This is a genomic window from Nonomuraea rosea (assembly GCF_039539705.1).
Taxonomy (GTDB): domain Bacteria; phylum Actinomycetota; class Actinomycetes; order Streptosporangiales; family Streptosporangiaceae; genus Nonomuraea; species Nonomuraea rosea.
The window spans coordinates 1-113,642 of record NZ_BAABDQ010000045.1; the positions used below are offsets into that span (position 1 = coordinate 1).

Consider the following 113,642-nt stretch of genomic DNA (forward strand, 5'->3'; position numbering starts at 1 on the left):
GCCCGGATCGAGCGACACGAACAGAAGGAGCGCCACTTCCAGCAACCCGCTGGCTGCGGCCACCAGCCTGCCGCACTATCCGCGGCCGTGTGAACCCTCGCATGACTTACGGACTGGACCACTAAGTCTCCGCTCACACCCGCAACTCTAGGTGGTCGAGTGCCGAATCAGCCGGGCCCTTGGATTCTGGTTCACGTTGATCCGGCGAACCCGTACTTCCGCCTGATGGAAGCGGCCTCCTCCTCGGTGACCTCAGCCGGTGTACGTCCCAGCGCCAGCCGCAGCTCCTCCATGATCGCCTGCCCGGAGGCGCGCGCCCGGGTGCTGAGCTGGGTGAGCTGGGCGTCGAACTGCTTGCCGGTCGGCCCGGTCCACACCTTGCCGGAATGGAACATCTTGCAGGGCCGGTCGAGGTCGGCGTCGATCTGTCCGATCATTGGGCCGATCGTACGGACCGCCTGCTGCAGCGCCTCGTGCAGCGGGTTGTGCACCATCGCGGCCATCGGCTCAGTCCTTCGTCTTCTCGGGAGCGGGGGTGGCGTCGAGGATCAGCTTCGGCGCGACCAGCTTCATCAGGGCCACCACGTCGGCCGCGTTGTCCCGGCCTTTGACGCCGCGTACGAGCTGCACGATCACGCGGTCGTAGCCGTGTACCAGCACCGCGGCGGCCTGGGTGTTGCCGGCGCTGCCGTCCTGGAAGTAGAAGCCGTTCGCGCCCGGAACGATCTCCGGCAGGCGCGCGGCCCCTTTCCGGATCCGGTATTCGACCTCGTCCTTCGTGCCGTCGGGCGACAGCGTGACCTCCAGCACCTTCGGCTTGTCGCCGGTGGGCCGATAGGCGAAGCACCCGCCGCTGCCCCAGGGCTTCCCGTTCATCTCTGCGCCGACGGTCATGTCGAACTTGCCGCCGACGACGGGATCGGGCACGCCCGTCATCAGCTGCACCGCGTCGAGCGGAATGACCTCGCAGATGTACGGCGGGGCGGCGACGGACGAGATCGGCGCCTTGTTCACCGGGGGATCTTTCGACTGCTGGCACGCGGTCAGCAGCACCATGGTCGCCGCGGCGAACGCAACGGGCGAAGCGAGACGCGCCCGCGACCTCATCTGAACGCCGACTTTCCAGCGTCGAATCCCGTGTTCGCCTGGCCGCTGACCTTCGCCCATTCCTCGCCGGCCAGGAAATCGTTGAGCCAGGTCTCGTAAGCCTGCTGACGCGGATGGTTGCCGTGCGCGTACGGCGCCATCTCCTTGCGCGTCATGAGCGAATATCCGTCGTCTTTCAAGAAATTGAAGCGCGAGTTTCGTGGGTCCTCGCCTTTCCCCACGTCCGGTAGCGACGCCCATGGATGCTCGGGCGAGGGAGGATCGGCGGTGCCGAACAGTCGGTGCCTGAGCATGGCATCGGCGGTGAGCTGATCAAGGAGGGACTTTGACTTCTGTCTGGCGGTGTTGGCGTCGTACACCGCCTTGTCCTCGTTCATCGTGGTCTTGGCGGTGTCTTCGATCATGCCGGTCCATGAGCCCAAGGCGGTGGACGTTATCGCTCCCGCGGCCGACTGCGGAATCGCGAGTGCGGTGTTCACGGTTGCCATGAATATCTTCATATTCCGCTCCTGAGCCTCGTCCAACTCCTGGCCCTGCCGGATTCTGGCGATCCCGCTGGCGTCCGAGATCAGGCCGAAGCCCGCCGCGGCTTCGCCCACATTGACGATGAGCAACCTGCCATCCTTGGTCGCCGCGCGCTGCTCGGCGGCATGATCCAGCATCCTTCTCGACCAGGCGACCTGCGCCGCCGCCACCGTCGCCAGTGCCTTCGGATCGTGCTTGAACGCATCCTCCATGACCTTGCGCAGATCCTCCTTCTTGAACTGCGCATTCCACGGCTGATCTTCCTTGGGCATGTTCGTGCGAAGGACTTCGAAGACACTGGAATCGTCGTCACTGGTCGCCATGGCGACCCGGTCGACGTCATTGATGTATGCGGCCAGGATACGTGCGGTAGAACCGGTCGTCGCGAACGAAGGCCCTTCCGTGCCCGCCAGAATCCGCTGTGCCTCCCAACGGATGAAGTCGGAGGCAATGCCGGCCGAGACGAAACCCGGTGACGGTTCCTGCGGCGTGCCGTCACGGTCCCGATAAGTCATCGTCGCCGCCTCCACCGCCTCGCCGAAGGCCGCCCCGTCGTCGTACATGGGCCGTTCGGTCACATAGCGCTTCATCAGGCTGGGATCACCGGAGAAGAAATCCTGCGCCGCCTTCGGGTGGTTGGCCAGCGCCTTCATGACGCCGATCATCGGGTCGTATGGCATTCCGGCGGCAACCCGGTCTCCCCATGTCTGCCGATCCAGCGCCTCGAGCTTCTTGGCCACGTCAACCAGGAAGTCCCTGTTGAATTTCCCGTACGGGAGCAGCTCCGCGAGCGCATGCTGATCCACCGGGATCCGCAGGTTCGAGAGCAGTTCCTTCCGCCAGGAGGCGTTCAACCGCGAGCTGGCCGCACCGAGCGCCTTGCCCAGCGCGGCCTGCAGCCGCTGCTTGCGTGCGTCCTTCTGGTGCGACAGCCGTGCCATGACATGACGGAACCGCTCGGTGCCCAGCGCGTACATCAGCTTTGTGGCGAATTCCTCGTCACCTGCCCGCTTCTCCAGCTCGGCGACGGTCTTCTCGTCCACCTCGCCCTTCTGCCCGAGCTCGCCGAGCTTCAGCGCCGCCGCGTAAACGTCCGCGTCGCCAGAGGAAGCGCTGTACAGGGACTCGTCGAAGGGCTTCATTCCGCCTGGTCCCTGCGGCCCCCACTCTCCGTTAACCGCCTGGATCGTCTCGTTGCGGCGGCGCAGCTCCGGGCGTTTGGCGCCGATCCAGTTGCCGAGCTCCCGCATCGCGTTAAGTCGCGAGGTGTCCAGGTCGAGCTCCTGCAACGTTCGCCGGATGTGCGGCTCGCTCCTGCCGAGCGTGGTCTCCGCCTGGCCGAGGTCGCGCTCGAAGTCATGCGTCAGCTTCGGGTCGATCCCCGAATATCCCCAGTTGGGCGGCTGCGCGACCGCCGGTGGGGTCAGCGAGGGGGATACCGGCTTCGTGTCGGCCCGTGCCGGCGGCCTGTCCACCGCCGGCCGCTCGGGAGACGACTGAGCGGTTGGCGACGGCTCGGTTGCCGACTGGCTCATGGCAGGTCTTCGGCGCGGTTGAGAACAGCCGGATTATCTCCCAGCCCGCTATCCCCGGAGAGGGGCGTATAACGCAACAGCATGGTCATTCCCGGCCCGTAGACGCGCAGATGCCAGGACGTACGCATTACACGCCTGTGGGGTTCGCTCTTATCGTGAAGGGGTGTGGACGGTCGGCATAGATCTCGCCGCAGAGGCGGTCCGGACCGCCGTGGCCTGGCTCAACTGGTCGGCCGGCCGCGCCCGGCTCGACAGAGTGGAGGTCGGGGCAGACGACGGCCTGATCGTCGAGGCGGTGATGGGCGCGACCAAGGCGGGGGTGGACTGCCCGCTCGGCTGGCCCGACAAGTTCGTCGACTTCGTCACCGCCCACCGCATGGGGAACGTCGAAGTGCCGGAGGGCCGCACGGGCCGAGCCTGGCGACGCGACTTGGCGCTGCGGGTCACCGACCAGGTGGTGTACGAGGAGACGGGGCTCACGCCGCTGAGCGTGCCAGCCGACCGCATCGGCCACGCCGCCATGCGCTGCGCCGCGATCCTGGCCGAGCTGGCGCGCCGAGGTCGCCCGGTCGATCGGCGCGGCGGCGGGGCCGTCGTGGAGGTGTACCCGGCGGCCTGCCTGAAGCGGTGGGGGCTGCCGTATCGGGGCTACAAGCGGGCTGCGAACCTCGTTGAGCTGGACATGCTCGTGGATCGGCTGTTGGCGGCGGCGCCTTGGCTGGAGCTGGGGGAGTACGAGCCGTTGTGCCGGGCTTCGGACGACGCTACGGACGCGGTCGTGTCCGCGTTGGCGGCTCGCGCGTAGGAGCTCGGGCTCGCGACCGTATCAGGGGATGAGCAGGCTGGGGCGGCAGGTACGGAGGGCTGGATCGCCCTACCCGCCACGCCTTTAGATCGCCTCATCGCAGGTGGGTGAGGTTGGAGCGCACAAACGTTCGAGACTAGACGGGCGGCTGTACGAGGCTAGCCAGGGCTGAGCTCAGAAGCTTCCCAACGTCAGCGTGCTGGCCTGCGGCGTTGAGCTGTTGCGAAAGGAGATAAACATCGCTAGCAGTACGGCCGCCGGCATGGCTCAAGATCACGTCTGCTGCGTGATCGAGACCGGCGCCACGACAGGCACTGATGGCATCCAGCACTTGATCGACGGGCAAGGCCGCTCCCGTGTGCCGCATGATCACTTGCGCATCGTGATCTCGCCCTCCCGCAAGGTGCTGTTCGATCTCTGTCAGAGCCGGCCAGAGCAAGGGGCGGACTTGCGGAGGGTGCCGGTCCACCTGTCCTGGGTCGACCGGCAACTCATCTACGTCTTCTGTGCCGTCGGCAACGGCATTGGCCAGCAAGACCTCATGATCTGATTCCCCCGTGCTAGGAGCGGCAGGTCCCCGGCCAGAGGGCGCGCTCGGGTGTCCCTCCAGACAGCATTCGCAATGCTTGACCGCAGCGCTTCGTCCTAATTCCAGCAGCTCAGCCAGGGGGTACGGTAAATCCTGCCCAGGTGACGCGGTCCGAGCAAATTCCTCGATCACCTTGTAGAGCTTCTGGATTACCAGGCTGTCTGGCGGTCTACGAGGGTCGGCATGGATGTACGCGCTGAGCAATGGGCCGGCTACGGCAGCCTCCCTGCAGATGGAAGCGTGGCTCGTCTTCGTAGAACGGCAGAGCTCAAGCATGGCCTTCGCGAACGTGACCTTCGCTGGGACATCCGACCGGAAGCTCTCAACAACGTGCCCTGGTAACGCCACGTAACGACTCCCTGCGCCCATAATGCCGATGGTCAACATTGCCGAGTCTGCTGCAGGTTCGGATGGGTATGAAGCGCCCAGTGTTAACACGTTTATGTAACATGCGAAATCTCTTTCGATTTGAGGCAATCTTGAGGCTCAATGGAACGAGGGGATTCCCTGCTTGTCGGGACCGTGGCGGCTACGGTTCTACGGCACGCTCCAACCAGAAAGAGGTCGTACGTGACACAGATGCCGTCCTGGCAGGACGAGAAGAACGGCTCGATGAAGCGAGCCGGTCTCTGGCTGGTGCAGGTCGTCGGTGAGGGCAACACGTTCACCAAGACCCAGCTGCGGGAGGCGTTCCCGGACACCGCGCAGATCGACAGGCGGATGCGTGACCTCCGGGATCATGGATGGAGGATCGACACCAATCGCGAGGATCTACGGCTCGGCGCAAACGAGCAGCGCTTCGTGAAGCAGGGGCAACCTATCTGGGAGCCAGGCAAGGCAACGAAGAATGGCGTGACGATTACGGCGACTCAACGGCGCGAGCTGCTGTTGAAGGACGGCCACATGTGCCGCTCATGCGGGATCGGTCCTGGGCAGGTCTTCGCTGATACGTACGAGGCCGCTCAGCTGGATGTCGCGCGCAGGGTAGTGCGACTCCCCAACCGGAAGTCAGAGGTGCAGCTGGTCGTCGAGTGCAATCGATGCCGGGTTGGTGGTCGCGGCCTCACCGCCGACCTCGGGCAGGTGATGACGCGCATTGGGCGTCTGTCCGCGTTCGAGTGCAAGATTCTTGCCGATTGGGTGGAGAAGGACGAGCGGTCCTTCAGCGAGCTGGAAACGCTGTGGGCTGCCTATCGCACCCTGCCGGCGGAGTCACGAGCCCAGGTTCGGGAGGCGCTCGCTGTGCCGGCGAAGTAGGCAGAACGTTCATGTGCGCTGGCAGGCTATCAACGACCTGCCAGCGCACGGCTGGGGCCTGTATGGATCGATAAGGGAGTTGAGATGCGTACGGACTATGGTGTCCCTCCTCTTGCAGAGGAAAACCAGCTGCTCGTGGAGCAGCGTCTCAGGGAGTTCCGGACGGCTGGAGGCGTGCTGGAGACCGTCACGGTGGAGTGGCGAGGAAAGGCGCTCCACGTTGAAGTGATCGACATGCCTGTTGAGGCGCTCTACTACAATCCTGGAACGCATCGCATCCGAGCACAGCGAATGCATGACTCCGTGCGTGATGAAGAACTCATACGGGACCCGTGGAGTGCGAGAAGCCAGGAGTATCTCGACTATCTCCTCAAAGCTTTACCTGCTGAACCGTCGAAGCCGGATCCGGAATTCGAAGTTCTCCTGCAGAGCCTCCGAGAATTCAAGCAGACAGATCCCGGCCTGATCACGCGCAACGGTGTGCTGGTGAACGGAAACACACGACGCGCTGCATTGAAGCAGCTTGGTGTTTCGAACATCCGCGTGGGCGTCCTGCCGGAGACCTGTACCTGGGATGACGTCAATGCTGTGGAGCTATCTCTCCAGCTTCGCAGGGACCACAAGCGGGACTACTCCTACATCAACGAGCTTCTGGCCATCGACGAGCAGCTGACACTGGGGCGTCCACTTGACGAAATCGCCAAGGAGTTCCGACGGAGAGCGGACTCATGTAAACAAGATATGTGGATCCTGGCGCAGCTCAGGGACCTGCTGGAGCGTAGTGCCAGCGACGACGTCAAGCTACGGTTGATGGACTTCGAGGATTCGAAGGAAAAGCTCCGCGAGCTGCATCGACGATACGACAAGGACTGCAAGTCGGGGAGCAGGGACCATGCGGACCTCCTGAAGGAGAACCGCCTGGCCGCGATCGCGCTGGACTTCTCCAAGACTGACATCCGGGAAATCGATCACGAGTTCCGTGATCGTTATCTCGTGCAGTCTCTGCCACCTTCCCTGAAGATAACCATGACTCCCGGTCCGGCCTCGGTGAACATCCCCGGGCTCAACAGATCTGTCAAGGCAGCCGGCGCCGATGTGGCAGCTGCCGCAGCGCTTACGGACTCGATTCTCAAGGCCATGGCAGTCAAAACAGCGTCCGATCGCGTGCCGTTGACGCGCAGCAACGCAGCGGAGCAGTTCGTGTCAGATGTGAGATTAGCTTTTGCGGATGCCGTGGACAAGGCCAAGCAGGTGTCGCGGATTCGTAAGCGTCGGCAGGCCGCTCCCGACCGTATCTCGGACGCGTGTCAGGATCTAGCACAGTGCGTCACCGACCTCGTTGTGGCTAGAGCCTCGAACAGCCTCGATGAAGAGGCTTATGACGAGGCGGTGCAGTTGCTGCGCGGCACGTTGCGCAAGCTCGCGCTGGAATCTTCTAGGAGTATCGAGTTCCCGGGAGAGGGCGTCTCATGGCTCCTTGAGGTATCGGGAAAGGGCGGAAATGCGAGCTGAGGCCAGCCCGTCGCTGACCATCGGGTTCGATGTGACCCGGACAAAGGCAGTGCTTCGTACCACAGAGCAGTACCAGAGCGATCTCGCTAGGATCGCTGCTCGCTTCCCTGCCGGTGTCCAGCGTGGGCCGCTGGCTGCCGAAATCGATCTTGACGACTTCTTGGTGTGGATTGGCGAGCTTGGTGCGTGGCCTGCGCCTGACAGTGTCGAGTGGGAGAACGAGCTAGTTGAGCTCGTCAATGCAGTCCTTGACGACTCAGAGACGGCGGAGCGACGGCTAGAAGATGCGGAGAGCGGCCCACAAACGGTAGTCCACCTTGATGATGTCCTCCCGGTGCTCGGCCCAGAGTGGACTGCGGATTTGACAAGTTTTCAGCGGCGAGACATAGCGCAACTTCTCTCACTACGTCACGGTGCGAACTTCAGCGTGCCAGGCGCGGGAAAAACACGCGTGGCGCTGGCCGTATTTTCTGCTCTGCGGACCCGAGGTGAGGTGCAGCGGCTTTTGGTAATCAGTCCGAAGGCAGCTTATGAATCATGGAAGTATGAGGTCTCGCACTGCTTCAGGGAATCACCGCGCATCCACATTGTGGATAAAAAATTCAACCCGGGTGCTGAAGTTCTGGTCATCAACTACGAACGTCTGGATCGGTCGCTGACAAGCTTGGCGGCATGGCTGCGAGCCTTCCCAGCCATGATGATTCTGGACGAAGCGCACCGCATGAAGCTCGGAGCCAACGGTACATACGGATCAGCTTGTCTGGCGCTAGGCCCGTTGAGCCGGCGCCGACTGATTCTGACAGGGACGCCTGCGCCGAATGGTGCGAAAGACCTTGAAAACTTGCTGTCTTTTGTCTGGCCTGGTCACGGTCGGCGAGTCGTGACGAACGCAGTCGCCGGCGGCAACCTGGCTTATGCGAGTCAGGTACTGAAGCCCTTGTTCACTCGTACGACCAAGCATGAGCTCGGTCTGCCGCCGTTCGAGCCTCGGATCAGATATGTCGAGCTGCCCCCACTGCACCGGGAGATCTACGATGCGATCTTCAATCAAGCTTCGGCTCGTGCTGGGGCATCGAGAGGTGACTTCGAATCTTTAGGCAGAGCGATGCTGAGACTGCTCATGGCGGCTGTCAGTCCTGCCCTGCTGGTGGAGGGAGCAAGCCGCTACGAGCCCCTGATCTACCAGGTCCCCCCGATGCAGGCGCCTGCGGACAGCTCTTTGTACGCGTTGCTCCAGCAACTGCCGCGCTATGAGCTGTCGCCAAAATACGCTGAGGCGCTAAAGATTGTTGCAGGTAATGCTGCACAAGGTCGTAAGACCATTATCTGGTCAACGTTTGTGCGAAGCCTGACAACCATGGAGCAACTGTTCGCCTCCTTTAACCCGGTTGTTGTCCACGGCGGTACAGTAGATCGAGAGGAACAGATTTCCAGATTCCGGGCAGATCCGGCATGTATGGTTCTACTGTCGAACCCGGCCACCCTCGGGGAGGGGATCAACCTCCACCATCATTGCCATGATGCCGTGTATGTCGATCGCGATTTTCTCGCCGGACGGTTTCTGCAAAGTCTTGATCGAATTCACCGCCTCGGTCTCGCCCCGGGCACAGAAACTAGAGTGACTGTTCTCGTCGCGCGCCGGACGGTCGATGAGGTGGTTGCCGATCGGCTGAAAATTAAGCTGGAATTTTTGGGAAAAATCCTGGATGATCCATCGGTGCAGGAGCTTGCAGACATGCAAGAGGAGGTTGCTGTCGCGAGGGGGATGGATATGGTTGACATTCAGGCTCTGCTTGGGCACATGCGCGCGTTGCCGGATTAGGTGTGAATAAATTGCGTCGTCCCCGCGCTTCGAGCAACGACTGGCTATGCCTGGCTGCCACTGACGGCCGTGATTCTGGCCGGGCCCAGGTGTTCGGCCTCCTCTGGCTCACGGGTGCCGACGGCTGATGTTTCGGTGAGGTTGCTATTCATGGCGGACACCTCAATAATGGATCTTGCTCGCTGCTGATGGGAAGAGCGCCGCGCACCCAACGTGCGTTGCGGAGCTTCCTTTGCGAGATCAGAGTCGGCTCGTTGGGCCTGCGGTCAGGGAGGTGCGGCGGATGGCAAGCATCTGCTATTTCCGCGCCGGGCCGCGAGAGGGCAGCTGGTTACGGGACATCACCGTCGGTCTGCTGACTGTAACGGCCGTTGGCCGTTAGTCGATCACCTTGGTGGAACGCTCCCCGGGAACCGCTTGGGTCGATCCGAGAAGATTAGCGAGGTTTATGGGTCATGCTGCCTTGGATCACCACGGACGCCCTGCCTGCTGGTGCACATGCTTGACCGCGCCCGCTTCCCAAAATCTCAGCCAATGGCAGGGGGTGTCCCATGGGGTCTGTGATGAGCCGCACGCCGTTCGGGAGGGCGCTGCTCTGTACGGACCAAGGCGAACGGGTTCCCTTTCCCGGCTGGGCTGCGTGGCTCGCTGGCGTTGGGGCTTGGGCAGCTGAGTTAACGGCAGCTAGCAGGGGCGGCGTCATAGCCGTTTCTGTTCCAGCCCGCGAGTACGCCAGCATCTTGGTCGGCTGTGGTGTGGTGTACGCCGCCTTCCGGCCACAGCTCAACGCTGCGGCCGAGGGAAACCAGTTCGAGAACGCAGCAAAGTTGCCTCGGCACCAGGACGTGGTGCGGCTTGTGCCGACGCACGGTACGGGCGCCTTCGTGGGTATCTTTCATGGAACGTTGCAGGATCGAGGCAGAAAGCTGTTTCACGTTGGAGGATCGTGGTTCCCGGCGGATCGCTACCGCATTGACCTGCTGCGCTGGCCTGATGTCGGTAGCGATCTCCATGAGCACACGGGAACCCAGTCCATCGGTATCCCCGACGGCATCCATGAGTTGCTTCCTGGTCCTGCTGCCGACTTTTGTGGTTACAGTGCGCTTCACTGCGTGATCGTGGGCAGTGTCTCTCAAACCCAGGCGGAATCGGAGACCCTCGTCGCAGTCACCGCCTCGTCCCCCCCGATTGCACTCGGCGCTCTTCTGCGAGCTCGTGCCGTACGCGATATCGCCCGCCAGTATCGGAGTCTGGTGCTGCCCTCGGGAGACGATCCCGAGAAGTATCGCGTACTCGTAACCAAGCGAAGCCCTGCCGTCACAATTCTCGACGGCGCTGCCTCCGTCTGCCGTTGGCTTGGATCCGGGATGGCGCCGATGGCGATTGCCCTGGTGGAGCGCCATGGAGCGTCCAGCGAGGCGGCAGCCGATCTTCTTGAAGGGCATCGGGCGCGAAGCCTGCGGGATTTGCCACTGCCGGCGGGTCTCGCCCAAGTGCCCAGCGGTATAGAGGTGGTTGCCTGGCAGAACAGGGAGACGAGCTTGTGACGGCCTTTGAGCGGATCGACCGGTTGTACACGTGCGCGCAGCGGTGCGAGATTTGGGATCAGCCGGTTCAGCATTTCGCTGCACGGGCATTCGTCCTCACCGCGACGGGACTGCTGCGCGGGCTCGGTGAGTCGCAGTCAGGCGATCTCTGGAGACAGAGTGCCCTTCTGCTGCGCCAGGCGCGCCGACTCGTGTGCACTATCCCCCTGCCATTCAGCAGCCCCCAACTGCAACTCCACGATATCGCTGACCAACTTGCGGGGCAGGCGCGCCAACTGGGCGGGGTGGCGGATCCTGAGCAAACGCGATCGCTGAGCGCGGCCGCATCGGGCCTTATTCGGCTCGCCGCCTGCGGTGACGACCCTCTTGGAGAATGCGTACGCGATTTCATCACTCTGGATGACCCTTGTGAGGGAATCGTCATCCTGCGCGATCGGCGGTTCGTCAGTGCCGTAGGCAATTCTATGGCTCACAGCGGCGTCGTCGTGCGTGTTGGCACGGAAATAGAGCTGGCAGATCGGGAGAGCCACATATCAGCCGCGGTTGTCGGTCCGCCTCTTTGGGCCAGGCCGGGCCTCCTCAATGCGCCTCGGGCCTTCAACCTTGCGTTGGTACACTACGACTTCTTCCGTGAGGACCCCGAGGTGGAGCCACTGCTATACGGGCAAACGACGAGTACTGATGTCATCCGGCCTGTCCACAAATCAAAGCCCTTCCGCTGCGGGCCACCTCAGGGACCCACGCCGGAGCCACCGGAATTGCTCTCCTCAGAGGAATGCTCGGTGAGCGGAGAGATCCAAGCTGCGTTTCCTAGTTCCATCGTGAGTGGCAACCGCAGGAACTTCCGCGACCAGATTCAAGCCCGCGCTGCTCTGCTCGCGGACGGTTCCTATGTGCTGTTGCCGACGGATGCGGATGCCAGAATCCTGGCTCTTCGGTTTGACGAACTGCCAGCGGTTCGCGTCGAGCAGACATCTGCTTCTGCCATCGGCCACGGGGACTACCTCGCCCTGAGAAACCGCCCTCATCACGAAGACCTCATGGGGCGCGCCGACGCTCTGCTTGGCGCGGACGCGGAGTCACTCCGTACGACGCAGTCCGCGTGGAAAGAGCTGCTGTGGGAGCGGACCAAAGCGCACCCTCGCGGAATCCGTGGTATTTCGGATGTGATTCGTCAAAGGGGAGCCAGCACGGCGAACGTCGGCTATTGGATCAGTGACTGGTGCATCCGTCCGCGGAGTAAAACCGACTTCGCCATCGTCCTGCGTTTCCTAGACTTCGCTACTGACCTCGACACAACCTGGAAGCGTCTGGGCAGGATCGACAGCGCGCATCGCAGAGCCGGGCAGCGCTACGTGGACGACATACAGCGCGCGGCGACTCCTGATCGCATGAACCGCCTCATGGACATCGGATGGTGTGCTGTCACTCCTGCGGGCGTGGACAGCGAGACCCTCCTCGTCCGGGTTGAGCACATTCTGCCAGAGCTCCTGTTCGTCCCCGTTTCTGCACTCTGCCGGCTTCGCGCAACGGAGGGCTGCAAATGACTCGTATGATCCCGCCGTTCTTTGATCCAGAGAGCACCAGCCCTGGTGAGCGCGAAGTCTTTGAGCGGCTTCGCGATGATCCTGCCACCGAGGGCTGGACTGCGTTTCACTCGGTAGGTGTGGTGAAGCATCCGAGGCAGATCCAAGGCGAAGTCGACTTCGTCATCCTCGTCCCGAACGCCGGTGTCGTGTGCCTGGAGGTGAAGTCGCACCGGCGTGTAGCGCGACTCGATGACGGGCGCTGGCAGCTCGGTTCCCATCTACCCGAGGTGCGCGGCCCCTTCAAGCAGTCCGACGAGGCAAAGTTCGCCATTGGTAACCACCTGCGGAAGGCTGGCCCATCGCTGCCTCCCTTGCCGATGGCCTCCGCGGTCTTCTTCACCCACGCTCGATTCCAAGCGCCGAATCCCACGGAGTGGCACAGCTGGCAGTCGGTTGACACCATCGCTTTCCACCGAAGCCCTATCTCGGCGCTGGTGCTCGGAATCCTAAGACGCCATCGCGAACATCTCGCATCGACGCCAAGCGCTCGTGGCTGGTTCTCCACGGCGTCCGTAGAACCGACATCCGCCACCTGCTCGCGCATCACCGATCTTCTAAGGCCGTCTTTTGAGTTCACCGAGCCGCCGAAGATCCGCCGCCACCGCAGGGAAGAGGAAGCTGAGCGATTCACCCAGCAGCAATTCCAGGTGCTCGATATGTTCGCCGAAAATCCTCGCAGCGTGGTGAAGGGCGCGGCCGGAACCGGCAAGACCTTCGTCGCTATAGAAGCTGCACGCCGGCTCGCTGCTAACGGTTCGCGAGTGCTCCTGTGCTGCTACAACAAGCTTCTCGGCCAATGGCTCAAGGGCGAGGTGGCAAAGGTTGAACTCATCTCGGCCGGCACATTTCACAGTTATATGGGAAGACTCGCTCAAGAGGCAGGAAAGCAACAGTTTGGCGGTGGCGACTCTCGCACCTGGTATCGAGAGACACTGCCAGGTCACGCATTGGACGTCCTTCTGTCGGATGAGCGGCCCCGCTTTGACGCTCTTGTCATCGACGAAGCCCAAGACCTCATGCTGGACAACTATCTCGACGTCCTCGACGTATCCTTGAGCGGTGGGCTCGGCAGCGGGCGTTGGCTGCAATTCGGTGACTTCACCAATCAGGCAATTTTCGACTCGGACGCTGATGGGATCAATCTCCTTCATCAGCGGACGGGTAATGGCTTCGTGTCTGTCACTCTAAGCACGAACTGCCGCAACGTCCCTTCGATAGCCCAGCATGTCGAGGAGAACGCGCGACTGGTTCCTGGCTACAGCGGCACTCTGCGCGCTGAGAACAATCGGGAGGCGGTGCGAGAGTGGTGGAAAACCCCCGAGGAGCAGCAGCGACTCCTGGTCAAGCATCTGAACCGGCTGCAGGCCGATGGGTTCGCGCCGGATGAGGTGGTGGTGCTGTCGCCTCGAGGCAGTACAAGCGCAGCAGCGATGTGTACCGACCCTCGCTGGCGCGCCCGCCTGGTCCCATTGGATGATGCCCGCACCAGGTTTGTCGCTTACGGGACAGCACATGCCTTCAAGGGGTTGGATGCCGCAGCGGTCATCGTCACCGACATTGAGACCGTCAACGACCAGAAGACGCAGGCGCTCTTCTACATCGCCTCTTCTCGAGCTCGCGACGATCTAACTGTCATTGCTCGCGACACCGCACGTGCCGACTTCCGCCGACTGCTCCTGGGAGAGTAACCATGTCTGAGGACAACCAGCAGACTGCCGGCCGGGAAGAAATCGCCCGGGCCTTGCGCGCCGAACTGCTTGGCCCTGCGCCCGCAGGCAAACCGCTGGACAAGACCGCTTTCGCTGACAAAGAGGAGTCCTACGGCCCGTGGATCGACGCCGTCACTGGTGAGGAGATTCTGGACCGCGCCCCTCTAGTGCGGTATGGCGTTGGCGTCCTTTACCCTGCGCCGAGCGGGTCCGCTCGTCCTGGGGACACCGCCACCGTGGAGTTGGAAGATGCCATAGCCGCCGCGGCCATTGTTCCCGCACTCTCTGCGGAGGACAGGGAAGAGCCGTATACAGGCGGATGGGAAGGATCTGCAGGCCGACTCGGAGCCGTGGCTGATGACGCCGACTTTGACCTGTCGGGAGCGAACGAGCGCCGGCCCACTGCTATGGGCATCTCCTTCCTGCTTGCCACCCAACCGCTGGCCACTATGCGGGTTGAGGTGTCGGGCGGTCGGTACGAGCAGGTCAGGGTTGATCTGCCTAAGGGGCAGCGCAATTGGTGGAAACGTGTCCCGGTTAAGGCCGTGTGGAAGCTAGCGCCCAAGGACCTGCAACATGTTCCAGGGCTCCGATCCGAGCTGATTCCGGATTCAGCGGAGTCAGTGGGACTCGAAGGACTCAACCTGCGGCTGACTGCAAACTTGCGCCGCCACCAGGCTGGCACCATGGCCACCATCGCTTTGGTGAACCGCTCCAGCCCCGGTAGCCGGGCGATGGACGGTGCCTGTCTCTTTCAAACTGAGATCACGGTCGTTCCAGAAAACGGCTGGCTGGTGCCGCATCCCGAAGGCGCTGAGGCCGGAGCGCACCCCGATGACGCCTCGTTCCGTCTCATTTACCGGCATGCGCAGACTTACGCTGTGGGCCACGGGTGCTCGGCCGACTGGGCCGTTCCCGACGCGGTGGGCCGATCCAGCTGGGCAAAGGCAGACCCGCTGCCAGAGTACGAGGCACCTAGTATCACCCCGGACATCGTCCTGGAGAACGGGACGCCTTTGACCGTCTCCATGGCCCAGCTCGCCGGAACCGAACCAGGCGGCATGGCCCAGCTCGAACGTGTCCTCGCCGAGTACGAGAAGTGGATCGGCAAGAGACAAGCCGAAGCGGCAGAACTAGATGGGGAATTCGCCGTGACGGCACAGCGTCATATGGACGACTGCACCAGGGCCCTGAAACGCATGCGCGAAGGGCTCAAACTGGTGAGTGACACCAGCAGCGACATTGGTCTGGCCTTCCGGTTGGCCAATGCAGCCATGCTCAAGCAGCAGCTACGTTCCGGCGCCAAACTACGCACCACCGAGCTCGTCGACGGACGGATCACTGTCGCTGGCGAACCTCCCAATGAAGAAGCTGCCGCTAAAGATGGACGTGGTCGCTGGCGGGCCTTCCAGATCGCGTTCTTGCTCGCCGCGATTCCCTCTACAGCTGACGCGGCCCACCCTGACCGTGCCGCTGTCGATCTGATTTTCTTCCCCACTGGTGGCGGTAAGACAGAGGCGTACCTCGGCTTGTCAGCTTTCGCGATGCTGCTGAGACGGCTACGGAACTCGGAGGACACGGGCGTAACCATTCTCATGCGTTACACCCTGCGCCTGCTGACAGCCCAGCAGTTCCTACGCGCTGCGGGACTCATCTGCGCGCTGGAAGATCTGCGGCATAAAAATGAGCGTCTGGGCGACGCACGGTTCTCCATCGGTATCTATGTCGGCAGCGACTCGACACCAAACAAGAACGTCGACGCCATCTCGGCGCTGCGGAAGATGACCCTGGATGGCGACGAGAACCCATTCCTGCTGTTGCGCTGCCCTTGGTGCGCCGCCCAAATGGGACCAGTCAAGAGCATTGAGAACGCTGTCAAGGCGCCACCTGGACGGAGCCGGGCTCCTCGGAGCAAGCAGAGAGCGAAACCGAACGCTGTCGCTGGCTATGCCGAGTACGGTGGGCGCGTCGTGTTCATCTGCCCGGACCCGGTTTGTGCTTTCTCCACGGATCGGAAGCCGCTCCCGGTCTATGTCGTCGACGATGACGTCTACCAGTGCCGGCCCTCTCTGGTCATCGGCACTGTAGACAAGTTCGCTCAGCTCGCCTGGAACGCCCGCGCCCGCGCCTTGTTCGGACTCGGTGACACCGGAGAGCGTGAGTACTCCCCTCCGGAACTGGTCATCCAAGACGAGCTGCACCTGATCGCAGGGCCGCTCGGCTCGATGACTGGCCTCTACGAGGGCGTCATCGAAGAACTGTGCACTGATCGGCGTGGCCACGTCCCGGCGCTTCCGAAGATCATTGCTTCGACCGCGACCATCCGCCGTCACGAAGAACAGATTCGCGCCCTGTACGCCCGGGACACCGTGCATTTGTTCCCTCCGCACGGTCTCGACGCCGCAGACTCGTTCTTCTCGGTGTACGCGCGCGACCGGGAGACCGGGAAGCTGTTGCCCGGACGCAAGTACATCGGCGTTCACGCTCCCGCTCTCGGATCTATGCAGACCACCCAGGTGCGATCGTTTGCAGCGCTGCTACAGGCTGCCAAGGACGGCCCTGAGGAACACCGGGACCCTTGGTGGACATTGATGGCATTCTTCAACAGCCTGCGCGAGCTGGGCAATTCGCTGTCTCTTATGCAGTCCGACATTCCCGACTACCTCAAGACCATCAACAACCGCAGCAGCGCGGACCGAACCGCCGTTCGCTTCCTCAACCGGGTGGAAGAAATGACGAGTCGGCTCCGTCAAGACCAGATCCCTGAAGCTATGGAGAAGCTCGCGCAGCAGGCGGACGGCGGCAAGGCCATCGATGTCTGCCTCGCCTCCAGCCTCATCGAAGTCGGTATCGACATCGACCGGCTCTCGTTGATGACCGTCGTGGGCCAGCCCAAGAGCACCTCACAATACATCCAGGTCACTGGCCGGGTCGGTCGCAAATGGGACAAGCGTCCCGGGCTGATCGTCACGCTCTATGGCGCGGCCAAGCCGCGCGACCGTAGCCACTTCGAACGGTTCCGCAGCTACCACCAGCGTCTCTACGCCCAGGTCGAGCCCACAAGCGCGACCCCCTTCGCGCCTCCCGCGCTGGACCGGGCGTTGCATGCCGTGGCCGTCTCTTACATCCGCCAGATCAACGACCGGATCGGACAGCCAGATCCGTATCCGTTCCCAGTAGACCTGTTCGACCAAGCGGGCGCGCTGCTCCTAGCCCGCGCTGCGGTGTGTGACCCGGATGAGGTCGACCGGGTAAAAGCTGTGCTGAGCAAGCTCCGCAAGGAGTGGGCCAATTGGCAGCCAACGGGATGGGGGTCACCAGGCGGTAGCCCTGAACTCGGAAACCTCATGCGTGCCGCTGGGCAGTACGCCTCAGAGGAAGTAGAGGAAAGCACCTGGGCTACCCCCACATCCATGCGCGGAGCCGACGCGGAGTGTCTCGCGGAGGTCACCCAGAAGTACGCATCCGAGGGAGCCAAGCAATGATCCGTGGCAAAATCCGGCGCTCGCAGCTCGTTGCCCCGTTCGGCCCAGGAGCCATGCAAGTCCTCGCGGATGGCACCTCTGTGATCACTGCCGGTCTCGACCACTGGTTCGTCCCGGCGGACACGTTGGACCAAGAGGAGTTCCGGATCCATGAATGGCGGCTGGAACGTCTCCTCGGAGTGGAAGCCCTATACAGCCCACCGGACTACCGCAGCAGTTACAAGCGGAAACAGAATGAGTACAACACCAATATTAGGGTGCCTGTTCTGCGCTTCCCGGCGTGGAGCTTCTGTCCCCGTTGCCGGGCGCTGACTCAGCAGCCGTTGCATATCCCGGAACGCCCGCGCTGCGCCAACACGGGATGCCCCAGGCAAAAAGCGAACTGGGCACCGTACCTTGCGCAAGTTCCCTTCGTCGCGCTGTGTGAGCGAGGCCACCTTCAGGACTTTCCCTGGAACGAGTGGGTCCATCGCTCGGCCACCCCTGTCTGCCGTTCTCCGAAGCTCAAGCTCAAGACTCTGGGCGGGGGCACCCTCGCATCTCAACGCGTCGTCTGCGAAAGCTGCCACAAGGAGCGCAGCTTGGAAGGTATCACTTCGGTGGAGCGCAGCCGCGAGCAGGAAGGAGAGACGACGTTCCTGACCATGAATCTGGACAAGGGAACTGACTTCTCCTGCCGGGGAGCAATGCCTTGGCTCGGCATCGACGCGCATGGAAAACCGTGCGGAGCGCCGCTGCGCGGTAGCCTTCGCGGCGCGTCCAATGTCTACTACGCGCTGGTGAAGAGCTCTATCTTCATACCGCAAGAAACGCTGACGGGTGTTGATCCCGCTATCTTGGAGGTCCTCGAAGAGCAGACGATCGCGAGGGTCCGGTCAAACGCCCGGGACCTTCTGGACGAGGGTGAACAGCTCACGGCGAAGAAGCTCAGGCGAGCAGCGAAGAAGAACGCATTCCGCCTCGAACCTTTCACAGACACAGATATCGAGGCAGCTCTTGCGATCTTGGAAAATGCGGCCAATGATCCCGGCTCGGCCACGCAGGTGACCTCTGGCGCTGCCGATCAGGCCCCATTCCGCTACGAGGAGTTCGCGCGCCTGCGTAATGTTCTGGAATCGGCTGAACTCGTAGTGCGTGAGCCCGCAAGTGCATACGCTGCCGACGTCGCGGCGCTGGTCCCGCGGATCAAGCTCATCGAGAAGCTGCGCGAAACTCGTGTTCTCTCAGGGTTCAATCGCATCTATGCTGAGTCTTCCGCGAGCGACGCTGCCACTCGCATGGCGCTCTTGCGCCGCCACGAGCCTGCCCCCGGTGCGTCGTGGTTGCCCGCATACACGGTGCTTGGCGAAGGCATCTATCTGGAGCTCGATTCAGAACGCCTCCTGCAGTGGGAGTCCGAGCAGGCCGTCCACGATCGGCTCCACCCAATCATTGGTCATTCCGAGACGGTCGCCGAGGGTCGCCACCTCATCCCCCGGGATGTGTCACCTCGCCTGGTGCTGCTGCACACGCTGGCCCATCTACTCATCAACCAGCTCACCTACGAATGCGGTTACAGCTCTGCCTCACTGCGTGAACGCCTCTATGTCTCCACCGGAGCCGAGGGGATGTGTGGGCTCCTGATCTATACTGCCGCCGGAGATTCCGAGGGAACCCTCGGCGGCCTCGTCCGCATGGGTCAGCCCGAACGCTTTGAGAACGTGCTGCGGAACGCGATCAGCAATTCCCGGTGGTGCTCCTCGGATCCCGTGTGTATGGAAAGCCGTGGCCAAGGCCCGGACTCTTGCAACCTTGCCGCCTGCCATAGTTGCGCGCTGCTTCCCGAGACCGCCTGCGAGGAGTTCAATCGCTTCCTCGATCGCGGGCTAGTTGCCGGCACCTTGGACAAGCCGGAGCTAGGATTCTTCAGCGGCCTCGATTGAAATCGACACCGCTGAAGTATTCCATTGCAACGTGAGGAGCGCTGTGGGATGACGCGTTAGTTCAGCTTACTTTGGACGAGCTGTCGCGCAGGTAGACGTTGCGCATATGATCATCCTGCCCTATGAAGGCCCTGAAGTCGCCAAGTTTGTATTGGAGAACATTCGAATTAGCACTGAGTGGTTCTTTGATGATCTCAAAGTCACGATGCAGTAGAGAAATGCGCTTGTCGAGTTCTGCATCGGTCAGTTCGATCTTGGCCTTGTTCATGATTTGGGCAGCCGTCATGAAGTCGCCGTAGTCGCGCAGGGCTCGGTAAATGGGATCGTGCGAGCCTTCGCCGTAGACTTTTCTGCGTTCTCCCCTGTGGTTCAAGGCGTCGGCGATGGCAAGACCCAGGGCCTTGGCGACTGGCGGCGGAAACGCGTTGCCGATCTGGCGATACTGAGAAGTCTTACGGCCAGTGAACTCCCAGGTGTATTCCTTGTTGTCCCAGCCTTGGATGCGCGCCGCCATCTCTGCTGTGAGCTTGGGGCCCCACTCGGTCATGGGCCGTGTGTCAGGGTAGGGCGGCGCGTGATCGTGGATGCCGTACGCGTCCACTCCTAATGCCTTCCACGCGTCTTTTGCGCGATTCGGGCCCAGGTCGGCGCCACCATGCTTCTTGGAACCGCCCACAATAGTGGGTGCGATGCCGTCAGCTTTCCTCGCCCACTCTTCTGCCCCCTCCCAATCTCTCGCTGCCATGAGGTCGTAGAGGGCCTGGCCAACGGTTGGGGGTGGATCAATGGATTTCTGGGGCCAGTGGAAATACTCGAACTCTTCCGGCCTCATTGCAACGAGGACGAACCGTGGCCGGAGTTGCGGTACTCCGTAGTCGGACGCATTGAGAATCGTCCACTCGGCTAGATAGCCGAACTTTTGCAGGCGATCCAGCACGTGCTGGCGATAACCAGCGAACCGAGGCATGCTGAGACCTCGGACATTTTCGAGCAGCAGCGCACGTGGTTTGATGGTGTCTACTTGCTCAACTGCCCAGGCGAAGAGGTCTCGCTCGTCCGTTGCACCGAGTTGCTTGCCCGCAATGGTGAATGGCGGACATGGCACCCCGCCTGCAAGTAGATCGATTCCTTTGTATTCCTCTGGAGCCCAGTTTCCCGGGCTGGCCACGTCTCCTTCGATAACCCATGAGCCGTCTGCTATTTGGTCCTCATTGCTGATGGCAATGTGTCTAAGTTCTGCATTTCGGCGTAGAGTGTTGCAAGCGTTCGCATCGAGCTCGAAGGCTACGCGATGCTTGAAACCCGCGAGGTGCAGGCCCAAGGCCTGGCCGCCGGCTCCGGCGCAGATCTCGACAACTTCAAGAGCCATAGGGTGCACTCCTTGTGCGATCTGTGGTTGGAGCGGTCACGCTGACGGTTGTATCTTCCCTGTGCGAGTGTTGTGCCGAGGGAGAATTGGGCGAATCATGGGAGCAGAAGAGAGAGACCAGGCGCGCAGGCAGGCCCACGAGCGTGGGCTTTACCCTGCGCCCCTCAACGAGGGGCGCTCGCGGAACATGCAGGCGAACCGCAGGTCGAACACCAAGCCGGAGGTGGTGCTCCGCAGCGCCCTGCATCGGCTCGGCTATCGCTACCGTAAGGACTTCAGGCTTGACCTTGGCGGTATTAAGGTCCGGCCAGATATTGTGTTCACCGCCCGCAAGCTCGCCGTCTTTGTCGACGGTTGCTTCTGGCACGTTTGCCCGCAACATGGTCGGCAGCCGACAACAAACGAGTGGTATTGGACGCCCAAGCTGCGCCGGAATATCGAACGCGATCGGACTGTGAACGCGGCGCTTGAGAAGTCCGGCTGGAGTGTTGTCCGGTTGTGGGAGCATGAGTCGCTGGAAGCCGCGGTCAAGGCGGTGGTCGTAGCTCTTGATCCTCAATCCGAACACACGAGCGACCATAGCAAGCCTTAGGGCCACGCGGCAGAGTTGCGCATGATTCCATTGATAAAGAGCGATTGCGGAGGCTCGACCCGTAAGCGTGTCCAGCGTCATGCTGGCACTAGATGGCTGTCGGTCCCTGGCTGGGCAACGATCTCATCACTCGAATCACGTGAACTAGGCAGTTCGCGCAGCCCTGGCAGTTCCGTTCGGGGCCCGGCTGCGTCCCTCGAACGGCCAAGAAGGGCGCTCAGCGGTAGATCGCCCGCCGTCGAGGCGGCGAGCACTCCGATGTGATTCCTGACCCGCATCGTGGCAGGCTATCCAACGTTGCTCCGAGAGTGGTAGTTGAGGATGCTGGCGGCTCGCGGTTTCACAGAGATCAGATGTTCGGAAGCAGGGGAGCTGGCTCCACGGGGTCGCTGGCTTCGGCGATCACCCACTCTTCGCTGCCGAGAACGACGTGGAGCGCGTCGCCGTGGTGATGGCGAGGGCGCGCCAACCGTACGCTCACGAACTCGCCGGGCCCTGGTGCCGGTAGCCCGAGAGCCACCGCAGCCTGGACATGGCTTCGGTACTGGCCGAAGATTACTATTCCCTCTGGCTGTAAGTGCATCCGGGCGCCGTTCTTGCTGCCGCGGACGCGGGCCATGTAGTCCTCCTGCTGAGCGACCGTTGCGATGACCGTGCGGCTGATGCGGCGGCGTTGGACGCGCCGGAATAACTCGTTGACGCGTTGCTGCCCGCTTCTGGATTGGAAGATCGCATCGATGGTTGCTGCTGAAAGGCGAAGGAGGACATTCTCCGCTAGCGGGGCACGTCGGAACAACCAGCGGATCTCCGAACGGCCATACCTGCTCAAGGTACGCTTGGCATCCCTATTCGCACCAGGATTGAGGCTCGCGTGCGTGGCTCGGACGAGACCGGCGCTCCAGCAGCCGGCCTGATCATCCGCCCATAAGCCCAGGAGGACGCCGTCCAGGGCCTCGGGCGGGATCATCCAGTCGGCCTCGCGTTGTGAGTACTTGCAATCCACCTCGACGCCGGCGATCGAGTAGTCGAGTAGCGCGCCATCGGCGAAGTTGAACTCACGTTGAAGGTTGATCTCAATCAACGTTCCGCAGTGGGTTTTCTCGGTCTTGTGTAGCTGCTCCCAGCGGAAGCGGCCCGTGTGCTGACCATCCAGGAGCATGTCGAAGGTCCGGCGGATGGCGCTGGCCATCCGCTCGCCTGTGGGATCGAGGCTTGTCAGGCACGTACGGATTGCGTCCAACTCCGAATCGGGTGTGGCCATGCCCGGGAGCGGTTCGTTGATCACAGGGCGAATGTAGCTGAGTCTTGAGGAAATTGCCCGATTTGGGCACACGACTCAAATGGCCCTTATATGACAATAAAAGGTATCAATCGACCATATGGGTACAAGTCGCACTGCATAACACTCTGATTCCGCGAGGAAGCACAGGGGCGAGAGCAGGCTGACCCCGGGGCAGGCGGACCGGTGAGGTAGGGCTGGGGTGGGTTTTAGCCGAAGAAGTCGAACTCGCCCCCACGTACGCCGGCCAGGAATGCCTGCCACTCCGCCTTGGAGTAGACGATCAGATCGCCCGGCGATCTGCTGTGCCGGACCGCCACTCGATCCGTTCCGTCGTTGAGGGGGCCGGCCTCCACGCAGGTGCCGCCGCCGTCGGCGCTGTAGCTGCTGATGTGCCAGGACACTTCTGGAGCGGACATGGTGAGGATGACTCCGTTCCTTAGGGGAGGCGGGTCTGCTCCGCGATCGCCGCGATCAGTTCCAGGGAGTCCTCAACGTTCAGGGCATCGTGGCGAATGCGGTCATATTTCATCTTAAGCTTCGTGGCCGCCTCGCCTTCCGCGTAGATCGCTCCCGCGGGGGTGGGGGCGTAGGCGACAGCCGCGTAGGGCTCGGGTAGCTCGAAGATGCGGAAGGAGCCGTCGGGGCTGGCGTGGGCGCCGGCGCTGAACGGGAGGACCCGGATCTCGATGTTCGGCTGCGAAGCATGCTTCGTGAGCTGGGCCAGCTGATGTCTCATGGTCTCTGGGCCGCCGACCATGCGGCGTAGTGCGTACTCATCGAGGACCATGGAGAAGTCGGGCGCGTCAGTGGAGAGCAGCTTCTGGCGTTCGAGACGGAATTCGATCCAGCGGGTGATCTGCTCCTCGGGGGCTTCCGTGTCCTCGGCTCGGATCACGGCTTCGAGGTAGTCGCGAGTTTGCAGCAGGCCGGGGATCACCATGGCGTCGAATGAGCTGATCTTCTCGGCGCGGGCCTCTAGCCAGGCGTAATGCACGATGCCGAGCGGCATGTCGTCCGAGTAGGCGTCCCACCAGCCGCTTTGCCACACTTCGCGGCTGAGGCGGATCAGGCCTTCCCGCCGGTGCATGTCCGCGATGCCGTACAGGTCGAGCAGGGCGACGACGTCAGATGTGCGGGCGGGATACAGCCCTGCCTCGAAGCGGCTGACCGTGGAGGCGTCGCGCTGTAGATACTCGCCGGCTTCCTTCAGCGTGAGTCCAGCGGTCTCGCGAAGCTCCCGCAAATGCTTGCCGAGCCATTGAGATCGTAGCGTCGCGCCACGCTTCGCAGCCATGGCCCTCATCTTGGCAGGTGGTGACCCCCAGACGCCGGGTGAGCGAGAGCTTCCGACTAATTGCAATGTTTCGCTATGCAAGCGTTGCACGGCGTGTCAGTATCAGCATGAACACGGGGAGTAGTCGATCGGTCTGCGGGAGTGGCGTGGTGCCACGGGCGACAGGAGCGTGACCAATGAACGACATGGCATGGTGCTGCGGCTTTCCCGGCGAGCCAAGTCAGCTTCGGGAAGTTCGCCGACGGGTCGGCACGTTGCTGGAGAATTGTCCGATTCGAGACGACGTAATCTCCTGCATGGTCGAACTGGCCGCCAATGCGATCACGCACACGAAGTCCTTCGGAGGTGTCTTCACGGTTGGCATCTGGCTGCTCAGGGCCCGTGCTCGAATCGCGGTGAAGGATGCAGGAGGGCCAGGCGAGCCGGTCGTGCGCCCATCGTGCCAAGAGGAGATGGCCGAGGGTGGCCGAGGGCTCGCCATTGTGGCGGCGCTTTCCGCCCGGCTGGGCGTCGCAGGAGACGAGCGGGGTCGTGTGGTCTGGGCTGATCTCACGTGGGGCGTTGGCGATCCAGCTCGGCCTGGGCAGCCGAGTAGTGCCCCATCGTGGATGTCGGTCTGCGGAGAGTGCTGGGGGTTCGGGACGGAGACCGCTCATGCTCCGTCGTCTGCAGCGATTCTGGCGAGTGGAGTGTGCTGTGGCTGACGACAACTGGCATGGCCTTCATGCCGCGCCGCTCAAAGACGGGTACGAGCCTCTCGACTGGAGGTCGGCGGATCCCCGGGCCCAGCGCGTACGGGTGCGGAGTCATACCTGTGAATGCGAGCGAGTCGTCTACGCGCTCTGCCGGGCTGGTGGGCGCATGTTCATCCGGCGCACAGTCCGTGCGGCAGGCGGGGTCGAGGTGAGCGAAACGGACTGGTTCGCGGGCGTCCGCGCGGAACGGCCCTGGGGTCTTCTGCTTGAAGGGTTCGTCGGGTAGGTCCTTCCAGGCAGGGCTTGAGATCTATTGCATAGGAAAGTTTCCTAATAGATACTCCGAGATGAGTGCCCCACCCCCCAATCTCATGGAGTCTCCATGCTTCGTCGCGGCCTCACCCTGCTCTCGATCGCCTCAGCCGCCCTCATCGCCATCGCCCTCCCCGCCCAGGCGGCCGTCGTGGACGTCCCGTTCGGGCCGTCCTCCATAGGCGACTACTGTCACGCCAAGGTCAGCTCGTCCTCGTGGATCGGCTTCTACGAGGCCGGCGGCCTGCGCTGCTACAGCGGCGGCATGGGCGGGGCGCTGCAGTACGCCGGATCCGGTGACCCGTACCTGGCCTGCAAATACCTCACCACGGACGTCGTCATGGCCGCGGTGAGAGGGGCGTCGGACTCTCTGGTCTGCCGCGTCATCCGCTGAGGCCGCCCTCGTCGAGCAGCCGATCACCCTGGTGGGCGCCGTAGAAGTCGGTCTGACGGGACATGATGGTGCGCATCGGGGTGCCGCGCGGCACGCCGTAGACGGTGCCGGGGAAGTCGAGGTCTTGCTGCTTCTCCCACAGCTCGGCGTGCCGGTCCGGCGAGAACAGCTCCGCCGGGTCGCCGGCCGCGATCCAGCCGATCGGTACGACCGTGTCGGGGGCGAGTCGTGAGTTGGCGTGCAGGACGCTGTTGATCCGCAGCTCGGACCGGGTGCCGACCACCGCGCCTGGGAAGATCGAGGCTCCTGTCGCGACGAACACCTCGTCCTCCACGACCGCCCCGTTGACGTGCGCGTGCGGGCCGATCAACACCGCGTCGCCGAGGATCGCGGGGTGGGAGGCTCTTCCGCGTACGAGCGCGTTCTCCATCACCACGACGTCCGCGCCCGTACGGACCTCGCCGTCCTCGGCGGTGAGTACGGCGCCGTGCAGGATGCGGGCCCGTTCGCCCAGGATGACGGCGCCGCACAGGACGGCCGTGGGGGCGACGTACGCGGAATCGGGTACCACCGGTCTTTGGCCACGATGCTCAAGCAGCATGGGCCAGATCCTAGGCGGGTCCGTCCAGGAGCTGCCATGGCGCGGTTCAGGCTATGAGCAGGCGGAGGCCGAGATCTGCCGCGTCGAGGTCGGCGAGGTCGCCGTTGCGCTCAGCCCACCGCCCGGAGTCGAGGTCGTCGCTGAGGCTTCGCACCGCCCGCTGCTCGGCCTCCGGCCCGACCCTCGTCCACACCGACATCGCACGGCGCACGGGATCCTCCAGGTACGCCGCCGACCGGCGCCAGTACGCCTCGAACAGGCCGTCAGCGCAGTTCCACGGGATGGGCACCGGCTCGGCGCGGGCGCCGATCGCGTCGGCCATCCCGGCAAGCGAGGGAAATTCCGCCAGAACAGCGGCGAACTCGGGCAGATAGTCGCGGGTGAGCCAGAACCGGTCCTGCCACCCGGGCTCGTCGGTGTCGAACGTCAGCACCACCACGCGGTGCGCCACGCGCCGCATCTCGCGCAGCCCGGCTATCGGGTCGCCCCAATGGTGAACGGTGGAGACGGCCATCGCGACGTCGAAGGACCGGTCCTCGAACGGCAGGCTCTCCGCGGCGGCGGCTACGCACGGCGCCGAACCGGCAGGCCGCTGCCCCCGCATGACCGCCGACGGCTCCACCGCGGTCACATGGCGATCGGCAGGCTCGTAGGAGCCGGTGCCGGCCCCGACGTTCAGCACCGTCCGCGCGTCCCCTAGAGCGTCCCAGATCTGCGCGGCGATCCGCGGCTCGGTACGCCGTGTCGCGGGGTAGGCGGTGCCGATCGCGTCGTACAGCCGTGCGCCGAGCATCTCCAGTTGCTCCTCCGGTGTCACCTTCAGTCCCTTCGCCCGTGCCTTGAGTTCCCTGTCGATGGCCGCCACCATGGCGTCGGCGCGATCACGCCGCTCCAGCAGCAGGCCGCGCAGCCGGCGCAGGTGCGCGACCGCGTCAGTGGACGGGTCGCCGACCAGTTCGGCGACCTCCCGCAGCCCGAAGCCCAGCCGCCGATAGGCCAGCACCTCCCGCAGCCGCTCCACGTCGCCCGCCGAATAGGCCCGGTATCCGGCCGTAGTCCGTGCCGACGGCCGGACGAGCCCGATCTCGTCATAGTGGTGCAGCGTGCGGACGCTCACGCCGGCCAGCTCGGCCACGTGCCCCACGGTCCAGTGATCCTCCACGGCACCGACTATGCCGCCTGACGCCACGTGAGGGTCAAGAGCCTCATTCACGGGGTACTGCTGTCGGCTCTCGAGCGGGGAGCGGAGGTTACATAACGTCCCTTATGGCAGGCCGTCACCATAAGCCACTGTTTGCACACTCTTGACTGACCTACTACGGTTCTTGACCATTGTCAGTCAATGGGTGGAGTGATCGCGTGAAGAACCGTAGAACGAGGACCGGCATCGCCGTGGCCGTGACCGTGGGCGCCCTGGGCTTCGCCGCTCCGGCCCACGCGTCCCCCACCCCGGCTCCGTCCCCGTCTCCGACCTCCACCGCCACGGCGACACCCAAGGGCCTGTTCACGCCCCTGAAGTACAAGCTCAGCCTCAAGGGCCAGCGGCAGCAGACGAACTACTTCTGCGTGCCGGCCTCGTCCTCGATGAGCCTGTCGACCTTCGGCATCAGCGTCAGCCAGTCGACCCTCGCCAAGAAGATGAAGACGACCGCCTCCGGCGGCACCAAGGGCTCGAACGCCCTGCCGGTGATCAACGCCTACGTCAAGTCGCGCGGCTTCAAGTACACGAGCCCGACCGACGCCAAGGGCAACGCCCTCGTGCTCATGAACCGCGTCTCGGGGAACATCGGCGACCTGCACCGGGCGCCCGTGCTCGCGGTGTGGATGGAGCAGCTGCCCTGGAACAAGGGCAAGATCAAGGGCACCAAGGTGGGCCACGCGATCATCGCCTACGGGTATGACAAGACGGCGGGCACCATCACCGTCTACGACCCCTGGAAGCCGACCGGCGGCGCCCACACCATCAGCGCCTCCGCCCTGTCCAAGATCCTCCAGCCGGGCGGCAACATGTACTACCTCTCCAAGCTCTGACGCCGCGAGCCATGGAGCGGGCGGACAGGTTCCGGGATCCGGGTGTGCGGCTGTGGCATTTCGCCAAGGAGATCCTGGTCCGGTGTCCGCGGTGCGACGGCCGGGCCCTGGTGGCCGTACACCCTGAGCATCGTGACGGGCACGCCTACGCCGTCGGCTGGCTGACGGCGCCGCACCGGCTGACCTGCGCCGGGTGCTCGTACGTCGCCGAATGGACGCCCCGGCCGTGGCGCACCGGTGCGGGGGACGCCTACTTCGCCGGGCGTGGTGTGCTGGTGGTGCCGGAGCTCGGCGGTCCGGACGATCCCTATTTCGGCCGGCCGCTGTGGTTGCGGGGAGCCTGCTGTGGCCGGGTGCTGTGGGCGTACAACCTCGCCCATCTGGAGCTGCTGGAGGCGTACGTGCGGGCGCGGCTGCGTGAGCGGCCCGAGAGCCCGGGGTCGCAGACCCTCCTGGAGCGGCTGCCCGCGTGGATGAAGGCAGCCGCCAACCGGGACGAGGTGCTCGCGGCGATCGGAGCCCTGCGCGATCTCGCGTAGGGGCTGGTCAGCTCAGGTTGAGCAGGCCCGCGTCGACGACTCGGCGGCCGAAGGGGCGGGCCAGCTCGGCGAGGCGTTCGCAGCCGTCCTCGCCCAGCACCTCGTACGCGGGCATCGCCAGCGTGTCCGTACGGTCCTCGATGTGCTGGCGCAGGGCCTTGCCCTCCGGGGTCAGAGTGTCGCCGTCGAGGAGGCCGCGGGTGCGCAGGCGTTCTTCGGCGGCGGCCCAGTCCTCCTCCGGCCAGGCGCGGCTGATCTTGAGGAACACGGTCGGGACGTCGCCGCTGGCCGCGTGGAGCACCAGGGCTTCGATGCCGCTGATGCCCTCCGTGAGCAGGGTGGCCACGTGGCCGTCGCCCCTGAACTCGCGTAGCAGGGTCTGCGCGTGCCAGAGCTCCAGGAGCGGGTCGCCGTCGGGCCAGGGGAGCGAGGCGTGGGCGGCGAAGAGAGGCCGGCCCTGGGGGTGGTCGCAGGCCGCTTCCGCGGCGCGGCGGGCCAGGGTCAGGGTGGCGTCGAGGTCGGGGAGCTCGTGCAGGCCTCCTCTGCGCAGGGCCTCGCCGGCGGCTTCCTGGCGGGCCTGGAGGATTTGGGCCGGCGTGGTCACGTCCCAGGCGGTGGCGAGCGAATGGCGTACGAGGTCGGGGCAGAAGTTGTAGAACGTGGCGATCACGACGTCGGCGGAGGCGCGGCCGAAGGGGGCGCTGCGGGAGGCGAAATAACCGGATCTGCCGGTCAGGCCCAGCTCGGCGTAGCGCTGGGTGGCTTCGGGGACGAAATAGATCATTCCGTGCAGGGGCTCCAGGCGGCGCCAGGCGCGGCGGGCTGCTGTTCTCACGGGTCAGGCCTCCAACGGCTTGTCGGCGGGGGTGGCGAACCGGGCCTGCGTCAGCGTGTCGACGAACTGCGACATTCCGGCTAGCCAGCGGTCCGGGTCGTCGGCTTTGCGACGTACGTACTCCGCCACCTCGGGGTGGGGGAAGATGTGGAAACGCTCTGCTTCGAGGCCTTTGATGACTGTGGCGGCCACGTCGGCGGGGTCGAGGATGGCTCCGGAGGCGGCGACGGCTCTGGCCGTGACGTGGTCTTCCTGGATGCCGTGCGCCAGCATCGCGGTGCGGACGCCCTGGGGGCACAGGACGCTGACCTTGATGCCCTTGGTGGCGTAGTGGATGGCCACCCACTCCGCGAACGCGATCGCCGCCGCCTTCGTCACCGCGTACGGCGCGTCGCCCGGGCAGCTGATCAGGCCGGCGGCCGAGCAGGTGTTGAGGAGGTAGCCGCCGCCGCGGGCGATCATGGATGGTACGACCGCGCGGGCGGCGTACACGTGGGCCAGGACGTTGACCGCGTACAGGCTGCTCCACTCCTGGTCGGAGGCGTCGAGGCCGTGGCCGCCGATGATCCCCGCGTTCGAGCAGAACAGGTCGACCGGGCCGAACGGGGTGTTCGCCAGGGCGCTGACCTGCGGCTCCGATGAGACATCCACCTGTACGGCCGTCGCGCGGTCGCCGATCTCCTCGGCCACGGCCTGGGCGCCGGCTTCGTCGAGGTCGGCGACGACCACGCCCGCCGCGCCCTCTTCTGCGAACCTGAGGGCCAGCGCCCGGCCGATCCCGCTGGCCCCGCCTGTGACGACCACAACCTTGTCCTGAACCCTCATTGAGCGCCCCTCCAGACCGACCAGCCGGTATCAGAACATGATTCTACTGCGACGGGCTCTCCTCGGATGAGAGGTTTCTCATCTGGGCTTCAGCGTGGTCTCCTCGAAAGGCGTCAAGGTCAAGCTCATGAAACATCGGGGAGCGGTGATCCTCCTGGCCCTCGGAGTCGCGGCGGCCGGGTTCATGTCCATGGGGCTGGTGCGGGCCGCCGAGGAGCGGCCCGAGCTGGGCGGGCCCGTCGTGGTCTCGTCGTCCCCCAAGGAAGGCGTGTCCACCTCGCTGGAGGAGGGCGCGTCCGCTTCTCCCAGGGAGGGCGCGTCAGACTCGCCGTCCCCGCGCAGGAGCGAGGAGCCCGAGCCGGTCGCGGAGAGCGATGAGCCGGGCTCGTCCCCGGTGCACAAGAGCGTGCCGCCGAGCTCCCACAAGACCAAGGCAGAGCCGGTCAAACCGCCGTCGCCGAGGCCCGGAGGCGGCGATGACGACGATGATGGCGGTGGGGACGACGATGGTGACGACTGATCGGGGGGTCGCATGCGGCTGAGCGCCCGCGCCCGGATCGTGGGCTGGATGCTCGCCGTCGTCGGCCTCGCGCTTGCGGTCTCGATCTTCGCGACCTGGACCGTCCTGCTGACCCGCCTCGACCGCCGGATAGATCTCGAGCTCACCAACGAGGTCGAGAAGCTGCGGCGCTACGCCCCGACCGCGCTCGACCCGAAGACCGGACACCCGGTCACCGATGTGGAAGACCTGCTCGCGGGTTACCTGGCGCTCAACGCGCCCGACCGATGGGAGACCTTCTTCAGCATCGTCGACGGCAACGCCAGCAAGATCCACGGAGTCCCGCCCCCCGTTCGCCTCGACACCGACGAACGGCTCGTCGCGCGCATGGCCGCGGCCACCAAGCCCCAGAGCGACCAGGTCGAGACCGCCGAGGGAACGGTCCACTACGCGGTCATCCCGGTCACCGTGGCCGCCGATCGCCGCCCCGGCCACTTCGTCGTGGCGATCCTCTACGACCAGCACCGCGCGGAAATCGTGGACGCGGTGCGGGCTCTCGGCCTGTCCGCGCTGGCCGCGATGGCGTTAGCGGGAGCGGCGGGATGGTTCGTGGCCGGGCGGGTGCTGGCGCCGGTCCGGCTGGTCAGCCAGACCGCGGAGCAGATCAGCGACTCCACCGATCTCACCCGCAGGCTCGACGTGCCGGGCGACGACGACGTGGCTGCGCTGGCCGCGACGTTCAACCACATGCTCGACCGGCTGGAGCACGCCTTCGTCGTGCAACGGCACTTCATGGACGACGCCGGCCACGAGCTGCGCACCCCGATCACCGTCATCCGCGGTCACCTGGAGCTCATGGGCGACGATCCCGCCGACCGCGCGGAAACCCTCGCCCTGGTCACCGACGAGCTCGACCGAATGAACCGCATCGTCGACGAGCTCCTCACCCTCGCCAAGGCCGAGCAGCCCGGGTTCCTGGCGCTCGACCACGTCGAGCTGGCCGACCTCACGGTCAGCGTGGTCGCCAAGGCCCGCGCGCTCGGCGAGCGCCGGTGGCGGGTGGACGAGGTGGCCGAGGCCCGCGTGCCCGCCGACCGCCAGCGGCTCACGCAGGCGCTCATGCAGCTCGTGGCCAACGCTGTCCGCCACACCACCGACGACGACCTGATCGCCGTCGGCTCCGCCGTCCGCGACGGATGGGTCGAGCTGTGGGTACGCGACAGCGGCCCCGGCGTGGCCCCCGCCGATCGCGAACGGATCTTCGGGCGCTTCATCCGCGGCGCCGGCCGCACCGGGACCCATGACGGGGCCGGCCTGGGGCTGGCCATCGTCAGGTCCATCGCAGAAGCGCATGGAGGCAATGTGAAAGTGACCGAGGCTCCGGGCGGCGGGGCCTGTTTTGTCATGTCTATCCCGCTGTGGGAGCTGTGGGAGGTGCGGTGAACCGGATTCTGATCGCCGAGGACGAGGCCAGGATCGCGTCGTTCGTGGAGAAAGGGCTGCGGGCCAACGGCTTCGTCACCGCCGTGGCGGGAGACGGGGTGGCGGCCCACGACCTGGCCTGCGCCGGCGGGTTCGACCTGCTCATCCTGGATATCGGGCTGCCGCTGACCGACGGGTTCACCGTGCTGCGGCGGCTGCGCGAGTCCATGGTGACCATACCTGTGATCATCCTGACCGCCCGTGACAGCGTCAGCGACACGGTGGCCGGGCTGGAGGGCGGGGCCGACGACTACATCGCCAAACCCTTCGCCTTCGAGGAGCTGCTGGCCAGGGTGCGGTTGCGGCTGCGGGCCGACCGCGCGCCCGAGGTGACCGTGCTGCGGGTGTCGGACCTGTCGCTCGACCTGCGGGCCAGGCGGGCTTACGTGGGGGACCGGGCGGTGGATCTGTCGACCAGGGAGTTCGCGCTGGCGGAGATCTTCTGTCGGCATCCCGATCAGGTGCTGACGCGGGAACAGCTGCTCAGCCATGTGTGGGGGTTCGATTTCGACCCGGGGTCCAATGTGGTGGACGTCTACGTGCGCTACCTGCGCCGCAAGATCGGGGCGGAGCGGATCGAGACCGTCCGGGGGACGGGATACCGGATGAGAGTCGCCTAATCATCAGCTCACGGTCGCTTCACGCCGCGCTTACAGGATGGTCAGCGAGAGATCGAGAGGGTGACGGAAGGGGCGATTGTGGTAGCCGGGCTGGTGATGGATCTCGTGGCGATCGTCGTGCTGGCGTATGGGCTCTACTATCGGCGGCATCATCGGCGCGACCTGCTGTTCGCCTACATCGCGCTCAACGTGGGGATCTTCGCGGTGGTGTCGCTGCTGCTGGTGCAGCGGGTGGACATCGCGGTCGGGTTCGGGTTGTTCGGGGTGCTGTCGATCATCCGGCTCCGGTCCAGCGAGATCACTCAGGAGGAGATCGCCTACTACTTCGTCGCGCTGGTGCTGGGGCTGGTCAACGGCATCGCGGGAGCGTGGCCGCTGACGTCGCTCCTGCTGAACGGCGTGCTGCTGGTGGTCATGTACGTCGCCGATCATCCTGGGCTGCTCGGGCGGACGCGGCATCAGGTGGTGACCCTGGACGTCGTGCATGCGGATCCGGCGATGTTGCGGGTGGATCTGGAGAGCCGGTTGCGGGCGCGGGTGCTGCACTGCGTGGTCACCCAGGTGGATTACGTCCGGGACGTGACTGTGGTGGACGTCCGCTACGTGGTCCCGAATCCACGCGTGGGGGTGCGGTGATGGCAGGGATGGTGGCTCGGACGGTGGGCGGTGAGGGCCAGGTGGCAGCTCGGACGTGCGATGAAAGTCAGGTGGCGGTGCGGACGACCTGGGGTGAGGGCCGGGTGCAGTGCGGGGCTTGGGGGTGTGGTGGTGAGGGCTGAGCTGGATGCGGATGTGTTGCTCGCCGGGGTTGCCGCGGAGGTGCCGCCGATGGGGCTGGAGGACGTGCCGGAGCTCATGAGCCGGGTGGACAGCAAATACATCGTGACGGCCGCGACCATGGCCCGGCTGGCGGCCGAGCTGGGGGATCGGTTCGCGGTGTTGAAGATCGGGGAGCGGCGGCAGTTTCGCTATACCTCGACCTACTTCGACACTCCTGACCTGCTCACTTTCCATCAACATCGACAGGATCGGCGGCGCAGGTTCAAGCTGCGCACCCGTACGTACCTGGATGGGGGAGGCAGTTGGCTTGAGCTCAAGCTCAGCGGGGCGCGAGGCAGCACGGACAAACATCGCATCCCGTACGACGATGCGCCGGCTCGGACGCTGACCCGGGAAGCGCTGGACTTCGTGCAGGACACCCTGCTGAGCGAGCTGCGCCTCATCGCGCCGGACCTGCTCGTGCCGGTGCTGGCCACCGACTACAAGCGGGTGACGCTCATCGACCGGTCCGGCGCCGCGCGGCTCACCTGCGACACGGGGCTGCTCTGTCATGACGGGCAACGTAGCGCTCCCGCTCGGCGTGATCTGGTGCTGCTGGAGTCGAAGTCGGCGGATGGGAAGGCCATGGTCGACAAGGTGCTGCGTGGGTTGGGGGTGCGGCCGGTGAGCGTGAGCAAGTACTGCCTGGCGGTGGCCGCGCTCCGGGAGCTCCGGGCCAACCGGTGGCGGCCGGTGCTGCAGTGCTACCTCATGCCGCAACCGACCGCGAGCTCCTGCCGGCCGGGGGTGAGAGGCCGGGCGGGGACGTTGAAGCAGGTGGGTGTGGGGAGCAGGTTGGCGATTGGGGGTTAGTAACCGATCTCCCTGACGGGAGGCCCGTTCCGGGCTGAAAATCGGGGTGGTTGCCCGCCGACGTCGTTCCTCTATGGTCCGCTGGAGGCCGTGGGTTAGTAGGACGCCGGAAGCCGCGCCGTGGGCCCTTCACTGTGCTTCGAGCACGCGGACTAGATTCGCTTCTCCCCCAGCGGTTTCTCGGGCACCGTGCAGGGACTGACGCATGAACGCGGCGGGAGGATCGCGATGCTGGAGGAAAGCAAGGATCACGAGGAGATCATCGAGCGGGTCGCGGCGCTGGACATCGGCAAGGCCACGCTGATGTGCTGCGTGCGGATTCCGGATGAGGACAAGCCCGGACGGCGACTGCAGGAAGTGCAGTCGTATTCGACCATGACCCGCTCGGTGCTGGGCATGGCCGACCACCTGCACGCCCTCGGCGTGAGGCGGGTGGTGATGGAGGCCACCAGCGACTACTGGAAACCCATCTTCTACCTGCTGGAAGCCGCCGGGTTGGATGCCTGGCTGGTCAACGCCCGCGACGTCAAACACCTGCCCGGCCGCCCGAAGACCGATCGGCTGGATGCGGTGTGGTTGTGCAAGGTCGCCGAACGGCAGATGCTGCGCCCCAGTTTCGTCCCGCCGCCCGAGATCCGGCAGCTACGGGATCTGACCCGCTACCGGGTCGATCTGATCGGCGCCCGCACCGCGGAGAAACAGCGGGCCGAGAAACTACTCGAAGACGCGCAGATCAAGCTGTCGGTGGTCGCCTCCGACATCTTCGGCGTCTCCGGCAGGGCGATGATGGGCTCGCTGATCGCCGGCGAACGCAATCCGCGGGTGCTGGCCGAGGTGGCTCGCTCCACCCTGCGCAGGAAGATCCCCGATCTTGTCGAAGCCTTCACCGGTCACTTCACCGACCACCACGCCTTCCTGCTGGCCACGATGCTGGCCCGCGTAGACCAGATCAGCCACGACCTTGCGCGGGTTGAGGCCCGGATCGAGGAGCTGATCGCCCCTTTCGCTCAAGCGGCTGTGCACCGTCTGGATGAGATCCCCGGCATCGGCATCACCGCTGCGCAGGCCATCATCGCCGAGATCGGCCTGGACATGAGCCGCTTTCCCACCGCCGCGCACCTGGCCTCCTGGGCCCGCTTCGCCCCAGGCATCAAGGAGTCGGCGGGCAAACGCAAAGGCCGCGGGGCGACCGGTCACGGCAACCGCTACCTGGCCCGCGTGCTGGGCGAAGCGGCCGTGGTCGCCGGCAAAAGCAACACCTTCCTCGGCGAACGCTACCGGCGCATCGCCCGCCGACGCGGCACCAAACGCGCCATCGTCGCGGTCGGCCGCTCCATCTTGATCATCGTATGGCACCTGCTGTCCAACCCCGAAGCGCGCTACATCGACCTGGGCGCCGACTTCTACGACAAACGCATCGGCCCCGAACGCAAGAAGCGCAACCACATCCGCCAGCTCGAAGCCCTCGGCTATCGGGTCATCCTCGAACCAGCCGCCTGACCAGCAGAGGTGATCACGAACCCCGACCCGCCACCACACGCCGGGGTTCGCTGCCGCCTGTCCACTAACGCTCCGATTTTCGGACTAGAGGTTGGCAGGTGTCGGGGTATGCGGGGCTTGAGGTTGCTGGTGCAGCGGGTGGATATCGCGGCCGGGTTCGGGTCGTTCGGGATGCGCGGGACTTGAGGGTTGCTGGGGTTCGGGGTGTGCGGGATTCGGGGTGTGCGGGGCTTGGGTTAGCTGGGTCGGGTGTGCGGGGTTTTTGTGGTCGGGGCGACCGGCGTCCTTGGGTGCTAGGCTGGCGCTCGTCGTATCGGATACGGGTTGAGAGGGAGGTGAGGTTGAATGACCGCGGTGAAGACCGCTGCTCTGTGCAGCGCCCGGACAATCCTCACGTCCCGGGCCCCGGTCTGACCTAGTTCGCACGCTCGTCGCGCGCCGGAAGGCTTGCGCTGCGGGTCATGCTTGAGTCTCGTCGGGGCCCCTTCTCCGCAAGGTGTCTCACGTTGAATTCTCCTTTCACGGATCCTTCTGCTTCTTCCACTGGCACAGTCCTGTCCCGCTATGGGTGGACCCGGGCGATGGAGGACGCCTTCGCCGTACACCGGCAGGATGGTCTGCGCCCAGGCCGGATCGTGCGCGTGGATCGCGGCCGATGCGATGTGGTGACCGAGTCTGGTCTCGCACGCGTCCTTATGTCCGGCCTGCGCCGTTCCGACCCGCTGGATGCGCCCTGCACCGGCGACTGGGCGGCCCTGCGATCGGCATCGGCCCCGGCTCCTGACCCCGACCCGGACCCGTACCCGGCTCCTGACCCGTACCCGGCTCCTGACCCGTACCCGGCTCCTGACCCGGACCCGGACCTCGACCCGGACCTGGCTCCGGACCTGGACCTGGCTCCGGACCTGGACCTGGCTCCGGACCTGGACCTGGCTCCGGACCTGGACCTGGCTCCGGACCCGGACCTGGCTCCGGACCCGGACCTCGACCCGGACCCGGACCTGGCTCCGGACATGGGGCTGGCCCTGAACCTGGGGGTGGGGCTGGAGTTGGTGGCGCTGTTGCCGCGGCGTAGCGCGATCGTGCGGTCTTCCGCGTCGCGTTCCTCACATGGGCAGGTGCTGGCTGCCAACGTCGACCTCGTGATCATTGCCGTCTCTCTGGCGGCTCCGGTGGATCCGGCTCGGCTGGAGCGGCTGCTGGCCTTGGCCTGGGAGAGCGGTGCCCAGCCGCTCATCGTACTGACCAAGGCGGATCTGATCGCCGACGCCGACGACGTACATGCCGAGACCCGGGCGTTGGCGCCAGGTCTGGACGTGCTGGCTGTCAGCGCGGAGACCGGCCAGGGCATCGGCGAGTTGCGGGCGTCGATCGGTGGCACCGCCGTGTTGCTGGGCTCCTCCGGCGCGGGCAAGTCCACGCTCGCCAACGCCCTGCTCGGCGAGGAGCTGCTGGCCACCGGCGAGGTACGTGCTCAGGACGGTAAGGGCCGCCACACCACCGTTCGTCGTGAACTGGTGGCCCTGCCCGGCGGCGGTGTGCTCATCGACACGCCGGGCCTGCGTGGGATCAGCCTCTATGACGCTGCCGAAGGTCTGGAGCAGGTCTTCGCCGACATCGAGCACCTCGCTGCGGGCTGCCGTTTCGCCGACTGCGCTCACGACAGCGAGCCGGGGTGCGCCGTGCAGGCCGCCATCAGCGCGGGTGAGCTGGCCGGGCGCCGCCTGGCCAGCTATCGGAAGCTGCAGCGGGAGAACGACTGGGCCACCTCGCGTACCGATGCTCGGCTGCGTGGGGAGCTCACCGACCGGCAGAAGGCCATCACCAGCCATCTGCGGGCGACCTACCGGTTCCGGGATCGCCAGCTATGAACGACCTCCCGCGATCCCAGGTCACCGAACAGACCAGTGCCATTCAAGGATCGCCCGGCACCTTGAGCGACGTCCCGAGCAGGGGCGTCGCGGTGACGGGTGACGCGATCGCCATGCGACAGGCCCACAGCACCGAGTGCCGCCACGCCGGCGGCGACATCCTGCGACCGATCACGAGTACGGAAACGGATCCCGACACCGCCATGACCATCACCTGGACCGCCCGCCCCGAGACCGACGCCGACCACGTTCAGATCCGCGAGGTCAACCTGGCCGCCTTCTCCACCTCGCTCGAAGCCGACCTGGTCGAGGCCCTGCGTTCTGACCCGGAGGCTTGGCTGCCCGGCCTGTCCTGGGTCACCGAAGGTCCCGACGGTCGCATCGCCGGGTTCGCGCTGCTCACCCGCTGCCACGTCGACGGTGCTCCGGCCCTCACGCTGGGCCCGTGCGCCGTGCTACCGGAGTTTCAGCGGCAGGGCGCGGGTTCGGCGGCGATTCGCGCCGCGCTGCGGGCTGCTCGCGAGCAGGGTGAGAACCTCGTACTCGTCCTCGGCCATGCCGAGTACTATCCCCGCTTCGGCTGTGTCCCCGCCTCCCGCTACGGCATCCGGCCGCCGTTCGAGGTCGAGGACAAGTACATGATGGCGCTCGCCTTCGATCCCGCACTCCCCATCCCCTCCGGCACCATCCGCTACCCGGCGGCCTTCGGCGTCTAATGGGTCTGACCTGCCGTCTCCGGTTCGGGCCCACGTGGACGGCAGAGGCGGCAGGGCTCGCCTCTCTGGTTGGTTGAGCACGGTGGGCGGCTTCGGTTGCGGCGTGTTGCGAGTCGAGAGTCGGTTCGCCGCCGCCTGCCGGGATGAGCTCCGGGGTGGATTCGGGCTTGGCTGTCGGGACGCGGGTTCCGGGAAGGTCCGGGGCTTAGGTGCCTGCCGGGACGAGTCGCCGGGGGCGGTCTGGGGCTCATCAGTATGGATGAGCCCCCGCGTCACCCGGGGCTCGTCGCCGGGACGAGCCCCGGGCGCGTCCGGGGACGAGCTCGGGGTGCTCCGGGGCTCGTCCCGTGTTGCTTGTGTCGCTCCTGCGTGGCGTGCCTGGTCAGGCGCCTACGTAGGCGGCGAGGTGTTCGCCGGTGAGGGTGGAGCGGGCGGTGACGAGGTCGGCGGGGGTGCCTTCGAAGATGATCCGGCCCCCGTCGTGTCCGGCGCCGGGGCCGAGGTCGATGATCCAGTCGGCGTGTGCCATGACCGCCTGGTGGTGTTCGATGACGATGACCGACTTGCCGGCGTCCACGAGCCGGTCGAGGAGGCCGAGCAGGTGCTCGACGTCGGCGAGGTGCAGGCCGGTGGTCGGCTCGTCCAGGACGTAGATGCCGCCCTTGTTGGCCATGTGGGTGGCCAGCTTGAGCCGCTGCCGCTCGCCGCCGGACAGCGTGGTGAGCGGCTGGCCGAGGCTGAGGTAGCCGAGGCCGACGTCGGCGAGCCGGTCGAGGATGGCGTGCGCGGCCGGCGTGCGCGCCTCGCCGGCGCCGAAGAACTCCTGGGCCTCGGTCACCGGCATCGCGAGCACCTCGCTGATGTCGCGGCCGCCGAGGTGGTGGTCCAGCACCGAGGCCTCGAACCGCTTCCCTTCGCACACCTCGCAGGTGGTGGAGACGCCGGCCATCATGCCCAGGTCGGTGAAGACGACGCCGGCGCCGTTGCAGTTGGGGCAGGCGCCCTCGGAGTTGGCGCTGAACAGCGCCGGCTTGACACCGTTGGCCTTCGCGAACGCCTTGCGGATCGGGTCGAGCAGGCCGGTGTAGGTCGCCGGGTTGCTGCGCCGGGAGCCGCGGATCCCGGCCTGGTCGATCGACACCACGCCGGCGCGGGCCGGGATCGAGCCGTGGATCAGCGAGCTCTTGCCGGAGCCGGCCACGCCGGTGACGACGGTGAGCACCCCGAGCGGGATGTCGACGTCGACGTCGACCAGGTTGTTCGCCGTCGCGCCGCGGATCTCCAGCGTGCCGGTGGCCTTCCGGACCTTCTCCTTGAGGGTGGCCCGGTCGTCGAGATGGCGGCCGGTGATGGTGCCGCTGGACCGCAACCCTTCGACGGTGCCTTCGAAGCAGACGGTGCCGCCTCCCGTACCGGCGCCTGGGCCGAGGTCGACGACGCGGTCGGCGATCGCGATGGTCTCCGGCTTGTGCTCCACGACGAGCACCGTGTTGCCCTTGTCCCGCAGCCGCAGCAGCAGGTCGTTCATCCGCTGGATGTCGTGGGGGTGCAGGCCGATGGTGGGCTCGTCGAAGACGTAGGTGACGTCGGTGAGCGCGGAGCCGAGGTGGCGGATCATCTTGACGCGCTGCGCCTCACCGCCCGACAGCGTGCCCGCCGGCCGCTCCAGCGAGAGGTAGCCCAGGCCGATCTCCACGAAGGAGTCGAGGGTATGCAGCAGCTTTCCGAGCAACGGCGCCACCGACGGCTCGTCCAGGCCGCGGACCCATTCGGCCAGGTCGCTGATCTGCATCGCGCACGCTTCGGCGATGCTGATCCCGCTGATCTTCGACGACCGGGCGTCCTCGCTGAGCCGGGTGCCGTCGCATTCGGGGCAGGTGGTGAAGGTGACCGCCCGCTCCACGAAGGCCCGGATGTGCGGCTGCATCGCCTCCTTGTCCTTGGACAGGAACGACTTCTGGATCTTGGGGATCAGCCCCTCGTACGTGAGGTTGACGCCCTCGACCTTGACCTTGATCGGCTCCCGGTAGAGGAAGTCCTGCATCTCCTTCTTGGTGAAGTCGCGGATCGGCTTGTCCGGGTCGAGGAGGCCCGACTCGGCGTAGACCCGCACCGTCCAGAAGCTGTCCGACTTCCAGCCGGGGATGGTGAACGCGCCCTCGGCGATCGACTTGGAGTCGTCGTAGAGCTGGGTGAGGTCGATGTCGGAGACCGCGCCCCGGCCTTCGCAGCGCGTGCACATGCCGCCGATGCGGGTGAACGACGCCCGCTCGGCCTTGCGGGCGCCGCGTTCGACGGTGATCGCACCGCTCGCCCTGACCGTGGGGACGTTGAAGGCGAACGCCTGGGGCGACCCGATGTGCGGCTGCCCGAGCCGGCTGAAGAGGATGCGCAGCATCGCGTTGGCGTCGGTGGCCGTGCCCACCGTGGAACGGGGATCGGCGCCCATCCGCTGCTGGTCGACGATGATCGCGGTCGTCAGTCCTTCGAGCACGTCGACCTCGGGCCGCGCCAGCGTCGGCATGAAGCCCTGGACGAAGGCGCTGTAGGTCTCGTTGATCAGCCGCTGCGACTCGGCGGCGATCGTGTCGAACACGAGCGAGCTCTTCCCCGACCCGGAGACGCCGGTGAACACCGTCAGCTGGCGCTTCGGGATCTCGACGCTGATGTCCTTGAGGTTGTTCTCGCGCGCGCCGTGCACGCGGATCACATCGTGGCTGGCAGCGTGCGGCGCAGGCGACTGCGGGTCCGTCCTCGTTTCCTGGCTCATCGTGTCTCCATAGGTAAGGGGGCCGCGTTCACGGTCTCCGTCGGTGTCGCCTGGCTTGATCTGACCGGCTTCGAGAGTATGTCCGATTCTCTATTGATTTGGCCAGGTGAGGGCCATCGGCCACACGGCGAACCGGTCACCCCGCTCCCGCGCCGCAGGAGCGGGGGCCGGCGCTCACTGGTCCTGAACCAGCCCAAGGACGTTGCCGTCGGTGTCGGTGAAGGTGGCCACGAGGCGGCCGCCGCCGACGTCGTGGGCGGGCTCCTTCACGGTGGCGCCCGCGGCGGTCACCTCGGCCAGCTTCGCCTCGATGTCCGGTACGTGCCAGTACGCCACCGGCGAGGACATGCCCTGCGGCCCGCCGTTCGGCACCAGCCCGATGTGCTGGCCCGCGACGTCGAAGCCGACGTAGTAGGACCCGTCGGTCTGCGGCGCGATGCCGAGCAGGGCGGTGTACACCGCCTTGGCCTTCTCGAGGTCGGCCACGGGGTGCAGCACGGTCTTGATTCCCTGGGTGGAAGAGTCGGTCATGGTCGCTCCTGAGGTTCGTGGGTGGCCGGCTGGACCTCACCGCCGGGGGGCGTCGAGCGGCAGGTGGAGGTCCATGGCAGTCACGCTAGTTGCGGCTCCGTGACCGCCGCTTCTCCATTCCTGCTCGGTCGCTTCACGGGCCAAAGTTGATCGCCCATGCCTTGAAGCAGTGAAACTCGACAACGGCGACTTCGCGGTGATAGGCAGGAGCTGACCTGCGAATATGAGCAGCAACCGGCCATCGGCCAGGGCGAACGCCTTGCGGAGGACGCTGCTTGCGGCCAAAAGGATATGCCTGATGCTCGACCGCATTAACGAAATACCGGGCGTTGTGTTGAGCGCGGAAGGGTATCTCGATGACTTCTGGCCGAACTTCCGGAACATCGATGACGTGTTCTGGAAGCTTGAGCGGATCCAGAGCTTCCGCCAGTCCGGGGAGCCGAGCTGGGTCGCGATGATGGAGGGCGACTGGGACCGGTCGCTCAAGCTGATCGACGACGAGCCGGCCGCCGCGCGGGAGCCGGGCCGCCGGGCCAAGAGCGTCACGCGCAGGCGGATCCGGATCGTCGAGCAGCCCGTCACGCCCTACCTGCAATGGGAGATGCACGTCCTGGCACTGCGGGCCGCGGCGACCGAGAAGGTGCGGGTGCTCGACGCGGCCGAGGTGGCCGACCTCGAGATCGACCGGCCGCTGCCGGAGCTGGTGGTGCTGGGCTCCTTGGTGATGTACGAGATCACGTACGACTCCACCGGGGCCCACAGCGGGGCCCGGCGGATCGACGATCCCGAGGTGATCGCGGCGTGCAGGGGAGAGCTCGACAAGCTGTACGCGGTGGGCGAGGACTTCAGGACCTATTACGAGCGCGACATTGTGCCGTTGCCTGCCCCTTCGGTGACCGTCTGAGGCGGGGGATCAGCCGCGGGTGATGGTGAGTCGCATGGCGGTGTAGTCGAAGGTGATCGCGTACGGCTTGAAGAACTCGTGGGTGAAGTTGGCGATCAGGTCGAAGCCGAACTGCGCGGACTGGCCCGGGCCGGGGAACCCGGGGAAGACCTTCTCCGCCGCGTGGCCCGGCACGTCGCGTCCGACGGCCCGGCCCAGGCTGATCCGCTCGGCCGTGATCGGGTAGAGCTTGTTGCCGCCCGGCTGTTCGATCGGGTGGTCGTGGTCCACCGTGATGCCGCCCGCCCGTTCGGCGATCTCCACCGTGGTGTCGAGGCCGCTGGCGATGCCGCCGGTGTCGACGGTGGCCATCCGCGGGCCGTAGTCGCCGAGGCTGCCCAGTGTGCACGGGTAGTGGTCGCCGGCCAGCCAGAGCGGCAGCCGGTCGGCGGCGTGCGCTCGGGAGCCGGCCTTGCTCCTGGGCCGCAGTGTCAGGGCCCGGCCGGCGTAGTCCATGGTGGTCAGGAAGTGGTAGAAGATCGTCGTGCCGAACGCGCCCGCCGCCGCCGTCCCGTCGGGGAGTGGGGGGCGTTGCGCGTCGCTCCACTGCACCGGAAGGTTGCGGATCTCGACGTTGCCGATCTTGAACGAGTCCAGGACGCCGAGCCAGATGTTGATGGGCTGATTGTTGGCTACTCCGCCCGGCATGGTGGCCACCGCGCGCAGGCCCGCCCGCTCCGCCACCTCTTTCGACAGGTCGAGCGTGGCGTAGGTGTCGAGCCAGAACGTTCCGGGTGCTCCGCCGTTCAGGCTGGCCTCGACGGCGGGCACGGGGTCCAGGGTGACGAAGGGCACGCGTGCGCTCTGGGCTCCGTGGAGCTGCCAGGGTGTGCCGCCGACGTGGGAGTAGAGCTTGGCGAGGGCCTGGTCGCGGGGGCGGTCGATGCCCTTCAGCAACGGTACGGCGCGGGCGAGCCGGTCCTGCCGGACGAAGCACTCGGCCAGCCGCTGCGCCGAGGCGACGTCGCCGGGCCGCAGGGCGAGGGCCTTGGACAGGTGCTGCTCCGCCGCGCCGAAGCGGTTGGTGAGCAGGGCGAGGTAGCCGAGCTGGGCCAGGGCGTGCGCGTCGCGTGGGTCCTTGCGGAGCTGGCGGCGGTAGCCGCGTTCGGCCGCATGGAAGTTGCCCGCCTTGAACAGCAGGTCAGGGTCTTCCGTGGCGGCGACGGCCGCGTTCGGGGCGGCGTCCAGGGCGGGGAGTATCGCGCCGGCGGCCAGGGCGAGGCCCGTCCGCCGGAGGAACGCGCGGCGGTCGGGGGCGTGGAGGGTCATGGGAGCAGCCAACTCGGGGCCGCGTTTCCTCGGCGTTTCCGGTTGTGGTCGCCTTTCGCGGGATATTTCGGTGAAGGGATATTCAGGTGCTGAAGGGGCACGAGACGGTCGTGGCGACAACGCCGATTTCCGCTCAGCGCATACGCGCCGAGCTGCGCCGGGCGCGGGCGCGCTTGCGACGAATTCTTGGACGGGGCGCAACGAGGCCTCGACGAGGCTCGCGAGCAGGCGGACGGAGCGGCGCGGCGGTTGCTGGCGCTCGACGTTGTGCTGGCCCGCAGAAAAGCCGAACCGGAGACGAACGAAACCCGGCGCCGGGTCCTAAGCCGGGCGTTCGGCGAGGGCGCCGGGTCGTAAGGCGGGCGTTCGGCGAGGGCGCCGGGTCCTAAGCCGGCGTTCTGCGAGGGTAAGCCGCCGTACAGCGCGGATGCCGCCCCCGGCCGTCGTGCCGGGGGCGGGCTGGGCGGCAGGGGCCTACAGCGGGAGGCCGCCGGTGGCGGAGCTAGTGGAGCCGGTGGCCTGGTAGGCGGCGATCGTGCGTTCGGCGATGCGCATCTGGTGGATCTCGTCGGCCCCGTCGGCGAAGCGGGCCCAGCGGGCGTGCTGGAACATGTTGGCCAGCGGCGTGTCCGTCGAGTACCCGAGGGCTCCGTGCACCTGGATCGCCCGGTCCACGATCCGGTTGAGGCTGTTGGCCACGAAGTGTTTGGCCATCGACACCTCCGTACGGAAGTCCTCGCCCTTGTCGATCTTGGAGGCGGCGTGCAGCACCATGAGCTTGCACTGGTACAGCTCCATGGCCGAGTCGGCGATCAGCCACTGGATGCCCTGCTTCTCGGCCAGCAGGGAGCCGTGGCTGTAGCGGTTGAGCGCACGGTCCACCATCATGTCCAGGGCCGTCTCCGCCTGCGAGATCCAGCGCATGCAGTGGGCCAGGCGAGCAGGCCCGAGACGATACTGGCCCAGGCGGTGGCCGTTGCCCCGGCCGCCGAGGATTTGGCTGTCGGGCAGCCGGAGGTCCTCGATGACGATCTCGCTGTGGCCCGTGGAGCCGTGCATCGTCTCGACCTCGCGTACGTCGTTCCAGCCCGGGTTGGGCAGGTCCACGAGGAAGGCGGTGTTGGCGCCCCGTGAGCCCTCGGGGACGTCCGGCTCCGTCCTGGCGATGAGGATGGCGAAGTTGGCGCGGCGGGCGTTGGAGATGAACCACTTGTGGCCGTTGATGACCCACTCGTCCCCGTCGCGTACGGCCGACGTCTTGATCAGGGTGGGGTCCGAGCCGGCCACCTCGGGCTCGGTCATGGCGAAGCAGGACATCTTGGCGCCGTCGAGCAGCGGACGAAGGTACTTCTCCTTCTGCTCGTCGTCGGCCCAGTGCAGGAGCGTGTGCATGTTGCCCTCGTCGGGGGCGCTGCAGTTGAGCACCCAGGGGCCGATGCGGGTCTTGGCCGCCTCCGACTGCACCATGGCCAGCTCCACGTGGCCCAAGCCCATCCCGCCCCACTCCTTGGGCATGTGGGGCAGCCACAGCCCCTCCGCCTTGGCCTGGGAGCGGAGGCGGAAGATGGTCTTGAGGTAGGCGTCGCGGTCGCTCTCCTTCACCTCGTCCATGGCGGGAATGACGGTGCCCTGGATGAAGGCCCGGACCCGCTTGCGGATCTCCTCATGCTCCGGGGCGAGGGTGAAATCAATGGCCATGGTCGTGCTCCTTCAGCAACAGGAAATCGGTCAAAGGGGGGTCCCGCTCTCGATGGCGGGGTAGTGGCAGGCGAGCCAGTGCTCCTCGCCGATCTGCCGGATCTGGGGCTCCTCGTCGGAGCACCGCGCCGCCGCCCGAGGGCAGCGGGTACGGAAGCGGCACCCCGTGGGCGGGCTGACCGGCGACGGCGGCTCGCCGCTGATCAGGGTGTCGGCCGGGGGCAGGTCCAGGCCGCCGCCGGGGATGGAGGCGATCAACGCCCGCGTGTACGGATGCGCCGGCCGCGAGATCAGGTCGGCGCTGGGGGCGAGCTCGCACACCTTGCCCAGGTACATCACCATGATCCGGTCACTGATGTTCTTCACCACGGCCAGGTCGTGGGCGATGAAGACGAGGGTGAGCCGGTAACGGTCTTTCAGGTCCTCCAGCAGGCCGAGGATCTGGGCCTGTACGGAGACGTCCAGCGCCGACACGGGCTCGTCGCAGATCACCACCTCCGGATCGAGGATCAGCGCCCTGGCGATGGAGATGCGCTGGCACTGCCCGCCCGAGAACTCGTGCGGACGCCGTACCGCCGCCGTCTTGGGGTCGAGCCCGACCGCCTCCAGCACCTCGTCCACCCGGTCGCCGGGCAGGCTCCACACGCGCGGGCCCTCGCCGACGATGTCGCGGACGCGGCGGCGGGGGTTGAGCGACGAGATCGGGTCCTGGAAGATCATCTGGAGGCGGCGGCGGGTCCGCCGCAGGGACTCGCCGCGCAGGGTCGTCAGCTCCAGGCCGTCCAGCCGCACCGAGCCCGAGCGGGGCGGCGGGAGCTGGACGAGGGCTCTGGCGGCGCTCGACTTGCCGCAGCCGGACTCGCCGACGATGCCCAGGGTCTCGCCGCGCGCCAGGTCGAAGCTCACCCCGGAGACCGCCCGCACGGTGCGGCCGCGTCCGGCGGGGAACTCCACGACCAGATCCTCCACCCGCAGCAGCACCTCGTCACGGGGACGCAGGTGAGCACTTCCGCTACCGGCCACTTGATCTCAGCTCCTTTCCTGGCTGGTGCGAGGGGAGATGGAGACGGAGACGGGCGAGGAGTCCGAGCGGTCGCGCGGATACCAGCAGGCGTACTGGTGGCCGTCCTCGAACAGCGGCGGCGCCTCCAGCGCGCACCGCTCCTCCGCGTACGCGCACCGCGCCCGGAACGCGCACCCCTGCGGCAGATCCACCAGATCCGGCGGCCGGCCGGGGATGACCCGCAGCCGATGGTGCACCGGATCCGTCAGCCGGGGCGCCGCCTGCAACAGAGCCTCCGTGTACGGCATCCGCGCGTGCGCGAACACCTCCGCCGCAGGACCCCGTTCCACCACCTTCCCGGCGTACATGACGATCACCTCGTCGGCCCACCGCGCCACCACGGACAGGTCATGGCTGACCAGCACCACCGCCATGTCCCGTTCCTCCCGCAGCCGGTGCAGCAGCCGCAGCACCTGGTCCTGGATGGTCACGTCGAGGGCGGTCGTCGGCTCGTCGGCGAACAGCACGTCGGGCCCGCACGACAGCGCCATCGCGATCGTCACCCGCTGCCGCATCCCGCCCGAGAGCTGGTGCGGGTAGCGCCGCAGCATCCGCACGGGATCGGAGATCCCGACCGAGGCCAGCAGCCGTACGGCCTCCGCCCGCGCCTGCCGCCGGCCCATGCCCAGGTGCACCCGCAACGGCTCCATCACCTGCGTGCCGATCGTCCGCACCGGGTTGAGCGCGGTCATCGGGTCCTGGAACACGGTCCCGAGCCGGGGCCCGAGGACCGAGCGCATCTCGGCGGGGCTGTAGGTGGTCAGGTCGTCGCCGGACAGGTACACGTTCCCGCCCCGGACCGAGGTGCCCGGCAGCAGCCCCAGGATCGAGCGGATCAGCATGGACTTGCCCGACCCTGACTCGCCGACGATGGCCAGCGTCTTGCCGCGTTCGAGGGTGAAGGAGACCCCGTCCACGGCCTTGACGACGCCGCGTGGCGTGACGAAGTGCGTGCGCAGGTCCTCGACCTGCAGCAGGCAGTCGCGTACCGGGTGGGTCGAGGTGGGCAGCGCGAGCGTCGCCGCCTTCCGCACCGGCTCCAGGCCGCTCTCGCGCACGTCCGCCAGAGCCCTGAGCCGGTCGCCCACCAGGTTGAACGACAGCACGGTCAGGAACATGACCACCGAGGGCGCCAGGACCACGTGCGGCGCGGTCTCCATGAGCGTGCGGCCCTCGTTGATCAGCCCGCCCCAGGTCGGCGTGGGCGCCTGGACGGACAGGCCGAGGAAGGCGAGGCTGCCCTCGGCGACCACGACCACGGCCATCCCGATGAACGCGTACGAGGCGGCGGGGACCGCCACGTTCGGCACGATCTCCCGCCACAGGATGCGCCCGTCGCGGGTGCCGAGCACGCGGGCGGCCAGCACGAACTCCCGCTCGGCGAAGGTGAGCGTGGCGCCCCTGATCAGCCGGACCCAGGAGGGCACGCCCAGCACGCCGAGGACGATGAGCACGTTGCGCAGGTTCGCCCCGGCGAAGGCGACCACGGCCAGCGCGAAGACGAGCGCGGGGAAGGCCTGCGCCACGTCGTTGACCGCCATGATGACCGCGTCCGCGCTCTTCTTGCGGTAACCGGCCAGGATGCCGAGCGGGGCGCCGATGCCCACGCCGAGCAGCACGGCGCCGACGCCCACGCCGAGCGAGACGCGGGCGCCGTACACGACCCTGCTGAGCACGTCGCGGCCGAGGCCGTCGGTGCCGAAGGGATGCGCGGCGCTGGGCCCCTCCTGGGGCGGGCCGGAGAGCGTCTCGTCGTAGCGGGGGAACGGCAGCACGTCGGCCAGGAGCGCGCCCAGCAGCACCAGGCCGATCCAGCCCGCCGCGATCCAGAAGCCCAGCCCCAGGCGCCTACGCACGCCGGATCCTGGGATCGACGGCGGCGTACACGATGTCCACCGCGAAGTTGACGGCCACATATCCGACCGAGATGAGCACGACGCCCCCCTGAACCGTCAGGTAGTCGCGGGAGAAGATGGAGTCGACGATGAGCCGCCCGACGCCGGGCAGGCCGAAGAGCGTTTCGATGATCACTGTGCCGCCGATGAGCGCGCCCAGGTTCAGGCCGACGGCGGTGATCAGGGTGATCGCGGACGGGCGCAGCGCGTGCCGCCACATGATGCGCCGCGGCGACAGGCCGCGGGCGCGCGCGAGCGTGATGTAGTCCTCCTGGAGGGTCGCGATCAGGTCGGTACGCAGCAGCCGCGCGTACACGGCGAGCTGCCCGCAGCCGAGCGTGACCGCGGGCAGGATCACGGAGGTGAGGTTCCAGCCCAGGTCGAGCGAGATGGGGGTCCAGCCGGTCGCCGGCACCACCTGCCAGTTGACCGCGAACACCAGGATCAGCAGCACGCCGAGCACGAACACAGGGGTGGACAGCAACGCGAAGCTGAGGGCGGTGAGCGCCTGGTCGAGCGCGCGGCCGGCGCGGCGGGCGGCGGCCACGCCCACCGGGATCGCCAGCCCGAGCGCGATGACCTGCGCGACGATCAGCAGCTCCAGGGTGACGGGCAGCCGGTCGGCCAGCTCGGCCGCGACCGGCATCCTGGTGATGTAGGAGTCACCGAAGTCACCGGTGACGAGCCCGCCGAGCCAGCTGAAATAGCGCACCATCAGTGGCTGGTCCAGCCCGAGCTCCTGGCGGAGCTGCGCGCGGGCCTCCTCGGTCGCCGACAGGCCCAGGATCTGCGTGATCGGATCACCGGGCAGCAGATTGAGCAGGGCGTACGACAGGAAGGTCACCACGAGCAGCACTACCAGGAGCCGGGCCAGCCGGTGGACGATGATCACCGCTGGGTGACCCAGATGCCGGAGAACGGGTGGTACGGGATCGGGGATCCGGTCAGCGGCAGGCCCTTCTCGCCGTCGGGCAGCACGTGCTCGCCGATGCCGCGCACCTTGGTCTTGGCCACGATGGCCCCGGTGTTGAGGTGGTCGATGAACACGAACGGCACCAGCTCACGAAGCCGCTCCTGCACCGTGCCGTACGCCGCCTTGCGCGCGGCCTCGTCCGGGTTGCCTCTGCCGACGTCGAGCGCGGCGCTCAGCTTGGCGTCCTTGAGCCGGGTGAAGTTGAGCGAGACGGCGCCGACGGGCTTGGCGTACGCCTGGTGCATCCAGATGTACTCGCCGTCGGGGTCGGGCGCGGAGAACTGCGTCCAGACGGTGGCCGCGAAGTTGCCCGTGACCGCGCGGTTGATCAGGTCGGCCTGGTCGGCCTGCTTGATGGACACCTCGATGCCGGCCTTGCGCCACATGTCCTGGGCCAGCTCGACGCCCTGCATCGTGTTCGGGTCGGGAGTGGAGATCAGCTCGAAGCGGATCGGGCCCTTCTCCGCCTCCACCTCCTTGACCAGGGCGGCGGCCTTGGCCGCGTCGTAGTCGGGGTAGCCGCCGGCGGCGTACCACTTGGAGTCCTTGGACCACGGTCCTTCGGCCGGCTCCGTCAGTCCGCCGCGCAGGGTCGAGATGACGGTCTTGCGGTCGGTGCCGTAGGCGAGGGCCTTGCGCACCCGTACGTCGTCGAGCGGGGCCACGGCGGTGTTGAGCATGAACATGTACTCGGGCACGGCCATGCCCTGCGCCCGGTGCACGGTGTAGGCGTCCTTCATGGCGCCGAACTTGGTCAGGTCCTCGTCACGGGAGGTGCCGATGGCGTCCACGCCGCCGGCTTCGAGCGTCTGTGCCCGCGTCTGGCTGTCGGGCAGGATCCGGAACTCGACCTCGTCCAGGTACGGCAGGCCCTGGCGCCAGTAGCGCGGGTTCTTGGCGACGACCATGCGGTTGTCCGGCACGTACTCCTTGAAGATGAACGGCCCGGTGCCGACCGGCTTGAGGCTGCCCGACTTGGGGTCGGCGAGCGTGGCGGGCGGGACGATCATGCCGATCTGCGCCGCCAGGTAGTAGGGGAAGGCGACCCACGGCTGGTTCAGCTTCACCTTGACCGTCATGGGGTCGGCCAGTTCGAAGGACTTGATCGGGACGAACACGGCCGCGTTCAGCGGCGAGGCCTTCTGGGCGTCCAGGTTGGCCTTGACGATGTCACCGGTCAGCGAGATGCCGTCGGAGAACGACACCCCCGTCCTGACCTTGATCGTCCATTCGTCATATTTGGCATTGGGGGTGAGCGACTCGGCCAGGTACGGCTTCCAGTCGCCGTTGGCGTCCACGCTCACCAGCGGCTCGATGATCGTGCCCGCCATGCTGTAGCTCTGCGCCGCGAACTGGTCGGTGACCGGGTTGAACCCGTTGGCGTCCGCGCTCAGCCCGTAGATCAGCCGCCCGCCCTGTGCGGGGCCTGAGGTGTTCGTCGGTGAGCCGGCCTGCGGGGCGGCGACCGGCCGCTGGCCGCTACACGCCAGCATCACCACCGATGCCAGCAGCAGAGTGGCCGGTGTTCTCCAGCGTTTCATCCACGCCTCCTCCCGGATATCCCCCCGAGAGCAATTTCACCGATAGTACTATCGGTGAAAAAGCGCACAAGTCCCGGGGGACAATCGTTACGAGAGAGGGGGACCGATGACGAACACGCCGCTCACCAGGAGCGAGGCCAAGGATCAGACCAGGCGCAGGCTGATCAGGGCCGCCCTGGCGATCCTCGACGAGGAAGGCGAGGCCGGGCTGACCACCACCAAGGTCGCCAAGGCCGCCGGCCTCGCGCAGTCCAGCTTCTACGTGCACTTCAAGGACCGGCAGGAGCTGCTGCGGGTGCTCGCGGAAGAGGGCGGCGAGCGGTTGCGGCGCTCGATGCGGGAGGCGCGGCGCAAGGCCCGCGAGGCTCCCGACGACCTCGAAAGCCACCGCGACACCTTCCGGATCCCCCTGGAGGCCATCTGCCGCCACCCGGAGCTGCTGCGCATCCAGCTCAGGGCCCGGCACGACCCGTCGTCCTCGCTGCGCGACTTCGCCCGGCAGACCGCCGCGGCCTACCGCGAGCACCATGCGGCCGACCTGGCCGCGCTCGGTTACACGGCGGACGACGAGCGCGACAGGCGCCGGCTGGAGATGATCGCCGAAGGGATCGACGCCGCCACCAACGCGCTCGCCATGGGCCACCTGGACGGCCGCTACCCCGACCTGGACGAGTGCGCCGACATCCTCACGGCACTGTCCAGAGGCGCGTTGCGGGTGCTGCGCGCCGCCAAGACCAAAGCAGGCGAGTCAGGCGACTGAAGGCCGACCGCCAGGAAACCGGAGGTGAGAGGTCACCGAAGCCCGGGTGCCGCCTCGCCGCCCATGACGTCCGCCACGCCGGCGGCCAGTGCGGAGGCCGACACCACGTCCAGCCTGCCGTCCGCGACGACAGTGATGATGCGCCTGGTCAGGGTGCTCTCGACGAGCAGCGGCCGGTCCCAGGCCAGCGCCTGGCCCACGCCCGGATACTCCTCCACGCGCACGAACCAGGGGTCGCCCGCCGACTGGACGAAGACGAGCGTCCAGTCCCGGCCCTCTGGCGTGGTGCCGGACATGGCGATCCACGGGCTCGTGCTGCCGTGCACGGTCTGCTCGTCGCCGGGCAGGGTGGTCCTGCCGGTCGAGGTGCCTGGCGCGCGCCAGAAGAAGCCGCCGTAGCCCGCGCCGGCCCGGCCCTTGGTGGCGGAGCTGTTGATCTCCACGGGCGCGCCGGTCAGGTTCGTGAGCGTGAACGTGAAGTCCAGCGCCCAGGCGTCGCCGAGAGGGCGCGCGGCGACCGTGCGCTCCTCGCGGGCCATCGGCCGCCCGCCGGGTCCGGTCCACTCCAGCAGCTCGGTGAAAGCGTCGTCGTCGAGCCGCGAGAACGCCCGGTGCCGCTGCGTGCCGTGATCGTCCAGCCAGGCCGGGCCCTGGTCCTTGACGTAGGTGCGGCCGCCCCAGAAGTTCGCGCCGCCCAGGTCGGAGATGGCCACGCCGACCCCGAGATGGTGCACGTGGTCCTCCGGGCGCACCTCGGTGACCTCGACGCCGCCGAGCGTGCGCACCTTGTGCAGGTACGGCCGGGGCGAGTCGGTGGCGGGAAGGTCGGGGCGCAGCTCGTACGCGGCCACCCCGCGGTCTGCCACCAGCAGCTCCACCTGCGCCCACGGGGCCTTCAGCTCGGAGTAGAGCGCCAGCTCCTCCGCGCTGCGTGCCGTCAGGCCGGCGATGCCGGGCAGGACCCTGCTCACCACCTCGCCCGAGCCGTCCGCGTCGAGAACCTGGTGCCGCGCGGGGATCGGCAGCGGCTCGGGCGACAGCCGGACCGCGTCCAGGACCTGCGTGAACGTCTCCGTGGCGGCCAGCGGTACGAGCAGCTCGGCACCCGTCCTGACGTGGTCGATCAGGTTCTCCAGCAGATCCGCGCGCTCGTGCACGGTGGTCGTGGCCGTGCCGTCGGCGAGCTCGACCTTGAGCCGGTCCTGCGTGTAGACGAGCGTGGCCCGGCCCGCGTCCCCGTGCACCACCAGGTACGGCTCGTGCCGCTCCGGCGCGCACAGCGACACGGCGATCGTGATCACCGTGCCGTCGTCCATCCGGATCCGCAGGCAGGACGTGTCGTCCGACTCGATCGGATAGGCGTGGTAGAGCTCGGTCTCGATCTCCGCGATCGGCCCGTCCACCAGGGCCAGGGCGGTCGCCACGGCGTGCGCGAACGGGTTGGTCAGCGCGCCGTCCACCACGTCCACGCCGTCGAGGCGGCGCTTGCCCGCCCAGGCCGCCCGGGTGAAGTAGGCCGTGGAGCGATCCCAGGCGCCCGCGCCGCCGATGCCGCGCACCCGCCCGAGCGTCCCGTCCGCGATCAGCCGGCGCAGTGCGGGCACGACCGCCGAGCCGAGCGACTGGAAGCCGACCTGGCAGGCCAGCCCGGTCTCCGCCACCGCGGCGGCGATCCGCTCCTGCTCGGCGGGGCTGGGCGCGGGCGGCTTCTCCAGCAGCACGTGCGACCCGGCGTGCAGCGCGGTCACCGCGAGGTCGGCGTGCGTGTGGATCGGCGTGCAGATGATCGTGATCTCCGCGCCGGTCTTCTCGATCAGCTCGCCCAGGTCGGGGGACTGGAGCGGCGCGCAGAAGTCCACCTCCGCGGGCCGCACGTCGCAGATCCCGGCCAGCTCGACCAGGCCCAGGTCCGTCAGCCTGCGCAGGTTGCCCAGGTGGTGCCGCCCGTGCCCGTGCGCCCCCGCCAGGATGACCTTGACCGCCGTCATTTAGACCACCTTCCGGCCGGTACGACCTCGGCCGCCGTCATTCTGACCACCTCAAACCCAGTCCCGCGTGCTCGCCCGCGCGCAGCACGCCGCCCGAGATCGTCACCGGGTACGGCTCCGCCAGCAGCCCGAGCGCCGCGAACGACGCGTCCTCCACGTCCTCCGCCATCACCGGCAGCGGCAGGGCCAGCGCGAGCTGCCCGGACATCTCGCTCAGCAGGTGCGGGTAGACCGGCACGTCGTACGTCCTGGCCAGCTCCGCGATCCGAAGGAACGGCGTGATGCCGCCGACCCGCACCACGTTCGGCTGGACGACGTCGCACGCGCCCGCCGTCAGCAGGTCGCGGAAGCCGTAGACGGTGTAGACGTTCTCACCGACCGCGACCGGCACGTCGATGGAGCGGCGCAGTTCCACGTGCGCGGCCACGTCGTCGGCAGGCAGCGGCTCCTCGATCCAGTGCAGGCCGAACTCGCGCAGCGCGGCCAGCGCCCGCCGCGCCCTGTGCAGGTCCCACCGCTGGTTGGCGTCGATCATCAGCAGCCGGTCGGGACCGATCACCTCACGGACCGCGGCCACCCGCGCCACGTCCTCCGCCAGGTCCGGCCGGCCCACTTTGATCTTGACGCCCCGGTAGCCCGCCGCCACCCAGCGGCCGGCCTGTTCGACCAGCTCGTCGAGCGAGTAGTGCAGGTTGACGCCGCTGCCGTAGACCGGCACCTCGTCGCGCCGCCGCCCGAGCACGTCGGCCAGGCCGTCGCCGCCGCAGCGCAGGTCCCACAGCGCCAGGTCGATCCCGGCCAGCGCGATCGTGGTGATCCCGCCGGGGCCCGCCTCGCGCAGGTGCCGCCACAGCCGGTCCCAGACCACGTCGGGGTGGGCGGGCAGCCCGATCAGCGCCTCGCGCAGGTCGTGGTCGAGCAGCGCCTTGACCGCGTGCGCGCCGATCTGCGGCGTCCACGAGAACCCGGTCCCGGTGCGCCCGTCCTTCAGCGTGACGTGGGTGACGATCACGTGGTTGGCCGGCACGTCCGGGCCCCAGGGCCGGGGGAGCGGCGCGGTGCGCAGCTCCGTGCGCAGGTCGGCGATCGTCATGACCCCGCCAGTTCGAGCCCGGTCTTGATCAGCGCCTCCAGCTCCTCCAGGTGCTCGCCGGTCACCTCCACCAGCGGCGGGCGTACGGTGCCCACGTCCAGGCCGCGCAGCCGGACCCCGGCCTTGACCAGGGAGACGGGGTAGCCGGGGACCTTGCCGCGCAGCCGTACGAGGGGAGCGTAGAACTCGGTGAGCAGCCGCTCGTCACCCTTCAGGTAGGCCAGGGCGATCTCCGGAGCGAACGCGAACACCGCGCTGGAGTAGAGCTCCACGCCGATGCCCCGGTAGGCGGGCATGGTCAGCTCGGCCGTCGGCAGCCCGTTGAAGAACAGGAAGTCCGGGTAGACCTCGCGCACCGCCAGCACCGTCCGCTGCATCCGGTCGATGTCGCCCAGGCCGTCCTTGAGCCCGATCACCCCGGGGAGCCCGGCCAGCTCGACCACGGCCTCCGGTTCGAGCACCACGGCGCCGCGCTGGTAGACGATCACCGGCAGGATGGCCGCGACCGCCGCCACGTAGGCGGCGAAGCCGTGCCCAGGACCCTGCGCGAGGTAGGGAGGCATGAGCAGCAGCCCGTCGGCGCCCGCCTCCCGTGCGGCCCTGGCCTGGTTCAGCGCCGTGCCGATCGGGCCGCCCGCGCCCGCGAACACCGGCACCCGCCCGGCCACGACGTCGGCCGCCACCTGCACGGAACGCGCGTGCTCCGCCTCGGACAGCGCGGAGAACTCGCCGGTGCCGCAGGCCACGAACACGCCGCCGGGGCCGTGCTCCATGCCCTGCCTGATGTGCTCGGCCAGCACCTCTTCGGCCAGCGCGCCGTCGGCGCCGAAGGGGGTCACGGGGAAGAACAGCACACCGCTGAGATTCATGAAGCTTCCTTGAGTTCGTCACGCCAGCTGCGCTTGGGCTGCCAGCCGAGCAGGCGCTCTGCCTTGGTGGTCGAGAAGGCGGGGGTGGTGCCGGTCAGTCCGGCCGCGAGCGCCTCGGTGCCGGGCACGACCTGGGGCAGCAGGTCGGCGAGCGGCTTCCTGGCCAGCGCGTCCCCCGCCCCGGCGAAGAACACCTCGCCGTTCGGCAGCTCGGGCAGTGCCTCGCTCAGCACCGCGATCATGTCGGCGGCGTCGCGGGCGTCGATGTAGTTGAACAGCGACACCCCGCCCAGCTCCGGCCGGTCCAGCCGCTCACGCACGGTGTGGCCCGACTGCGTGGGCGCGCCCGCCCACTCCTCGGGCGGGATGACGAAGCACGGCCGGACGGCGGCCAGCTTCGTGGTCCCGGCCACGGCGAACGCCTTCATGGTCTGCTCGGCCACGACCTTGGACAGGTTGTAGGCGTTCCAGGGGCGGACCGGATGGTCCTCGTCGATCGGCAGGTACGCGGGCACCCAGCCGCCCGGCGCGCCGTACCCCATCACGGTGGGGCTGCTGGCGATCACCACGCTCGCCACGCCGAAGGCCACCGACGCCTCGCAGACGTTGAACGCGAGCTGGGTGTTGACCTTGTAGATCACCGATTCTGGGAAGCTGAACGGGGTCGCGATCGCGGCCAGGTGGATCACCGACTCCGGCCGGAACCTGGCGATCACCTCGAACGCCTCGCCCGTGTCCGTGAGGTCGGCCGGTAAGGCGACCGCGGCCTCGGGTGGGGTGCCTGGGACGCGGTCGACGCCGATGACCTCGTGCCCGGCCGCCGCGAGCGTGCTGACCACGCTGCGGCCGAGGCGTCCGGCGCTTCCGGTGACGAGGACTCTGCTCACCGTGAGGGGCTCCTTCAAGACTGCAAACAGTTGCACTAAACCTTTGTGTCCGGAGGGTGCAGGCGTCAAGAGGGGATTTCCGGACCCGCCGTCTAGCTGGGGCTTCCCGGTGGTGCCGGGGTTAAGATGATGCGGCAAGCGCTTTCATCGTACTCAGAGAGTCTGCAAGCGGTTGCGTTAGGGTGGGCGACTGTGACAGTGACGATTCGTGATGTGGCCCGGGCCTCCGGTGTGCATGTATCGACCGTGTCGCGGACGTTCTCCGCGCCGCACATGGTGAACGCCGCCACCCGCACGAGGGTTCTGGCCGTGGCCGAGGAGCTGGGTTACCGCCCCAACCGGGCGGCGCGGGCCCTGACGACCGGGCGGACCCACAACCTCGGGCTGATCGTGGCGGACATCGCCAACCCGTTCTTCCCGCCGCTGATCAAGGCCGCCCACGCGGCCGCGAGACAGCGCGACTACCACCTGTTCGTGGCCGACACCGACGAGGAGCCGGCCGCCGAGGAAGAGCTGGTGCAGGCCTTCTCCAAACAGGTGGACGGCGTGGTGCTGTGCAGCCCGCGCTCCTCCAACAAGGCGCTCGAACGGCTGGCCGAGCGGGTGCCGTTCGTGGTGATCAACCGGCGGCTGCGCGGCGCGGCCACGGTCCTCATGGACGTCGGTCACGGGGCGAGGCTGGCGGTCGAGCACCTGGCCGGGCTCGGGCACCGCCGCGTGGGGCTGGTCTCGGGGCCGGCCGGCTCGTGGACGAGCGCGGAGATCCGTACCGCCGCCGAGCAGGTGATGGGCGTGGAGCTCGTCGTCATCGGCCCCAACGCGCCCACCGAGCGCGGCGGGATCGCGGCGGCGGCCAGGGTCCGCGACTCCGGCGTGACCGGCGTGCTGGCCTACAACGACCTGGTGGCGATCGGGCTGATCGAGGGCCTCGGCGATCTCGGGCTGGACGTGCCCGCGGACCTCAGCGTCGTGGGGATCGACGATATCGTTTCCGGACGGCTGAACCGCCCCAAACTCACCACGGTCGCCATGCCCACCGCCGCCGCGGGCCGGCTGGCGGTCGATCTGCTCATCCAGGAGGTGACGGCCACCACCTCGCTGGAGACCCGGCTGGTGATCCGGGACTCCACGGCTCCGCCACGGTAGCCGCACGCCTGCAAACGGTTGTACTAAACCGAATAAAAATTCGTCTGACTTATCGGGCGGTCACGCTTGCTAGCTGGGAAAACGCCGTGGCGATATATCGGTAACGGCTATGTAACGGCTGCAAAGGGTTGACGGAACTTTCCCGCCAGCTATAGGAAAGCGCTATCCATTCACATCTCGCCGGAAGGTCCGTGATGACGAATGAGTTCCGTCATGGCTGACTCGGTGGCGGTGAAGCCCCGAGGCGCGGTGACCGAACCCGCACACGGCGGCCACCACCGTTCCACCAAACGTTCCCGCCGCGAGGCGCGGGCCGCTTATCTCTTTCTGGCGCCCTGGTTCGCCGGCCTGCTCGTCATCACGATCGGCCCGATCCTTGCCTCGCTGTACCTGTCGTTCACCGACTACAGCCTCCTGGAGGAGGCCAAGTGGGTCGGCTTCGACAACTACGTCAAGATGTTCACCGAGGACCAGAGGTTCATCAACTCGCTCAAGGTGACCACGATCTACGTGGTCGTCTCGGTCCCGTTGCAACTGGCCTTCGCGCTCGGGCTGGCCCTGGTGCTCGACCGGGGGATTCGCGGGCTCCCGTTCTATCGCTCGATCTTCTATCTGCCCTCGCTGCTCGGTGGCAGCGTCGCGATCGCGATCCTCTGGCGCAAGGTCTTCGGCGCCGACGGTCTGGTCAACGCGATCCTGTCGGTCGTCGGCATCGACGGGCCCGGCTGGGTGGGCGACCCCGACTACGCGCTGAGCACGCTGATCCTCCTGCACGTGTGGACGTTCGGCGCTCCAATGATCATCTTCCTGGCCGGGCTCCGTCAGATCCCCAGCAGCTACTACGAGGCCGCCTCGGTGGACGGCGCCGGGGTGCTGCGCCAGTTCAAGTCGATCACGCTGCCGCTGCTGACGCCGATCATCTTCTTCAACCTGGTGCTGGAGATCATCAAGTCGTTCCAGTCGTTCACGCAGTCGTTCATCGTGAGCAGTGGCAGCGGCGGTCCCGCAGACTCCACGCTGTTCTACACGCTCTACCTCTACCTGAAGGGGTTCAAGAGCTACGACATGGGCTACGCGGCCGCGATGGCCTGGGTCCTGTTGCTGATCATCGCCGGGCTCACCGGGGTGAACTTCCTCGCTTCCAAGTATTGGGTCTTCTATGGCGACACGAAGTAGGCCGATCCCGGTCCTGTTCCGTCCGTTCAGGGGCGGGCGGGTGGCCAAGCATGTGCTGCTGATCGGCTTCGGCCTGATCATGCTCTATCCACTGCTCTGGATGATCTCCAGCTCGCTCAAGCCGGAGGAGCTCATCTTCCGGCAGTCGGGCCTGTGGCCGACCGAGTTCACGCTGGAGAACTACACCGAGGGCTGGAACGCGCTGAAGCATCCCTTCGGCTACTACCTGTGGAACTCGGCGGTGGTCACCGGCCTGTCGGTGGTGGCGAACCTGGTGGCCTGCTCATTGGCCGCCTACGCGTTCGCGCGGCTGAACTTCCCGCTGAAGAAGCTCTGGTTCGCGCTCATGCTGGGCACGATCATGCTGCCGCACCACGTCACGATCGTGCCGCAGTACATCATGTTCTCGAAGCTCGACATGATCAACACGATCTGGCCGCTGGTCATGCCGAAGGTCCTGGCCACCGACGCGTTCTTCATCTTCCTCATGGTCCAGTTCATCCGCACGCTGCCGCGGGAGCTGGACGAGGCGGCCGAGATCGACGGGGCGGGCTACTGGCGCATCTTCATCAGGGTGGTCATGCCGCTCTGCCTGCCCGCGCTGGCGACGACGGCGATCTTCACGTTCATCTGGACGTGGAACGACTTCCTCAGTCAGCTCCTTTATCTCAACAACCCCGACAATTTCACCGTACCGGTAGCCTTGCGCACGTTCTTGGACTCCAGCAGTGACTCGTCGTGGGGCCCGATGTTCGCCATGTCGATCATCGCGCTCGGCCCCATCTTCGGGTTCTTCCTGGCCGGCCAGAAATACCTGATCCGTGGTGTGGCCACCACGGGCCTGAAGTAGTTCCTCCACCCCCCAACAGCAGAAGATCCCCTAGGAGGTAGAGCCGTGAGCTCTGGCAAGAAGATGTGGTCGGCGGCGCTGCTCGCGACCGCTGTGCTGGCGGTCACCGCGGCCTGCGGCAGCGGCAGTGGCGGCGAGAGTGCCGACAGCAAGATCAAGCTGCGCTTCTCCTACTGGGGCAGCGACGCCCGGCAGAAGATGACCGAGGAGGTCATCAAGAAGTTCGAGGCGAAGAACCCGACCATCGACGTCGAGGGTGAGTTCTCCGACTTCGCCAGCTACTACGAGACGCTTTCCACGAAGGTGGCCGGCAGCGACGCCCCCGACGTCATCACCCTGGAGATCCGCGGCCTGCGCGAGTACGCCGACCGCGGCACGCTCGCCGACCTGTCCAGCAAGGTCAACACCGCCGACATCGACGGCAAGGTGCTGGCCACCGGCGGCATCGACGGCAAGCAGTTCGCCATCCCCACCGGCGTGAACGCCTTCTCCCTGGTCGTCAACCCGGGCCTGGTGGAGACCAACGGGCAGAAGCTGCCCGACGACACCAAGTGGACCTGGGAGGAGTACGTCGACCTGGCCTCGAAGATCTCCACCAAGAGCGCGGGCAAGGTCACCGGCACCCAGCTGAGCTGGAACCCGGCCTACCTCCAGATCTACGCCGCCCAGAAGGGTGAGCCCTTCTACCAGGGCAACAAGCTCGGCCTGACCCCCGCCACGATCAAGGACTGGTGGGCGATCATGCAGAACCTGGTCAAGACCAAGGGCTCGCCCGACGCCGCCAAGAGCTCCGAGATCGGCGCGTCCGCCATCGACCAGTCGCTGCTGGCCACCAACACCGGCGCGATGGGCATGTGGTGGAGCAACCAGCTCGGCGCGGTCGTGAAGGCGTCGGGTCAGACCATGGACCTGCTGCGGATGCCGAAGGCGCAGGGCGCCACCGCCGGCGGCATGTTCCTGCAGCCGGCCATGTTCTACACCGCCTCGTCGAAGTCGGAGCACGCGGCCGAGGCGGCCAAGTTCATCGACTACCTGATCAATGACCCCGAGGCGGGCGGCATCATCCTCAGCGACCGCGGCCTGCCGGCCAGCTCCAAGGTGCTGGCGGCGGTCAAGGACAAGCTGCCCGACGCGGACAAGAAGACCCTGGAGTTCCTCGACGAGATCAAGGGTGAGCTGGCCGACCCGCCGGCCGCCCCGCCGAAGGGCGCCAGCGCCATGGAGGACATCCTCAAGCGGTACACCGAGGAGGTCCTGTTCGGCCGGATGACCCCGGACGACGCCGCGGCGAAGTTCATCACGGAGGCGAACGCCTCCATCGCAGGCTGAAGGAGAGACATGAAGTACGCGTTCGTCGGGCTTGGGCACCGCGCGCAGATGTACGTCGACGCGCTGCTCGGAGAGTGGCGCGACGTCGGCACCATCGTCGCCCTGTGCGACTCGAACCGGACCCGCATGGACTACTACGTCGAGCGGATCGGCCACGAGGTGCCGCGTTTCGCGCCCGCTGAGTTCGGCAAGGTGCTCGAGCTCGCCGACGCGCTCATCGTCACCACCGTCGACGCCACGCACGCGGAATACGTGTGCGCGGCGCTCGACGCCGGTCTTGACGTCATCGTGGAGAAGCCGCTCACGGTGGACGCCGACGGCTGCGCGGCCATCGCCGCGGCGGCCGAGCGCAGCAGCGGCAAGCTGATCGTCACGTTCAACTACCGCTACTCGCCGCGCAACTCCGCCGTACGCCGCCTGCTCCAGGAAGGCGTCATCGGCGAGGTCACCTCGGTGCACTTCGAGTGGATGCTCGACACGATCCACGGCGCCGACTACTTCCGCCGCTGGCACCGCGACCGGGCCAACTCCGGCGGGCTGCTCGTGCACAAGTCGACCCACCACTTCGATCTGGTCAACTGGTGGCTCGGCTCCGCGCCCGAGCTCGTCTTCGCCCAGACCGACCTGCGTTTCTACGGCGCCGAGAACGCCAGGAAGCGCGGCCTGGAGAACCGTCCCGAGCGCGCCCACGGCGCCCCCGGGCTGGGCACGGACCCGTTCCTGCTGGACATCGCCGCCGACGAGCGGCTCAAGCGGCTCTACCTCGACGCCGAGCACGAGGACGGCTACATCCGCGACCAGGACGTCTTCGGCGAGGGCGTCAACATCGACGACAACATGTCGGTCATGGTCCGCTACGCCAACCGCGCGGTCCTGACCTACTCGCTGCACGCCCACGCCCCCTGGGAGGGGTACCGGGTGGCCTTCAACGGCACGGCGGGACGGCTGGAGCTGGACGTGGTCGAGCGCGAGTGGACGCCGCCGCACGCCGCCATCGACCCCAGCGCGGCCGCCAAGGAGCACGCGACCGGCTCCTCGGAGCGGCTCACGCTGCGCCGCCACTGGAGCGAGCCGGAAGAGGTGCCCATCGAGTCAGGGGCCGGTGGGCACGGCGGCGGCGACCGCCTGCTGCTGAACGACGTCTTCCGCGGCCCCGGCGACGACCCGCTGGCGCGGCAGGCCGGCTACCGCGACGGCATCCGCAGCGTGCTGACCGGCCACTCGGCCAACGTCTCCGCCGCGACGGGCGTTCCCGTGCACCTGGCGGACGACGGCACGCGTGTTCGCTGAGCTCGCCGGGATCGCCGCGGCGCAGCTCGGGACGTACCCCGCTCCGGGGCCCGAGCTGCGCGCGGCGGCGCGCGAGGCCATCGGCGTGCTCGACCTGAGCGCGCGGGAGGTCCGGGTCGAACGCACCTGGACCGACGGCGACCTCGCGGGTGAGGAGCTGTCCTGGTCGGTGGGGTTCGGGCCGCGGACCCGCGCCTTCCTGCTGCGGCCTCGGGACGCCGCGGGGCCGCTGCCCGGGGTGGTGGCGCTGCACTGCCACGCCGGCATGAAGTGGGCCGGCAAGGAGAAGATCGCCGACGGTCCCGAAGGGCCGTCGCCCGAGGTGACCCGCCTGCGCGAGTCGATCTACGGCGGGCGGGCCTTCGTCAACGAGCTGGCCCGCCGGGGCTTCGCCGTGCTGGCGCACGACGTGTTCGTCTGGGGCAGCAGGCGCTTCCCGCTGGAGACCGAGGACGGGCCGCTCAGCGAGGCCGACCGGTACGACCTGGCGGCCAAACCGCATGAGCACGAGGTGGCCAAGCACTGCGCGGCGCTCGGGACGTCGTTCGCGGGTGTGGTCGCGGGCGAGGACCTGGCGGCGGCGGCGTACCTGCGCTCCCGCCCGGACGTCGGCCTCGTCGGGTGCGCCGGGCTGTCCGGCGGCGGCCTGCGGGCCGGCCTGCTGGGCGCGTTCGACCCGGAGATGAGCGCGGTCGTGGTGGCCGCGATGACCTCCAGCTACCGGGACATGATCGGCACGCACATCGCCCGGCACACCTGGATGTTCTACCCGCCCGGCCTGCCGCGGCTGGGCGACTGGCCCGACCTGGTGGCCGCCCGCGCGCCACAACCGCTCATGGTCCAGTACGCCCTGCGCGACGAGCTGTTCCCCGAGGCGGGCATGCGCCGGGCGCACGCCATGATCGGCGAGCGCTACCGTGACGCCCCCGAGGGCTACGAGGCGGTGTTCGCCGACGTGCCGCACAGCTTCGACGTGCCCATGCAGGAGCGGGCCTTCGACTGGCTCGCCCGGCACTTGAAGGGCTGAGACGGCCTTGAAGGGCTGAGACGGCCTTGAGGGGCTGAGATGACCTTGAAGTGCTGAGATGACCGCCGCCCGGCCTGCCGCGGGCGGCGGTCACCTTCTCAGTTGCCCTGCTTCCAGGTGGCGATCAGCTTGTCGTAGTCCAGCGTCTCCGGCTTGCCGCGCTCGTCGGCCAGCTTCGGCGCGGGCGCGCCCGGCTGGTCGAGCCAGTACTGGGCGGGGCGCTCCTGGTTCAGCTTGGGTGCGCAGTTTCCGCCGTAGCCGCGCCGCTCCAGCCTGGACAGGATGTCGTCCTGCTGCTTGGCCAGGCTGTCCATCGACTGCTGGGCCGTCGTCTCGCCGGTCACGGCGGTGGCCACGTTCTGCCACCAGAGCTGGGCGAGCTTCGGGTAGTCGGGCACGTTCGTCCCGGTCGGGGTCCACTGCTTGCGGGCCGGCGAGGCGTAGAACTCGATCAGGCCGCCGTACTTCTTGGCGTTCTGGGCGAAGTACTCGCTCTTGATGTCGGAGTCGCGGATGAAGGTCAGGCCGGTGATCGACTTCTTCAGCGACACCGTCTTCGAGGTGACGAACTGCGCGTACAGCCAGGCCGCCGCCCTGCGGTCCTGCGGCGTGTTCTTCAGCAGCGTCCACGAGCCGGCGTCCTGGTAGCCGAGCTTGTTCCCGGTCTTCCAGTACGAGCCGTGCGGGCTCGGCGCGATGCGCCACTTGGGCGTGCCGTCGCCGTTGACGACCGGGAGCCCCGGCTTGGTCATGTCGGCCGTGAACGTGGTGTACCAGAAGATCTGCTGGGCGATGTTGCCCTGCGCGGGGACCGGGCCGGCCTCGCTGAAGTTCATGCCCGCCGCCTCCTTGGGGGCGTACTTCTTCAGCCAGTCCACGTACTTGGTGAGCGCGTAGACCGAGGCGGGGCCGTTGGTGTCGCCGCCGCGCGTGACGGACGAGCCGACCGGGCGGCAGTTCTCGACCCTGATGCCCCATTCGTCCACCGGCAGGCCGTTGGGGATGCCGGGGTCGCCGTTGCCCGCCATGGACAGCCAGGCGTCGGTGAAGCGCCAGCCCAGCGACGGGTCCTTCCTGCCGTAATCCATGTGGCCGTAGACCTTCTTGCCGTCGACGGACCCGTTGCCGTTGACCTTGTTGGTGAAGAAGTCGGCGATGTCCTCGTAGGCCGCCCAGTTGACCGGGACGCCGAGGTCGTAGCCGTAGGCGTCCTTGAACTGCTTCTTGATCTGCGGGTCGGTGAACCAGTCGTAGCGGAACCAGTAGAGGTTCGCGAACTGCTGGTCGGGGAGCTGGTAGATCTTCTTGTCGGGGCCGGTGGTGAAGCTGATGCCGATGAAGTCGTCCAGGTCCAGGGTGGGCGAGGTGACGCCCTTGCCCTCGCCCGCCATGTAGTCGGACAGCGGGACCACGTAGTCGCCGCGCGAGTGGGTGCCGATGAGGTCGGAGTCGTTGACGTAGGCGTCGTAGATGTTCTGGTTGCCCTGGATCTGCGTCTGGAGCTTCTCGATGACGTCACCTTCCTGGATCAGATCGTGCTTGATCTTGATCCCGGTGATCTCGGTGAACGCCTTGGCCAGTTGCCGCGACTCGTACTCGTGCGTGGTGATCGTCTCGGAGACCACGTTGATCTGCATGCCCCGGTACGGGGCCGCGGCCTTCGTGAACCAGTCCATCTCCGCGAGCTGCTGATCCTTGGACAGGGTGCTCGGCGTGAACTCCTCCGTGACCCAGCGTTGAGCCGCGGCCTTGCCGTCGGACTCCTTGAAGTCGCTCGCGGGCTTCTCCGCGCTCTGCGTGCACCCGGCCACTATCAGGACGAACGCGGTCAGACCTACGGCCGCGGACCTCCCTGCGCGATGCCTCATCGCCTGGCTCCTCTTCTGTTAGCCCCATATCCCGATCACGACCGCCACGAGCAGCGCGCAGCCGAGCGCGAGCCACATGGACAGGTCGGTTACCGCGATCCAGCCGGCCAGTACGACGGCCGCGCTGATCAGGCCGATGTACAGCCGGTCCCCTCGATCGGTCTCGATGCGCAGGAAGCCTCGCCTGGCCACGGGAGGGGAGACACGGGCCCAGACCGTCATGACGACCAGCAGCAGGGCCAGACCGGCGAACACCAGTCCCGTGGGGCCGGTCCACACCATCCACTCGAGCATGGTCAGACCCTCCCCAAGGCGAAGCCCTTGGCAATGTAATTCCGGACGAACCAAATAACGATCGCGCCCGGGACGATGGTCAGAACTCCGGCCGCCGCCAAAAGGCCCCAGTCCACGCCGGCCGCGCTGACCGTCCTGGTCATCGTCGCGGCTATCGGTTTGGCGTTCACCGAGGTGATCGTCCTGGCGATCAGCAGCTCGACCCAGCTGAACATGAAGCAGAAGAACGCGGTCACGCCGATCGCGGAGCGGATCATCGGCAGGAAGATGCGAATGAAGAACCGGGGCAGCGAATATCCGTCGATCGCCGCGGTCTCGTCTATTTCCCGGGGAATTCCCGACATGAATCCTTCGAGTATCCACACGGCCAGCGGGACGTTGAAGAGCATGTGCGCGATGGCCACGCCGAGATGGGTGTCGAAGAGCCCGACGCTCTGATAAATCTGGAAGAATGGCAGCAGGAAAACCGCCGCCGGCGCCATGCGATTCGTCAGCAACCAGAAGAACAGATGTTTGTCGCCGGCGAATCTGAAACGCGAGAACGCATACGCGGCGGGCAGTGCCACGATGAGCGACATCACGGCGTTCATCGACGTGTAGATGATGCTGTTCAGATAGCTCGAATACCAGGCGGAGTCGGTGAAGAAAGTGACGTAGTTGTCGAAGGTCACGCGCTGCGGCACGAGCGCGAAGCTGCCGAGGATGTCCTCGTTCGGCCTGATGGACATGCCGAACATCCACAGCAGCGGCAGCATCAGCGTGGCCACGTAGAGCCAGAAGACCGTGCGGGCCCACGGGAGCCGCCGTCCGGTCCGCCTGTTGGCCGCTGCCATCACCTCACCTCCCCGACCTGGTCAGCACAGTGAAGAAGACGTAACAGAGGATCTGCACGAACAGGAAGTAGAGCAGCGAGAACGCGCCCGCCGGCCCCAGGTCGAACTGCCCGACCGCGATCTTCGACAGCAGGATGCTGAGGAAGGAAGTGGCGTTGCCCGGCCCGCCGCCGGTCACCACGAACGGCTCGGTGTAGATCATGAAGCTGTCCATGAACCTGAGCAGGATCGCGATCGTCAGCACCCCGCGCAGCCGGGGAAGCTGGATGTGCCGGAACGTGGCCCACGCCGAGGCGCCGTCGATCTGCGCGGCCTGGAAGTACGGCTCGGGGATCGAGCGCAGCCCCGCGTACGCCAGCAGCGCCACCAGCGGCGTCCAGTGCCACACGTCCATGACCAGGACCGTGATCCAGGCGTCCGTGGAGTCCAGCGTGTAGTTGAAGTTGATCCCGAGCACGTTGTTGATCGTCCAGCCGCCCAGCCCGATGTCGCCGCGGGCGAAGATCTGCCAGATCGTCCCCACCACGTTCCAGGGGATGAGCAGCGGCAGCGCGACCAGCACCAGCGCCACCGACACCCAGAAGCCGCGGCGCGGCATCGAGACCGCGATCGCCACTCCGAGCGGGATCTCCAGCAGCAGCACCTCGGCCGAGAACAGCAGCGTGCGCAGGAACGCCGCCCTGACCTCCGGGTCGCGGGCGATCGAGCGGAACCACTCCAGCCCGACGAAGATCCGGTCGCTGGGGCTGAAGACGTCCTGCACGGAGAAGTTCACCACGGTCATCAGCGGGATCACCGCGGTGAACGCCACCGACACGACCACCGGCAGGACCATCAGCCAGGCCCGGTTGTTCTTGCGCTTCGGCTCGGCGCGCGGCTCGGCGGGGGCCTCCGCCGGGGCGGTCGTGACGACCTCGCCGCCCACCTGGCTGCCCGCGACGGTCGTCTGCTCGCTCACGCCTGGCCCCTTCCGTTCAGGGGCGCGAGTGAGCCGCACCTGACCTCGTCGCGGAACAGGAACGTCCGGTCCGCGGGGAAATGCAGGAACTCGACCGTGCCCGGCGTGCAGGTGGAGCCCGCCTCGGTCTTGGCGATCACCCTGTGCCCGTCCACCTGGGCGTGCACGAGGTCGAACGCGCCCATGCGGTCGATGCCGGTCACCTTGGCGGCCACGCCGGGGCTGGTGCGCGTGCCGCTGATCCGGACGAACTCCGGCCGCACCCCGATCCGCACGGGACCCGGCGGCAGGCCGTCCGGCGTTCCGCCCGCTGTTTCGTCTGCTGTTTCGCCCGCCGGTTCGCCCGCCGGTTCGCTCGCCGGCTCGCGCGCCGGCCGCTCGGCCGGCTCCGGGACGGCGCTGCCGACGTCCGCCTGGCCGACGCGGACGACGTCGCCGACGATCTCGGCGGGCAGCATGTTCATGCCCGGCGAGCCGATGAAGTGCCCGACGAACTCGTGCGCCGGCGACAGGAACAGCTCGGCCGGCTCGCCCGCCTGCACGATGGCCCCCTCGTTGAGCACCACCACCTCGTCGGCGAACGTCAGCGCCTCGGTCTGGTCATGGGTGACGTAGATCAGCGTGTGGCCGGTGTCGCGGTGGATCTCCTTGAGCTTGCTGCGCAGCGTCCACTTCAGCGCCGGGTCCACCACCGTCAGCGGCTCGTCCAGCAGGACCGCCGCGACCTGCGCGCGGACGAGCCCGCGGCCCAGGCTGACGATCTGCTGGCGGCCCGGGTCCAGGCGGCGTGACCTGCGGCGGAGCACCTGGTCGAGGCCGAGGAGCTCGGAGACCTGGCGGACGCGCTGGTCGATCTCCTGTTTCGGATATTTCCGGTTACGGAGGGGGAAGGCGAGGTTGTCGTAGACCGACATCTCCTCGTACAGGACGGGGAACTGGAAGACCTGCGCGATGTTCCGGCCCGCGGTGGGCACGTCGGTGACCTCGCGGTCGTCGAACCAGATCCGGCCGACCGTGGGGGTCAGCAGGCCCGAGATGATGTTCAGCAGGGTGGTCTTGCCGCAGCCGCTCGGGCCGAGCAGCGCGTACGCCCTGGCGCTGCGCCAGGTCCACGTCATCGGCTTGAGCGCCCAGGTCTCGCCCCCGTCGTAGCTGTGGCCCACGCCTTCCAGCCGGATGTCAGCCATGCAGATCGACCTCCGCCGCGCTGGTGGCGAGCAGCCGTCCGCCGGACTCGTCGAAGACGAAGAGGTGGGCGGGGTCCACGTACGCGACCGTGGACTCGCCCGGGGTGAAGAGCTGGGTCCCCGGCAGGTGGGCGACCAGGTGGCGGCTGCCCTGGAGGAGCAGGTGCAGGAAGGTCGCGCTGCCGGTGACCTCCGCCAGCCTGATCTCGGCGGGCAGCTCCAGCGCGCCGGCGCCGTTGCGGCCGATGGTCACCTGGTGGGGGCGTACGGCGAGCATGACGTTGTGCCCCGACGCGTGCGCGCGGGGGGCCGGGAACGACGTGCCGAGGCACTCGATCCGGCCGTCGCGTACGACGCCGGGCAGCAGGTTGAGCGGCGGGTCGCTGAGCGTGGCGGCGACGGCCAGCGTCGGCGGGTGGGCGTACATGTCCGCGACGTCGCCCATGTGCTGGATCCGGCCCTCGCCCAGGACCACGGTGGGTGCGGCGAAGGTCAGCGCCTCGTTCGGGTCGGCCGTCGCGTAGACGACCACGCCGCGCGAGCCGGTGAACATGGTCTTGAGGTCGGCCCTGAGCTGCTCGCGCAGCTTGAAGTCCAGGTTGGCCAGCGGCTCGTCGAGCAGCAGCACGTCCACGGGCCTGGCCAGCGCGCGGGCGATGGCGGTGCGCTGCTGCTGGCCGCCCGACAGCTCGGCGGGCCGGCGGCCGAGCAGGCCGTCGATCCCCATGAGCTCGGCGACCTCGTGCACCCGCCGGTCGATCCCCTCGCGGTGGAAGGCCGGGTCGAGGCGGAGCGGGGAGGCGATGTTCTCATAGACCGTCAGCGACGGGTAATTAATGAATTGCTGATAGACGAAGGCGACCGAACGCTTTCGTACCGAAATCGCGGTGACGTCTTTTCCGTCGACCACGACGCGGCCCGAATCCGGGGGCAGCAATCCGGCGGCGACGCGCATCAACGTCGTCTTTCCCGCGGTCATGGGGCCGACGAGAGTGGTCATTCCATTCGATAATTCTAGGCGAATGTCGTCGAGCCAGGTCTCCCCGCGCTGCCGTACGGAGACGCCATCGAGAATCAGCGTCACTGTGCCCGGTCCTTTCTTGTCCCCCTATCTAACATGATCTGAATGTGTGTGCAAAGAGGGCATGTGGTGCCCGTGTTAATGGTGGGGCTGATGTTTCATCACAATTCGAGGTCGAGAAAACGGTGAATGGCTGGGGCTATCGCCTCGACGACTTGTTCCCTGGTCATGGCGGTCAAGGGTGGCAATCTCAGGACATATAGGCATAGGGCGGTTCCGAGCATTTGCGTGGACACCAGCCCCGCCCGCATGGGCGCCCGCGCCGGATCCTGTGACAGCGCGGTCACGACGGGCAGGAGCTGCGCCGCGAAGATCGAGCGCAGGCGGTCGGCGGCGACCGGGTTCGTGACTCCTGTGCGCAGGAGGAGCTGCAGGGTCTCGCCGGACTCCCAGCGCTCCAGGAAGTGGCGGACGAGCGCGGCGGCGATCTCGTCGCGGGGGGTGCCGCGCAGGTCGGGGAGCCGCAGGTCGAGCTCGCAGGCCGCCGCGAACAGTCGCTCCTTGCTGCCGAAATAGCGCATGACCAGGGCCGGGTCGACCCCGGCCGCGCCCGCGACGGACCTGATCGTGGCCCGGCGGTAGCCGTCGGCGGCGAACCGCTCGCGGGCCGCGCTCAGGATGGCCGCCTTCGTCCGCGCTGCTCTGCTCATGTCAACAACTGTAGGCCAACATGTGTTGACATTCCAAGCGGGCGTGTTTAGTGTCAACAGGTGTTGGCCTACAGACGCTGACCTTCTCAAGGAGGAGACATGATCCACGCCGATGTGCTCGTCGTCGGAGCCGGGCCCGTGGGGCTCACCGCCGCCGTCGTCCTGACCCGGCTCGGCCACGAGGTCGTCATCGTGGACGGGCAGGCCGAGGGGGCGAACACCTCCAGGGCCGCCGTCGTCCACTCGCGCACGCTGGAGCTGCTGGAGCCGTACGGGGTCTCGGCCGCGCTGGCCGCCCGCGGGGTGCACACCTCGCGCTTCACGATCCGCGACCGCGACCGGCTGCTGGTGCCGGTGCCCTTCGACGGGCTGCCGACGCGATACCCGTACACGCTGATGATCTCCCAGGCGGACACGGAGGCGTACCTGCTGGCCAGGCTGGAGGAGCTGGGCGGCAAGGTGCTGCGGCCCGCGCGGGTGACCACGATCGCGCAGGACGACTCGGGCGTCACGGCCACCCTGGACGACGGGCGCGAGCTGCGGGCGTCCTACCTGGTGGGCGCCGACGGCATGCACAGCCTCGTCCGCGAGCAGTCCGGCATCGGCTTCGGCGGCGGCACCTACGCCGAGTCGTTCGTCCTGGCGGACGTCCGGCTCAGCGGCGGGGTGCCCAGTGACGAGGTCATCCTCTACTTCTCGCCCGAGGGCCTGGTCGTGGTCGCGCCCCTGCCCGGCGGCCGCTACCGGATCGTGGCCACCGTGGACGACGCGCCCAAGGAGCCCGACGCGGCCTTCGTGCAGCGACTCCTCGACACGCGCGGTCCCGAGGCGGTGCCCGCCGTGGTCGAGGAGGTCGTCTGGGGCTCGCGGTTCCGCGTCCACCACCGCATCGCCGACACCTACCGGGACGGGCGCGTCCTGCTCGCCGGCGACGCGGCGCACGTCCACTCGCCCGCCGGCGGCCAGGGCATGAACCTCGGCATCGAGGACGCCGTCGCCCTCGGCGAGGCGCTGGCGAAGGTGCTGGACGGCGGGTCGCAGGACCTGCTGGACGGCTACGCCGCCGCCCGCCGCCCGGTCGCGGAGAAGGTCGTCGGGCTGGCGAGCAGGCTCACGGCCCTGGCCACCGCGAGCGCGGCCCGCCGCCCGCTGCGCAACGTCGTGCTCGGGCTGGCGGGCCGGATCCCGGCCGTACGCCGCCGCCTGGCCTGGCAACTCTCCGGCCTGGACCGTCGCTGAAACGGCGGCCCAGCCAGTGCTGTCAGAGCGGCGGCCCAGCCAGTGCTGTCAGGGTGGCGGCTCGGCTGGTGCTGTCAGAGCGGCGGCCCGGCCAGTCCGTCCGGGCGGCGGCTCAGCCGGTGGCGCCGAGGCGGTCGCTCAGGCTCTGCCGGAGCAGCGGCTCGGCCGGGAGCGCGGCGGAGTCCGGCACCGGGACCCCAGGGCAGGTGCTGGTCCTGCGGCCCTTCTCGAAGTAGTCGATCACCTTGGCCACGCAGCCCGGCACCCTCAGCGCGGAGCCGTGCATGTCGTCGTCGACCGTCACCAGGGTCCCGCCGATGGCCGCCCGCGTCTGCAGCGTCCACTCGTACGGCGACGGGCTCTCGTGCAGGTGGCCGGAGAGCATGAGCGAGCCATCGGAGTGCCGCAGGCGCGTGGTCTGCACCGGCAGCGGCCACCCCGCGCAGCGCGGGAAGAACACGCTGGCCTCACCGGTCACCGGGAAGTCCCGCAGCCGCTTCTGGTAGGCGTTCCAGGCCGACTCGAACGTGCGCTGCCCCGAGTCCTCGTTGCAGAAGAACGCCAGGTTCGCCGCCTGACTGCGCCTCTCCGGCGCGTCGGCGGGCGGGGGTGGCGGCTGCTCACCGAAGATCTGCTTGATGGTGGGCGGCGCGGTCGGTCCCGTGGCGTCCTTCAGCTCCTTCAGCACCTGGCCCAGCTCCGGCCAGGCCACGCTCGGCTGGCCCGCCATGTCGGCGATCAGGCGTCCCTCCACGGTGAGGTCGACGTCGGTGAAGGTCAAGGGCTCGGCGTCGTACGACCTGCGCATCTCCGTCAGCGTGGCGACCACCTCGGCCTTGGTCGCGCCGAGCGCGTAGGTTCCGTCGCGTTCTGCGAGCCACCCGGCCATCCGCTGGAAGTCGCGGTCGGAGGCCTCCGCGCGTACCTGCGTGAAGACGTCCACCCTGGGCACGGGCAGCGCCACGCTGTCCAGCCACATGCGGTGCACGCGCTCGGGGAACAGGCTGCGGTAGACCGTCCCCAGCCACGTGCCCCAGGACACGCCGAAGAAGCTCAGCTCGCGCTCGCCCAGCGCGGCGCGGATCCGGTCCAGGTCGCGGGCCACGTTCGCGGTGGTGAGCCCGCCGAAGAAGCCGGGATTCGAGCTCGCGCACGCCCGGTTGGACCGGATGACGCTGTCGTAGACGGTCCTGGCCAGCTCTTCCGTGACCGGCCCGGGCGGCGGCCGGTCGTCCTCGCTGGCCGGGCACTTCGCGTTCGTGCTCGCGCCGACGCCGCGCGGATCGAACCCGATCAGGTCGTAGCGGTTGTTCAGCTCGACGCCCGTCATGACCAGGTCGATCGGCATCAGGTAGCCGCTGCCCCCGGGACCGCCGGGGTTGACCGCCAGGCTGCCCAGCCTGCTTCCGGTGGCCTTCAGCCTGGTCAGGGCGATGGTGAGCTGCTTGCCCGCCGGATCGGCGTAGCTCTGGGGGACGCTGAGCGTGCCGCACTCCGTACGGCCGAGAAGGCCTTTGAACTTGGGGAAGTCCGTGTCCCTGAGCCCCCACGAGCGCAGCACGTCGTCGGAGTAGGAGGGGCATTTCTGCCAGGTGATGGCCGGCCGCGCGGTCTCCGCGTGCGCGGTGACGGCCGGTGCGCCGAGCGCCAGGGCGCTCATCAGCAGCGTTCGTAAGATCATGTCCCAAGGCTCGTCGCGGGCGGGCCCGTCCACATCCCCCGGCGGTGGGGGACGGGGGCGCGTTCAGGGGAGGGACGGTGGGGGACGATGGGGGAGCGCGTTCAGGGGAGGATCGAGTCCACGTAGCCGCCGTCCACCCGCAGCGCCCCGCCCGTCGTCGCGGAGGCGAAGGGCGAGCTGAGGTAGACGACCATGTTCGCGATCTCCTCGGGTTCGATCAGGCGCTGGAGCAGGGACTGCGGGCGGTGCTCGCGCATGAACGCCCGCTGCGCCTCCTCCCACGGCAGCTCCTTGTCCACGAGCTGGTAGACGAACTCCTCGACGCCCACGGTGTGCGTCGGCCCCGCGATCACGGAGTTGACCGTCACGCCGCTGCCCGCGGCCTCCTTCGCGAACCCCCTGGACACGGACAGCAGTGCGGTCTTCGTCATGCCGTAGTGGATCATCTCGGCGGGGACGACGACGGCGGAGTCGCTGGCGATGTACTGGACGCGGCCCCAGCCCCGCTCGATCATGCCGGGCAGGCAGGCGCGGGTCAGCCGGACGGCGGCCAGCACGTTCACCTCGAAATAGCGCCGCCACTCGTCGTCGTCGATCTCCAGCGCCGGCCTGGCGCCGAAGATGCCGAGGTTGTTGACCAGGATGTCCACGTGCGGCAGCTGTCCCAGCACCTCCGCGCAGCCCTCGGCCGTGGCCAGGTCGCCGGGCGCCGCGACCAGGTCGCCGTCCATGCCGTCGATGGCCGCGGCCACCGAGTCCCCGCTGCGGCCGTTAATCGCGACGCGGGCCCCGGCCTTGGCCAGCCCGGCGGCGATGGCCGCCCCGATTCCCTGGGTCGAGCCGGATACCAGCGCGGTCTTGCCGCTGAGATCGATGCGCACGATGAATCTCCCCCTTGCCCGCCATTCTCCGTGATCAGTCCGCGGCCGTTCACAGCGGGGTCTCGAACGCCGCCACGTGCCCGGGCGGATGCGTAGGCTGGAGGCCGGCGTGGAAGGGGTGTGGGTGCACCGGATCCTGTGGCTGGTCGTGGCGGTGGCCCTCGTGGTGGGTGCGGTCGTGCCGGACGGCTCCGAGGTGGCGGAGGAGTGCCCGGCCAGGGATCCGCGGGTGACGGCCCCGTACGCGGTCACCGGCTACTGGGTGATCCCGCGGGCCGACTCGTGCGTGACCCGGCGCATGGTGGAGGCGATCCACGCGATCGGGGGCGACACGCTCATCACGTTCGGGCCGCGGTTCGACGTGGGCGAGGAGCCCGGCTTCGAGGGCTGCCGCGTGGACGGGCATCCGTGCGCGGAGGTGCCGGGCAAGCAGATCAGGCAGGTCTACTCGTACGTGACCAGCGAGGAGTTCGGGCCTGGGCTGCTGCGGTGCCAGGGGATCGACCGGCGGATCGAGAGCGAGGGGCGGATCTTCTACCGGGTGTCGCTGGCCGCGTCCTGCGACGACAGCGTGCACGATCTCGTCCTCGTCTCGACGGACGGCGACGGCGTGGGCAACCTGATGACGGAGGCGGCGGCGTACGGGATGGTGGTCTATCCCGGATTGCCCGCGGCGCCGCAGCAGGAGGGCAAGCCGTGGGAGCCCGACCGCGCGCACACCGCCGCCCTGAACGCCTTCACGGCGCGGGTGCTGGCCGACTATCGGGCGCGGTTCGGGGCGTCCAAGGCGTTCGGCGGGGTGTACCAGTCGTTCGAGCTGGCCATGCGTGACCGGGCGGACAAGGATCCGATCATCGAGCTGTACGCCGCCCAGCACGCCGTGGTCGCCGCCGCCCTGCCCGGCAAGAAGATCGTGGTCAGCCCCTACATCGACGCGCGCAGGGGCCGGGGGTTCCCGCCCGGGGAGGTGGCGGCCGGGTTCGCGGACATCGCGGCCACGCGGGCCGGGCTGCCGATGGCCGTCGCCGTCCAGGACGGGCGGGGGACGGGCAAGGTGCCGGTGTACGGGGTGCATGAGGCCGGGGCCAAGGTGGCGCCGCGGCTGACGCCGGTCGTGGGGGACGTGACCTACGAACAGGCGTACTACGGGGCCACCCGCGACTACGTGGAGGCGGCGGCCCGGCGGGTGCCCGACGGGGTCGAGCTGTGGGTGAACGTGGAGGGCTTCGAGCCCACGCCGGCCGCGGGCGAGTGCGGGCGGGTGGAGCCGGGGCCGCTGCGCGGGCGTACCTCCAAGAGCCGCCTGGACCAGCAGGTCATGGCGGCGGGGACAGCGCCCGTCAAGATCATCTCGTACGGGTGGGAGCCGTTCTTCACCTGCCAGGCCGGCTACGACACGCCGTCGCTGGCCGACGACATCGTCAGCGGGTGGCAGGCGCCGATCATCGTCGGGGCGTCGCGCAAGGAGCTGAACGGGCGGGCGGGGATCCTCGTCGAGGGCTACAACCTGCGCGGCGGCACACTGCGCTTCGCGCCGCAGGAGGTGGTCGTGAACCAGGAGTGGTACGAGCGGGGCCGCCTGGAGTCCGCCTGGGTCCCCTATGTCCCCTCGGGCCCCTGGACCTCGATCACCGCCACGAACGAGGCCGGCCACTCCAGCACAAGCGCCTACGTGATCCGCCAGGCGGGCAACCGCTGAACCTTTCTCGCCTCCGCCGCATCAAATCCGGTCATGAACAAGATTCAGCAGCTTGCCGTCCTGTCCGTGCTGCCGGTGACCGCGGCTCTGATCGCCCTCCCCGCTCAGGCGGCCGTGGAGAGCCCCGCCTGCCCCCTGCCGAGCAAGGCGGAGGTGAAGCGGGCCGCCGGCGACAAGGTCGACCAGCCGCCGAGGGGCGCCGCCGCCATCAAGGGCGTCCGCGTCAACCACATCCCGAAAGGCTTCACCTACGGCGGTGTCGTGACCAGCAAGCATGACGGCATCACCGAGTACGGCTACCAGTGGGGGGACGAGCGCCCCAACGCGGACGCCAAGCAGCGGTCGTTGTGGGTCAGGGTGGTGTGCTGGCCGAAGGCGGGCCGGTTGGCGCAGCTCAAGAACGCGCCGTTCGAGTTCGGGAGGTTCTCCGGTGACACCACGACCGTGCGGATCGGCGGGCGCCAGGTGCTCACCCAGGAGGGCGACGGCGCGCTGGGCGACGGCCGCTACGCGGGCTGGGTCGAGCGCAAGGGGGTCGTCGTCACCGTGATGGCCAGCACGCCCCTCGTCCCCGAACTGGCGAAGATCGTCAAGGGCATCAAGCTCTGACGCGCGGCAGTGCGGGGCCGGCGGTCAACGCCGACACGAGGATGTCCGCCAGCAGGGCGGCCTGGCTGCCGTCCGCGTCCAGGTCCGGGTCGAGGATCGTCACCTCCAGCCCGGCGGCTCCCGGCAGCGCGACCAGCCCGCGCAGCAGCTCGGTGAGCTGCGCGGCGTCCAGCCCGCCAGGCGTCGGGGAGTCGACGGCGGGCAGCACGGACGGGTCGAGCACGTCGGCGTCCACGTGGATCCAGAAGCCGTCGAGGTCGTCGCGCACGAGCACCTTCGCGGCCCGGTCCAGCGAGATGTCGTTCCCCGGCACGTAGGCCAGGCCGCTGTCCGCGATGTCGCGCAGATCCTCCTCGTCCCGGACGCCGAGCACGATCACGTCCTCGTCCCTGACGTACGGGCGCAGGCCCCCGATGTCGGTCAGGTAGTCGTCACCGCGCCCGGTCACCAGCGCCAGGTCCTCGCCGGCCGCCGAGCCGACGTGCGGGGAGTTGCCCAGGTGCCGGAAGTCGGCGTGCGCGTCCAGGTACGCCAGCCCGTAGCGGCCGGACTCGCGCAGGGCCAGCGCGGGGCCGAGCAGGATCGAGCAGTCGCCGCCGAGCAGGATCGGGAACCCGCCCGACGCCCTGATCCCGGCCACGCGATCCGCCAGGGCGCGGGAGTAGTCGGCGATGGCGGGGCCGTTGCGCACGCCGTCGCCCGGCTGCCACGTGGCCACGTAGCGGGGCGGCACGAGCGCTCCCGCGTCCGCCGCACCCAGGCGCTCGACCAGGCCGGTGTTACGTAGCGCCCAGGGGGCCTTGTAGCAGCCGGGTGAGACGCCGGGGGCCGGTGGGCGCAGACCAAGGTTGGATGGGGCATCGAGGACGGTCAGGTTTCTGTCAGGAGTTATCCTTGTCATAGTCGTGACGGTAACAGGAGGAGAGCGGATGCGCCAGTTCGCGGAGACGGGCGTGGTGGCGATCGATCTGGCCAACACGTGGGACGACTATCAGGACGATCCCGAACGGTTGCCGGATGTGGCGGAGCTCGCCCGCTTCTGCCGTGAACTGGACGAAACGGAAGCGCCTCCGGGCGATGTGAGCTGGGACGACGCGGCCGCTTCGGGCGGCGTTGCCGGATTGGAGGGCTTGGGCGCGGGGGAGCTCGATGCGGTGCGGGCGGTGCGGGGGCGGCTGAGGGCCGTACTGGCATGCGAGCCCGCCGAGCGGACGCGAGCCCTGGCGCGGTGGGCGAGCGAGCTGCCGGTGCGGGTGAACGTGGAGGAGTCGGACGGATCGCCGCACCTGCGCCTCGTGGCGCCGGCGGGCGCCGCCCTGCCGGAACGGCTGGCCGTGCGGGCGGTGGCCGAACTACTGGACATCGCCGCCGCAGGCGACTGGGAACGGCTACGCCTCTGCGCCGCAGGACCCTGCCGGGACGCGTTCATCGACCGGAGCCGCCCGGGGCGCCGCCAGTTCTGCTCGACCCGCTGCGCCAACCGCGCCCACGCCGCCGCCTCCCGAGCCCGCCACCGCTGAGCCGCCGGGTTAGTGAGCGCGTACGTGAGCTCCTCGGTCACCTGATCGCGGGGGCCGACACGGGGGAGCTGCTGCCGTTCGGGCGGTCGCTCACTTCGTGGCGTTCCACTGCGGTGGTCTGGAGCGATCCTCAGTTGGCAAGCGAACTGCGGGGCCCTTTCGCGGGCGACGGACCGGACGTGCCTCGTCCGAAGGGCGACGTGTGATGGCGACTCGGGGAGACGATGTCCCCCGGCCCCATCCATGGCGTGTTCGATTCGCCGACCGGCGTGCGGCAGAAGGCTGGGGCCATCTGCTGACCCACGCACCGGAGAACCTCGAGCGCGGGGTTACTCGCTCACCGCGACGTAGCGCCGGTTGCGGTTGAGGTCACCGGTCTCGAAGAGGACGACCTCGACGCCGGGCAGCGCCGCCTTGACGCGGGCGATCATCGCGCTGCTCAGGAAGTGGTGTGACAGGTCCAGCCGGCGCAGGTGCGTGAGCGGCCGGCCGCTGAGCAGCGCCTCCCCGCCCGCGTCGCTCAGCGCCCCCATCGACAGGCTCAGCGTCTCCAGCCGGGCCACGACCGGGGCGGTGGACACGGCGGCGGCGAGCTCGTCCGCGATCTCGCTGTTCTGCAGGCCCAGGTGGCGCAGCCGGGGCAGCCCGGCGCCGCTCAGGAGGCCCGCACAGTCCGCGGCCGTGGCGTCGCCGCCGTGCTCGCCGACGCCGAACCACAGCTCCAGGCGCTCAAGCGCGGGCAGCTCCGAGCCGCTCACGCCGCGGACGACCGTGCCGGGCAGGCCGCCGGTCTCCATCCTGAGCACCCGTAGCGACTCGTGGCGCACCGGCCGGAGCCCCAGCCCGGTACCGCCGCGCACCTCCAGGCGCTCCAGCTTCGGGAACGCCTCCAGCAGCGGCGTGATGTCGGACTGCTGGATCCTGGAGATCTCGGACTGCTCGGGGGAGATGGCGCCCAGGAACAGGGAGCGCAGCTCGGGCAGCCGTCCGGCGTTCGCGGCGAGGCGGCCGACGGTCTCCGCGTTGTCCCCGGAGCAGCACTCCTCCCACTCGCCGATCACCATGGCGGTGACCTTCGCGGTGTCCACGCGCTCGAAGAACCAGTCGAAGCACTCGGAGATCCGGCCAGGACTGTCCTCGTCCCACTCGCTGGCGGTGAACCGCCAGGCGACGGCACCCGCCTCGGGCCGTGGCCCGGCGGCCTCGTCCCAGGGCGCCTGGGCCACGGGCAGGCCGGCGTACCCCTGGTCATAGAGGTTGTAGTGGCTGCGGTGCTCGTCGTCGGTCACGGGGGAGTCCTCGGAGTCGGGGGTGGTGGGGTCCTGTTCCTACCAGACCCACCCGACATTTCCGATCATCATTCGAAAAGGGGGCGCCCCCAGTAATCGCCCGCGTCCCGTACCCCGGGCGGGCAGGCGAACAGCCCGCTGGAGACGTGCTTGATGTACTCGTTCAGCGGGTCGCTCTTGGCCAGGCTCAGCTGCACGGGCACGAACTGCTTGCGCGGATCGCGCTGGTAGGCGATGAAGAACAGGCCCGCGTCCAGCCGGCCGAGCCCGTCGGAGCCGTCCACGAAGTTGTAGCCGCGCCGCAGCAGGTGCGCGTTGCCGTGGAAGCTCGGGTGCGCCAGCCGCACGTGGGCGTCGTCCTTGATGTGCGGCTGCCCGTCCGCCCCCTTGGCCGCGAAGTCCAGCAGGTCGAACTCGGCCTTCTTGCCCAGCGGCGCGCCCTCGCCCTTGTTCCTGCCGAAGATCTGCTCCTGCTCGGCGAGCGAGGTGCGGTCCCAGGTCTCGACCATCATCCGGATCTTCCTGGTGACCAGGTAGCTGCCGCCCGCCATCCACGCGCTGCCGTCCTGGGCCGTGGCCCACAACTGCTCGCGTACCAGGTCGGCGTCCTCCAGCTTCATGTTGTTGGTGCCGTCCTTGAAGCCCATCAGGTTGCGCGGGGTGGCCTGCGCCCTGGAAGTGGACGACGTACGGCCGAAGCCGAGCTGCGACCAGCGGACCGAGACCTTGCCGAAGCCGATCCTGGCGAGGTTGCGGATGGCGTGCACGGCGACCTGCGGGTCGTGGGCGCACGCCTGCACGCAGATGTCCCCACCGGATATTTCCGGAATGAGCTGCTCTCCCGGAAATTTCGGTAAAGCGGCGAGGGCGGCCGGGCGCTTTCCCGCCAGCCCGAACCGTTCGTCGAACAGCGACGCCCCGAACCCGATCGTCAGCGTCAGCCCGGATGCGGGCAGCCCGAGCGCCTCGCCCGTGTCGTCCGGCGCGGCCTCGGCGGCCCCGCCCACGGCCCCGAACGCGCCCGCCTCCCTGCCCTGGGTCAGCCGGGCGGCGGCGGCCGTCCACTCCTGGAGAAGATCGACGAGTTCGGCCTTCTCGCTGGTGGTCACGTCGAACGCCACGAAGTGCAGCCGGTCCTGCGCGGGCGTGACGATGCCCGCCTGGTGCTCGCCGTAGAACGGGAACGGGTCGGAGGTGGAGGAGGCGTGCGCGACCGGGGGCTCGTCGAACAGCGTGTTCGCGGCCACCACCCCGGCCCCGACCACCGCCGCGCCCGCCGCCCCGAGGCCGAACAGCCCCCTGCGGCTCACCCGCCCTGCCGACTCCGTCGCGCCCTGTGTGTCCGGGCTGGTCATGAGGATCCCCTCCCGCTACTTCGCGACCACCGGGGCGATTTTGCTGATCGGCTCGGCGAGCGCGTTGATCGCGTCCGAGAGCGTCTTCAGCTCCGCCTTGGACAGCTTGTCGTGCAGCTTCCAGCCGTCGCCCTCCTGGTGCACGGCCAGCGCCGCCTCGGCCGCGGCGAACTTCTCATCCAGCGTCTTGACCAGGTCGGGGGCCCGCTCCTCCAGCACCGGCCGCAGCGACTGCACGGCCGCCTTGGAGCCTTCGAGGTTGGCGTCGAAGTCCCACAGGTCGGTGTGCGACCAGATGTCCTCCTCGCCGGTGATCTTCCCGGTCGCCACCTCGTCCAGCAGCTCCTTGGCGCCGTTGGCCAGGTTCAGCGGGGTCAGCTCGGCGGCGTTCGCCTTGGCCACGATGGTCTTGACGTCGGCGATCAGCTTGTCGGCGACGGGCCCGTCCTTGCTGATGTCCTTCGTGATCCACAGATCCTTCTCGATCTTGTGGAAGCCGGTCCACTTCTCGCCCTCGGCCAGGTCGGCCTCGCGGGCGTCGATGGCCGGGTCGAGATCGCCGAAGATCTCCGCGACCGGCTCGATCCGCTCCCAGTACGTCCGCGAGATCGGGAACAGCTCCTTGGCCTCCTCGATCTTGCCCGCCTTGACCGCGTCCACGAACTCCTGCGTCTTGACCAGCAACGTGTCGCTCTGCGACTTCACGTAGCGCTTGTAACTGGTGACCGCATCGGCCAGCTTGGCGTCCGCGGTGAGCGCCTTGTGCTCGCCGGTCACCTTGAGCGCGTTGCGGATGCCCTTGCCGATCATGCCGGGCTTGCACGCCGTCTCGTACGCGCCCGCCGGCAACTCGGTGATCAGCTCCCTGGTCAGCCCGGGAACGATGTTCTCCAGCTCGGCCATGACCCGGTCACCGGGGGCGTACACGTAGAACTCGGTCACCTTGGACCCGCCGTTCGTGATCGCGAACGTCGTGGTGCCGGCCGCGACCTCGGAAGCGGCGACCTTGCACTCCGTGTCGGAGGCCGCCACGGTGACCTTGCCGGGGGCGGCGGACCCCGGGGACCCCGAGGAAGCGGCGGGCGTGCCGCCGGAGCCGCAGGCGGTCAGGCCCGCCAGGGCGAGCAGGCCGACGGACAGGCGAAGAACGGTAGGCATGATGCTCCTGTTCAGGCCGCGGAGGAAGCGGGGGCCGGAGTGGATCTGGCCCGCTGCGGGCGCAGGAAGAAGAAAAGGGTGGGGACGAGGTAGACGGCCCAGGCCACCATCTCGGCCACACTGGGCTGCGGGGTGAGGTTCAGCAGGCCCGCCAGCAGCGCGCCGTACCAGGAGTCCGGGGGGACGGCGGCGCTGACGTCGAAGGCGTACGTGCTCAGGCCCGGCAGGATGGCGGCCTCCTGGAGGTCGTGCACGCCGTACTTGAAGATCCCCGCCGCCACCAGGATCAGCAGCAGTCCCGTCCAGGTGAAGAACCGGGTCAGGTTGATCGTCAGGGCGCTGCGGTAGATGCCCCAGCCGATGATCACCGAGGTGATCAGCCCCAGACTGATGCCGAGCAGCGGCCCGGCCGTCGTGGTGGCGCCCTGCACGGAGGCGAAGAACAGCACCGCGGTCTCCAGCCCCTCGCGGGCCACGGCCAGGAACGCCATCACGACCACCGCGAGCGAGCCGACCGAGAGCGCGTCGGAGAGCTTGCCCCGCAGCTCACCGGAGAGCGCGCGGGCCGCCCGGCGCATCCAGAAGATCATCCAGGTCACGAACACCACGGCGAGCAGCGAGGTGATGGCGTCGAACAGCTCCTGGCCGGTGTGGTCGAGATGCGCCGCGGTGAAGGTCAGCAGCGCCCCGAACCCCACGGAGAGCGCGATCGCCGCACCGACCCCGGTCCAGACCTGGGGAAGCTTGTCCTTTCGATCGCTCTTGACCAGGAAGGCGATGAGGACGGAGACGACGAGAGTCGCCTCCAGTCCCTCGCGCAGCCCGATGAGATAGCTGGCGAACACTGTCACTCCCAATGCTGAGGAGAGCCTTACCTAAATTAGGGCAGGCGAAGCATACCTACGCAAGCACGGAAAGCGACAGTGTGTGTGCGGTCACCTCTTCAGATTGTCCGCCAGCAGGTCGAGCAGGGGCTCGCGGCGTACACACCGCTCCAGCAGGAACGAGTCGGCCAGGGCGCGCAGCTCGTCGTCGCCGAGGCCCCTGAACAGCTCGGCGTATTCGGGCAGCAGGGCCTGGGCGATGAGGATGTGCCTGACCAGGTCGTCGCTCTGGTAGCGAGCACCCCACGGGTACGGCTCCCAGGCAGGGAACTCCGTCTCGATCAGCGCGTGCAGGGGCGCGAGCACGTCCGCGGCCTCCTCCATGGTGGAGCCCCAGCGGTCCGCGCCGAGCCGCCGCTTCTTCGCGATGAACGCCCCGAACCGCTGCAGGTAGGGCCCGGACGCGTGCACCAGCCCCTGCAGACCCACATCCTTGTACGTCCACAGCGACCAGCCGGCGTCCTGCTCGTCGTAGATCGCAAGCTGGTCGCGCAGGATCTGGAGCCGCTGCGCGTCCACGGCCGGATCCCCGGTGTACACGGGCCCGAACTCGCCCACCCACAGCGGCGTGCCCGTCTCGCGCTGGAACCGGGAGCGCTTGGCGAAGGTCCGCTCCAGCTCGTCACGGTCGCACCATTCGCCCCGGGTGTGGCCGGGGTAGGGGCCGCCGTGGGCGAAACCGGCGAGAGCGTAGTCGTGCATGACGAAGACGGTGTTCTCATACACCTCACGAAATATCGAGAAATCCGTGGAGTAGGTGTTGCCGTCCAGGAACAGGATGTGCCGCGGATCGGCCGCCCGCACCGCCTTGACCAGCCGGTCGTAGAAGGGCCCGATCACCTTGCCGGTGAGGTCGCCCGGCTCGTTGACCGGGTTGTACCCGGCCACCCAGGGATGGTCGCGGTAGTGGTCGGCGATGTTCTCCCACAGGTGCACCGCCCGGTCCTGGAAATGGCGATGCTGCCAGAACGCGGCCACGTGCGTGGGATTGTCGGAGTGCCAGTGCTGGTTCTGGGAGCCGGGCAGGGCGTGCAGGTCGATCACGCTGTAGATGCCGTGCTCGCCGAGCAGGCCGATCACCCGGTCCAGGTGGCGGAAGCCGTGCCGGTCGATCTCGAACGGCCGGTCGTCGGCCTCCCAGTGGCGGTAGTTGACCGGGATGCGCACGCAGTTCATGCCCATCCCGGCCAGCAGCTCCGCGTCCCGCTCGGTGAAGAACGAGGTCGTGAGCCGCTCGAAGAACAGCTCGGCCCGCTCCTCGCCGAGCACGCCGCGTACGGCGTACCGCATCGAGCTCTCGTTCGCCGGATAGCCGGTGATGAAGTTCTCCATGTTCAGCCAGCCGCCGAGGCCCACGCCGCGGAGCCGTACCGGCATGTCGCCGTCGGTGACGAGCTGGGTTCCGGACACCTGCAGCATGTTCACCCTTTCGTCGCACCCGCGGTGAGACCACCGATCAGATGACGTTCCGCTATGGCGTAGAACCCGAGCGCGGGCACCATGGCCAGCACGAGGTAGGCCAGGATGCGGGCGGTGTCGGAGGCGTACTGGCCCTGGAACTGCTGGATGCCCAGCGGCAGCGTCCAGCTCGCCTCGTCGCTGAAGACCACCAGCGGCAGCATGAAGTTGTTCCAGCTCCCCACGATGGCGAGGACCGAGACGGTGGCGATCGCCGGGCGGGCCATGGGCAGCAGGATCCGCCAGAAGAACCCGAACGGCGTGCACCCGTCGATCGTGGCCGCCTCCTCGATCTCACCGGGGATGCTGCGGAAGAACCCGCGCAGGATGATGATCGTCAGCGGCAGCCCGAAGGCCGACTGCGTCAGGATCACGCCGAGCGGGTTGTCCAGCAGGCCGAACGCGCGCAGCAGCACGAAGATGGGCAGGATGGCCACCGCGAACGGGAACATCAGCCCGGCCGTGAACACCGTGAAGTACAGCTCCCTGCCCCTGAAGGCGAACCTGGCGAAGACGAACCCGGCCAGCGCCGACAGCGCCACGGTCACCACCGTCGTGGTGACGGCGATGAACGTGCTGTTCCAGAGCTGCAGCCAGAACGAGCCCGAGCCCAGCACGTCGGTGTAGTTGGCCGTCACCCACGTCGACGGCAGGCCGAACGGGTTCGTGGACAGCTCGCTGTTGTCCTTGAACCCCCCGAGGAACGCGTAGACCACCGGGATGAGGATGAACGCGCCGACGATCCACGCGATCAGGTGCAGGGGCAGAGTGTTGCGCCGCGCGGCGGGCGTCTTCCTCCGGCTCATTGGTGCGCTCCCATGGACGTGGTCGCGCCCTCCAGGTCGCGGCGCATCACGAACCGCTGGTAGATGAGGGCGAAGACGAGGCTGAGCACGAACATCACGACGCTGATCGCGCTGGCGTAACCGACCTGGGAGCGTTTGAAGCCCCAGTCCATCATGGTGACGGCCATGGTCTCGGAGGAGTGCGAGGGCCCGCCGCCGGTGAGGATCCAGATCAGGTCGAAGAGCTGGATGGTGTAGATGACGGACAGGAACACGCTGATCCGGATCGTCGGGCCGAGCAGCGGCAGCGTGATGTGCCAGAACGTACGCCACGCCGTGGCGCCGTCGATCTGGGCGGCCTCGATCAGCTCGTTCGGGATGTTCTGGCGGCCGGCCAGATAGATCATCATGTGGAAGCCGAAATATTTCCAGGTCATGACCAGGAAGAGCGACGGCATCACGGTGGCGGGATCGGCCAGCCACTCCGATTCGAGCCCGAACACCGACAGCAGCCGGTTCGCCATGCCCGCGTCAGGCGCGAGGATCAGCGAGAACAGCACACCGGTGATCACCTCGGAGAGCACGTACGGGGCGAAGAACACCACCCGGTAGAGCGCCCGGCCGCGTACGCGCTGGTTCAGCAGCATGGCGATGGCCAGCGAGAACGGGAGCTGCACCACGATCGACAGCAGCACCAGGGCGATCAGGTGCCCCATGTCCTTGGCGAAGATGTCGCTGCTGAACAGCCGGGTGAAGTTGTCCGTCCCGATGAAGTTGGTCGGCAGGCCGCCGAAGCCGTTCCACCTGAACACGCTCGAATAGATGGCCACCACCATGGGGGCCACGACCAGCAGGAGGAACAGCACCAAAGCGGGCAGCAGGAAGAGGGCGATGGTCACCCAGCGACCGCGGCGCCTGGCGGCAGGGGCGGGGGCCGGAAGCTTGAGCGCCTCCGGCCCTTTCGTCAGAGTCGTCATTCTTCGGTCTTGGCCACTTCTGTGATGGCCTGGCCGACTTCTTCCGGCGTCTTCGTACCGGCGATCAGCTCGGCCACGCTGTCGTTGACCTGCTGGCCGACGGCCGGCGGGTAGGCCTGATCCAGGTAGAGCTGGTAGCCGCTGGCGCCGGCCAGCTGCGTCGCCACCTGCTTGAGGTTGGGGTCCTTGACCGCGCTCTCCTCGCCCTTGAGCACCGGCAGCACGCCACCGGACTCGACGGCCTTGGAGTGGTTGCCCATCTCGGTCATGAACTTGACGAAGTCCACGGCCTCCTTCGGCGCGTCCGCGCCCACGGCCAGCCCGCCGCCGCCGCCGAACGCGTCGCCCGCCGAGCCCTTGCCGCCCTCGACGGCCGGGAACGGGAAGAAGCCGAGGTCGTCGCCGAGGCCCTTGCCGGAGTCCTTCTGCACGGCCGGCGCCCACTGGCCCATCAGCTCCATGGCCGCCTTGCCGTTGCTCACGGTGGCGGACTGGCCGTCAGGGGTGGAGTAGGCGGCGCCCAGGAAGCCCTTCTGGAACGGCTGGAGATCGGCCAGCGCCTTGACCTGCTGGCCCGCGGCCACGAAGTCGGGCTTGGTGAAGTCGTGGTCGGTGGCCGCCTGCTTGAGCGCGTCCAGGCCGGCGATGCGCATGGCGAGGTAGGCCCAGTAGTAGTGGCCCGGCCACTTCTCCTTGCCGGCCAGGGCGATCGGGGTGACGCCCGCCGTCTTGAGCTTCTTGACATCGGTCAGGAACTCGGACCAGGTGGCGGGCGCCGCCGTGATGCCCGCCTTCTCGAAAAGTTCCTTGTTGTACCAGAAGCCGACGAGGCCGATGTCGGTCGGAAGCCCGTACGTCTTGCCGTCGAGCTGGTACGCGGCCAGCGCCGCCGGCGTGAAGCTGGGGAGCACCGAGGCGACGTCGCCGGAGATGTCCTTGACCAGGCCGGCGTCGATCTGCTGCTTCAGCACACCGCCGCCCCAGGTGGCGAACAGGTCGGGGGCCTTGCCCGACTGGGTGATCGTGGTGAGCTTGGCCTTGTAGGCGTCGTTCTCCAGGACCGTGGCCTTGATGGTGACGTTGGGGTTCTTGGCCTCGAACTCCTTCGCGCGCTGGGCCCACAAGGACTTGAGCGGCTCGGCGGTCGACAGGTGCCACCACTCGAGCGTGACCTTGGCGGCGCCGGACCCGCTCTGCGCGGGAGCCGTGCTCCCGCCGCCACCGCCACCACTGCATCCGGCGACCAGGACGGCCGTCGCGATCAACACAACGCTGCGTTTCATTAGGGGTCCCTTCCTTACAGAGACGAAAGTTTCGTGAACCCCCCGATAATTTCGTTGCCTGGATCGTAGGTAAACGCCATGTAAAGCGTCAACACCTCGGGTGGGAGCGATCCCAAACCGAAACTTTCGGATACACTCCCGATTTGTGTCAGCGAAGAGGCGGGTCACGATCGCATTGATCGCGGAGGAGGCGGGAGTCTCCATTCCGACGGTCTCGAAGGTCATCAACGGACGTCCGGAGGTTGCCCCGTCGACCCGTCACCGGGTCGAACGGCTGCTGCAGGAGCACGGCTACCAGCGGCGCATCAGCCAGGACGACACTCCGGCCGGTCTGGTGGACCTGGTGTTCGCCGAGATCGAGTCGCCCTGGGCGATGGAGATCGTGCGCGGGGCGGAGATCGCGGCCCACGAGGCGGGGGCGAGCGTGGTGATCTCCGTGCTCCACACGCACGCGGGCCCCGGCCGCGACTGGCTCGAACGGCTGGCCGCACGCAGGACCGACGGTGTGGTGATAGTGGCCTCACGCCTGTCGACCGGCATCCAGGCCCAGCTCAGCGCCCGCTCGCTGCCGTTCGCGGTGGTGGACCCGGAGGGCGAGCCTGCGCCCGGGGTGGTCTCGGTGGGGGCGACCAACTGGAACGGCGGCCTGGCCGCGACCCGGCACCTGCTGGAGCTGGGCCACCGCCGGATCGGGATGATCAGCGGTCCGGCCGACATGCTGTGCAGCCAGGCCCGCATAGACGGTTACCGCGCGGCGCTGGAGACGGCCGGGGTGCCGCTGGCGCCGGAGCTGATCCGGCGGGGAACGTTCCTGGTGGAGTCGGGGCACGACCAGGGGCACGCGCTGCTCTCGCTGGAGGACCCGCCGACGGCCATCTTCGCGGGGAGCGACCTGCAGGCGTTCGGCGTCTTCGAGGCGGCCAGGCAGCGGGGGCTGCGGGTGCCGGAGGACTTGAGCGTGGTGGGCTTCGACGACCTGCCGCTGGCCAAGTCGGCGTGGCCGCCGCTGACCACCGTACGGCAGCCGTTGCAGGAGATGGCGGCCCTGGCCACCCGCACGGTGCTGGGGATGGGACGGGGCGAGGTGCCGGACACCAAGCGGGTGGAGCTGGCCACGGAGCTCATCGTCCGCGACAGCACGGCCCGTTACGAGTGACCGCCGCCTACTGAAGGCAGAGCTGGGCGCGCAGGGTTGACCAGGCCCACTGCTCCCAGCGTTCGCGCGACCAGCCGCGCTCCTGGACGAAGAGCAGGTACAGCTCCGGGCTGAGCAGGCCGAACAGCACGTCGGCCGCCTCCTCGGCAGACAGGCCCGCCCGCGCGTCCGGCTTGCCGACGAGTGACTCGGCCGTGTGCTGCTGGACCGTGTAGCGCGGGTCGACGTCGAACGACCACAGCGCGGACACCTCGGGATCGCTCGCGCCCGCCGCCTCCAGCATCCTGCCGATCGGCGCGACCCGTTCCAGCACCGTCGTCGTGCCGGCGACGTAGGCGAGCAGCAGATCCTCGGCCGTCTCCGCGGCCAGCGCGCCGGTGTACCAGGGCCGCTCCATCGTGGCCACCGGCGCGTCGTCGCCCGCGATCGTGACGTCGACCAGCTCCTTCAGCAGGGCGCGTTTGTTGCCGAAGACGAAGTAGATCGTCTGCACCGCGACCCCGGCCAGCTCGGCGACGTCCTGGAGATTCGTCGCGCCGTAGCCGTCCCGTACGAACAGCTCTTGAGCCGCCTCCAGGATGCGCCGGCGCGTCTCCTGCGCCTTCTGGGTCCGCTTGCTCGGCCGCTTGACATCGCTCATGGCTAGAGTCTATCTCTAGATTCAGTCACTAGAAGTCAACTCTAGAGAGCGAGTACAAGAATGTCGGCTGTCATCACCGTCACCCGCTTCCAGATCGATCCCGCCGACGCCGAGCAGATCAGGGCCCGGCACGCCGCGCTGGTCGCCGCGACCAGGAAGGCGGCGCCCGGGCTCACGGAGGCGCGCCTGGGCCGGCTCAGCGACGAGACCTGGGTCGGCATCTGGCGCTGGGACTCCGCGGCCAGCCTCCAGGCGGCCCGTCAGGCCGTACCCGGGAGTGCCGAGGCGACGGCGGCCTTCGCGCTGACCCGCGAGGCCGGCGTGGACGACATCGAGATCTTCGACGAGCACTGACGGCACTCGCGGCCCCGGGACACCGGGGCCGCGAGCTTCCAGAATCGGGAGAACGACATGATCGAAATCGAGGCGTTGACCAAGGTGTACGGCTCGGCCCAGGTCCGAGCGGTCGACGAGGTGTCGCTGAGCGTGCCCGCCGGATCGGTCTTCGGCTTCCTCGGACCGAACGGCGCCGGCAAGACCACCACCATCAAGATGCTGGCCGGCCTGCTGACCCCCACCTCAGGACGGGTACGGCTGGGCGGCCACGACGTCGTCCGCAAGCGTTCGGCCGCGATGGCGCAGTTCGGCGCGGTGCTGGAGGGCTCGCGCAACGTCTACTGGAGCCTGTCGGCCTGGCAGAACCTGATGTATTTCGGCCGGCTCAAAGGCATGCGCAAGGCCCAGATCAAGGACCGCGCCCGCGACCTGCTGACCGAGCTCGGCCTGTGGGAGCGCCGCGACGACAAGGTCGGCGGCTTCTCGCGCGGCATGCAGCAGAAGGTCGCGATCGCCGCCGCACTGATCGCCGGCCCGCCGATCGTGCTGCTGGACGAGCCGACGCTCGGCCTGGACGTCGAGGCCACCCACACGGTCAAGCGGTGGATCGCCGAGCTGTCCCGTGAGCTGGGCACCACCATCCTGCTCACCACCCATCAGCTCGACGTGGTCCAGGAGCTGTGCGACCGGGTGGCCGTCATGCGCAAGGGGCGGCTCGTGTCGGACCTGCCCACGCGCGACCTGCTGGCGAGCTTCCGCGAACGGGACAGGTACGAGATCCGCGTCGAAGGAGCCGCGCCGCCCGGGTTCGACGCCGTGGCAGGCGAGGGCGTGAGCACGATCAGCGTGCGGGTGAGCGATCCGGCCGAGGTGTACGCCGTGGTCGACCGCCTGCGCGCCCACGGCGCGGTCCTGGAGTCGCTGACCCAGGTCCAGCCCGATCTGGAGGACGTGTTCCTCGCCCTCGTGAACGAGCCGTCCCATGCTTGACGTCCTGGGCGCGGAGATCGGCAAGGGCCTGCGCGTCCAGCTGGCGCACCCGCTCGGCCACGTCATCACGCTGCTGATCAGCACCATGATGTATCTGGGCCTGCAGTTCGTCATGGGCCAGGGGCAGCTACGGGCGGACCTGCTGCCGCAGACCCTGATCGCGATCGGCGGCTACTGGTTCCTGCAGTACGCCGCGCTGGTCATGGTGGCCGACCTCGTCGAGGAGCTGCGGGCGGGCACGTTCGCGCAGGCGCAGATGACGCCGGCGCCGATCTGGCTGCCGATGCTCGGCCGGCTGATCACCGCCTCGGTGTTCGGGCTGGCGGTGGCCGCGGTGGCCGCCCTGGTCCCGATGGCGGTGGCCGGGATCACGATCCCGCTGCGCTGGGCGGCGATCCCGCCGGCCCTGCTGCTCGGGGCCAACGCGCTGGCCTTCACGTTCCTGATGGCCGCCCTCGCCCTGCGCACCCCGATGATCGGCGCCTTGCAGTCGCTGTTCACCTCGCTGGTGCTGCTGCTCAACGGGGCGTTCCTGCCGCTGTCGTTCTATCCGGACTGGCTGGCCGGCCTGGCCAGGCTGCTGCCCACGACCCTGGGCATCGAGGCGCTCACCCAGACGCTCTTCGACGGCCGGTCGCTGGGTGAGATCTGGAGCGGCGGCACGCTGCCCTGGCTGATCGCCCACACCGTCGTGCTCGCCGCCGTCAGCGGGGCGCTGTTCGTCCGCAATCACCGCCGAGCGCTGCAGGAGTGGTCATGACATTCGCCTCCGGCTTCGCCGCAGAGGTTCGCAAGGGTCTGCTCGGGTTCGTCGCCGGATGGCGGGAAGCGCTGCTGGAGATGATCACTTTCCCGGTGTTCTACCTGCTGATCGTGCTGTTCATGGGACGCGGGCAGCTGCGTGCCGAGCTGCTGCTGCCGGTGCTGCTCGGCATGGTGGCCCTGACGTTCATCCACGAGCAGGTGAACCGGGTGTTCTGGGGCTATCTGGGCGACATCCAATCGGGTGTGCTGGAACAGACGTATCTCACCCCGCTGCCCTCGGCCGCGCTCATCCTCGGCCGGCAGGTCGCCGCCGTGGTCGCGGCCCTGCCCACCGCGCTCGCCGTGCTCGCCACCGGCGCCGTCGCGATCGTGCTGCAGGGCGGCGTGCCTCCCTTCGACGCGCAGGTGCTCGTACCGCTGGCCGCGATCGTGCTGGGCACCTGCGGGCTGGCGCTCGTCCTGTGCGGGCTGACCCTGGTGTTCAAGCGCATCGAGATCATCACGCAGCTGTCCGTGGCCGGGTACGCCATCGCCGGCGGCACCCTGGTGCCCCTGGCCGCCATGCCCGACCCGATCGCCTTCGTCAGCCGGCTGCTGGTCCCGGTCGCGCCGGGCGTCGAGGCCATGCGCGACATCCTGCTCGGCGGCCACTCCCTGACCGCGCTCCCGACCGGCTGGGGGCTCGGCTGGCTGCTCGTCCAGCCGCTGCTCATCGTGGCCGCAGGGGCCGTGGTGTTCGGGCGGCTCGAACACCTCGCCAAGCGCCGTGGCACCCTCGGCCGTTACTAGATCCCACTCCCTTGACCTGGTCGAACGATGAGGAACCGGTAGATCATGAACGTGTTTCTGTGGATCCTGCAAGCGGTCCTGGCGGCTCTGTTCGCCGTACTGGGGACCATGAAGTCCACCCGGCCCAAGGAGCGGCTCGAACCCGCGCTGCCGTGGACGGCCGACTTCTCCCGCGGCACCGTCCGCTTCATCGGGCTCACCGAGCTGCTCGCCGCGCTCGGGCTCATCCTGCCCGCCGCCACCGGCATCGCCCCCGTCCTCACGCCTGTGGCGGCGACCGGCCTGGCCCTGATCATGGTGCTGGCCGCCCTGACCCACCTGCGCCGCAAGGAGCCCGCGGCGATCGTGGTCAACGCCGTGCTGTTCGCCGCCACGGCCACCATCGCCTGGAGCCGCTACGGCCCTTACGCCGGGTAGTCCTTGATCAGGAGTTTCGCCGATAGGGGTCGGAGTAGGGCTTCGACGATTGCTTGACGGACTCGAGAATGGGATGCATCGCGGGGCCGGCCACGTAATAGCGGCCCCTTGCCTGCCCTTGGGGTATCAGCCAGTTCAGGCGGCACATTTCTCGAATGTCTCTGATCGCTTGCTGCGAGCTCAACTCGGCGTCTTGCTGGTAAACGGTACGCCGGACACGTGATTCCCAGAAGGCGGGCAGGAGGGCGAAGACGGTTCGCTCGTCGAGTCCGTCGGCGGTGGCCGCTTCCGACAACGCCGCCCAGGCCCGGCTCAGCAGGTCAACCCGGCGTTTCGCCTGCTGGGCCTGTACATGGTGGGCACGCAGGCAAAACGTGATCCACGCATGAATGGTCCGGTGGGGGCTCCACACCGGACCACCGACCTCTTCCAGGATTTGGTAATAGGAGTAGGTGTTGTGTCCCCTGCCGAGCCATTCTTCGATGGAGGAGAATTCCGGGGGCAGCAGTGCTTCTCTGGCGAATACCAGCGTGGACAGCGCCCGGGACATCCGCCCGTTCCCATTGGCCCATGGAAGGATTTTCACCAGGTTGAGATGGGCCATCGAGGCCCGGACGTGAACGGGGGCATCGAGGTCGCCTTCGTTCAGCCACTGGATCAGCTCGTGCATGAGACCGGCGACCAATTGATGATCTGGTCCGGTGTAGGCGAAGACGGCAGGGTCCTCGGGACTGGTGACGTAGACCGGCCCTTGCCGGAGCCGGCCCGGCCGCTTTCTCCGGTGGTGCTCCTGGATCATGAAGTGCAGGCCGTTCAGCAGGCCCAGATCGTAGGTGAACTCCTCTCGGGCGTCGGAGAGCGCCTGGATGTACGTCGTCGCCCGCTGATAGTTCTCGAGCACCCTGCGAGTCGCGTCGCTGGTCTCCAGGGGGGCTGCCCCGGCCATCAGCGCTTCGACGTCGTCGACCGAGGCCGCGTACCCCTCGATCGTGTTGGAGCCCACGATCGCCCTGGCTGTGAGGCTTCTGCGGAGCTGCTTCGTCCACTGCTCTTGCGGGTGGAGGCGCAGGCATACGTCGTGACGCAGCTGCTCGATCTCCTCCAGTGCGAGAAGGTCGGCAGGACTGAGTTTCGGCACTCCATACAACACGACTTGATGACACCATTATCGTGTCATCAAATCAAATCGACCCGAGCTGTGGTCGTGGGCTGAAGGTTTAGTGGAAGAAGGACTTGCGGGGCTCCTGGCCTGAGCGGCCGGCGATGCAGCGGTAGAAGCGCGTCCCGTTCTCGAACTGGGCCTGGGACGGTGGCATGACGTCGGCGATCCAGCCGGCGGCGCCGAGGGTCTTGGCCGTGCCGGTCCTGGTGGCGAGCAGGACCGCTCGGCTGCAGGTCCGTTTCACCGTCGGGTGCTTGGCGAGGTCCTGCTGGACGTAGGTGTCGGCGTCCGAGGGGATCGGGGCAACCGCGAACGTCTCCCACGAGTGCGTCTCCTCGCAGCCGACCCGTCTGGCCTTGGTGTCGCCCGCGATGATGACCAGGCCGCCCCAGCATTCCGACTCCCGTACGCAGGCCGCCGCGGCGCCGGGCACCTTGGCGGCCGGGCAGTCCTGGGTGTAGGTGTCCAGGCCGGTGAACGGCGTCGTCTTCTTCTTCGTCGTCCCGGGGGTGGCGGTGGCGGCCGTGGTGTCGCCGGGTGAGGCCTGCGGGGAGTTCGGTTCGTGGGTGAGGTAGGAGTAGACGATCACGCCCACGCCGATCGAGATCACCAGGCCCACGGCGGCGGCGATGGAGATCAGGGCCTTGGAGGCGCCGTGCCTGGCGGGGGGCCGGGTGTCCGGCTGGCTGCCCGGCGGTGGGGTCGTGGGTGTGGAGATCGGCCGGTGGGGGCTCGCATGGCTGGGGATGTGCGGGGATGGCGGGCCGCTGGGCGGGGACACGGGGCCAGAGGTGGATGGGGGCGGCGGGAAGAAGGCGGCGTGCGGCGGTGGGGGAGAGGTGAGGGGGACGGCGGCCAGGGCGTTGCGGAAGGCTTCCGCGCTGGGCGTACGGACGCGCAGGTCGCTCGCCAGCGCCTGGCGCAGTACGGCGGTCAGCTCCGGCGGCACCCCGGGGATGTCGGGGACGGGCAGACGGTGCAGGGCGAGGATCATCGCCAGATTCGGTACGCCGCTCGCCGGGAAACGCGGCGGCCGGCCGGAGAGCAGGGCGTACACGGTGCCCGCCAGCGCGTACACGTCGCCGGCCGGGGTCGGCTCGGCCAGCTCGAACGCTTCGGGCGGCGCGTAGGAAGGGGTCAGCGACTCGCGCGTCACGGAGGCTTCTGGGCCGGTCGCGGGCATGGTGGCCAGGCCGAAGTCGGACAACGCCACCTGGCCGTAGCGGTTCAGCAGGATGTTGCCCGGCTTCACGTCCCTGTGCAGCACGCCCTGCGCGTGCGCGGCGGCCAGCGCGTCGGCGATGCGCACGCCGACGTCACGGGCCTCCGCGGGGGAGAGGAGACGGCCCGACAGCGAGCCGCCGGGGCACAGTTCGAGCACCATGTACGGCCGGCCGTCCGGCAGCAGGCCCGCGTCGTAGACGGGGACCACGTGCGGATGGCCCGACAGCGCGCCGGCCGCCGTGACCTCGCGCATGAACCGCCGCCTGTCGCGGTCGGACAGCAGGACCCGGTTGTCGACCTTGAGCGCGACCTCGCGGCCCACGGCCGTCTGCAGGGCCAGGTACACGACGCCGAAGCCGCCTTGCCCTAGTACGCCCTTGATCTCGTAGCCGGGTACCGATAATTCGGACACGCGCGGAAGCGTACAGGTTCGGGGCCCTCGTCTTCAGGTCCTCGGCGAGGAGGAACAACATCGACTCGAACACCTGCGCTATTTGTGGAAGGATGCTGGACGTCCGAGGCTGCCGGATGACGGCGGTCGGGCCGGCAGGGAAGGGGCACGGCATGGATGCGGACCGATATCTGGAGCTGTTCGAGCTGGACTTCGCGCGATTGCGCGAGACCGCCACCCGTGATCTGGGCGCGGCGGTGCCCAGCTGTCCCGGCTGGACCGCCACCGACCTCGTCCACCACATCGCCGAGGTCTACCTGCACAAGGTCGAGATGATGCGCAAGGACGCCTGGCCCGACCCGTGGCCGCCGGCGCCCGACCCGGCAGGGCCGGCCGCCTACCTCGACCGGGGCGTCGCCGAGCTGCGCGCCGAGTTCGCCGCGCGCACGCCGCAGGACAAGACCCTCACCTGGTACGACCCCGACCAGACGGTCGGCTTCTGGATCCGCAGGATGGCGCAGGAGACGGTGGTGCACCGGGTGGACGCCGAGCTGGCGGCCGGCGAATCCATCGCGCCGATCCCCGACGACCTGGCCCTCGACGGCATCGACGAGGTGCTCGTGGTCTGCCTCGCTTATGTCGCCGACAAGTGGCCCGAAGAGCTCGGCGACCGCCTCACCGGCGCGGACGGCCGCGCGGTGTCGATCGAGGCGGGGGCGGAGCGCTGGCTGGTGCGTCCGGGAGCGTCCGGGGTCGAGATCGCGCGGGGTGGCGGCGGTCCGGCCGCGGCGTCGATTTCGGCGTCGATTTCTGGGACGCCGCATGACGTGTTGTTGTGGCTGTGGGGGCGGGTGGACGGTGGAGCGCTGAGTTTCACCGGCGATCCCGAGCCCGTGGAGCGGCTGCGCGGGCTGCTCAAGGACGCCACGCAGTAGGGGCAGGGGTCAGCGGATGTCGGCCGTGGTGAGTAGTTCGCGGAGGCGGGCCGCGTAGGCGCGGGGGTGGCTGGTGTTGCCGTTGTGGCCGCCCGGCATCCGCACCAGCTCCGTGCCCAGCAGCTCGGCCAGCGCGACGGCGCACTGGTGGTCGAAGACGGTGGGCGGGGTGCTCAGCCCGGCCGCGGGCATGATCCGCGTACGGCATCCCGTCAGGTCGAGCTCGTCCTCGATGACGGCGGCGAAGTCGTGCCTGAGGAAGACGTCGAAGTTCGCCTGCCGCTGGGGCGTCATGGGCTGCGGCGTCAGATCCGGCTCGGCGTCCGAGGTGATGCCGAGCACGCGCGGCACCTCCTTCAACGCCGCGGGCAGGCCCTCGTCCAGGTAGAGCGCGCGCAGCTCCGACAGCTCGGCGCGGTGCCGGTCCCGGACGGCCGCGGGCAGCAGCCAGGGCGAGACGGGCTCGTGGGCGATGAGCAGGCTGAGCTGTTCGGGGTGCGCGACGGCGAGGTGGAGCCCGATGGAGGCGCCCAGGCTCTGGCCGAGCATGATCACAGGCTGGTCGGTGACGTGGGCCAGGAGCCGGTGCACGTCGTCCGCGTGCTGCCGCACGCTCACCCCCGCGCCCGGGTCGTCGATGGTGCTGCGGCTGAGCCCGCGCCGGTCGTACGTGATCACTGTGTACGCGTCCTGGAGCTGATCGACCAGATCCACGCTGCGACTGGCGTCGCCCTCGCCACTCTGGGAGATCAGGAGGAGCGGTCCCGTCCCGCGAAGCTCGTAGTAGAGGTTGCCGCCCGGCACGGTCAAGGTTTCTGAGGTCATGGAGAACACCATAGTCCATCAGAATTGATGTATCAAGTCTGATGGACTAAATGCGCGACCCCGGGATCAGCCGCGACGCGAGCTCCTCCAGGGCCGCCACCGTCTCGCTCACGCGTGCGGGGTCCTCGGTGCCCAGCGCGGCGGCCAGTGCGGCGTCGATCGGCGTGTCCCTGACCTGCGTCACGCGTTCGGAGATCTCAGGAGCCTCGCGGATGATCGTCCGGCGCCGGTCCTTGGGATCGGTCTCGGTGATCACCGCGTCCACCGCGCGCAACCGCGAGATGGAGGCGGACACGGCGCTCTGCGGCAGGCCCGTGCGGGCGGCGATCTCGCCCACGGTCGTGCCGGGGTGGCCGCGCAGGTCGCTCACCACGATCAGGACCGTGCGCACGCTCGTGGAGTGCTCGCCGATGCCCTCGCTCGGCATGGCCTCCTCGCCGATCTTCATCAGCGTCCGGCCCAAAAGGAACAGCTCGACCCCATTCATCTTCAGCAAGATACAGCCGTGGCTCGGTAGGGTCCTGTGACGTGACGACGGAGTTGGAGCACCTTGCCGCGCGCCTGCGGGAGTTCGCCCAGGTGCGGGAATGGGAGCAGTTCCACACGCCGAAGAACCTGGCGATGGCGCTGGCGGGCGAGGTGGGGGAGCTGGTGGCGGAGTTCCAGTGGCTCACCGCCGAGGAGTCCAGGAGCCCGGGGCCCGACGCGCTCGCCCGGATGCGTACCGAGCTGGGCGACGTGACCCTCTACCTGATCCGCCTGGCGGACGTGCTGGGCGTGGACCTGATGGCCGCGGCGGAGGCCAAGCTGGACGACAACGACCGCCGCTACGACGCCGACCGCTACCGCGGCTCCGCGAGAAAGGCCCCGCGCACCACATAACCCGCGCACTACATAAGCCGGGATGCCGGGCGCGCGATGGCGCCCTGCGCTTCTCGTGGGCTCAAAGCCGCACATAGGGTGACGGGCATGCGTTTTGGGGTGCTGGGGCCGCTGGCCGTGTGGACGGACGCCGGGGAGACCGTGACGGTTCCCGGTCTCAAAGTACGGGCGCTGCTGGCGGACCTGCTCGTCCACGAGGGCCACCCGGTCTCCGTGGACCGCCTGGTCGACGACCTGTGGGGCGAGGACGCGCCGGCCAACCCGGCGGGCGCGCTCCAGGTCCGCGTCTCGCAGCTGCGCAAGGCGCTCGAAGACGCCGAACCCGGCGCCAAGAACCTGGTCGTCTCCCGGGCCCCGGGCTACCTGCTGCGCGCGGACGAGGACGCCGTGGACGCGGTCAGGTTCGCCGGCCTGCTGTCGAAGGCCGAGGCCGCCGACAGCCCCAGGACCAGGGCGGGGCTGCTGGCCGACGCGCTGGCCCTGTGGCGGGGGCCGGCGTTCGCCGACTTCGCGGACGAGGAGTACACCAGGTCGGCCGTGCTCCGGCTGGAGGAGCAGCGGCTGTCGGCGCTGGAGCAGCACGCCGAGGTGCGGCTGGAGCTGGGCGAGCACGGGCTGCTCGTGGGCGAGCTGGGCGACCTGGTGGCCAGGCATCCGCTCAGGGAGCGGCTGCGGGCCGTACACATGCGGGCTCTTTACCGCGCGGGGCGGCAGAGTGAGGCCCTGGCCGGTTACGGCGAGCTGCGTGAGCGGCTGGCCGACGAGCTCGGGCTCGATCCCGGGCCCGAGCTGGTCGCGCTGCACCAGGCGATCCTCGGGCAGGACCCGGCGCTGAGCGTCCCCGCGGAGCGTCCCGTGACGAACCTGCCCGCCCCCGTCAGCAAGCTGGTCGGCCGGGACGAGGCGCTCGCCGAGCTGTGCGCGCTGGCCGGGGACGAGCGGCTGGTGACGCTCACCGGCAGCGGCGGGGTCGGCAAGACCCGGCTGGCGCTGGAGACGGCGAACCGCCTGGTCGACGACTTCGCGGACGGCGCCTGGCTGGTGGCGCTGGACCAGGCGTCCCGTACCCCGGTCGAGGCCGCGATGGCGGCCCTGGACATCAGGGAGGACGCGAGCTCGGGCGCCGCCGCCGGGCAGCTCGCCGCCGCGCTCAAGCCCCGGCGGATGCTGCTGGTGCTGGACAACTGCGAACACGTGGTCGAGCAGGTCGCCGAGCTGGTCGAGCTGCTCCTGCGCGCCTGTCCGGGCCTGCGGATCCTGGCCACGAGCAGGGAGCCGCTGGCCGTGGACGGCGAGGTGCTGTGGAGCGTGCCCCCGCTCGGCGTGCCCTCCACGGCCGACCTGGCGGCGATGGCCCGCTCGGACGCGGTCCGATTGTTCGTGATCCGCGCCGCCGCCTCCGCCAGGGGCTTCGCGCTCGACTCGGGGAACGCGCAGGCCGTCGCGCAGCTCTGCAAGCGGCTCGACGGCATCCCGCTGGCGCTGGAGCTGGCCGCGACCCGGGTGCGGGCGCTCGGCGTGCACGGCGTGGTGGACCGGCTGGACGACAGGTTCCGGCTGCTGGCCTCCGGGCAGCGTGGCGCTCCCGCCCGTCAGCAGACGCTGACCGCGGTGATCGACTGGAGCTGGGACCTGCTGTCCGACGACGAACGTCTCGTGCTGCGCCGCCTGGCCGTGCACGCCGACGGCTGCACGCTGGAGTCGGCCGAGGCCGTCGGCGCGGAGGCGGGGCTCGACGTGCTGGACCTGCTGGCCCGCCTGGTCGACAGGTCGCTCGTGGTCGTGATCGACGCCCCGGCCGGCGTCAGGTACCGGCTGCTCGAATCGGTGTCGGAGTACTGCCTGGCCCGGCTGGCCGACGCCGGCGAGGCCGATCGCGTACGCCTCGCGCACCTGCGCCACTACGTGCAGCTGGCCGAGGCGGCCGAGCCCGAGCTGTACGGGCACGGGCAGCGGGAGTGGCTGCTGCGCCTGGACGCCGAGGCGGCCAACATGCGGGCCGCCCTGGACACCGCGATCGCCCAGCGGGCCGGCGACGACGCGGCCCGCCTGGTGAACGCGCTGGCCTGGTACTGGGTCCTGCGCGGCAGGCTGGCCGAGGGCCGGCGCTCCCTGGTGACCGCGCTGTCCATCGAAGGGACGGGCACCTCGGTACGCGCCCCCTCGATGGACAGGGCGGCGGCCTGGCAGGCCGGGTTCACGCTGCTGCTGGGCGAGCAGTTCGACTGGCGGCCGGCGCTGGAGGCGATCGACGATCCCGGTGAGCGGGCCAGGGCCGAGCTGTTCGTCAGCATGCACATCCACGACATGCCGACCGGCCAGGAGCTGGTGCGCAAGGCGCTGACCACGTTCAGGGCCGTCGGGGACCGCTGGGGCATCGCCGCCGCGCTCAGCAGGCAGGCCAGGGACGCGTTCACCCAGCGCGACAACGAGGCGCTGGAGCGGATCGGCGGGGAGAGCGCGCGCCTGTTCACCGAGCTCGGCGACCGCTGGGGGCTGCTGCAGGCCACCGAGTGGCTGGGCGGGCTGGCCGAGATGCGGAACGACGCGGAGGAGGCCAGGCGGCTGTTCGGCGAGGGCCTGCGGATGGCCGAGGACCTCGGGCTCTGGTCCCAGGTGGCCACGCGGATCGCCTGGCTGGGCTGGATCGCGCTGCAGAGCTGCGAGTACGACCGCGCCATCGAGCTGTGCGAACGCGCCATGAAGCTGGCCGCCGACCAGGGCTACAAGGAGGGCGAGACCATGGCCGAGATGGGCCTGGCCTTCTCCGCGCGCCGGGCGGGACGCCTCGACCTGGCGGAGACGCACCTGCACCACCTGCTCGACGGCGTGCCGCGCGGCCCCGACCTCGATCCCCTCATGCACGTGCCGTCCACGCTCATCGAGCTCGGCCACCTCACCGAGCTGCGCGGCGATCCGGCCGCGGCCCTGGACCTGCACATGGAGGCGCTGGCCGCGGGGCGGAAGGTCGGCGACCCCCGGACGATGGCGGGCGCGGTGGAGGGCGCGGCGTCGGCCTCGGGCGCGACCGAGCAGGCCGCCAGGCTGCTGGGGCTGGCGGCCGCGGCCAGGGAGCACCACCAGACTCCGGCGGGGCCGTCGGAGCGGGAGGAGGTCGATCGCATCACGGCCAGGGTGCGGGACGCGCTAGGGGAGGCGGCGTTCGCGGCGGCGTACGAGGAAGGCGCCGCCCGCAAGCTCGACGAGGCGCAGGACCTGCTGCACTGACCGCGGGGCCGCCCAGCGGGCGCTACTCGACCTGGGCGGCGAGGCGGTCGAAGAACTCGATCCAGCCCGACCTGGCCTGCTCGGCGTGCTCCTGGTCGGTGTTGACGCCGTACTGGTGGAAGCGCATCTCGGTCTTGCCGTCCGTCTCCACGAAGTGGATCGTCACCACGGACGCGGGCGCGTCCCCGGGCCGGTCCGGGTCGCCGGTGGTGAACACCAGCCGCCGCGGCGCCTCCACCTCCCGGTACGTGCCGTCGAGCGTCACCTCGAACCCCTCGTCGCCCAGCAGCGAGGCCCGCCAGATCCCGCCGGGCCGGGCGTCCAGGGTGATCCGGCCCACCGGCGTGGCCAGCGACTCGGGCCCGAACCAGCGGGAGAAGCGCTCGGGCTCGGTCCAGGAGGCCCACACCAGCTCACGGGGGGCGTTGAAGACGCGGGTGATGTCGTATTCGGCGGTCTGGGTCATTTCGTCGTCCTTCGCGGTCGTGGTCGATGACTCCAAGGTGCCGCGCCGGGCTTACGATCCCCTTCTCGTGGCCTTTAGGCGCGTGACAGTGTGGACGCCATGAGGATCATCCGCGCCGCAAAGGTGCTCACGGGACGTCCCGGAGAGGTCATCGCGGAGGGCGAGGTGCTCGTCGACGGTGACACGATCGTTTCGGTGGGCCCGCGCGGCAGCGCGGGGGAGGTGGGGGAGATCGTCGAGCTGCCCGGCCACACGGTGCTGCCCGGGATGATCGACGCGCACGTGCACCTGGGGTTCGACGACAAGGTCGATCCGGTGACGCGGCGCAGTCAGGAGAGCGACCGGCACCTGCTGCTGCGGATGGCCGAGAACGCGCGCAAGCTCGTGGCGGCGGGCGTCACCACCGCCCGCGACCTCGGCGCGCGCGGCTTCCTCGACCTGGCCCTGCGCGACGCGATCGAGGAGGGCCTGGCCGTCGGGCCGCACATCGTGGCCGCGACCAGGCCCATCACCATCACCGGCGGCCACTGCTGGTACATGGGCGGCGAGGCCGACGACGAGCCCGCCATCCGCCGCGTGGCCAGGGAGAACCTGCGGGCGGGCGCCGACTGCCTGAAGGTGATGGCCTCGGGCGGCCAGATGACGCCGGGCGCGCCGCCGAGCTGGGTGCCTCAATACACCACCGAGCACCTGCGCGTGGTCGTGGAGGAGGCGGCGACGCGCGGCAAGGGCGTGGCGGCGCACGCGCACGCGGCCGTGTCGATCCAGAGCGCCGTCGAGGCCGGTGTGTCCACCATCGAGCACTGTTCGTTCTTCACCCCGTCGGGTCACCGCTACGACGCCAAGCTGGTCGACCTGGTCGCGGCCGGCGGCACGTACGTCTGCCCGACCGTGCACGGGGTGATCTGGCGCTCGCGCGACGTGCTCGGGACCGAGACGATCGAGGCGTGGCTGCGCGGGGTCGCCACCATGCGGGACGCGGGGGTCCGGCTGATCGCGGGGACCGACGCCGGGTTCGCGGTCGCGGGCATCGAGAACCGCATGGACGGCTACGTCGGCGGGCTGGAGGCGTTCGCGGAGGCGGGGTTCGGGAACGCGGAGATCATCGAGCTGGCCACCGTACGGGCCGCCGACGCGATCGGGCTCGGCGCGGTCACCGGCAGCCTGGAGGCGGGCAAGCGCGCCGACCTGATCGCGGTCGCGGGCGATCCGCTCGACCGCCTCGCCGACCTGCGCAACCTCACCCTCGTCCTGGTCTCGGGGCGCGCCGTCACCCAGGCAGGCGTGGACACCGTGACCTCGTCGATCCGCTGAGCCCTTACATCACCTCAGGAAGGGAGATTCCATGCTGCCCTGGTCCGCCGAGCTGGCCGGCCGTCTGGAGCACCACGTCATCGTCAGCGACCTGCTGCGCGGCAACCCGCTGGGGGATCCGCACGAGCGGCCGGTGATGGTGTACGTGCCGCCCGGCTACGACGACGAACCTGATCGCCGCTACCCGTCCGTCTACGTGCTGCTCGGCTACACCGGGCACGTCGCCATGTGGCTGAACAGGGCCCCGTTCCGCCAGCCCTACCCGGAGCTGGCGGACGCCGTGTTCGCCGGCGGGGACGTCCCGCCCGTCATCGTCGTGTACGTGGACGCGTGGACCTCGCTCGGCGGCAGCCAGTTCCTCGACTCGCCCGGCACCGGCCGCTACCACTCCTACCTGCGCGACGAGGTCGTCCCCTGGGTGGACGAGCACTACCGCACGATCGCCGGCCGCGACCACCGCGCCGTCACCGGCAAGTCCAGCGGCGGCTACGGGGCGATGGTCACCGCCATGCTGGCGCCCGACGTGTTCGGGGCGCTGGCCACCCATGCCGGGGACGCGTTGTTCGAGGTCAGCGCCAGGGTCTCGTTCCCCGGGCTGGCGCGCAGGCTGCGCGACATGTACGACGGCTCGTACGACGCGTTCTTCACCGACTTCCGCGCCCGGCTGGCGGGCACCAAGGAGGGCGACCTCGAACTGCTGGAGGTGTACGCCTACGCGGCCGCCTACTCCGCCGACGACGACGGGACCGTGCACCTGCCGTTCGACGACACCGGCGCGGTCGTGCCCGAGGTGTGGCGGCGCTGGCTGGCCCGCGACCCCGTCGTGATGGCCGGCGAGCCGCGCTACGCCGAGGCGTTGCGCTCGATGCGGGCGATCTGGGTGGACGCAGGGAGCCGGGACGAGTACTTCCTGGACGCCGGCGCGGTCGCGTTCCGCCGGGCGCTGCAGGCGGCGGGCGTACCGGATGAGCGGCTCTATTTCGAGCTCTTCGACGCCGGTCACGGCGGCATCGAATACCGCTACCCGCTGGCTCTCGCCTGGCTCGCGCACCGCCTGACCGGCTGAGCGCACGGCCCGCCGCCCAGACGCTAGGCTGCGCGGATGGACTCTGCGGAACTGAAGGAACGGGTACGCGAGCTGCGCGGTCAGGGCCGCTCCCCGAAGGAGATCGCCCGCGAGCTGAAGGTGCCGCCGTCGGTCGTGGCGCCGATCGTGCGCGCCATCGGCGCGGAGAGCGCCGAGCTGGCGGGTGCCGGTGAGCCCGAGGTGGCCGGGTGCTGGATCAGCACCGGCTGGAGCGCGCGGCTCGGCGTCGATCCCGCTCGCGGCTGGGTGGACGAGGCGCCCGGCTCGGCCGCCGAGGGCATCGAGGGCATGGTGTGCGTGCTCGTCGCCAGGCGGCACACCTGGGACAGGGTGACGGTCGCCGGCTACCTCGCCGACGCCTACTGCCTCGGGGTGAAGAACTCCATCGGTCCCGACGTGCTCGACGAGCGCGGCCTGCGGCGCTTCCGCGAATACTTCTTCGGCGAGTACGCCGGCTGGCAGGAGGCGCCGATCGAGCTGGCCCAGCACCTGGTGTTCGGGTCCATCGACTACGCCCGCACGCTCGGGTTCGAGCCGCACGAGGACTTCGCGACCGTGTCCGACGTGCTGGGCAAGTGGGAGGGGGACGCGGCGATCACGTTCGGCCGCGACGGCAGGCCCTTCTACATGCAGGGCCCGCACGACGACCCGGGCAAGGTGCTGCGGATCCTGCGGCGCACGCTCTCCGACGACGAGTTCGACTACGTCATCGCAGCCCCGTGACCCGCATCGTGAGGTTGAGCCGTCCGGAGGCGAGCCCCGTGGCGGGGTCGCCGGTCCCCGGATAGACCTTCGGCACGCCGTGATAGGCGAACCGCGACGGCCCCCCGAACACGAACAGGTCGCCGGAGTCGAGCCGCACGTCGGTGTACGGGCGACCGCGCGTCTCGGTGTTGCCGAAGCGGAACAGGCACGCGTCGCCGATGCTCAGTGACACCACCGGGGCGTCGGACTTCTCGTCCTTGTCCTGGTGCATGCCCATCTTCGCCTGGCCGTCGTAGAAGTTGACGAGCGCGGTGTCGGGGTCGTAGGCGTCGTCGGGGCGGCCGTACGCGCGGGCCAGGGCGCGGCGGCCCAGGTCGCCGAGCCAGGCGGGGAAGCCGGCCACCTGACGGCCGTTGACGTCCTCGGCGACGCGCGTGTAGGTGTACGGGCGCCAGTGCCACCCGACGCAGACCGTCTGCACGGACATGACGCCGCCTCTGGGGAGCACGGTGTGCCGGATGGGCACCGGGCCGGCGGCCCAGTCGCGGCACGCCGCCACCAGGTGGCGCTGCTCGTCGAGGGTCAGCCAGCCGGGTACGTGCACCGCGCCGGGCGCGATCTCCCGCATCGGGAGGGGGATCACGATGGTTCCCGAAATATCACGTTACGGCCGATTTTCCAGCCGTTCCCGTCATGGTCGGCTCCGCGCATGCCTTCCAGTGTCCCAGGCGCTGCCAGGGCGACCGAGCGGGCGGTGGACGCGAAGCCGTACGTACGGGCCGGGTCCCAGTCCGTGCTCCGCCGCAGCCGCTCGCTCATCCTGGCCCACCCCAGCGGCGCGCCGGCCACCACCCAGGCGTCCGGCTCGCCCGCCGCGAACCGCCTGGCCTGCCGCAGCCACGACGCCGCCTCCTCGGGCCAGCCGACCACCGCGAGCACGGTGCCCGGCCAGGCGGCCGCGAACGCCTGGGCTACGTTCGCGGCGTCCCTGCCGTGCCCGATCACGACGGCGCCCGCCCGCTGCGCGCGTACCAGCTCGATCACCTTCCCCAGCTCGGCGGCGGTGGGCGCGGTCCGCCAGCTCCTGTACGCCTCGGGCAGGCACGCCGCGCACGGCCGGTAGCCCGCCGTCAGGGCGGTCGCCGCGTCGGCGAAGAAGACCCGATGCCGGACATATCCCCCGCGAGCGATGGCCCGCAGCGCCGACGGGCAGTCGAGCCGCCCGTACAGGCGGGCCTTCCGGTGCCCGCCCAGCGAGCCGGGCACCGGGCTGGCGTAGGGGCGGCCGTCCGCGCCGATCAGCGTGTACGTCATGAGGCGTCGTGGAAGACCAGCCCGAGCGTGTGCCGCAGGCCGGAGCGTACGGTGCTCACACCATGTCGTACGGGCGAGGCCGACCAGCCGCGAGAGGACCGGACCGGCCGGTCCCGCGTGGTGAAGATCAGCCCGTGTCCCTGCGGCAGCAGCGTCACCGTGCCGCGCGACTGAGCCCGCGGCCGCTGCTCCACCAGCAGGAACTCCCCCCCGTTGTAGTCCGCGCCCGGCCGGTCGAGCCCGATCACGACCTGCAGCGGGAACACCAGGTCCCCGTAGAGGTCGCGATGCAGGGCGTTCCAGTCGTTCTGCTTGTAGCGCAGGAGAATGGGCGTCGGCTTGCGCTGCCCGGCCCGGTGACACATGTCGAGCCACTCATCGAAGTCGTCCGGCCAGGGCGCGGACTGGCCGAGCCGAGCCGCCCAGTCGCGGGCGATCGGCAGCAGGTACGGGTAGAACGCCGCGCGCAGGTCCTGGACGAGGGACGGGAAGGGCCGGTCGAAATACCGGTACTGGCCGGATCCGAACCGATAGCGCTCCATGTCGATCGTGGACCGGAACAGGCCAGGGCTGTCGTACAGGCCGGAGATCTCCCGGCACTCCTCCGGCGTCAGCACCTGCGGCGTCAGCGCGCAGCCGACGGCGTCGACCTCCGCCGCCAGCTGCCCCCAGTCGGCCGCGGCCACCTTCGCGGCCTGCTCGGTCGCCGGCGCGCCGGGCATGACATAACGGTTTTCTTCGGTCAGGCTCATCTGCTCGGCGTTCACGACACGCTCCAGAGCTGCGGCTGGAGCGCGCCTTCGAGCGTGAGCAGGTCGTGTTTGCGGCTGAGGCCGCCCGCGTACCCGGTCAGGGCGCCGTCGGCGGCGACGACGCGGTGGCAGGGCCGCAGGACGAGCAGCGGGTTCGCGCCGATGGCGGCCCCGACGGCGCGGATGCGGTCGCGCGGCGCGCCGATGCGCGCGGCGATCGCGCCGTAGGAGGTGGTGGCGCCGTACGGCACCGCCGCGACCTCGGCCCACACCCGCTCCTGGAACTCGGTGCCGTGGGAGACGAAGGGCAGCTCGAAGACGGTCCGCTCACCCGCGAAGTATTCGCCGAACTGCCGCTCGGCCTCGGCGAACGCGAGCGGTTCCCGCCGCCACCCGGCCGGCACGCCCACGTCGAACGACACGCGGGTCAGCACCGAGCCGTCTCCTGCCAGCAGGATCTCGCCCAACGGGCTCTCGATCGTGGTGTAGATGTTCATACTCTCTACAACACCGTTCGCCGCCGGAAAGTCGGCGGTTTTCGGACGTCGTGGCGACCTTCTATCCGCTGGTGTGGCACGGGCCGTTCAAGCGCGCGACGCTGGAGGCGTTCGCGACGACGCTGGCCGCGATCGCCAAGGGCGGGACGTTCGGGGCGCTGCCGACGCTGTGGGTGCACGGGGACGAGGACGCGCTCGTCCCGCTGCCCGCCAGCCGGGGCGGCATCGAGGCGGTGCGTGGCTCGGACCTGACCGAGCGGATCTACCCGGGGGCCAGGCACGAGGTCTTCAACGAGACCAACAAGGACGAGGTCCTGGACGACGTGACCGCCTTCATCGACCGCGCGCTCACCCACTGATCGTCAGCGGACGGGCAGCCAGACGTGGCCGGAGCCGCGTGTGCGGGTCAGCTCCACCTTCCAGCAGCCCCGCTTCGGGAACACGAACCCGGTGCCCCACTCCTCCCCTGGCCGCTGCCAGCTCGACCCGCCGTGCTGCTCGGGCCCCCAGGCGAGCTTGGCGGCGGTGCCGTCGGGGAGCGTGGCCTTGACCGACAGCGGCCCCTCACCGGTCATCCGCCACACGATCTTGATCTCCTTGCCACGGGAGAGCGGCGGCTTCTTCGCGAACAGCAACCCCCACACCTCGGCGTCCCTGCCGATGCCCTGCACCTCCGGAAACCCCTGCCCCAAGCGCACGGGAGCGCTTTCGCACTCGGTGCCGGTGACGACAGGACGCACTCCATCGCCCGTCCCGGCCTCCGGACTCGCACTCGCAGCGGGCTCGGCTGCACTCGGGCGCGCAGCGGACCCGGACGCGCTCGGGCTTGGTGCGGACCCGGCCGCGAGGACACCGGCAGAGCATCCGGCCACGGCGGCGATCGCCGCCGCCACCCCTCCCACCAGCATCCCGCGCGCCACAGTGAACAGAACCACCCTCATCGAACCTCCATGCCCTCTCTACTCCGCTCCGGGCCAGGAGGTTCCGGAATCCTCTAAGGAGCACCGAGCACGGGCAACGTCACCGACGACGGGTGCTCCGCATCATGGAAGATCTCGAACCGCGTCGCCCGGGTCCGCACGGCCCGCCCCACCGGCTCCCCGGTCCCGTGGTTACGGGCGTACCTGGGGAACGCCCCGCCCGCGACCTGGACCCGGAGCCGATGCCCGCGCAGGAACCGGTACCCGGTCGGATGCAACTCGATCTCGGCCCTGGTCACCCCCTCGCTTCCCGCTGGGAGCCGGAGGATGCCATCGGTGACGTTCCGCGAGACCCCGGCGGGATCGACGTCGCAGAGCCGTACGAAGACGTCGGCGTACCCGGTGTCGGTCCGCACGTGCACGGTCGCGGAGACGGGACCGATCAGGTCGAGGTCGTGGGGGAGCGGCGTGCTCGTGTACACCAGCACGTCGGAACGCGCCTCGATGTCCCGGTTGTCGCGCTGCTTGGCCTCCTGCATGGCCAGGAGCGGCCCGCCGACCGACCGGGTGGGATGCGCGGGATCGTACGTGAAGGTGTCGGGACCGCCCTCGCCCGGCGGGTCCCAGCCGAGCGCGCGATGGGGCAGCAGATAGAGCGGCGTGGGCGTGGACTGCGGCGGCGGCCACCGGTCGAAGTCGAGCCACCGGTCGGCGCGCTGCAGGTAGAGCCGTACGGGCGAGCGGTGGAGCTGGGCGGTGTCGCCGAGCAGGTGCGCCGAGAGCCACGACACCTGGTCGGACACCTGCGCCCGCAGCGCGCCCAGATCGTGCCCCCACGGACCGATCGTGATCCGGCTGCGCCGCCCGGCCTCCCGCAACGTGGCGAAGTCACGTAGCTGCGCGGGCAGGAACAGATCCCACCATCCGGTGATCATGCTGGTGGGAGTGGTCATCTTCGCGGCGGCGGCGCTGTTGTCGGTGTCGGCCCAGAAGGAGTCGCCGGGCTCGGCGTGCGCGGCCACCTCACGCAGGAACGGCACCTCCTTGCCGATCGCGGCCACGTCGGAGGTGTCGATCGGCACGTGCGCCATGGCCCGGCGCAGGCGGCGCGCCTGGCGCGGGCTGGGCAGCATGCCGCCGAGCGGCGCCTCCTCCTGCGTGCCGATCAGCGCGGTCCAGGTCAGCATGTTGTGCAGGGCGAAAACACCGCCCGGATAGAACGTCGTGGTGAACTCGCTCGCCGTGACCCCCAGGCACATCGCCTCCAGCGGGGGATCGAGGTGCGGGCCGACCGCCCACTGGGTGTATCCCAGGTAGCTCGCCCCGGCCATCGCCAGCCTGCCGTCGCACCAGGGCTGCTCGCGCAGCCAGGCGGCCGTCGAGAGCCCGTCGTCCCGCTCCTGGTGGAAGGCCGAGAAGCGGCCTTTGGAGCCGAACGTGCCGCGGGTGTCCTGGACCACGACCTGCAGGCCGCGACTGGCCAGCACACGTCCGGTGGCCTTGGAGTCGATCCTGTGCTTGCCGTACGGGGTCCGGATCAGGACCACGGGCAGCGGCCCGGACCCGCGCGGACGGTAGCGGTCGGCGAGCAGCACGACGCCGTCGGGCATCGGAACACGCAGGTCACGGGTGACATCGAGGTCGGGTGTCGTGGGCTCCGGCAGCCCGAGATAACGGTCGAACAGTCTGCTGAGCACGCTCATGGCAGATCCTTTCGCTCCGGCCCTCAGCGTAAGGCTCACTTTCCCCAACGAAACGGCCCAATAGCGGCAGGCGCGCACCTTTCCACTCCGACGCGCGTTCGGGCACGCGTGCGACGCGCGTTCGGGCACGCGTGCGGCACGCGTTCGGGCGCTCGCCAAGAAGTCGTCGCGGGGCCGATGATTTTTCCCGCGCCCGTGGGTCTCCATCTACGAGGAGGCGCTATGAACACGCAGGGACAGGCGTTGGTCGCAGGTGTGGCACTGCTGGAGCGCGCGATCGACTACGCGCTCGGCTCCTTTCGCGTCGTGAGCCCGGCGGCGCTCTGCCGCCCCACGCCGTGCGCGGGCTGGAATCTGCAGATGCTGCTCGACCACATGAACGACTCCCTGCAGGCGCTGAACGAGGCCGCTGCCGGCCACATCGGCTGGCAGCGGCGGCCCGCCTCGCGCACGCCGTCGGCGCTCCTCCTCCGGGACGGGGCGACGGAGACGCTCGGCCTGTGGGCGGGCACGCTCACCGACGAGCTGATCTCCATTGACGACCGCCACCTGACGAGCCCGATGGTGGCCGCCGTGGGCGCGATCGAGATCGCCGTACACGCCTGGGACGTGGCCAGAGCCTGCGGCGAGCACCACCCGATCCCGCCCCTCCTGGCTGAGGAACTGCTCGACCTGGCCCACCTGTTCGTCACGCCCGCCGACCGGCCGGCCCGGTTCGCGCCGCCGCTGACGGTCCCGCCGTACGCCCCGGCGCAGGACCACCTCCTCGCCCACCTCGGCCGCCACCCCGCCTGACCGGCCCAGAGGACACAACAGCCGGGCCCATCCAGCATTTCCCGCGAACAGGCCGTACGATCATCCTGTACGCCACGTCCGTCCGCGCACGCGGGCACGGCCCCCTCCCACGCACGCACCAACGCCCGGCCGGTACGGTGAGAAGATCGCAAGCGGGCACCGGCCGCAGCAGGACGACCACGCAAGCTGCGCCGTGCCAGCCGGATGAGACCCGTCCGGCCCGGTCAGCGGGACGGCTAACCGACCGCCGCGACCAGGCCGGCCAACGTGGTGGCGACGACCGTTCTTCGTGCGGCCGTCGCCACCACCACCTTCGCTCATCGCGCCCGAGGAGGCCGGACCGACCCGACTCCGGCCACCCGGATCCGGCCCTCGCACCGGAGGAAGCCGGACCGACCCGACTCCGGTCACCCGGATCCGGCCCTCGCACCGGAGGAAGCCGGACCGACCGGACTCCGGCCCCGCGACCCCGGCCCCGGTCCTTGAGTGCCGTGCCGGGACCGACCGGACGGGATGGGACTCCCGGCGATCGCCGTTGGCGAACTGACGAAACAGCCGCCCCCGAACACGTAAGGTAGCCGCATGGATACCCCCATCGAGGCCCTGCACCGCGTGTTCGGCTATGACGCGTTCAGGGCGGGTCAGCAGGAGATCATCGACCATGTCGTGGCGGGAGGCGACGCGCTCGTCCTCATGCCCACCGGCGGCGGAAAGTCGCTCTGCTACCAGATCCCCGCCTTGGTGCGCCCCGGCGTGGGCGTGGTCATCTCACCGCTGATCGCCTTGATGCAGGACCAGGTGGACGCGCTGCGGGCCTTGGGCGTGCGAGCGGGGTTCCTCAACTCGACGCAGGACTTCGACGAGCGCCAGCTCGTCGAGGCCACGTTCCTGGCGGGCGAGCTCGACCTGCTCTACCTCGCCCCCGAGCGGCTGCGCGTCGATGCCACGATGCGGCTGCTGGCCAAGGGTGAGATCTCGGTGTTCGCCATCGACGAGGCCCACTGTGTGGCGCAGTGGGGTCACGACTTCCGCCCCGACTACCTCGGCCTCTCCGAGCTGCACGAACGCTGGCCCGACGTGCCGCGCATCGCCCTGACCGCGACCGCGACCCCGGCCACCCATGCGGAGATCTCCACCAGGCTCGGCCTCGACCAGGCCCGCCACTTCGTCGCCAGCTTCGACCGGCCCAACATCCACTACCGCATCATGCCGAAGGCCGAGCCCAAGCGGCAGTTGCTGGAGTTCCTGCGCACCGAGCATCCGGACGAGTCGGGCATCGTCTACTGCATGTCGCGTGCTTCGGTGGAGAAGATCGCCGAGTTCCTGCAGGAGAACGGGATCGCGGCGGTGCCGTACCACGCGGGGCTCGACGCCCGCACCCGCGCCACCCACCAGTCCCGCTTCCTGCGCGAGGACGGGCTGATCGTGGTGGCCACGATCGCGTTCGGCATGGGCATCGACAAGCCCGACGTCCGTTTCGTCGCCCACCTCGACCTGCCCAAGTCGGTGGAGGGCTACTACCAGGAGACCGGGCGGGCCGGCCGCGACGGGGCCCCCGCCACCGCATGGATGGCCTACGGCCTGCAGGACGTGGTGCAGCACCGGCGGATGGCCATGGAGGGCGACGACGCGCACCGGCGGCGCCAGGTGCAGCACCTGGACTCCATGCTCGCGCTGTGCGAGACCGTGACCTGCCGCCGGGTGATGCTCCTCGACTACTTCGGCCAGAAGGGCTCCGAGCCCTGCGGCAACTGCGACACCTGCCAGACGCCTCCGGAGTCGTGGGACGGGACGGTCGTGGCCCAGAAGGTCCTGTCCACCGTGCTGCGGCTGGCGCGGGAGCGGCGGCAGAAGTTCGGGGTGGGGCAGGTGGTGGACATCCTGCTCGGCAAGCAGACCGCCAAGGTGCTCCAGCACGGGCACGAGACGATGACCGTGTTCGGGATCGGGACCGAGCTGGGCAACACGGAGTGGCACGGGGTGGTGCGGCAACTGCTGGCGCAGGGGTTGCTGGCGGTGGAGACCGACTACGGCGCCCTGGTGCTGACGGACGAGAGCGCGGCGGTGCTGCGCGGGCAGCGCGAGGTGCTGCTGCGCCGTGAGACGCCCCGTCCCGCTCGGGTCAAGACGGCCTCGTCGAAGGCGGCGCAACCGGCCGCCGAGCTGCCCGCGGAGGCCGCCCCGGTCTTCGAACGCCTCCGCGCCTGGCGCGCGGGCACCGCGAAGGAGCAGGGCGTTCCGGCGTACGTCATCTTCCACGATGCGACGCTGCGGGAGATCGCGACCCTGTCGCCGTCCTCGCTGGTGGAGCTGAGCCGGGTGAACGGCGTGGGCGAGAACAAACTGGCGAAATACGGAGAGCAGGTGCTGGCCACGCTGCACGGAGACGAGTAACGCACAGGGGTGGCCGGCACAGCAAGGCGCCTGGCCGGGTATGCGGGGGTTCAGGCGGGGGTGGGAGGGGGGCGGCGGTCGTAGGCGACCAGGGAGAGGGCGCCCAGGGCGCAGGCGGCCGCGACCGCCCCCATGACCGCCGGGTACCCCGCGAACTGCGCGATCCCGGCTGCCAGCAGTGGCGCCACCGCCTTGGCCACCGTGATCGGCAGCGCGAGCGCCCCGCTCAGCGACGCGTACGCGGATGTCCCGTACCGATCGGCCAGGAGGGCGGGCCGTGCGATCGTGCCGACCCCGAACCCCAGCCCGAACAGCACCACGGCCACGACGGCGCCCGGCACGCTGCGGCCCACGATCGGCAGCAGGACGGCGGCCAGACCCTGCAGGCCGAACATGGCGGCGGTGATCAGCGAGACCCGCCACCGCGCCTGCAGCCCGGTCGTGACCAGCCGCCCCGTCACCGAGAGGACCCCGAGCAGCCCGGCCACCGCCGCGGCGAACAACGGCGCGTGCCCGAGCGCGATCAGGTAGGTGACCAGCAGCACCCCCATGACCGCCACCGCCCCCGTCTGCGTGAGGAAGGCGGCGGCGAGCAGCCAGAAAGGCCGCTCACGCAGCGCGGTCCCGACGATCGCGCGCCGGTCCGCGTGAGGGGGCGCTCCCCGGCTCCGCACG

At 68.5% G+C, this 113,642-nt stretch carries 105 protein-coding genes (1 of these 105 running past the window's edge); 50 read left to right on the forward strand and 55 right to left on the reverse strand.

Annotated features, from left to right (window positions below; genetic code table 11):
• Positions 1–191 precede the first annotated feature (191 nt).
• The 3 genes from ABEA43_RS55705 to ABEA43_RS55715 all read right to left on the reverse strand — a co-directional run bounded on the left by ABEA43_RS55705 (position 192) and on the right by ABEA43_RS55715 (position 3,167).
• Positions 192–503: a hypothetical protein gene (locus ABEA43_RS55705; RefSeq protein WP_345575368.1), complete on the reverse strand. Its 312-nt coding sequence runs from the start codon at positions 501–503 to the stop codon at positions 192–194.
• A gap of 4 nt (positions 504–507) precedes the next feature.
• Positions 508–1,014 carry a hypothetical protein gene (locus ABEA43_RS55710; RefSeq protein ID WP_345575370.1) on the reverse strand — a complete coding sequence of 169 codons (507 nt, stop codon included), beginning with the start codon at positions 1,012–1,014 and terminating at the stop codon, positions 508–510.
• Between the two features lie 89 nt (positions 1,015–1,103).
• Positions 1,104–3,167 carry a DUF6571 family protein gene (locus tag ABEA43_RS55715; protein ID WP_345575372.1) on the reverse strand — a complete coding sequence of 688 codons (2,064 nt, stop codon included), beginning with the start codon at positions 3,165–3,167 and terminating at the stop codon, positions 1,104–1,106.
• Positions 3,168–3,330: 163 nt separating this feature from the next.
• Here ABEA43_RS55715 and ABEA43_RS55720 point away from each other — a divergent pair, with 163 nt between their 5' ends.
• From ABEA43_RS55720 to ABEA43_RS55745, 6 genes are all read left to right on the forward strand, one after another.
• Positions 3,331–3,972: a DUF429 domain-containing protein gene (locus tag ABEA43_RS55720; protein ID WP_345575374.1), complete on the forward strand. Its 642-nt coding sequence runs from the start codon at positions 3,331–3,333 to the stop codon at positions 3,970–3,972.
• 286 nt (positions 3,973–4,258) lie between these two features.
• Entirely contained in the window at positions 4,259–4,522 is a 264-nt protein-coding gene (locus tag ABEA43_RS55725) for a hypothetical protein (protein WP_345575376.1), read from the forward strand.
• A 609-nt stretch (positions 4,523–5,131) separates the two neighbouring features.
• The gene (locus tag ABEA43_RS55730; protein WP_345575378.1) at positions 5,132–5,818 is read left to right on the forward strand and encodes a hypothetical protein; all 687 of its coding nucleotides are present in this window, start codon (positions 5,132–5,134) and stop codon (positions 5,816–5,818) included.
• Between the two features lie 84 nt (positions 5,819–5,902).
• On the forward strand, positions 5,903–7,330 hold the full coding sequence (locus ABEA43_RS55735) for a ParB N-terminal domain-containing protein (RefSeq protein WP_345575380.1): 1,428 nt from the start codon (positions 5,903–5,905) through the stop codon (positions 7,328–7,330).
• Positions 7,320–9,152: a DEAD/DEAH box helicase gene (locus tag ABEA43_RS55740; protein ID WP_345575382.1), complete on the forward strand. Its 1,833-nt coding sequence runs from the start codon at positions 7,320–7,322 to the stop codon at positions 9,150–9,152. Before ABEA43_RS55735 ends, ABEA43_RS55740 begins: the two co-directional genes overlap by 11 nt.
• A gap of 758 nt (positions 9,153–9,910) precedes the next feature.
• Positions 9,911–10,699: a hypothetical protein gene (locus ABEA43_RS55745; RefSeq protein WP_345575384.1), complete on the forward strand. Its 789-nt coding sequence runs from the start codon at positions 9,911–9,913 to the stop codon at positions 10,697–10,699.
• A gap of 137 nt (positions 10,700–10,836) precedes the next feature.
• On the opposite strand, the gene ABEA43_RS55750 is transcribed toward ABEA43_RS55745, so the two are convergent.
• On the reverse strand, positions 10,837–11,229 hold the full coding sequence (locus tag ABEA43_RS55750) for a hypothetical protein (protein ID WP_345575385.1): 393 nt from the start codon (positions 11,227–11,229) through the stop codon (positions 10,837–10,839).
• Positions 11,230–11,481: 252 nt separating this feature from the next.
• On the opposite strand from ABEA43_RS55750, the gene ABEA43_RS55755 reads away from it, so the two are divergent.
• Genes ABEA43_RS55755 through drmB form a run of 4 tightly spaced genes read left to right on the forward strand, consistent with a single transcriptional unit; the run spans position 11,482 to position 19,404 of the window.
• On the forward strand, positions 11,482–12,246 hold the full coding sequence (locus ABEA43_RS55755) for a hypothetical protein (RefSeq protein WP_345575386.1): 765 nt from the start codon (positions 11,482–11,484) through the stop codon (positions 12,244–12,246).
• The gene (locus tag ABEA43_RS55760; protein ID WP_345575388.1) at positions 12,243–13,976 is read left to right on the forward strand and encodes a nuclease-related domain-containing DEAD/DEAH box helicase; all 1,734 of its coding nucleotides are present in this window, start codon (positions 12,243–12,245) and stop codon (positions 13,974–13,976) included. Before ABEA43_RS55755 ends, ABEA43_RS55760 begins: the two co-directional genes overlap by 4 nt.
• A gap of 2 nt (positions 13,977–13,978) precedes the next feature.
• Positions 13,979–17,482 carry a helicase-related protein gene (locus ABEA43_RS55765; protein WP_345575390.1) on the forward strand — a complete coding sequence of 1,168 codons (3,504 nt, stop codon included), beginning with the start codon at positions 13,979–13,981 and terminating at the stop codon, positions 17,480–17,482.
• On the forward strand, positions 17,479–19,404 hold the full coding sequence (drmB, locus tag ABEA43_RS55770) for a DrmB family protein (RefSeq protein ID WP_345575392.1): 1,926 nt from the start codon (positions 17,479–17,481) through the stop codon (positions 19,402–19,404). Before ABEA43_RS55765 ends, drmB begins: the two co-directional genes overlap by 4 nt.
• Before the next feature lie 61 nt (positions 19,405–19,465).
• Here drmB and ABEA43_RS55775 read toward each other — a convergent pair whose 3' ends face one another.
• Positions 19,466–20,773, reverse strand: coding sequence for a DNA cytosine methyltransferase (locus tag ABEA43_RS55775; protein WP_345575394.1), 1,308 nt, complete (start codon positions 20,771–20,773; stop codon positions 19,466–19,468).
• Positions 20,774–20,870: 97 nt separating this feature from the next.
• On the opposite strand from ABEA43_RS55775, the gene ABEA43_RS55780 reads away from it, so the two are divergent.
• On the forward strand, positions 20,871–21,365 hold the full coding sequence (locus ABEA43_RS55780; protein WP_345575396.1) for a very short patch repair endonuclease: 495 nt from the start codon (positions 20,871–20,873) through the stop codon (positions 21,363–21,365).
• Positions 21,366–21,714: 349 nt separating this feature from the next.
• On the opposite strand, the gene ABEA43_RS55785 is transcribed toward ABEA43_RS55780, so the two are convergent.
• From ABEA43_RS55785 to ABEA43_RS55795, 3 genes are all read right to left on the reverse strand, one after another.
• Positions 21,715–22,650 (reverse strand): NaeI family type II restriction endonuclease, encoded by a 936-nt coding sequence (locus ABEA43_RS55785; RefSeq protein WP_345575400.1) that lies wholly within the window; start codon positions 22,648–22,650, stop codon positions 21,715–21,717.
• A gap of 203 nt (positions 22,651–22,853) precedes the next feature.
• Positions 22,854–23,063, reverse strand: a complete 210-nt coding sequence (locus ABEA43_RS55790) for a DUF397 domain-containing protein (protein WP_345575402.1) — start codon at positions 23,061–23,063, stop codon at positions 22,854–22,856.
• 20 nt (positions 23,064–23,083) lie between these two features.
• Positions 23,084–23,941, reverse strand: coding sequence for a helix-turn-helix domain-containing protein (locus ABEA43_RS55795; protein ID WP_345575404.1), 858 nt, complete (start codon positions 23,939–23,941; stop codon positions 23,084–23,086).
• 185 nt (positions 23,942–24,126) lie between these two features.
• On the opposite strand from ABEA43_RS55795, the gene ABEA43_RS68430 reads away from it, so the two are divergent.
• Positions 24,127–24,645: an ATP-binding protein gene (locus ABEA43_RS68430; RefSeq protein ID WP_425570624.1), complete on the forward strand. Its 519-nt coding sequence runs from the start codon at positions 24,127–24,129 to the stop codon at positions 24,643–24,645.
• A 373-nt stretch (positions 24,646–25,018) separates the two neighbouring features.
• Entirely contained in the window at positions 25,019–25,342 is a 324-nt protein-coding gene (locus ABEA43_RS55800) for a hypothetical protein (RefSeq protein ID WP_345575406.1), read from the forward strand.
• Here the strand turns inward: ABEA43_RS55800 and ABEA43_RS55805 are convergent.
• Both ABEA43_RS55805 and ABEA43_RS55810 read right to left on the reverse strand, forming a co-directional pair.
• Entirely contained in the window at positions 25,332–25,943 is a 612-nt protein-coding gene (locus tag ABEA43_RS55805; protein WP_345575408.1) for a gamma carbonic anhydrase family protein, read from the reverse strand. The genes ABEA43_RS55800 and ABEA43_RS55805 overlap by 11 nt on opposite strands.
• Before the next feature lie 46 nt (positions 25,944–25,989).
• Positions 25,990–27,105 (reverse strand): MerR family transcriptional regulator, encoded by a 1,116-nt coding sequence (locus ABEA43_RS55810; protein WP_345575410.1) that lies wholly within the window; start codon positions 27,103–27,105, stop codon positions 25,990–25,992.
• 197 nt (positions 27,106–27,302) lie between these two features.
• On the opposite strand from ABEA43_RS55810, the gene ABEA43_RS55815 reads away from it, so the two are divergent.
• Both ABEA43_RS55815 and ABEA43_RS55820 read left to right on the forward strand, forming a co-directional pair.
• On the forward strand, positions 27,303–27,974 hold the full coding sequence (locus ABEA43_RS55815) for a C39 family peptidase (protein WP_345575412.1): 672 nt from the start codon (positions 27,303–27,305) through the stop codon (positions 27,972–27,974).
• A 44-nt stretch (positions 27,975–28,018) separates the two neighbouring features.
• A complete protein-coding gene (locus ABEA43_RS55820) occupies positions 28,019–28,513 on the forward strand; it encodes a hypothetical protein (protein WP_345575414.1) in 495 nt (164 codons plus the stop codon).
• Positions 28,514–28,520: 7 nt separating this feature from the next.
• Here the strand turns inward: ABEA43_RS55820 and ABEA43_RS55825 are convergent, their stop codons facing one another.
• Entirely contained in the window at positions 28,521–29,348 is an 828-nt protein-coding gene (locus ABEA43_RS55825) for an SCO6745 family protein (protein WP_345575416.1), read from the reverse strand.
• A 3-nt stretch (positions 29,349–29,351) separates the two neighbouring features.
• Positions 29,352–30,173, reverse strand: a complete 822-nt coding sequence (locus ABEA43_RS55830) for an SDR family oxidoreductase (protein ID WP_345575418.1) — start codon at positions 30,171–30,173, stop codon at positions 29,352–29,354.
• Between the two features lie 127 nt (positions 30,174–30,300).
• Here ABEA43_RS55830 and ABEA43_RS55835 point away from each other — a divergent pair, with 127 nt between their 5' ends.
• The 8 genes from ABEA43_RS55835 to ABEA43_RS55870 all read left to right on the forward strand — a co-directional run bounded on the left by ABEA43_RS55835 (position 30,301) and on the right by ABEA43_RS55870 (position 38,493).
• Positions 30,301–30,693, forward strand: coding sequence for a hypothetical protein (locus ABEA43_RS55835; protein WP_345575420.1), 393 nt, complete (start codon positions 30,301–30,303; stop codon positions 30,691–30,693).
• A 12-nt stretch (positions 30,694–30,705) separates the two neighbouring features.
• Entirely contained in the window at positions 30,706–32,115 is a 1,410-nt protein-coding gene (locus ABEA43_RS55840; protein WP_345575422.1) for a sensor histidine kinase, read from the forward strand.
• The gene (locus ABEA43_RS55845; protein WP_138698521.1) at positions 32,112–32,774 is read left to right on the forward strand and encodes a response regulator transcription factor; all 663 of its coding nucleotides are present in this window, start codon (positions 32,112–32,114) and stop codon (positions 32,772–32,774) included. The genes ABEA43_RS55840 and ABEA43_RS55845 overlap by 4 nt, the downstream gene beginning before the upstream one ends.
• Positions 32,775–32,870: 96 nt before the next feature.
• Positions 32,871–33,410, forward strand: coding sequence for a DUF4956 domain-containing protein (locus ABEA43_RS55850; RefSeq protein ID WP_345575595.1), 540 nt, complete (start codon positions 32,871–32,873; stop codon positions 33,408–33,410).
• 132 nt (positions 33,411–33,542) lie between these two features.
• Positions 33,543–34,406 carry a polyphosphate polymerase domain-containing protein gene (locus ABEA43_RS55855; protein ID WP_345575425.1) on the forward strand — a complete coding sequence of 288 codons (864 nt, stop codon included), beginning with the start codon at positions 33,543–33,545 and terminating at the stop codon, positions 34,404–34,406.
• A gap of 228 nt (positions 34,407–34,634) precedes the next feature.
• Entirely contained in the window at positions 34,635–35,906 is a 1,272-nt protein-coding gene (locus ABEA43_RS55860) for an IS110 family RNA-guided transposase (protein ID WP_345575427.1), read from the forward strand.
• A gap of 665 nt (positions 35,907–36,571) precedes the next feature.
• Complete coding sequence (gene rsgA, locus ABEA43_RS55865) at positions 36,572–37,777, forward strand: ribosome small subunit-dependent GTPase A (protein WP_345575429.1); 1,206 nt, start codon at positions 36,572–36,574, stop codon at positions 37,775–37,777.
• Between the two features lie 203 nt (positions 37,778–37,980).
• Entirely contained in the window at positions 37,981–38,493 is a 513-nt protein-coding gene (locus tag ABEA43_RS55870) for a GNAT family N-acetyltransferase (protein ID WP_345575597.1), read from the forward strand.
• Between the two features lie 382 nt (positions 38,494–38,875).
• Here ABEA43_RS55870 and ABEA43_RS55875 read toward each other — a convergent pair whose 3' ends face one another.
• On the reverse strand, positions 38,876–41,263 hold the full coding sequence (locus tag ABEA43_RS55875) for an ATP-binding cassette domain-containing protein (RefSeq protein WP_345575431.1): 2,388 nt from the start codon (positions 41,261–41,263) through the stop codon (positions 38,876–38,878).
• A gap of 174 nt (positions 41,264–41,437) precedes the next feature.
• Entirely contained in the window at positions 41,438–41,794 is a 357-nt protein-coding gene (locus ABEA43_RS55880; protein WP_345575433.1) for a VOC family protein, read from the reverse strand.
• Between the two features lie 298 nt (positions 41,795–42,092).
• Here ABEA43_RS55880 and ABEA43_RS55885 point away from each other — a divergent pair, with 298 nt between their 5' ends.
• The gene (locus tag ABEA43_RS55885; protein WP_345575435.1) at positions 42,093–42,698 is read left to right on the forward strand and encodes a DUF6879 family protein; all 606 of its coding nucleotides are present in this window, start codon (positions 42,093–42,095) and stop codon (positions 42,696–42,698) included.
• Positions 42,699–42,707: 9 nt separating this feature from the next.
• Here the strand turns inward: ABEA43_RS55885 and ABEA43_RS55890 are convergent, their stop codons facing one another.
• From ABEA43_RS55890 to ABEA43_RS55915, 6 genes are all read right to left on the reverse strand, one after another.
• The gene (locus ABEA43_RS55890) at positions 42,708–44,006 is read right to left on the reverse strand and encodes an aspartyl protease family protein (RefSeq protein WP_345575440.1); all 1,299 of its coding nucleotides are present in this window, start codon (positions 44,004–44,006) and stop codon (positions 42,708–42,710) included.
• Positions 44,007–44,480: 474 nt separating this feature from the next.
• A complete protein-coding gene (locus tag ABEA43_RS55895) occupies positions 44,481–45,704 on the reverse strand; it encodes an acyl-CoA dehydrogenase family protein (RefSeq protein WP_345575442.1) in 1,224 nt (407 codons plus the stop codon).
• 30 nt (positions 45,705–45,734) lie between these two features.
• The gene (locus tag ABEA43_RS55900) at positions 45,735–46,727 is read right to left on the reverse strand and encodes an ABC transporter ATP-binding protein (protein ID WP_345575444.1); all 993 of its coding nucleotides are present in this window, start codon (positions 46,725–46,727) and stop codon (positions 45,735–45,737) included.
• A gap of 6 nt (positions 46,728–46,733) precedes the next feature.
• The gene (locus ABEA43_RS55905; RefSeq protein WP_345575446.1) at positions 46,734–48,623 is read right to left on the reverse strand and encodes a dipeptide/oligopeptide/nickel ABC transporter permease/ATP-binding protein; all 1,890 of its coding nucleotides are present in this window, start codon (positions 48,621–48,623) and stop codon (positions 46,734–46,736) included.
• On the reverse strand, positions 48,616–49,554 hold the full coding sequence (locus ABEA43_RS55910) for an ABC transporter permease (protein WP_345575448.1): 939 nt from the start codon (positions 49,552–49,554) through the stop codon (positions 48,616–48,618). Before ABEA43_RS55910 ends, ABEA43_RS55905 begins: the two co-directional genes overlap by 8 nt.
• Entirely contained in the window at positions 49,551–51,176 is a 1,626-nt protein-coding gene (locus tag ABEA43_RS55915) for an ABC transporter substrate-binding protein (protein ID WP_345575450.1), read from the reverse strand. Before ABEA43_RS55915 ends, ABEA43_RS55910 begins: the two co-directional genes overlap by 4 nt.
• Before the next feature lie 106 nt (positions 51,177–51,282).
• Between ABEA43_RS55915 and ABEA43_RS55920 the strand changes: the two genes are divergently transcribed.
• Positions 51,283–51,936, forward strand: a complete 654-nt coding sequence (locus ABEA43_RS55920) for a TetR family transcriptional regulator (RefSeq protein WP_345575452.1) — start codon at positions 51,283–51,285, stop codon at positions 51,934–51,936.
• A 32-nt stretch (positions 51,937–51,968) separates the two neighbouring features.
• Here ABEA43_RS55920 and ABEA43_RS55925 read toward each other — a convergent pair whose 3' ends face one another.
• From ABEA43_RS55925 to ABEA43_RS55940, 4 genes are read right to left on the reverse strand one after another with little or no spacing between them, the layout of a single operon-like run.
• Positions 51,969–53,924, reverse strand: coding sequence for a DUF6807 family protein (locus tag ABEA43_RS55925; RefSeq protein WP_345575454.1), 1,956 nt, complete (start codon positions 53,922–53,924; stop codon positions 51,969–51,971).
• A gap of 37 nt (positions 53,925–53,961) precedes the next feature.
• Positions 53,962–55,017: a mandelate racemase/muconate lactonizing enzyme family protein gene (locus ABEA43_RS55930; protein ID WP_345575456.1), complete on the reverse strand. Its 1,056-nt coding sequence runs from the start codon at positions 55,015–55,017 to the stop codon at positions 53,962–53,964.
• Entirely contained in the window at positions 55,014–55,886 is an 873-nt protein-coding gene (locus ABEA43_RS55935) for a 5-dehydro-4-deoxyglucarate dehydratase (RefSeq protein ID WP_345575458.1), read from the reverse strand. Before ABEA43_RS55935 ends, ABEA43_RS55930 begins: the two co-directional genes overlap by 4 nt.
• Complete coding sequence (locus tag ABEA43_RS55940; RefSeq protein WP_345575460.1) at positions 55,883–56,773, reverse strand: NAD-dependent epimerase/dehydratase family protein; 891 nt, start codon at positions 56,771–56,773, stop codon at positions 55,883–55,885. The genes ABEA43_RS55935 and ABEA43_RS55940 overlap by 4 nt, the downstream gene beginning before the upstream one ends.
• Positions 56,774–56,965: 192 nt before the next feature.
• Here ABEA43_RS55940 and ABEA43_RS55945 point away from each other — a divergent pair, with 192 nt between their 5' ends.
• The 6 genes from ABEA43_RS55945 (at position 56,966) to ABEA43_RS55970 (ending at position 63,591) form a co-directional block, all read left to right on the forward strand.
• Entirely contained in the window at positions 56,966–57,919 is a 954-nt protein-coding gene (locus ABEA43_RS55945) for a LacI family DNA-binding transcriptional regulator (RefSeq protein WP_345575462.1), read from the forward strand.
• A gap of 213 nt (positions 57,920–58,132) precedes the next feature.
• A complete protein-coding gene (locus tag ABEA43_RS55950) occupies positions 58,133–59,095 on the forward strand; it encodes a carbohydrate ABC transporter permease (RefSeq protein ID WP_345575464.1) in 963 nt (320 codons plus the stop codon).
• A complete protein-coding gene (locus ABEA43_RS55955; RefSeq protein ID WP_345575466.1) occupies positions 59,079–59,945 on the forward strand; it encodes a carbohydrate ABC transporter permease in 867 nt (288 codons plus the stop codon). The genes ABEA43_RS55950 and ABEA43_RS55955 overlap by 17 nt, the downstream gene beginning before the upstream one ends.
• A gap of 45 nt (positions 59,946–59,990) precedes the next feature.
• A complete protein-coding gene (locus tag ABEA43_RS55960; RefSeq protein WP_345575468.1) occupies positions 59,991–61,274 on the forward strand; it encodes an ABC transporter substrate-binding protein in 1,284 nt (427 codons plus the stop codon).
• Between the two features lie 9 nt (positions 61,275–61,283).
• On the forward strand, positions 61,284–62,564 hold the full coding sequence (locus ABEA43_RS55965) for a Gfo/Idh/MocA family protein (RefSeq protein WP_345575470.1): 1,281 nt from the start codon (positions 61,284–61,286) through the stop codon (positions 62,562–62,564).
• On the forward strand, positions 62,554–63,591 hold the full coding sequence (locus tag ABEA43_RS55970) for a dienelactone hydrolase family protein (RefSeq protein WP_345575472.1): 1,038 nt from the start codon (positions 62,554–62,556) through the stop codon (positions 63,589–63,591). The genes ABEA43_RS55965 and ABEA43_RS55970 overlap by 11 nt, the downstream gene beginning before the upstream one ends.
• Positions 63,592–63,689: 98 nt before the next feature.
• Here ABEA43_RS55970 and ABEA43_RS55975 read toward each other — a convergent pair whose 3' ends face one another.
• The 7 genes from ABEA43_RS55975 to ABEA43_RS56005 form a co-directional block, all read right to left on the reverse strand.
• Entirely contained in the window at positions 63,690–65,459 is a 1,770-nt protein-coding gene (locus ABEA43_RS55975; RefSeq protein ID WP_345575474.1) for an ABC transporter substrate-binding protein, read from the reverse strand.
• A gap of 18 nt (positions 65,460–65,477) precedes the next feature.
• Complete coding sequence (locus ABEA43_RS55980) at positions 65,478–65,753, reverse strand: DUF2160 domain-containing protein (protein WP_345575476.1); 276 nt, start codon at positions 65,751–65,753, stop codon at positions 65,478–65,480.
• 2 nt (positions 65,754–65,755) lie between these two features.
• A complete protein-coding gene (locus tag ABEA43_RS55985; RefSeq protein WP_345575478.1) occupies positions 65,756–66,586 on the reverse strand; it encodes a carbohydrate ABC transporter permease in 831 nt (276 codons plus the stop codon).
• Positions 66,587–66,590: 4 nt separating this feature from the next.
• Positions 66,591–67,544, reverse strand: a complete 954-nt coding sequence (locus ABEA43_RS55990; RefSeq protein ID WP_345575480.1) for a carbohydrate ABC transporter permease — start codon at positions 67,542–67,544, stop codon at positions 66,591–66,593.
• Positions 67,541–68,731, reverse strand: coding sequence for an ABC transporter ATP-binding protein (locus tag ABEA43_RS55995; protein ID WP_345575482.1), 1,191 nt, complete (start codon positions 68,729–68,731; stop codon positions 67,541–67,543). Before ABEA43_RS55995 ends, ABEA43_RS55990 begins: the two co-directional genes overlap by 4 nt.
• On the reverse strand, positions 68,724–69,815 hold the full coding sequence (locus ABEA43_RS56000) for an ABC transporter ATP-binding protein (protein ID WP_345575484.1): 1,092 nt from the start codon (positions 69,813–69,815) through the stop codon (positions 68,724–68,726). Before ABEA43_RS56000 ends, ABEA43_RS55995 begins: the two co-directional genes overlap by 8 nt.
• Before the next feature lie 98 nt (positions 69,816–69,913).
• Positions 69,914–70,462, reverse strand: coding sequence for a TetR/AcrR family transcriptional regulator (locus tag ABEA43_RS56005; protein ID WP_345575486.1), 549 nt, complete (start codon positions 70,460–70,462; stop codon positions 69,914–69,916).
• A 99-nt stretch (positions 70,463–70,561) separates the two neighbouring features.
• On the opposite strand from ABEA43_RS56005, the gene ABEA43_RS56010 reads away from it, so the two are divergent.
• Positions 70,562–71,701 carry an FAD-dependent oxidoreductase gene (locus ABEA43_RS56010; RefSeq protein ID WP_345575488.1) on the forward strand — a complete coding sequence of 380 codons (1,140 nt, stop codon included), beginning with the start codon at positions 70,562–70,564 and terminating at the stop codon, positions 71,699–71,701.
• A 112-nt stretch (positions 71,702–71,813) separates the two neighbouring features.
• Here ABEA43_RS56010 and ABEA43_RS56015 read toward each other — a convergent pair whose 3' ends face one another.
• Positions 71,814–73,382: an alpha/beta fold hydrolase gene (locus ABEA43_RS56015; RefSeq protein WP_345575490.1), complete on the reverse strand. Its 1,569-nt coding sequence runs from the start codon at positions 73,380–73,382 to the stop codon at positions 71,814–71,816.
• Between the two features lie 101 nt (positions 73,383–73,483).
• Positions 73,484–74,263: an SDR family NAD(P)-dependent oxidoreductase gene (locus ABEA43_RS56020; protein WP_345575492.1), complete on the reverse strand. Its 780-nt coding sequence runs from the start codon at positions 74,261–74,263 to the stop codon at positions 73,484–73,486.
• Between the two features lie 88 nt (positions 74,264–74,351).
• Here ABEA43_RS56020 and ABEA43_RS56025 point away from each other — a divergent pair, with 88 nt between their 5' ends.
• Both ABEA43_RS56025 and ABEA43_RS56030 read left to right on the forward strand, forming a co-directional pair.
• Positions 74,352–75,962 (forward strand): DUF4434 domain-containing protein, encoded by a 1,611-nt coding sequence (locus ABEA43_RS56025; RefSeq protein ID WP_345575495.1) that lies wholly within the window; start codon positions 74,352–74,354, stop codon positions 75,960–75,962.
• A 33-nt stretch (positions 75,963–75,995) separates the two neighbouring features.
• Positions 75,996–76,571, forward strand: coding sequence for a hypothetical protein (locus tag ABEA43_RS56030; protein ID WP_345575497.1), 576 nt, complete (start codon positions 75,996–75,998; stop codon positions 76,569–76,571).
• Here the strand turns inward: ABEA43_RS56030 and ABEA43_RS56035 are convergent.
• Complete coding sequence (locus ABEA43_RS56035; RefSeq protein WP_345575499.1) at positions 76,561–77,472, reverse strand: arginase family protein; 912 nt, start codon at positions 77,470–77,472, stop codon at positions 76,561–76,563. The genes ABEA43_RS56030 and ABEA43_RS56035 overlap by 11 nt on opposite strands.
• A gap of 28 nt (positions 77,473–77,500) precedes the next feature.
• Between ABEA43_RS56035 and ABEA43_RS56040 the strand changes: the two genes are divergently transcribed.
• Positions 77,501–78,091: a CGNR zinc finger domain-containing protein gene (locus ABEA43_RS56040; protein WP_345575501.1), complete on the forward strand. Its 591-nt coding sequence runs from the start codon at positions 77,501–77,503 to the stop codon at positions 78,089–78,091.
• Between the two features lie 329 nt (positions 78,092–78,420).
• Here the strand turns inward: ABEA43_RS56040 and ABEA43_RS56045 are convergent, their stop codons facing one another.
• The 8 genes from ABEA43_RS56045 to ABEA43_RS56080 all read right to left on the reverse strand — a co-directional run bounded on the left by ABEA43_RS56045 (position 78,421) and on the right by ABEA43_RS56080 (position 87,280).
• On the reverse strand, positions 78,421–79,380 hold the full coding sequence (locus ABEA43_RS56045; protein WP_345575503.1) for an STM4015 family protein: 960 nt from the start codon (positions 79,378–79,380) through the stop codon (positions 78,421–78,423).
• Between the two features lie 68 nt (positions 79,381–79,448).
• Positions 79,449–80,735, reverse strand: a complete 1,287-nt coding sequence (gene efeB / locus ABEA43_RS56050) for an iron uptake transporter deferrochelatase/peroxidase subunit (RefSeq protein WP_345575506.1) — start codon at positions 80,733–80,735, stop codon at positions 79,449–79,451.
• A 15-nt stretch (positions 80,736–80,750) separates the two neighbouring features.
• Positions 80,751–81,893, reverse strand: a complete 1,143-nt coding sequence (gene efeO / locus ABEA43_RS56055; protein ID WP_345575508.1) for an iron uptake system protein EfeO — start codon at positions 81,891–81,893, stop codon at positions 80,751–80,753.
• A gap of 11 nt (positions 81,894–81,904) precedes the next feature.
• Positions 81,905–82,738, reverse strand: coding sequence for an iron uptake transporter permease EfeU (gene efeU / locus ABEA43_RS56060; protein WP_345575510.1), 834 nt, complete (start codon positions 82,736–82,738; stop codon positions 81,905–81,907).
• Positions 82,739–82,828: 90 nt separating this feature from the next.
• Positions 82,829–84,196 (reverse strand): glycoside hydrolase family 5 protein, encoded by a 1,368-nt coding sequence (locus ABEA43_RS56065; RefSeq protein ID WP_345575512.1) that lies wholly within the window; start codon positions 84,194–84,196, stop codon positions 82,829–82,831.
• Between the two features lie 2 nt (positions 84,197–84,198).
• The gene (locus tag ABEA43_RS56070; protein WP_345575514.1) at positions 84,199–85,041 is read right to left on the reverse strand and encodes a carbohydrate ABC transporter permease; all 843 of its coding nucleotides are present in this window, start codon (positions 85,039–85,041) and stop codon (positions 84,199–84,201) included.
• Complete coding sequence (locus tag ABEA43_RS56075) at positions 85,038–85,997, reverse strand: carbohydrate ABC transporter permease (RefSeq protein ID WP_345575516.1); 960 nt, start codon at positions 85,995–85,997, stop codon at positions 85,038–85,040. The genes ABEA43_RS56070 and ABEA43_RS56075 overlap by 4 nt, the downstream gene beginning before the upstream one ends.
• Positions 85,994–87,280, reverse strand: a complete 1,287-nt coding sequence (locus ABEA43_RS56080) for an extracellular solute-binding protein (protein WP_345575518.1) — start codon at positions 87,278–87,280, stop codon at positions 85,994–85,996. Before ABEA43_RS56080 ends, ABEA43_RS56075 begins: the two co-directional genes overlap by 4 nt.
• Before the next feature lie 145 nt (positions 87,281–87,425).
• On the opposite strand from ABEA43_RS56080, the gene ABEA43_RS56085 reads away from it, so the two are divergent.
• Positions 87,426–88,436, forward strand: coding sequence for a LacI family DNA-binding transcriptional regulator (locus ABEA43_RS56085; protein WP_345575520.1), 1,011 nt, complete (start codon positions 87,426–87,428; stop codon positions 88,434–88,436).
• Positions 88,437–88,443: 7 nt separating this feature from the next.
• On the opposite strand, the gene ABEA43_RS56090 is transcribed toward ABEA43_RS56085, so the two are convergent.
• Entirely contained in the window at positions 88,444–89,076 is a 633-nt protein-coding gene (locus ABEA43_RS56090) for a TetR/AcrR family transcriptional regulator (protein WP_345575522.1), read from the reverse strand.
• A 60-nt stretch (positions 89,077–89,136) separates the two neighbouring features.
• Here ABEA43_RS56090 and ABEA43_RS56095 point away from each other — a divergent pair, with 60 nt between their 5' ends.
• From ABEA43_RS56095 to ABEA43_RS56115, 5 genes are read left to right on the forward strand one after another with little or no spacing between them, the layout of a single operon-like run.
• On the forward strand, positions 89,137–89,430 hold the full coding sequence (locus ABEA43_RS56095) for an antibiotic biosynthesis monooxygenase (RefSeq protein ID WP_345575524.1): 294 nt from the start codon (positions 89,137–89,139) through the stop codon (positions 89,428–89,430).
• 57 nt (positions 89,431–89,487) lie between these two features.
• Positions 89,488–90,402, forward strand: a complete 915-nt coding sequence (locus tag ABEA43_RS56100) for an ABC transporter ATP-binding protein (RefSeq protein ID WP_345575526.1) — start codon at positions 89,488–89,490, stop codon at positions 90,400–90,402.
• Complete coding sequence (locus tag ABEA43_RS56105; RefSeq protein ID WP_345575528.1) at positions 90,395–91,162, forward strand: ABC transporter permease; 768 nt, start codon at positions 90,395–90,397, stop codon at positions 91,160–91,162. Before ABEA43_RS56100 ends, ABEA43_RS56105 begins: the two co-directional genes overlap by 8 nt.
• On the forward strand, positions 91,159–91,956 hold the full coding sequence (locus ABEA43_RS56110) for an ABC transporter permease (protein ID WP_345575531.1): 798 nt from the start codon (positions 91,159–91,161) through the stop codon (positions 91,954–91,956). Before ABEA43_RS56105 ends, ABEA43_RS56110 begins: the two co-directional genes overlap by 4 nt.
• 45 nt (positions 91,957–92,001) lie before the next feature.
• Positions 92,002–92,373 (forward strand): DoxX family protein, encoded by a 372-nt coding sequence (locus tag ABEA43_RS56115; protein WP_345575533.1) that lies wholly within the window; start codon positions 92,002–92,004, stop codon positions 92,371–92,373.
• A 7-nt stretch (positions 92,374–92,380) separates the two neighbouring features.
• Here ABEA43_RS56115 and ABEA43_RS56120 read toward each other — a convergent pair whose 3' ends face one another.
• Both ABEA43_RS56120 and ABEA43_RS56125 read right to left on the reverse strand, forming a co-directional pair.
• The gene (locus tag ABEA43_RS56120) at positions 92,381–93,523 is read right to left on the reverse strand and encodes a Fic family protein (RefSeq protein ID WP_345575536.1); all 1,143 of its coding nucleotides are present in this window, start codon (positions 93,521–93,523) and stop codon (positions 92,381–92,383) included.
• A gap of 67 nt (positions 93,524–93,590) precedes the next feature.
• Positions 93,591–95,171, reverse strand: coding sequence for a serine/threonine-protein kinase (locus ABEA43_RS56125; protein ID WP_345575538.1), 1,581 nt, complete (start codon positions 95,169–95,171; stop codon positions 93,591–93,593).
• 152 nt (positions 95,172–95,323) lie between these two features.
• Between ABEA43_RS56125 and ABEA43_RS56130 the strand changes: the two genes are divergently transcribed.
• A complete protein-coding gene (locus tag ABEA43_RS56130; RefSeq protein ID WP_345575540.1) occupies positions 95,324–96,085 on the forward strand; it encodes a maleylpyruvate isomerase N-terminal domain-containing protein in 762 nt (253 codons plus the stop codon).
• 9 nt (positions 96,086–96,094) lie between these two features.
• On the opposite strand, the gene ABEA43_RS56135 is transcribed toward ABEA43_RS56130, so the two are convergent.
• Together ABEA43_RS56135 and ABEA43_RS56140 are read right to left on the reverse strand one after the other, a co-directional pair.
• The gene (locus ABEA43_RS56135) at positions 96,095–96,910 is read right to left on the reverse strand and encodes an alpha/beta fold hydrolase (protein ID WP_345575542.1); all 816 of its coding nucleotides are present in this window, start codon (positions 96,908–96,910) and stop codon (positions 96,095–96,097) included.
• Positions 96,911–96,956: 46 nt separating this feature from the next.
• Positions 96,957–97,397 carry a MarR family winged helix-turn-helix transcriptional regulator gene (locus tag ABEA43_RS56140; RefSeq protein WP_345575544.1) on the reverse strand — a complete coding sequence of 147 codons (441 nt, stop codon included), beginning with the start codon at positions 97,395–97,397 and terminating at the stop codon, positions 96,957–96,959.
• A gap of 41 nt (positions 97,398–97,438) precedes the next feature.
• On the opposite strand from ABEA43_RS56140, the gene ABEA43_RS56145 reads away from it, so the two are divergent.
• Together ABEA43_RS56145 and ABEA43_RS56150 are read left to right on the forward strand one after the other, a co-directional pair.
• A complete protein-coding gene (locus ABEA43_RS56145) occupies positions 97,439–97,792 on the forward strand; it encodes a nucleotide pyrophosphohydrolase (protein WP_345575546.1) in 354 nt (117 codons plus the stop codon).
• An 87-nt stretch (positions 97,793–97,879) separates the two neighbouring features.
• Complete coding sequence (locus tag ABEA43_RS56150) at positions 97,880–101,020, forward strand: AfsR/SARP family transcriptional regulator (RefSeq protein ID WP_345575548.1); 3,141 nt, start codon at positions 97,880–97,882, stop codon at positions 101,018–101,020.
• 22 nt (positions 101,021–101,042) lie between these two features.
• Here ABEA43_RS56150 and ABEA43_RS56155 read toward each other — a convergent pair whose 3' ends face one another.
• Positions 101,043–101,486, reverse strand: a complete 444-nt coding sequence (locus ABEA43_RS56155; protein ID WP_345575550.1) for an SRPBCC family protein — start codon at positions 101,484–101,486, stop codon at positions 101,043–101,045.
• Between the two features lie 99 nt (positions 101,487–101,585).
• Between ABEA43_RS56155 and ABEA43_RS56160 the strand changes: the two genes are divergently transcribed.
• From ABEA43_RS56160 to ABEA43_RS56170, 3 genes are read left to right on the forward strand one after another with little or no spacing between them, the layout of a single operon-like run.
• Positions 101,586–102,800: an amidohydrolase family protein gene (locus tag ABEA43_RS56160; protein WP_345575552.1), complete on the forward strand. Its 1,215-nt coding sequence runs from the start codon at positions 101,586–101,588 to the stop codon at positions 102,798–102,800.
• A gap of 31 nt (positions 102,801–102,831) precedes the next feature.
• Positions 102,832–103,866, forward strand: coding sequence for an alpha/beta hydrolase (locus ABEA43_RS56165; RefSeq protein WP_345575555.1), 1,035 nt, complete (start codon positions 102,832–102,834; stop codon positions 103,864–103,866).
• Positions 103,867–103,902: 36 nt separating this feature from the next.
• Entirely contained in the window at positions 103,903–104,610 is a 708-nt protein-coding gene (locus ABEA43_RS56170; protein ID WP_345575557.1) for a helix-turn-helix domain-containing protein, read from the forward strand.
• Here ABEA43_RS56170 and ABEA43_RS56175 read toward each other — a convergent pair.
• From ABEA43_RS56175 to ABEA43_RS56190, 4 genes are read right to left on the reverse strand one after another with little or no spacing between them, the layout of a single operon-like run.
• A complete protein-coding gene (locus ABEA43_RS56175; protein WP_425570625.1) occupies positions 104,594–105,238 on the reverse strand; it encodes an alpha-ketoglutarate-dependent dioxygenase AlkB family protein in 645 nt (214 codons plus the stop codon). The genes ABEA43_RS56170 and ABEA43_RS56175 overlap by 17 nt on opposite strands.
• Positions 105,232–105,906, reverse strand: a complete 675-nt coding sequence (locus tag ABEA43_RS56180; protein ID WP_345575559.1) for an Ada metal-binding domain-containing protein — start codon at positions 105,904–105,906, stop codon at positions 105,232–105,234. The genes ABEA43_RS56175 and ABEA43_RS56180 overlap by 7 nt, the downstream gene beginning before the upstream one ends.
• Positions 105,903–106,673 carry a 2OG-Fe(II) oxygenase gene (locus tag ABEA43_RS56185; RefSeq protein WP_345575561.1) on the reverse strand — a complete coding sequence of 257 codons (771 nt, stop codon included), beginning with the start codon at positions 106,671–106,673 and terminating at the stop codon, positions 105,903–105,905. Before ABEA43_RS56185 ends, ABEA43_RS56180 begins: the two co-directional genes overlap by 4 nt.
• A complete protein-coding gene (locus ABEA43_RS56190; protein WP_345575563.1) occupies positions 106,670–107,155 on the reverse strand; it encodes a methylated-DNA--[protein]-cysteine S-methyltransferase in 486 nt (161 codons plus the stop codon). Before ABEA43_RS56190 ends, ABEA43_RS56185 begins: the two co-directional genes overlap by 4 nt.
• 50 nt (positions 107,156–107,205) lie before the next feature.
• Between ABEA43_RS56190 and ABEA43_RS56195 the strand changes: the two genes are divergently transcribed.
• Entirely contained in the window at positions 107,206–107,514 is a 309-nt protein-coding gene (locus ABEA43_RS56195) for an alpha/beta hydrolase (RefSeq protein WP_345575565.1), read from the forward strand.
• Positions 107,515–107,517: 3 nt separating this feature from the next.
• Here ABEA43_RS56195 and ABEA43_RS56200 read toward each other — a convergent pair whose 3' ends face one another.
• Both ABEA43_RS56200 and ABEA43_RS56205 read right to left on the reverse strand, forming a co-directional pair.
• Positions 107,518–107,853 carry a hypothetical protein gene (locus ABEA43_RS56200; protein ID WP_345575567.1) on the reverse strand — a complete coding sequence of 112 codons (336 nt, stop codon included), beginning with the start codon at positions 107,851–107,853 and terminating at the stop codon, positions 107,518–107,520.
• Between the two features lie 296 nt (positions 107,854–108,149).
• Positions 108,150–109,778 (reverse strand): CocE/NonD family hydrolase, encoded by a 1,629-nt coding sequence (locus tag ABEA43_RS56205; protein WP_345575569.1) that lies wholly within the window; start codon positions 109,776–109,778, stop codon positions 108,150–108,152.
• Positions 109,779–110,000: 222 nt separating this feature from the next.
• Between ABEA43_RS56205 and ABEA43_RS56210 the strand changes: the two genes are divergently transcribed.
• Both ABEA43_RS56210 and recQ read left to right on the forward strand, forming a co-directional pair.
• The gene (locus ABEA43_RS56210; RefSeq protein WP_345575571.1) at positions 110,001–110,573 is read left to right on the forward strand and encodes a TIGR03086 family metal-binding protein; all 573 of its coding nucleotides are present in this window, start codon (positions 110,001–110,003) and stop codon (positions 110,571–110,573) included.
• Positions 110,574–111,155: 582 nt separating this feature from the next.
• The gene (gene recQ / locus ABEA43_RS56215) at positions 111,156–112,967 is read left to right on the forward strand and encodes a DNA helicase RecQ (RefSeq protein ID WP_345575573.1); all 1,812 of its coding nucleotides are present in this window, start codon (positions 111,156–111,158) and stop codon (positions 112,965–112,967) included.
• Between the two features lie 50 nt (positions 112,968–113,017).
• Here the strand turns inward: recQ and ABEA43_RS56220 are convergent, their stop codons facing one another.
• Positions 113,018–113,642, reverse strand: the 3' portion of a protein-coding gene (locus tag ABEA43_RS56220; protein WP_345575575.1) for an MFS transporter. Its footprint extends 587 nt past the window's final position; 625 of the gene's 1,212 nt are visible here — the last part of the coding sequence; its start codon lies beyond the right edge, outside the window; its stop codon occupies positions 113,018–113,020.

Bases quoted from the DNA above. Each gene is read 5' to 3' on its own strand.
- ABEA43_RS55705 (WP_345575368.1), bottom strand. From the start codon at position 503: ATGGCCGCGATGGTGCACAACCCGCTGCACGAGGCGCTGCAGCAGGCG.
- ABEA43_RS55715 (WP_345575372.1), bottom strand. From the start codon at position 3,167: ATGAGCCAGTCGGCAACCGAGCCGTCGCCAACCGCTCAGTCGTCTCCC.
- ABEA43_RS55735 (WP_345575380.1), top strand. From the start codon at position 5,903: ATGCGTACGGACTATGGTGTCCCTCCTCTTGCAGAGGAAAACCAGCTG.
- ABEA43_RS55740 (WP_345575382.1), top strand. From the start codon at position 7,320: ATGCGAGCTGAGGCCAGCCCGTCGCTGACCATCGGGTTCGATGTGACC.
- ABEA43_RS55760 (WP_345575388.1), top strand. From the start codon at position 12,243: ATGACTCGTATGATCCCGCCGTTCTTTGATCCAGAGAGCACCAGCCCT.
- ABEA43_RS55765 (WP_345575390.1), top strand. From the start codon at position 13,979: ATGTCTGAGGACAACCAGCAGACTGCCGGCCGGGAAGAAATCGCCCGG.
- drmB (WP_345575392.1), top strand. From the start codon at position 17,479: ATGATCCGTGGCAAAATCCGGCGCTCGCAGCTCGTTGCCCCGTTCGGC.
- ABEA43_RS55775 (WP_345575394.1), bottom strand. From the start codon at position 20,773: ATGGCTCTTGAAGTTGTCGAGATCTGCGCCGGAGCCGGCGGCCAGGCC.
- ABEA43_RS55780 (WP_345575396.1), top strand. From the start codon at position 20,871: ATGGGAGCAGAAGAGAGAGACCAGGCGCGCAGGCAGGCCCACGAGCGT.
- ABEA43_RS55790 (WP_345575402.1), bottom strand. From the start codon at position 23,063: ATGTCCGCTCCAGAAGTGTCCTGGCACATCAGCAGCTACAGCGCCGAC.
- ABEA43_RS55795 (WP_345575404.1), bottom strand. From the start codon at position 23,941: ATGGCTGCGAAGCGTGGCGCGACGCTACGATCTCAATGGCTCGGCAAG.
- ABEA43_RS68430 (WP_425570624.1), top strand. From the start codon at position 24,127: ATGGCATGGTGCTGCGGCTTTCCCGGCGAGCCAAGTCAGCTTCGGGAA.
- ABEA43_RS55800 (WP_345575406.1), top strand. From the start codon at position 25,019: ATGCTTCGTCGCGGCCTCACCCTGCTCTCGATCGCCTCAGCCGCCCTC.
- ABEA43_RS55805 (WP_345575408.1), bottom strand. From the start codon at position 25,943: ATGCTGCTTGAGCATCGTGGCCAAAGACCGGTGGTACCCGATTCCGCG.
- ABEA43_RS55830 (WP_345575418.1), bottom strand. From the start codon at position 30,173: ATGAGGGTTCAGGACAAGGTTGTGGTCGTCACAGGCGGGGCCAGCGGG.
- ABEA43_RS55835 (WP_345575420.1), top strand. From the start codon at position 30,301: ATGAAACATCGGGGAGCGGTGATCCTCCTGGCCCTCGGAGTCGCGGCG.
- ABEA43_RS55840 (WP_345575422.1), top strand. From the start codon at position 30,706: ATGCGGCTGAGCGCCCGCGCCCGGATCGTGGGCTGGATGCTCGCCGTC.
- ABEA43_RS55850 (WP_345575595.1), top strand. From the start codon at position 32,871: ATGGATCTCGTGGCGATCGTCGTGCTGGCGTATGGGCTCTACTATCGG.
- ABEA43_RS55860 (WP_345575427.1), top strand. From the start codon at position 34,635: ATGCTGGAGGAAAGCAAGGATCACGAGGAGATCATCGAGCGGGTCGCG.
- ABEA43_RS55870 (WP_345575597.1), top strand. From the start codon at position 37,981: ATGACCATCACCTGGACCGCCCGCCCCGAGACCGACGCCGACCACGTT.
- ABEA43_RS55875 (WP_345575431.1), bottom strand. From the start codon at position 41,263: ATGAGCCAGGAAACGAGGACGGACCCGCAGTCGCCTGCGCCGCACGCT.
- ABEA43_RS55880 (WP_345575433.1), bottom strand. From the start codon at position 41,794: ATGACCGACTCTTCCACCCAGGGAATCAAGACCGTGCTGCACCCCGTG.
- ABEA43_RS55885 (WP_345575435.1), top strand. From the start codon at position 42,093: ATGCTCGACCGCATTAACGAAATACCGGGCGTTGTGTTGAGCGCGGAA.
- ABEA43_RS55890 (WP_345575440.1), bottom strand. From the start codon at position 44,006: ATGACCCTCCACGCCCCCGACCGCCGCGCGTTCCTCCGGCGGACGGGC.
- ABEA43_RS55895 (WP_345575442.1), bottom strand. From the start codon at position 45,704: ATGGCCATTGATTTCACCCTCGCCCCGGAGCATGAGGAGATCCGCAAG.
- ABEA43_RS55915 (WP_345575450.1), bottom strand. From the start codon at position 51,176: ATGAAACGCTGGAGAACACCGGCCACTCTGCTGCTGGCATCGGTGGTG.
- ABEA43_RS55920 (WP_345575452.1), top strand. From the start codon at position 51,283: ATGACGAACACGCCGCTCACCAGGAGCGAGGCCAAGGATCAGACCAGG.
- ABEA43_RS55925 (WP_345575454.1), bottom strand. From the start codon at position 53,924: ATGACGGCGGTCAAGGTCATCCTGGCGGGGGCGCACGGGCACGGGCGG.
- ABEA43_RS55930 (WP_345575456.1), bottom strand. From the start codon at position 55,017: ATGACGATCGCCGACCTGCGCACGGAGCTGCGCACCGCGCCGCTCCCC.
- ABEA43_RS55935 (WP_345575458.1), bottom strand. From the start codon at position 55,886: ATGAATCTCAGCGGTGTGCTGTTCTTCCCCGTGACCCCCTTCGGCGCC.
- ABEA43_RS55950 (WP_345575464.1), top strand. From the start codon at position 58,133: ATGGCTGACTCGGTGGCGGTGAAGCCCCGAGGCGCGGTGACCGAACCC.
- ABEA43_RS55955 (WP_345575466.1), top strand. From the start codon at position 59,079: ATGGCGACACGAAGTAGGCCGATCCCGGTCCTGTTCCGTCCGTTCAGG.
- ABEA43_RS55965 (WP_345575470.1), top strand. From the start codon at position 61,284: ATGAAGTACGCGTTCGTCGGGCTTGGGCACCGCGCGCAGATGTACGTC.
- ABEA43_RS55975 (WP_345575474.1), bottom strand. From the start codon at position 65,459: ATGAGGCATCGCGCAGGGAGGTCCGCGGCCGTAGGTCTGACCGCGTTC.
- ABEA43_RS55980 (WP_345575476.1), bottom strand. From the start codon at position 65,753: ATGCTCGAGTGGATGGTGTGGACCGGCCCCACGGGACTGGTGTTCGCC.
- ABEA43_RS55985 (WP_345575478.1), bottom strand. From the start codon at position 66,586: ATGGCAGCGGCCAACAGGCGGACCGGACGGCGGCTCCCGTGGGCCCGC.
- ABEA43_RS55995 (WP_345575482.1), bottom strand. From the start codon at position 68,731: ATGGCTGACATCCGGCTGGAAGGCGTGGGCCACAGCTACGACGGGGGC.
- ABEA43_RS56005 (WP_345575486.1), bottom strand. From the start codon at position 70,462: ATGAGCAGAGCAGCGCGGACGAAGGCGGCCATCCTGAGCGCGGCCCGC.
- ABEA43_RS56010 (WP_345575488.1), top strand. From the start codon at position 70,562: ATGATCCACGCCGATGTGCTCGTCGTCGGAGCCGGGCCCGTGGGGCTC.
- ABEA43_RS56015 (WP_345575490.1), bottom strand. From the start codon at position 73,382: ATGATCTTACGAACGCTGCTGATGAGCGCCCTGGCGCTCGGCGCACCG.
- ABEA43_RS56025 (WP_345575495.1), top strand. From the start codon at position 74,352: ATGCGTAGGCTGGAGGCCGGCGTGGAAGGGGTGTGGGTGCACCGGATC.
- ABEA43_RS56030 (WP_345575497.1), top strand. From the start codon at position 75,996: ATGAACAAGATTCAGCAGCTTGCCGTCCTGTCCGTGCTGCCGGTGACC.
- ABEA43_RS56035 (WP_345575499.1), bottom strand. From the start codon at position 77,472: ATGACAAGGATAACTCCTGACAGAAACCTGACCGTCCTCGATGCCCCA.
- ABEA43_RS56040 (WP_345575501.1), top strand. From the start codon at position 77,501: ATGCGCCAGTTCGCGGAGACGGGCGTGGTGGCGATCGATCTGGCCAAC.
- efeB (WP_345575506.1), bottom strand. From the start codon at position 80,735: ATGACCAGCCCGGACACACAGGGCGCGACGGAGTCGGCAGGGCGGGTG.
- efeO (WP_345575508.1), bottom strand. From the start codon at position 81,893: ATGCCTACCGTTCTTCGCCTGTCCGTCGGCCTGCTCGCCCTGGCGGGC.
- ABEA43_RS56065 (WP_345575512.1), bottom strand. From the start codon at position 84,196: ATGCTGCAGGTGTCCGGAACCCAGCTCGTCACCGACGGCGACATGCCG.
- ABEA43_RS56070 (WP_345575514.1), bottom strand. From the start codon at position 85,041: ATGAGCCGGAGGAAGACGCCCGCCGCGCGGCGCAACACTCTGCCCCTG.
- ABEA43_RS56075 (WP_345575516.1), bottom strand. From the start codon at position 85,997: ATGACGACTCTGACGAAAGGGCCGGAGGCGCTCAAGCTTCCGGCCCCC.
- ABEA43_RS56080 (WP_345575518.1), bottom strand. From the start codon at position 87,280: ATGAAACGCAGCGTTGTGTTGATCGCGACGGCCGTCCTGGTCGCCGGA.
- ABEA43_RS56090 (WP_345575522.1), bottom strand. From the start codon at position 89,076: ATGAGCGATGTCAAGCGGCCGAGCAAGCGGACCCAGAAGGCGCAGGAG.
- ABEA43_RS56095 (WP_345575524.1), top strand. From the start codon at position 89,137: ATGTCGGCTGTCATCACCGTCACCCGCTTCCAGATCGATCCCGCCGAC.
- ABEA43_RS56100 (WP_345575526.1), top strand. From the start codon at position 89,488: ATGATCGAAATCGAGGCGTTGACCAAGGTGTACGGCTCGGCCCAGGTC.
- ABEA43_RS56105 (WP_345575528.1), top strand. From the start codon at position 90,395: ATGCTTGACGTCCTGGGCGCGGAGATCGGCAAGGGCCTGCGCGTCCAG.
- ABEA43_RS56110 (WP_345575531.1), top strand. From the start codon at position 91,159: ATGACATTCGCCTCCGGCTTCGCCGCAGAGGTTCGCAAGGGTCTGCTC.
- ABEA43_RS56115 (WP_345575533.1), top strand. From the start codon at position 92,002: ATGAACGTGTTTCTGTGGATCCTGCAAGCGGTCCTGGCGGCTCTGTTC.
- ABEA43_RS56130 (WP_345575540.1), top strand. From the start codon at position 95,324: ATGGATGCGGACCGATATCTGGAGCTGTTCGAGCTGGACTTCGCGCGA.
- ABEA43_RS56135 (WP_345575542.1), bottom strand. From the start codon at position 96,910: ATGACCTCAGAAACCTTGACCGTGCCGGGCGGCAACCTCTACTACGAG.
- ABEA43_RS56140 (WP_345575544.1), bottom strand. From the start codon at position 97,397: ATGAATGGGGTCGAGCTGTTCCTTTTGGGCCGGACGCTGATGAAGATC.
- ABEA43_RS56150 (WP_345575548.1), top strand. From the start codon at position 97,880: ATGCGTTTTGGGGTGCTGGGGCCGCTGGCCGTGTGGACGGACGCCGGG.
- ABEA43_RS56155 (WP_345575550.1), bottom strand. From the start codon at position 101,486: ATGACCCAGACCGCCGAATACGACATCACCCGCGTCTTCAACGCCCCC.
- ABEA43_RS56160 (WP_345575552.1), top strand. From the start codon at position 101,586: ATGAGGATCATCCGCGCCGCAAAGGTGCTCACGGGACGTCCCGGAGAG.
- ABEA43_RS56165 (WP_345575555.1), top strand. From the start codon at position 102,832: ATGCTGCCCTGGTCCGCCGAGCTGGCCGGCCGTCTGGAGCACCACGTC.
- ABEA43_RS56170 (WP_345575557.1), top strand. From the start codon at position 103,903: ATGGACTCTGCGGAACTGAAGGAACGGGTACGCGAGCTGCGCGGTCAG.
- ABEA43_RS56180 (WP_345575559.1), bottom strand. From the start codon at position 105,906: ATGACGTACACGCTGATCGGCGCGGACGGCCGCCCCTACGCCAGCCCG.
- ABEA43_RS56190 (WP_345575563.1), bottom strand. From the start codon at position 107,155: ATGAACATCTACACCACGATCGAGAGCCCGTTGGGCGAGATCCTGCTG.
- ABEA43_RS56205 (WP_345575569.1), bottom strand. From the start codon at position 109,778: ATGAGCGTGCTCAGCAGACTGTTCGACCGTTATCTCGGGCTGCCGGAG.
- ABEA43_RS56210 (WP_345575571.1), top strand. From the start codon at position 110,001: ATGAACACGCAGGGACAGGCGTTGGTCGCAGGTGTGGCACTGCTGGAG.
- recQ (WP_345575573.1), top strand. From the start codon at position 111,156: ATGGATACCCCCATCGAGGCCCTGCACCGCGTGTTCGGCTATGACGCG.